Below are 113,118 nucleotides of genomic sequence, written 5' to 3' on the forward strand. Positions count from 1 at the left end.
CCCCCACCGCGCCGACCGGCACCGCAACAGCCCCGCCCCTCACCGCACCCCCAGCAACTCGTCCGCGTGCTCCGCAACCCCCGCCAGCATCGCCCCCACGGCCCCGCCGGCCACCCCGAACATCGCCACCGCCGCCCGCAGCTCCGCGATCCCACCGTCCACGAACGCCTCGGCCCCCAGCAGCTGCGTGCACTCCCGCAAAACGAGGTCCAGCCCGTCCGCGACGGCCACCTTCAACGCCATCGCCGAGGCCAGGTCCACGGCGGCCGAGCAGACCGCCGCCAGGCGCCACGTCTCCACCACGCAGCGCGCGAAGCGTTCGCGCACGGCCGCGTTGTCCCACAGCACGCCCTCGCCGAGCGGCTGTTTCTCCAGGCGCGAGCGCACGTCGCGCAGCACGCGGCGGCACAGCGCCACCGCCCACAGCGCGCCGGCTCGGCGTTCCGCGGCCACGTGCAGTGCGAAGGAGGCCAGGCCGCGGCCGGGTGGGCCGACCAGCGCCGAGCGGTCCAGGGTCACCTCGTCCAGGGTGATCGCGCCGATGCCGGCGCCCTCGAAGAGCGAGGTCGGTTCCGGTGTCACGCGGACGCCGGGGGCGTCGAGCGGGACCAGGACCCAGCAGAAGCTCGTGAAGTGCCGCACCGGCTTGTGCCGCGCCAGGACCAGGGCGTGGGAGGCGTGGCAGGCGTTCGTGATCCACCGCTTGGTGCCCGACACGACCACCGAGGTGTCCGTCAAACGTGCCGTGGTGCCCATCGACATCAGGTCCGACCCGGCGCCCACGTCGTCGGTCGCCGCCAGGGCCACGATCGCGTCGCCGGACTCGACCGCGGCGGTCAGCGGGTGTCCGTTGCCGCGCAACAGGGGCAAGGCCGTGGCGAGCTGGACACAGCAGCCGAGCACCACCCCGACGGGGTGGCGTCCGTCCAGAATGGACACGTCGGCGACGGCCGGGTCCAGCTCCAGCCAGGCTTCACGCAAGGCGCACCTGCCGATCGAGCAGCGCCAGTGCGCCGTTGGCCAGCAGCAGGCGGTCGTTCGAGTAGTTCAGCGACGCCGAGCGCAGGTCGCGGAACGTGCGCTCCAGCGCCAGGTCCGACGACCGCAGGTAGCCGTGGCGCAGGCCGACGAGCTCGACCAGCTCGTCGACGGCGGCGAAGCACTCCGAGGCGGCCCGCACCTTCAGCGTGTTCACCAGCATCTGGCCCGCGCCGGTCGAGAAGTCGGCGTCGAGCGTGTGCCGCAGCAGCGCGTGCACGACCTCCAGCCGGCCGCGCACCTGGGCGATCCGGGTCAGCAGCAGCTCGGACGACGGGTCGAACTGCCGTGAGCCGCGCACCAGGCCCAGGACGCGGGAGAACGCTCCGGAAGCCGCCCCCAGCCACGCCGCAGCCCAGCCGAGGTGCGCCAGCGGGCCGAAGGTCGTGGCCACCACGTCGCGGAAACCGCCGGGCTCGCCCACGACCTGGGCCGCGGGCACGGTCCCGGCAAGCCGCATCGGCACGCTGTGGGTGGCCCGCATGCCCAGCGGGTCCCAGCCGCCGAGCACCTCGACCACGTCGAGCTGCGACCGGTCCGCGTACACCAGCGACACCTGGGTCGGCGAGGTGGCGTCCGGGGCCAGCACCGTCACCAGGAACGCGTCCGCGTGCACGCCGCCGGTCACGATCGGCGCGTCCCGGTCGATGCGCAGCGAACCGTCCACCCAGTCCACAGTGGACTCGGACGACAGCAGGTGACCGCCCTTGCCCTTCTCCGTGGTCACGGAGGCCAGGTACACGCGGCCGGACCGGATCCGGTCCACCAGTGCCGGCGCGTGCCGCACCAGTGCGAAGGCCTGCTGGCAGTGCATCGCGTAGATCATCGCGACGGACATGTCCTCACGGCCCAGCCGCAGCGTCACGTCCACGACGTCACGCACCGACCCCGCCACCGGCAGTGCCAGCAAACCGCTGTCCCGCAACGCTTCCAGCGCCTCCACAGGGAACGCCGCCTCGGCGTCGCAGCGGCCGGCGTGTTCGGCGGTGACCGCCAGCACCTTCTCCAGTGCGGGGTTCACGACGCTATCCGCAACGAGTCCACGGCCGCCCAGAGACTGCCCGCCGTCGCGAAGGTCGCGTCGGTCAGCAGCTCGTCGGGCAGCGACACCCGGTAGTTGTCCTCGATGGCGAACAACAGCTCGATGGCGCGCATCGAGTCCAGCCCGAGGTCGCGCAACGACGACTCGGGCGTGATGGTCCGCGCCCCCGCGTACTTCAGGAACGGCCGCAGCACGGCCGGGAATTCCGCGTCCACTACAAACCCCTCTCTCGTCTGAGTTCCAGCCGCGACTCGTCGACGACCACGCCACCGTCCACGACCACTTCATGCGCCAGCGGATGTCCGAGGAACGCGACAAGCGAGGCGTAAAGTCCATATGCGCCAACATTGGGAACGCTCACCACGTCCCCCGGCGACACCGGCGCGACGGCCGCGGCCCGCGCCCACGTGTCGACCGGCGTGCACAGCGGACCGGCGACGATCGTGTCCGGCACCGGCTCTCCGGACGCGACCACGTCCGGCACGATCGGCGGCAGCCGGCGCAGCCCCGACATGCCGCCGAGGTGGTTCACCCCGGACTCCAGCACGACCACGGGCCGGTCCTGCGAGCGCTTCACGTCGAGCACCCGCGTCCGCAACGTCCCGCAGGTCGCCGTCAGGTAGCGGCCCGTCTCGAACGCCACCACCGGCGCGCCGGAACGCCAGCCGGGGAACGTCTCGTCCAGCAGGGCGGCGAGACCGTCCGCCAGGCCGGGGAAGACGGGCAGGTCGCCCGCCCTGGCGAACGGTGCGCCGAACCCGCCGCCGAGGTCGAGGAGCTCCACGGCGAGGCCGGTCTCGTCGACGAGCCGGCGAGCGGTTCCCGCGGCCTGGCGGAACTGGTTCAGCAACGCGTCCTCGTCGCTGATGTTCGTGCCCATGTACAGGTGGAAGCCGGCCACCGACACGTTCTCGCGCGACGCGAACGCGGCCGGGTCGGCGAGCACCCAGGTCAGGTCGGCACCGAACTGTGACGGCACACCGGTCATCGTCAGTCCGTGACCGGGCACCGGTTGCTCGTCGTTGATCCGCACGATCGCCCGCACGGGCACGCCGAGCGCGTTCAGCTGGTCGAGCCCGAACGGCGAGTCGACGGAGAACTCGGTGACGCCCTCCTTCACCGCCTCCCGCAGGTCCTCGTCCCGCTTGCCCGGCCCCGTGTACAGCAGCTGCTCGCCGGAGTACCCGGCGTCCAGCGCCACCTGCAGCTCGCCCGGCGAGCACACCTCGGCCAGGCAGCCCAGCTCCCGCAACGTCCGCACGACGAACGGGTGCGGGTTCGCCTTGAGCGAGTAGTAGATCTCGCTGGGCCGCGGCAGCGACGAGCGCAGCAGCGCGTGGCACCGCCGCACCTCGTCGAGGTCGTAGACGTACTCAGCCACGTGTCCCCCTAGGCATGCTGCAGCCTCTTCCGGTCGACCTTCCCGTTGGGGGTCAACGGGATCTCGGTCACGACCACGCACACCCGCGGCGCCTTCGCGTCCTCGATCTGGTCGCGCAGCAGCGCCAGCACCTGCTCGGCGCTCAACGAGGTGACCGCGAACAACGTCGCCCCGTGCTGCCCGCTCACCGGCGGCAGCACCGCGGCCGCGTCGACGCCCGGCACGCGGTGCGCCGCGGCCTCGACCTCGGTGACGCTGACCCGCGACCCGTGCTCCTTGTAGATGTCGTCGCGCCGCCCCACGAAGTACAGGTAGCCGTCGGAGTCGAGCCGCCCGTAGTCGCCGGTGCGCAGCTTCGGGAACAGGCCCTCGTCGCGCGGAAACCGTTGCGCGGTCAGCTCGGGACGCCGCCAGTAGCCGCTCATCACGTTCGGGCCGCGCACCACGATCTCGCCGACCTCACCGACCGGCACCGGTGTGCCGTCCGGGTCGACGACGAGGATCTCGGTGCCCGGCAACGCCTTCCCGCACGCGCCCGGCCTGCGCAGGTCCTCGTCCTTCGGCATGATCGCCGCGCGTTTGCACTCGGTCAGCCCGAACATCAGCTGCACCTGCAGGCCCAGGATCTGGTGCCGCAGGTCGGCGATCACCTCGGGCTGCATGGCCGCGCCGGTGTTCGTGAGCAGCCGCAACGCCGGTGGCTGCGTGCCCGGCCTGGCGAGCATCCGCGCGAGCCCGGCCGCCATCGCCGGCACCGCGGGCAGCACGGTCGCACCGCACGCCCTGAGGTGGCGCACCAGCTGCGGGCCGGCGTCCGCCGCACTGCCGAGCTGAAGCCGCGCACCCGCCAGCGTGCTCAGGAACACCTGGTAGAGCCCGTAGTCGAACGCCAGCGGCAACGCGCAGAACACCGTGTCGTTCGGCAGGTACTCCAGCTGCGACTGGATGGCCCGCGCGGCGAACACGACCTGCGCGTGCGTGGAGACGACCGCCTTCGGCATCCCGGTGCTGCCCGAGGTGTAGACCAGGCACACCGGGTCGACCGCGATCGGTCCCGGCACGGTCTCCTCGTCGCCGTCCGCCACGGCCCTGCGCACCTCGTCGAGGTCGCGCAGCACCAGCACCGGCTCGCAGTCCTCGACCACGTGGGTGATCGCGACCTCCGGCGACTGCGGGTTGAGCACGCTGAACACCGCACCGGCCCGTGAGCAGCCGTACAGCAGGGCGGGCATGAGCAGGTCGACCGGGACGACGATGACGACCCGGTCACCGCGCCGCACGCCCTGCCGGTGCAGCCAGGTCGCGATGCGGCGGCTGGCCTGGTGCAGCTCGCGGTAGGTGAGCGTCGTGTCGCCGTGCCCGACGGCGAGCGAGTCCGGCCGGGACCGGGCCGCGCGGTCGAGGAACTCGTGCAGCAGCGTCATCTCGTGCTCCCCACCACGGCCGCGCCGGCGAACAGCCCGCACAGCGAGTCCAGGTCCCGCAGGCTGTCCGGCGTGAGCGCCTCGGCCTCGATCTCCACACCGAGCCGCGCCTCGACCCGTTCGATCACGTCGACCAGCCGGAACGAGCTGAACCCCGGCAACTCGCGCAACGGCGTCCGACCGCTGTGAACCCGGTTCACAAGCACTTCGCTCGCTTCGGCCGACACCACGGAACGCACGTGTGTCAGCTCTTCATCGCGTTTCAGCAGCCGGGCCAGTTCACCGGGCACGCTCGGCACCAGCACCCCGCCGCGCAGCACCCGGCGCATCGCCACGTAGCTGTGCGCGGCCAGTGCGTTCCACTCGCGGGCGTGCTCCTCGAACGTCGCCGAGTCGAGCCACGCCGCGTGCAGGCCGCGTGACCGTGCCAGCAGCCAGATGTCGAGCACCATCCGTTCGACGTCGGCGCACATGGCGGACACGTCGACCGTGCTCACGAACGGCGCAATCGCTTGCGGCGCAGGCAGCTCGCCGAACGCCAGCTCGACCACGGTGGCCCTCGGCAGCTCGTCCCACGGCACCCGCCACACACCCGGCCGCGCATCGCCCCAGGGCGTGCCGTTGTGGTAGCCGTCGACGACCTCGCAGGCGTCGCCGCCGTCGCGGAACAGGAAGCTGTGGTCCATGTGCTGGTGGCCGGCGTACGGCACCCAGCTCAGGTCGAACGCGTCCGCCACCGCGTACTGGAGCTCACCGGTCGCGCGGTCCCGCAGCGCGGCGTCGTCGTGCCGCTCCACCACCCGCAGGCCGAGCAGGCGGGCGGCCTGGGCGAGCCGGGAGTCCAGCGTGGACTCGCCGGTCAGCTCGGCGCCCAGCGCCAGGTGCGTGCCGGGGCCGTGGTGGCGGTCGGCGAGGATCGCCAGGTTGACCTGGAGGCAGTCCATGAGGTCGGCGCGCAGGCCGGTGAAGTCGGCGGGGCCGTTGGGATCGGCGGGACTATGGGCGACGGCGGGACCGCGGGAATCGGCGGGGCCCCGGGAATCGGCGGAATCCGAGGCGTCGGCGGAACCGTGTACGTCGGCGCGGACGCCGGAGCCAACGCGGTCGCCCGAGTCGGCACGCTCGCCGGAGTCGGCGTGGACGCCCGATTCGGTCAGGTCGCTGGAGTCGCTCGTCATGTCAGACCCTCCTCAGTCCGGCCACGGCGGCACGCAGCGCTTCCTCGTCGGCGGGCGCGTCCTCGGGCAGGCCGGCGAGCAGCCGGTCGTACGCCGAGAGGTCGAGCAGGCCGTGTCCGCTCACGCACACCAGCACGCCCTTGCGCGCCACGCCGCCCACACCGTCACCCGTCGCACCGCCCGGCACCCCGCTCGTCGCGCACGTGATCGCCGCGGCGAGCGCGTGCCCCGACTCCGGCGCCGGGAGCACCAGCTCGGTCATCGCGAACGCCCGCGCCGCCTCCAGCGCCGTGCGCTGTCCCACGGCCACCGCGTCCACCTGGCCGTGGTGCCGCATCGCCGAGATCACCTTCGCCGCGCCGTGGAACCGCAGCCCCGCCGAGTGCGACGGCGGGATGCCGTACGAGGAGCCGATCGTGTACATCGCCTCGACCGGTCCGGTGCCCGTCGCGTCCGTGTGGTCGTAGGCGTAGACGCCGCGGGTGAGCTTCGGCGTGGCCGACGACTCGACCGCCAGCAGCCGTTCGCCGGAGCCGCGCGCGAAGAACGGCAGCGCGATGCCGCCGAAGTTCGACCCGGCGCCGACCGAGCCCACCACGACGTCCACCGGTTCCGGCAGCTGTTCGGCCGCCTCCAGGCCGATCACGGTCTGGTGCAGGATCGAGTACGTCTCGCCGGAGCCGATGCAGAACGCCCGCTTCGGGTCCGCCGCCGCGTACTCGACGGCCTCGCCGATCGCGAGCGACAGGCTGTTCGCCTGCTGCCCCGACTGACCGACCGACGTCAGCGTGCTCGGCGACGCGTGCACCTCCGCGCCGAACAACCGCATCAGGCTGCCCCGGTAGGGCTTGTCCCGCAGCGAACCGCCGACCATGAACACCGTGCAGGTCATGCCGAACGCCGCGCACGCCGCCGCCAGCGCCGTGCCCCACTGGCCGGCGCCGGTGCCCGTGACCAGCTCGCGGAAACCGGCGCGGTGGTAGTAGAACGCCTGCGCCAGCGCGGTGTTCAGCTTGTGGCTGCCGGAGATGTTGCCGCCCTCGTACTTCACGTAGATCGGGACGCGGGCGCCGACCTCCTCCTCGAACCGCCGCGCCCGCCACAGCGGCGACGGCCGGTACGACCGGTAGCGCTCCAGCACCGGCTCCGGGATCTCCCAGAACTCCCTCGCCGACACCGACTGCCGCACCAGCTCCAGCGGCAGCCCGGCCGTGACCGCGCCGGACGAGGTCTCCGGGGTCAGGTCCGGCGGCAGGTCGTACCCCAGGTGCGGCAGCACGCTCTGCCAGTGCGTGATCATTGTGGGCGCGGTCATGACTCGACCGCCGCGCTGACCACGTCGACGATGTCCGCGACCGTCGTGAACTTGCGGCCGGCGAACAGGTCGTCCGGCAGCGTCACGTCCAGCTCGTCCTCCAGCTTGACCAGCATGCCGAGGAACCCCAGCGAGTTGATCCGCAGCAGCGAGCCGTTCAGCGGTTCGTCGTCGGCGAGGTCCGCGGGGTCGAGCGCCAGCCGGGACTCGCGGATGACCAGCTTCTTCACGACGTGCCCGATCTCAGCCACGCAACGCCCCCTCCCCCTCGATCACCCAGCTGTAGGTCAGCAACGCCGACAGGCCCACCGGTCCGCGCACGTGCAGCCGGCCGGTGCTGATCGACAGCTCCGGGCCGAGCGCCATGGTCGGGCCGTCGTGCAGCCGCAGCGAGCCGTTCACGACGAGCGCGGCCGCGTCCACGGTGTTGAGGAACCGGGTCACCACCGCACGGTCCGAGGCGACGATGCCCTCGGTGTGACCGGACCCGTACCGGCGGATGTGCGCGACCGCGTCGTCCACAGAGGACACGCGGTGCAGCGCGATCGTGCGGTCCAGGAACTCGCGGCCGTGGTCGTGCGCGTCGAGGTCGAGCTTCAGCGCCCACCCGTCCCGCGCCGCCTCCAGCGCCTCGATCAGCGCGGGCGCGATGTCCTCGTGCGCCAGCACCATCTCCAGCGTGTTGCACGCGGTCGGCTCCGGCAGCTTGCTGTCCAGCGCGATCGCCACCGCGAGCGCGACGTCGGCGCTGGCGTCGACGTACAGGTGGTTCACCCCGCCGCCGGAGGCGATCACCGGGATCGTCGAGGCCGACAGGCAGTAGTCGATCAACGAGGGGCTGCCGCGCGGGATCAGCGCGTCGATGACGTCGTGGCGCTTCAACAGCTCCCGCACCACGCGGCGGTCGTGGTCGGTGACGACCTGCACCATCCCGTCGGGCAGCCCGGCCCTCGCCGCCGCCTCGGCCGCGATCCGGCCGAGCTCGGCGTTGGTCTGCGCCATCTCCTTGCCACCGCGCAGGATCACCGCGTTGCCGACCGCGACCGGCAGCAGCGCGCCCTCGATCGTGACCGTCGGCCGCGCCTCGTAGATCATCAGCACGACGCCGAGCGGCTTGGCGATCCGGTTGCCGGCCCGCGCGGTCACGCGGGGCAGCTCGCCGCGCACGTCGTCGGCCAGCTTCAGCAGCACGTCGAGGTGGCGCTGGGCCAGCGTGAGCCGGTCCAGCAGCTCGCCCTCCAGACCGGAGTCGGCGACGTCGGCGGCGTTCGCGTCGAGCACCCGCGACCAGTCCTTCGCGAGGCCGATCGCGAGCTCGGAGCAGTAGTCGGCGTACCGCGGGTCTCCCGGTGGCGGGGCGGCTGCTCTGGCCTGCCCCGCACGCGTCACCACATCCACTGGCCACCGTCCACGATCAGCTTCTGCCCGGTCACGTACGTGCCGTTGACGAGGAACTCCAGCCCGTCCGCGACGTCCTCGACGGTTCCCATGCGCCCCACCGGGATCTCGGAGATCACCTGGGCCCGCGCGACCGGGTCGTCCAGCCGGAACCGGGTGACCAGCTCGTCGGTCTCGGTCATGCCGGGGATCAGGCAGTTCACCCGGATCCGCGGCGCCAGCTCCAGCGCCAGGCACTTGGTCAGGTGCAGCAGCCCGGCCTTGGACGCGCAGTAGTTGGCGCCGTTCGTCCTGGCCCGCATGCCGGTCGTGGCACCGACGTTGATCACGGTGCCCTCGTCCATCCTGGGCACGAACGCCTTCGTCAGGTAGAACGCGCCGGACAGGTTGGTGTCGACCACGGTCCGCCAGTCCTCGACGGACATGTCCAGGAACGGCCGGTCGATGTTGACCCCGGCGTTGTTCACCAGCACCGACACCGCGCCGATCTCCGCGGCCACCTTCTCGACCGCGTCCGCGTCGGCCACGTCGACCTGGTACGTGCGCAGGCCGGACGCCTCCGCCGCTGCCCGGTCCGACCGGTACAGCGCCACGACCTCGTAGCCGAGCTTGACCAGGCGCCGGCTCAACGCCAGCCCGATCCCGCGCGTGCCACCGCTCACCACCGCGAGGCTCATGCCCGCACCCCCAGGAACGCGTCGAGTTGTGCCGTGAGCTCCGGCAGGTGCTCAGGGTCGAAAACGCTGTAGTGCGAGGCCGCCAGCGTGCCGGTGACCAGGTCGGGTGCCAGCTCGCACCAGCGGTCCGCGGCTGCCTCGCGGTCGCGGAAGTCGTCGTCCAGGCACATCAGCATCAGCACGCGCCCGGCGTAGCTGCCGGTGCCGCGGTAGTCGGCGAGCGCCGCGACCTGCGTGTCGAACGTCGCCCGCACCCGGTCGGCGGTGGCCGGGTCCGGTCGCGGGCCGAGCATGCCGACGATGAACTCCCGCAGCTCGGTGTCGTCCTCCACAGTGGACACACGCGGCAACGGCGAGCTGTCCACCAGCACGAGGTCCGGCGCGCCCGGCAGCCGCTGGCACAGCTCCCAGCCGATCGTGCCGCCCAGCGACCACCCGAACACCAGCTCGGGCTCCACGCCGGCCTCGGCCAGCGCGTGCCGCGCCGAGTCCGCCATCTCCGCGATCGTGCGCTCCGGCTCCTCGTCGGGAACCAGGCCGGCCGCGCGGACGGCGTGGACGTTGTACCGCGCGCCCAGGTGCGTGGCCAGCCGCAGGTACGGGTTGAGGCCACCGCCGGCTCCGGGCAGCAGCACGGCGGACGGCCGGTCGCCGCGCCGCACGAGCGTGATCAGTCGGCCGAGCATCAGCCCGCCTTCCCGGCACGGACGAGGCCGGCCAGCGTCGCGACGGTCGGCGAACCGAAGAAGTCGATCATCGGCACCGGGACGCCGTAACGCTCCTGCACCTCGGCCAGGACGGTGAAGATGGTCAGCGAATGCGCGCCGTACTCCAGCACCGGCCGGTCGCGCACGATCGGCTCGACGTTGAGCACACCGGCCCAGATGCCGGCCAGGTCGCGCTCCAGCTCGTCCTCGTACTCGACCGCCGCCGGTTCCTCGGGCACCACCAGCAGTTCGTCGCTGCGGGCCACCAGCGCGTCCCGGTCGGTCTTGCCGGTCGGCGTGGTCGGCACGGTGTCCAGCTCGAACACCCAGACCGGCACCATGTACGACGGCAGCGACCGGGACATCTCCGCCTTGATCGCGTCGTTGTCCAGCTCACCGGAGGGCACCACGAACAGCACCAGCTCGCGGTCCACGCCCTCGCCGCGCACGACCGCGACCGCCTGGTGCACCGAGGGGCACCGGTTCGCGACGGTCTCGATCTCGCCCAGCTCGATCCGGTAGCCGCGGATCTTGACCTGGTCGTCGGCCCGCCCGAGGAACGTCAGCACGTCGTCGTCATCGCGCACGACCAGGTCGCCGGTGCGGTACATGGTCCCGTCGCCGGCGAACCGGTCCGGCACGAACCGCTGGGCGGTGATCTCCGGGTCGTTGACGTACCCGGTGGCCGGGCACAGCCCGCCCAGGTACAGCTCGCCGACCACCCCGGGCGGCGCGAGGTGCCCGGTCGAGTCCACGACGTAGGCCTCGACCCCGGGGTACGGCAGGCCGATCGGCACGTGCGCGGCCCAGTCGTTCTCGCGGTACGACAGCCGGTGCGAGGTCACGGCGTGCGTTTCCGTCGGCCCGTACAGGTTCACGAGAACGCAGTGCCGGTGCCGTTCGAAGAACATCCGCACCTCGTCGTCGACCATCAGCTGCTCGCCGGAGACGCACAGGTAGCGCAGGTGCGGCAACACGACCCCGCGCGCGTTCGCCAGCTGCACCAACGGCCGCAGCGCCGCGACCGGCAGGTACACGTGCGTGACCTCGGTCGAGGCGATCCGGGTCAGCACGGCCGGGAACATCCGGCGGTCGGCCGGCTCGCGCGACACGATCGTGCCGCCCGCGACCAGCGTCGGGATGATCTCCTGGAACGACACGTCGAACCCGAGCGGCGCGTACTGCAGGAACCTCGTGTCGGCGTCCATGTGCATGGCCGCGAGCTGCCACGCCGTCAGGTTCGCGAGCGGGCCGTGACCCATCTCGACACCCTTGGGCTTACCGGTCGAACCCGAGGTGTACATGACGTAGACCGGGAACCCGGTGCCCTCCACCAGCGCGGCGCCCGGACCGTCCAACGTGGACACCTCGGCGTCGCGGCCGATGACGAACCCGCAACCGGCCTTCTCGATCATGTACGCGAGCCGCTCGTCCGGCAGCGACGGGTCGAGCGGCAGGTAGGCGGCGCCGCGGCGGAGGATCGCGAGGATGGCGACCGTGGTGTCGGCGAGGTCCTGGTTCACCAGGCCGACGACGTCACCGGGGCCGATCCCCTTGGCCGCCAGGCCGTTCGCGACCCTGCGGGCGGCGGCGACCAGCTCGCGGTAGGTGAACGTGCGGTCCGGCGTCTCGATCGCGACGGCGTCCGGCGCACCGGCCGCCACGTCGTCGACGATCGAGGCGAACGAGCCGTCCGCGATCGCGCGGTGCCAGCCGTCGTTGCGCGGCACCGGCCAGTCGGTGAACAGGTCCGCCAGCGCGACCGACGAGTCGGCCAGCGCGCGGCGCATCGCCGAGCGCAGCGACGTGAGCAGGCCGTCCGCGGTGGGCGGCGAGATCAGCTCGCGGTCGTACTCCAGCTCGAACTGCCAGCGCCCGTCGACCGGCGTCGCGCCCAGCCACAGGTCGAACTTCGCGTTGCCGTTGCCCAGCTCGTGCATGCGCAGCACGGAGCCCTTGGACTCCGAGAACGTGTCCTGCATGGCGAGCATCGCGCTGAACAACGGGTTGCGGTTGCTCGACCGCTCCGGCCGGGCGTGCGCGACCAGCTGGTTGAACGTGATGTCCACGTTGGACCGGCAGTGGTCGACCGCGCCCTTGACCACCTTGCCGAGGTGCTCGTCGACCGTGCGCGACCACTCGGCCTCGACGGTGACCGGCAGGGTGTTGACGAAGAACCCGCACAGGTCGAACGCGCCGATCGTGCGCCGCGCCATGAACGGGCTGCCGATCAGCACGCTGCCCACGTTGCCGTGCCGCGCGAGCACCAGGCCGTACATGCCGCTGAACACCACGAACGGCGTCACGTCCAGGCGGCGGCACAGCTCGGTGAGCGCCTTGCCCTCGGCGTCGGACATCGTCCAGCTGATCCGCGCGCCGGTGAACGAGGTGTAGGACGGGCGGCCCGGCCGCGGCGAGAGCACCAGCGGTGGCACCTCGCGCAGCTGCTCGGCCCACTCCTTGGCCCGCTCCGCGACGCGTTCCGGGCTGGCGCTGCGGGTCTGCGCCTCGAGCTCCTTGCGGAACGCGATCTCGCGCGCCTCCCGCTTGGCCGCCAGCTCCTCGCGGGACAGCGGATGGGCCAGCGCGGCTTCGAGGTCGCGCACGAACGGGCCGAGCGAGATGCCGTCGAGGATGATGTGGTGGTCGGCCAGCAGCACCGCCGCCGCGCTCAGGTCCGCCGCCCGCACGAGCGCGAACCGGTACGCCGGGCCGCGCGACAGGTCGAACGTCGGCCGGCCGATCCGTTGCGCGACATCGGTGATCGCCTGCTCGAACTCCCACGCCTGCACGGTCACGCGCTCCATCGGCACCACGACCGGCGGTGGCGTGAGCGAGGCGTGCATCTGCGGCAGCGCGGCGAACACCTCGCGCATCGCCGGCTGGATCGTGACCAGCGTCAGCAACGCCCGCGACACCGCCTCGTCGCTCAGCGCGGGGTCGATGTCGAAGCGGACGAGCTGGTTGTACAGCACGGAGTCGGCCGGCGCACCCGCGTCGACGACCAGCAGTCCCTTCTGGGACTCCGTCATGGGCAGCCTCATGCCGCTCCCTCCAAGTCGCGCAACCAGCCCTTCAGGTCCCCCACCGTGCGGAGCTCGACCAGCCGCGTGGCGTCGATCTCCGCGTCGTCGTCCGTCGCGACCTCGACCGCGAGCCGCAGCAGCGCGAGCGACTCGATGCCCGCTTCCAGCAACGGGGTCGAGTCGTCGAAGTCGGTCGACGCGTACCGGGCAATCACCGAATCCAGGTCGGACATGAGCGCAAGCTTCAGCGCCGCCGATGTTTTCTCGATGTTCGCGCGATGGAATGTCGCTGTACGGGCTGGACAGGCCTCGCAGGCCGGGTAATAGTGGGTCACCCTGGAATGGAGAGGCAGCTCGTGCGCGCTCGCTGTACCGGATTTCACCTGCGGAAACACCGGTTCACAGCCCCAGGCATCGCGTTTTCGGAGCTGCCCATTCACAAACCAAATGGCCGAACGGACGGGGAACTGCCGTGAATTCACCCGACGAGCTGCGTCCTGCCACGGCGCGCCGCAACGAATGGTTGCTGGTAACGTTCACCGGCACCACGAACATCGCGGACGCGGTCACGCGGGTCGCCCTGCCGCTGCTCACGGTCGGCATCACGACGTCGCCGATCGTGGTGACCGCGGTGGCCTCGCTGATGACGTTGCCGTGGCTGCTGACCGCGTTGCACATCGGTGTCTTCGTCGACCGCATGGACCGCCGCACGCTCATGATGAGCGCCGAGATCGCCCGCACCGCCTCGGTCGCGGTGATCCTGCTGGCGTACTTCGCGGACGCGGTCAGCCTGCCGTTGATCTACCTCGTCGCACTGGTGCTCGGTCTCGCCGACGTGCTCGCGGGGGTGTCCGGCGCGGCGATCCTGCCCAACGCCATCCCGAAGAAGCGCTGGCAGAAGGTCAGCGAACGGGTCACCGGCCTCGAGTACCTCGCGAACGGCTTCCTGGGCACGCCGATCGGCGGTTTCCTGACGGCGGCGGGCTTCGCGGTCGCGTTCGGTGTCTCCGGGCTCGTCTACGCCGTCGGTGCCCTGCTGCTGCTCTCGCTGGTCGGCAAGTTCAAGGTGGAGCCGACGACCGAGCGCAAGTCCGTGCACGCGGAGATCAAGGACGGCCTGGGGTTCCTGTTCGGCAACAAGCTCCTGCGCACGATGTCGTTGATGATCACGGCGATGGCGGCCTGCTGGGGTGCCTGGCTCGCGCTGATCCCGGTGTACGCGGTCGGCGGGCCGCTCGGGCTGTCCGCCCAGCAGTACGGCCTGCTGCTCACCTGGCTGGGCGCCGGTGGTGTGGTCGGCTCCCTGCTGGTCGGGTGGATCAACAGGCTGCTGGGCCGCCGCTGGTCGATGTTCGTGGACATCATCGGCTCGTTCGCGCTCGTCGCCGCGCCCGCGTTCCTGCCGGCGGAGCCGAGCAGCGCGTACGTGATCGGCGCCGCGGCGTTCGTCGCGGGTGCCGGTGGTGTCATGTGGACGGCCAACTCGCGCGTGATCACGCAGACGTTCGTGCCCGCCGAGATGATGGGCCGCTACAGCGCCGCCGCACGGGTGGTCGCCTGGGGTGCCTCGCCGATCGCGGCCTTCCTGTCCGGTGTGATCGCGCAGTTCGCCGGCTACCGCTGGGCGTTCGGCCTGTTCGCCGCGCTGTGCCTGGCGATCGTGATCCCGTTCTTCCGGGTCGTCACGCCCGAGGCGGTGGCCGCGGTCGACCAGCCGGACGAGCCCGAGGACGAGGCGGCAGAGGACCAGGCCGCTGACCAGAAGGACAAGCCGGAGGAGGCGAAGGCGTGACCCTGTGGCAACGCTTCGCCGCGACCACCGAGCGGCACCCGGACGCGGTGGCGCTGGTCGCCGAGTCGGCGTGGACCTACGCGGACCTGCACGACCTGGTGCTGCGCACGGCCGGTCAGGTCGTGCGGGACGCGGGCGGGGTGCCCGCGGCGGTCGGCGTCGTCGCCACCCGGACCGTCGACGCCTACGCGGGTTATCTGGCCGGGTTGCGGCTGGGCGCGGCCGTCGTGCCGATCAGCCCGGACTGGCCGGCCGCACGGGTCGCGGCGATCTGCTCCGCCGCCTCGGTCACGCACGTCGTGTCGGCCGCGGGCAGCGGAACGCCGTGGGACGAGCCGTACACCGGCGAGGCGGACGACGTGGCCTACACGCTGTTCACGTCCGGCTCCACCGGAACGCCGAAGGGCGTGCCGATCCGGCACCGCAACGTGCTGGAGTACCTGGACTACAACGTGGCCCGCTACGGCGTCTCACCGGAGTCCCGGCTGTCGCAGACGTTCGAGCTCACCTTTGACCCGTCCGTGTTCGACATGTTCGTGGCCTGGTCGGCGGGTGCGTCCGTGGTCGTCGCACGGCCGGACGACAAGATGGCGCCGGTCCGGTTCGTGAACACCCATGAGATCACGCACTGGTTCTCGGTGCCGTCGGTCATCTCGCTGGCCAGGCGGCTGCGCCAGCTGCGGCCCAATGCGATGCCGACGCTGCGGTGGAGCCTGTTCGCGGGCGAGCAGCTGACGCTGGACGCGGCACGGGCGTGGTCGACCGCCGCGCCCGCCTCGACCATCGAGAACCTCTACGGGCCAACGGAGCTGACCGTCACCTGCACCGGCTACCGGCTGCCCGGCGTCTGGCCGGTGACGTCGAACGGGACCGTGCCGATCGGCGAGGTCTACCCGCACCTGTCGTTCGAGATCACCGAGGACGGCGAGCTGTGCGTCGGCGGCTCGCAGTGCTTCTCCGGATACCTCGACCCGGAGCAGAACGTGGGCCGGTTCCTCGGCGGCCGCTACCGCACCGGCGACCGGGTGCGCTGGGAGGACGGCGTGCTGGTGCACCACGGCCGCCTCGACGACCAGGTGAAGGTGCACGGCTACCGGGTCGAGCTCGGCGAGATCGAGTCGGTGCTGCGCCGCCACCCGCTGGTGCAGGACGTCGTCGTGCTCGCGCCCGGTGAGCTGCACGCCGTCTACACCGGCACCGCCTCCCCCGCCGAGCTGGAGGCGCTGGTCGGCGCGGAGCTGCCCGCGTACATGGTGCCGCGCACGTTCTCGCCCGTCACCGGCTTCCCGTTGAACGGCAACGGGAAGATCGACCGGCGCCGGCTCGCCGCCGACCTCGGGGAGGTGGCGGGTGCGGTTCCGGATCCTCGGCGCGGTTGAGGTCTTCGACGGTTCGTCGTGGCGCACCATCGGGTCGGCGAAACAACGCGCGCTGCTGGCGTCGTTGCTGCTCAACGCCAACCAGGTGGTGCCGGCGGACCGGCTGATCTCCGACCTGTGGCCCGACGGTCCGCCCGCCTCCGCCTCCGGGTTGCTCGCCGGGTACGTGTGGCGGCTGCGGCACACCCTGCGCGACGACGGCGTGCTGCTGACCCGCGCGCCCGGCTACCAGCTGGCCGTGCCGTCCGGCGCGATGGACGTGCACTACTACGAAACCCTGGTGTCCCAGGGACGTGCGGCCTCCGACCTGGAGGAGGCGGTGTCGGCGTTCACCCGCGCGCTGGCGGTGTTCCGGGACGTGCCGTACGCGGACGTGCCGCTGACGCCGTCGGTGCTGGCCGAACGGGCGCGGCTGGAGGAGTCGCAGCTGTCGGTCGTGGAGGCGCGGATCGACGCCGAGATCAAGCTCGACCGGCACGAGGCGTTGCTGCCCGAGCTGAAGCTGCTGGTGTCGCAGTTCCCGTTGCGCGAACGGCTGCACGCCCACCTGATGCTCGTGCTCTACAAGTGCGGCCACCAGGCCGACGCGCTGGGCACCTACCGGGACCTGCGCAGGCTGCTGGTCAACGAGCTGGGCATCGAGCCGTCGAAACCGTTGCGGGACCTGCAACAACGCATCCTCCAGGAGGACCCGTCGCTGCTCGGCGCAGCACCCGTGCGGGTCCGGCCGCGCACCCCGCCCCCGCGCGGCGTGCTGATCGGCCGGTCCCGCGAGATCGCCGCGGTGGCCGGACTGCTCGCCTCCGAACAGATCTGCGCGGTGCACGGCGCGGTCGGCGTGGGCAAAACCGCGCTGGCCGCGCACGCCGCGTTCTCCGTCGCCGCCCACTTCCCCGTCGGCGTGCTGCACTTCTCGTCCGCCGAGGCGCTGCACTCGTTGCCGCCGGGGGTGTTGGCGGTGCTCGACGACGTGCCCGACGTCGGCACGGTTCCGGCCGGTGTCGGTGTGCTGGCCACGTCCCGCGGGCCGGTGCGCGGTGTGCCCGGCCGGTCGCACGTCCACCTGGGACGGTTGCCCGGCGCGGCGGCGGTGGAGCTGCTGAAGGCGCACATCGGTGACCGCGAAGGGCCCACCGCCGAGATCGCCCGGCTGTGCGAGCACCTGCCGCTGGCACTGCGGATCGCCGGTGACCGCCTCGCGACCCGCCCCGACTGGTCGCCGGCCGACTTCGCCGCGCGGCTGGCCGACCCGCGACGGCGGCTGGACCTGTTGTCGTGGCAGGACAACAGCGTCCGCGAACGCCTCTCAACCGCCTGGGACGGCCTCACCGCGGCCGGGCGGTCGGCGTTGCGGCTGCTGGGCGCGCTGGACCTGCCGGTGGTCGCGGCCGACACGATCGGCGCGCTGATCGGGCGCTCGGAGGCCGAGGCGTCGCTCGTCGCCGAGCGCCTGATCGACGCCGGACTGCTCGAAAGCCTGACGATGGACCGCTACCGGGTCCCCGACCTGGTCCGGTTGTTCGCGCGGGAACGCCAGGACGGGGACGCCTCGGCCGCGATCTCCCGCGTCGTCGAGCACTACGTGACGCTGGTGGACCAGCGACGGTCCACATCGGACCGCCGGGCCTGGTACCGCGGTGAGCTGGCGACGCTGCGGTCGCTCAGCCTGCACGACCGGTCGGACCGCCTGCACCGGGCCGTGGCCCAGCTGCTCGGCGGCCGTTCCGGCTGATCCCGGACCCCGCGGCCGGGTCCTACGGCTTCGTGATCTCCAGCTGCAGCTCGGTGACCCAGTCCGCCGGGTCACCGTGGCCGTAGTGCAGGTACACCTCCCGCGCGTACCCGTTCTGCCGGTACCCGTTGGCCTCGATCCACTGCGCGACCGCCTGGTAGGTGGCGTCGACGTCGTCCATCGGGCCGCGGTGCACGATGGTCGCCGCCTGCGGCAGCGCCGGCAGGTCCACGACCTCGAAGTCGTGGGCGTCCGACGGCTCCGCCGACACGGTGAAACCGGCCCGCACCAGCACCGCGTCCCCCTCGGCAGGCTCGTAGGTCGCGATGCCGTACCCGGTGATCGGCACACCCGCGCGTTCGACCCGCGCCATCAGCTCCGGGTACAGCGGCTGGATGACCGGGCCGACGTCCTCGGGGCCGTAGGACGCGGCGGTGGCGGTCAGCCGGGCGACCCGCGCTGACGGAACGGACTTCACGACAACGTCGTCGGTGGGCATGGCGCCCTCCCTCTCGATGGCGTGGAGACGTGCCTCGACCCGGCGCAACCGCGCGGTGTCCGCGAGGATCTGCTGCCGCAGCTCGGCCCGCCGCAACGACAGCATGCCGTGCAGCTGCTCCGCGGACAGCTCCTCGTCGAGCACCACGCGGACCTGTTCGAGCGTCAGACCGAGGTCCTTCAGCGCGACGAGCCGGTTGAGCCGGTGCAGCTGGGCCGCGGTGTAGGAGCGGTAGCCGGTGCCGGGGTCGACGTGGGCCGGTGGGAGCAACCCCACCGCGTCGTAATGGCGCAGCATCCGCACTGACACCCGCCCCAGACGGGCGAAGTCTCCGATGGTGAACATGACTGCTCCTGTGTAGGGGCTGACACGGTGTCAGGGTCAAGAAATGATGGTTTGAGCAACGCGCGGGGTGCGCATCCTTGGATGTTGACGAGAGGTGGCACATGACGTTCGCCCATCCGGCGTTGTTCTACTCCGACGAGGAGTCCTACATCGACGGCATCGTCCCGTTCGTCATGGAGGGCCTCGCCAACGCCGAACCCGTGGTCGTCGCGGTGCCCAGCCACAGCCTGGTGCTGCTCAGGGACGCGCTGAGCGGGTTCGCCCACCTCGTCACCTTCATCGACATGGCGGACTCCGGCCGCAACCCCGGCCGGATCATCCCCGACCTCCGCGCGTTCGCCGACCGGCACCGCGGGCCGTTGCGGATCATCGCCGAACCGGTGTGGGAGGGGCGCAGCGACGTCGAGTACCCGGCGTGCGCGCTGCACGAGGCGCTGGTGAACTACGCGTTCAGCGGCCGTGACCTCAGCATCCTCTGCCCGTACAACACCACCACCCTCAGCCACGACGTGCTCGCCGACGCCGAGAAGACCCACCCGGTCGTGATCGACGCCGGCGGTCACCGCCCCAGTGACCACTTCCACCCCGCACGGGTCGTCGTCGCAGCGCACACGATGCCGCTGCCCATCCCCGAGAACGCCGTCAGCACCAGTGTCGGCGCCGGGGCGATGGCGGCGGTGCGGGCGTTCGCGCGTGAGCAGGCCACGAAGCTGGGTCTCACGCCGGACCGCGTCCATGACTTCACGCTCGCGGTCACCGAACTGGCGACCAACAGCGTCAGGCACGGCGGCGGCGAGAGCACCGTCCGGGTCTGGGCCGAAAGCGAAAGCATTGTTTGCCAAGTCAACGACAACGGCCACATCACCGATGTTCTGGCCGGACGCACACCCGTTCACGCAAACGATCCAGGTGGTCGCGGACTGTTGCTGGTCAACCGTTTGGCGGACCTCGTGCGCACCCAAACGACGTCGTCGGGCACTGCGATCCAGGTCAGATTCGACCTGGGGAACAAAAAGGCAACGTGATCGACATACATTTGGCCGATCTCGTTATAGCTTGAGCACGTGCACGACGAGGGAGCGACGGAAATCGGTTACACGGGGGCACGTTTCGGGTCGCCGGCAACCCGCAGACGACTGCGTGCCGATGGAACGGAAGACTCGAACGGCGTGGAGACGCAACAGCTACCCCGTCAGCAGCCGTTGCGCCGACGACCGCCGGAACCGCATCCGGAGTGGCCGATGCTGGAAGACGAACCGCAGGTATCCGCGCGGGACAGCGCGCTGGTACGTCCCTACGCCCGCACCGGCGGCCGCACCTCGGCCCGCCACGACCTGCGTCTGGAGACGCTGCTCTCGACCGACGAGGAACGGCTCTACCGCGCGACCGCGGACCAGTCCCAGATGATGAGACTGTGCCTGCAACCGCGTTCGGTCGCGGAGATCTCCGCCCTCATGAAGATCCCGCTCGGTGTGACGCGGGTGCTGCTGAGCGACCTGATCACGCTCGACCTCGTCGCCGTGCACGAGCCGGGCGACAAGCCGAACATGGCGCTGCTCGAACGGGTTCTGTCGGGTCTGCGGCGGCTTTGACGCACGCTCGGCCAGCGCGCGGAACGAGGTCGGGTCACCGATAATGGTGACCGTGGCGACCCCCAGCGGCGAGACCGAACCGACCCGTCAGCAGACCCCGCAGCAGCTCCCACCGACGGCTCCACCGACGACCCCGATCAAGACCCCGCCGGTGACCACGACCCCGGCCGCGCCGAAGAAGCTGCGACCGACCAGGATCAGCGGCACCTGGGTGGCGATCCTGGTCGCGATCGTCGTGCTGATCTTCCTGCTGATCTTCATCCTGCAGAACGGCAACGACTCGACCATCCACTTCCTGTGGGGGCAGAGCACCCTGCCGCTCGGGGTGGCGCTGCTGTTCGCGGCGATCGGCGGCGCGGTGCTCGTCGCGGTCGTGGGCGCGGCCCGGATCATGCAGCTGCGCAGGCAGGCCAAGCGCGTCGAGGCCGACCGCGTGCTGCCTACCGGTCGTCCCGGGACCTCAGCACCAGCTCGACGCGAGAGCTGATCCCGAGCTTGCGGAAGATCTTGCGCAGGTGGAAGTTCACCGTGTGCGGTGACATGAACAGCTGCGTGGAGATCTGCCGGTTCGTCTGACCCTTCGCCACGAGGTTCGCGATCGCCCGTTCGGTGTCGTCCAGACTGGACCATCCGGACGAGGGCCTGACCGGCTCGGCCCGTCTGCGCCGGCCCAGTTTCCGCAGCCGGCCCAGCACGCGGGCGCTGTCGCGGGACGCGCCGATCTCCCGGTAGCGGGCGAGCGCGTCCTCCAGCGCCTTCACCGATGCCGTGCGGTCGGGTGCCGATGCCAGCAGCGCGCCCAGGTCTTCGGCGGCGTTGGCCCGCGCCCACGGGTCGCGGTGCTGTGCCGAGGCCAGTTCCAGCAACGCGGCGTCCCCGTCGAGCAGGCCCCGTGCGTGCAGTGCGGCGGCGGCCACGGCCCGCAGGTCCGGGTTCTCCTCCGCCAGCTGCTCGGCCCGGTCGACCACGGCCTTGGCCAGCCGCTCGTCCCCGGCCTCCACGGCACGGCGCACGAACCACCCGGCCGCACGGGGCTCTTCGGCGAACAGCCCGGACGACACGAGCGCCGGGTACTCGCCGTTCAGCAGCCCCAGCGCCGGGTCGAGGCCGCGGCCCACGTACGTGACGAGCACGTCGGCCCAGTGGTAGTAGGCGCGGGAGAAGACGATGCCGTCGACCGGCGCGAGACCGCGGTACCGCTCGACGTGCTCCACCGCCGCCGGCAGGTCGCCGGTGTGCAGCGCGACCACGGCGAGCACCGCCAGCGCGGGCGCCACCACCGCGGTGTGCCCGGTGTCCTCCGCGGTGGCCAGCACGGTGCGCGCCTCGGCTGCCGCCTCCTCGATCCTCCCGGCCTGCAACGACATCCGCGCCTGCACGACCGCGGTCAGCAGCTGCCGGGTGACCACGGCGGACGGGCCGCTGCGCACCCGGTGCAGCACGCCGTCGGCCTCGCCGAACTCGCGCAGCCCGGAATGCAGGGTCGCCAGCAGCAGCTGCGGGTAGGCGCACAGGTCGTGTGACGACACGGATCGCGCGGCAGCGCGCGCCAGTTCCAGTGCCGTGCCGGGTTGTCCGGTGTCCCGCGCGATCACCGCCAGCACGGCCAGCGCGGTGGCCAGCACGTCGTCCGGCGCACTCTTGCGGGTGCCCACGACCGCCTCGGCCAGCTCCTCCGCCCGCCGCCGGTCGTGGGCGAGCAACGCCATCAGCCTGGTGATCTCCACCCACGGCACGAGGTCGGCAGCCAGGTCGGGGTCGCCGAGCAGCGCGTCGGTGATCTCCACGGCTTCGGCGTGGCGGGTGGCGAGCACCGCCGTGACCGCGACGCAGTGCCGCAGCCCGGCCGCCGCCGGGGCGGGCACCTGCCGGGTCAGCAGATCCTTCGCCAGCGCCTGTCCCGCCGCCGGCCGGCCCGCCGCGACCAGCGCGCGGACAGCGGTCACCGTGCGGTGCGCCAGCGAGGGCGAGCTCTCGTCGGTGAGCTCCAGCGCCCGCACGGCGAGCTCGGCCGCGGCCTGCGGTGCCTGCCACAGCACGGCTTTCGCCGCCGCGACCAGACCGTCGACCGACCGCGCGTCACCGCGCTGGGCACCGTGCAGCAGGTGCCCGGCGGCGACGACCGCGCCGTCACCGCGCCGCAGCAGCATCTCACCGGCCTCGCGGTGCACCGCGCGCCGCACGGGTGCGGGCACCGAGTCCGCGACCAGCCGCCACACCAGCTCGTGCCGGAACTCCAGCCGGTCCTCGGTGGCGGCGACCACGCCGGCACCGATCACCTCGTCCAGCGCGGGCAGCAGGACCGCCGTGCTGGAGCCGAGCAGCTCCGCGACGTCGCCGGGCTCGAACCGCTGCCCCAGCACCGAAGCGACCTGCAGGACGTGCCGGGCGTGGCCGCTCAACGCGGTGAGGCGGCCGCGGATCAGCGCCTCCGTCCGGTGCGGCGGGCAGTCGGTGCGCAACGAGGAACGGCCGGAGCCGACGACGACGTGCCCGTCCTCGCACAGTGCCGTGACGAGTCCGAGCAGCGCGGCGGGGTTGCCCTGCGCGGTCGCGGCGAGCGCCAGCAGGTCGTCGTCGGGAGCTCCGCCGGTGAGGTCGCCGACGAGCTCCGCCACCACGTCGTCGGGCAGCGGTCGCAGCTCGATGCGCACGGCGTTGCGGGCGAGGCCGGCGAACAACCGGTCGGTGCCTTCGCCCGCGCGCCGGGCCAGCAGCCAGACGACCCGCTGCCGCGTGGTGGCGGGCAGGAGCGCGCGCAACGCGGCCAGGGTGCCCGGCTCGGCCAGGTGGAGGTCGTCCAGGACGACCAGCGTGGGGCCATCCGGTTCGCGTTCGGCCAGGCGGGCCAGCAGGAACGGCTGGTCCAGCTCGTCGCGGGCGGTCGCGACCGCGAAGCCGCGCCGTGCGGCCACAGCGGTGGCCTCGGTCAGCAGCCGGGTCTTGCCGGTGCCCGCCGCGCCGTCGACCAGGACCACGCCGGTGCCCGCGGCCAGCACGCCGTCGAGGAGCTCCCGTTCGCCGGCACGGCCGCGGAACACCCCGTCCTGACTCCCCGACACCCGTTGTCCCCTCGCTCCGCGGTGGCGGAGAACCCTGTTCGGCCACAACGACCCGCGCGGCGAGCGGGCCCGGCGCGACTGGTCCGTTGGGGCCCGCCTCCGTGCCGCCGCTACCCGTCCGAGTAGTTGCCCGGCGGATCATACGGGTGACCACCCTGTTGAGACGGCCCCAGCGCACCTACCTTTACCTGGGCAAGTGGCGCGCTTTCTCCTAGAGTCAATTCTGCTGATCTTTCACCCACGGATTGTGGAGAGATCTTGGAAAACCGGCTGAAAGCGTGGTGTGCCGGAATCAGCGACCGGGTGACGCCGGGTACGACCACGGTCGTGGAAGGCGCTCCGGGTACGGGCAAGACCGCGGTGCTGGACGACGTCGCCGCGCGCTGGGAAGCCTCCGGCAGACACGTCGTGCGGGCGCGTGGAAGTGCTCTGGAAATCGATTTACCGTTCGGCGTCGTGGCGCAGCTGTTCGATTTGGTGGATCCCGCGGTGGTGCCCGCGGAGGCCATGCCGGCCCTCCGGTCGACGGCGTCCGGTGCCGACTTCCCGGTGTTGCAGGGCGTTTATCGACTTGCGACGGCTTTGGCCGCTTCATCCGGTTTGCTCATTGCGGTGGACGACGTGCACTGGGCGGACGCGGCGTCGTTGCGGTGGCTCGCCTACCTGTCCCTGCGGCTGCAACGGCTGCCGATCGCGGTCGTGCTGGCCGTGGGCGCCGGTGAACGGGTGGACGACCCGTCGTTCGCCGAGATCGCCGCGGGGTGTCGGCGGGTGGTGCTCGGGAACCTGTCGGCGGCCGAGGTGTCGCGGCTGGTCTCGGCCGCTTTCCCCGCCCCGGCACCGGAGTTCGTGGCCGCGTGCCAGGACGCAACCGGCGGGAACCCGTTGCTGACCGTGCGGCTGCTGCGCGTGCTGGCCGAGGACGACGTGCCGGCCGTCGCGGACGCGGCGTGGCTGGTCGCGCAACGGGGTGCCGAGGTGGCCGGCGAGGTCGTGGTGGCGCGGGTGCGGCGGCGCCCGCCCCCGGTCGTGGCGGTGGCGCACTGCCTGGCGGTGCTCGGGCCGGCGCCGCATCCCGGGGTGCTGGCGGAGCTGGCCGGGCTGAGCCCCGGCGAGCTGGCCGAGGCGGTGCGCACGGTGGAGCTGCTGGGCGTGGCCGGGCCGGCGGTGCTGGCGGACGTGCCGGCCGCGGCGCGGGCCGCGTTGCACCTGCGGGCCGCACGGTCGTTGCGGGCGCACGGTGCGTCCGACCGGGTGGTGGCCGAGCACCTGCTGGAGACCTCGCCGGGCCTGGAGCCGTGGGCGGGCGGGGTGCTGGACCGGGCGGCGCGGGAGGCGGTGCGCCACGGCGACTCCGCCGGTGCGGCGCGGTTGCTGTGGCGGGCGCTGCGCGAACCGGTCGCGAACCCGGCGCGGGCGTTGCGGCTGCTGGGGATCGCGGAGCTGGTCGGGAACCTGCCGGGGGCCACCGCCCGGTTGCGCGAGGCCCACGAGTCCGACCGGGACGACGTGGAGTCCGCGATCGCGTTGTCCTACGCCTTGCACGCCGAGGGAAGGCCCGGCGAGCTGGTGGACGTGCTGCGGGCGAGCCCGGCGTTCCCGCACCTGGTGGTGCACGGGCTGGTGTGGCAGGAGGCTGTGCCGTCGTCGGTGCCGCTCGACACCCCGGCCGGAGTGCTGCACCACGTGATGACCGGCTCGATCAGCGCTTCCGACGCCGTGGCGGGGTTGTCGACCGACGGCGCGATGCCGGCGCTGGCCTCCGCGATGGTGCTGAACCTGGCCGACCAGCTCGACGCGGCGCTCGACGTCCTCGACGACGTGGACCGCTCGCAAGCACCGGCGTTGCGAGCCTTGGTGTCCGTGATGCGTGCGAACGTCCAGCGGCGCAAGGGAGATCTCGGCTGCGCGCGGGCCGACCTGGCGGTGGCCGCCGACGAGCTGCGGCAGGACCCGCGCTGGCACGCGGTGACGGCGTGGCACGCGGCGTTGCTCGCGGACATCCTGCTGGAGGAGGGCCGTCCGGACGAGGCGCTGGCGTTGATCGAGGCCACCACGACCGACGAGGTGCGCCGGATGTGGACCTATGGCGGGATGTTGACCGTCCGCGGCCGGGCGTTGATCGTGCAGGGCGACGACCACGAGGCGCTGGAGGCGTTCCTGGCCGCCTCCCGGCACTGCGCGCTGTGGCCCTACCGCAACCCCGCCGCGCTGGCCTGGCGTTCGGGTGCTGCGGTGGCGTGCGCCGCGCTGGGCGACGGCGAACGCGCGCGCCGGTTCGCGCTGGAGGAGGTCGAGCTGGCCAGGAGCTGGGGCGCGCCACGGGCGTTGGGCATGGCGTTGCGCGCGCTCGGCCGGGTCACCGCCGGAGCCGCCGGGCGCGCGCACCTGGAGGAGGCCGTGCGGGTGCTGCGCGGCTCCCCCGCCCGGCTCGAACTGGGCCGCGCGCTGGTCGACCTCGGTGTGGTGGCGCGGCGGCAGGGTGACACCGCGGCCGCACGGGCGTGCCTGCGCGAGGCGGTGGACCTGGCGCAGAAGTGCGGTTCCACGGCGATGGCGGCACGTGCCTACTCCGAGCTGGTGGCGACGGGTGCCGGGCCGCGGCGGATGCGGCAGACCGGGCCGACCGCGCTGACGCCGGTGGAGCACCAGGTCGCGACGCTGGCCGCGCGTGGCCGGTGCAACGAGGAGATCGGCGGGCTGCTGCTGATGCCCGCCGCGGCGGTCGAGGACGTCCTCACCGCCGTGTACCGCAAGCTCAGTGTCTCCAGCCGGTTGCAGCTCTCCGAGGCGCTTGACGTGGAGTGACGAGTGCGTCCGCGTGCCGGGTGCGGCATCCCCCGGACGCCACGCGTTCGGACCCGTTCGGCCGATAGGTGGCGTTGCGGCATTCGGCCTAGGGTCCTGCTCATGGCGAGCGATCTGCAGAGACGCAAGGTGTCGGTGGTGTTCGGCGCGATGGACGCCAACAGCGACGGCTACCTGGACGAGAGCGACTTCCGCGCGCTCACGGCGCGCTGGGTGTCGTTGCGCGGCGGTGACGAGGAACTGCTGTCCGGCGTGATGATGGGCTGGTGGGCGACCCTCGCGGCCGCTGCGGGGCAGGACCGGGTGACGGTGGACGACGTGCTGTCCATCGTGGACGCGCTGCCCCGGTCACCCGAGGCGGTCACGGCGACGGCGAACGCGATGTTCGGTGCCGTGGACGAGAACCGCGACGACTACGTCTCGCGCGAGGAGTACCACGCGATGATCACCGCGTGGCTCGGTCACGACCGCGACGCGGACTTCGCGGCGCTGGACTCCGACGGTGACGGCATGCTGTCGCGCGAGGAGTTCGCCGGGCTGTGGCTGGAGTTCTGGGCCGGTGACGACGCGGAGGCCGCGGGCACCCGCGTCTTCGGGCCGGTGTAGCCACTTCACCGGAGGATCACGGCGGCGGGGTCTACCCTGGCGCGGTGGTTCCGGGGGACGAGCCGATTCCGTTGCGCGCCAGGGTCATCACGGCGGTGGGCCGGGCGTGCGCGCGGCACCGGCTCGCGGTGGTCGGCGCGTGGGTCCTGGTGGTGCTGGCGCTGGTGGCCGGCGCGCGGATGTTCGGCACGCCGACGGACAACGACGTGCGGCTGCCCGGCACGGACGCGCAGCTCGTGCGCGACCTGACCGCCGCACCGGAGGCACCGCTCACCGCGGGCACCGTGGTCGTGGTGGCGCCCGACCGGATCGGCGGCGACGTCCTGGCGGCGACGGCGGACTCCCTGCGGCGGTCCGCTCACGTGACGTCGGTGCGGCCACCGTCGCGAAAGGACGGATCGCTGTCGGGCGACGAGCGCACCGGCTGGTTCACCGTGGGCCTGGACGTCCGCCGCGCGGAGCTCACGAAGCCGGTGGCCCGCGCGGTCGTCGACGCCGCCGGTCCCGCTGCCGACGCGGGTGTGCGGGTCCTGCCGGGTGGGGCGTTCGCGCAGGTCCTCGACGGGTCCGGCACGACCGGCACCGAGCTCTTCGGCCTGGCGCTGGCGGCGGTGGTGCTGTTCCTCGCGCTGGGCGGCGTCACCGGCGCGGTGCTGGCCCTGGTGTCCGCGGCGTTGTCGGTGGTCGCGACGGTCGAGGTCGTCGGTCTCGCGGGCCACCTGACCGCGATCCCGGCCCAGGCCTCGACGCTGGCGCTGATGATCGGCCTGGGCGTCGGCATCGACTACTCCCTGTTCCTGCTCACCAGGTTCCGCGCGCTGGCCCGTTCCGGCCTGGACGTGCCGGACGCCATCGCCCGCGCGGCCGGCGACTCGGGCACCGCGGTGGTGGTCGCCGGGGTGACGGTCGCGGTGGCGCTCGCCGGTCTGGCCCTGACCGGGGTGCCGCTGCTGCACACGCTCGCCTGGACGTGCGGCATCGCCGTGTTCTCCGCCGTTCTGGCCGCCCTCACGCTGGTGCCCGCGCTGCTCTCGCTGGCCGGTCACCGCCTCGCCCGCGGCGGGTCACTGCACCGCCGGCTGACCCGTACCGGCTCCGGGGGTTTCTGGGCCCGGCAGGCCGACCGGGTGACGCGCCGGCCGTGGCTCGCGGGAGGCGTCGCGGTCGTGCTGCTGGCGCTGCTCGCCGCCCCCGCCGCGGGCCTGCGGTTCGGTCAGCTCGACGCCGGTTCCGCCCCGGAGGCCACCGCCGTCCGGCAGGCCGACGACGCCGTGTCCGCCGCGTTCGGACCGGGCGCGGGAACGCCGCTCGTGGTGCTGGGCCAGGCGAGCGGCACTGTGGACCCGGCCCCGCTCGTGGCGGCGGTGGCGGCACAACCGGGCGTGGCGGCGGTCGGGCCGCCGACCGTGTCCGGGCAGCTCGTCACGGTGCAGGTGATCGCCACGACCGCGGGCGGCGACCCGGCGACGGCGGACCTCGTGCACCGCCTGCGCGACCTGCCGGTGCCGGGCACGACCGTGCACGTCGGCGGCAACACCGCGGCACGGGTGGACCTCGCCGACCGGGTGACCGAGCGGCTGCCGCTCGTCATCGCCGCCGTGCTGCTGCTCTCGGTCCTGGTGCTGCTGCTGGCCTTCCGGGCACCGCTGCTCGCGCTGAAGGCGGCGGTGATGGACCTCATCTCGATCGGCGCGGCCTACGGCGTCTTGGTGGCGGTGTTCACGTGGGGCTGGGGCGTGACGTGGATCGGCCTGTCCGGCCCGGTGCCGATCCCGAGCTTCGTGCCGCTGATGCTCTTCGCGCTGTTGTTCGGCCTGTCGATGGACTACGAGGTGTTCCTGCTGAGCGACGTCCAGCGCCGCTGGCACGAGACCGGCGACAACCTGCGCTCGGTCCGCGAGGGCCTGCTCGGCACCGGCCGCGTGATCACCGCGGCGGCGGCGATCATGGTCGGGGTGTTCCTCGCGTTCGTGCCCAGCACGGACCCGACGATCAAGATGTTCGGCGTCGGACTGGCCGTCGCGATCGCCGTGGACGCGACGGTCGTGCGGTGCCTGCTCGTGCCGGCGACGATGGCGGCGCTCGGCGACCTCACGTGGTGGACGCCGGGCCGGAAACGCCTTGCCGTGAACGGTTAGCGGTCGCGCAGGACGGCGAGCCGGCCGGAACCACCGTTCCACGTCCCGGTGACCACGCCGACGGCGTCCTCGTCCGCGTGGCCGGCGACCACCAGCCGGTCGAGGTGGATCGTGACCGCCTCCGGGAGCGCCGGACGCCGCAGCTCACCGCGCGCCCGCGCGTCCAGGGCGCGGCCGCTCGGCTGGGAGACCCCGTTGGTGGCGACCAGGTCCAGCACCGCGGCCCGCCAGACCGGGTCGGTGGTGGCGTCGTAGATCCACCGCGGGCCCAGCACGCTGTGCTCGGCGGTCGCGACGAGCGCAGCACCGGCCAGTGGCGCGGGCCGGTAGGTCAACGGGACCTGGTACACCGCCTGTCCTGCTTGCAGCAGGTGGGTTTCCACCCCGACCTCGCCCGCCGGGTCCTCGAACCGGAAGAACCCGGCCGGGCGCAGCGGGCCCTGTCCCGCGTACCAGTCCTGTCGCGCGACCCAGGCGGGCAGGAAGTCGCGGAAGTGCGGTGTGAGCGTGGCCCCGGGGTGCACCATACCCGCAGGCTACGCGTGCACCAGCGTGAAGAACTCCTGCCGTGACGCGGGGTTCTGCCGCAGCACGCCCTGCAACGCCGACGTGACCGTGCTGGCTCCGCTGACCCGGACGCCCCGCAGCGCCATGCACATGTGCTCGGCCTCGATGACCACCCCGACGCCCTTGGGCCGCAGGTGTTCCTGCAGCCAGTCGGCGACCTGCTTGGTCAGCCGCTCCTGCACCTGCAGGTCGCGGGCGAACATCTCCACCACCCGCGCGAGCTTCGACAGCCCCAGGATGCGCTCGCCCGGCAGGTACCCGACGTGCGCGACCCCGTGGAACGGCAGCATGTGGTGCTCGCACAACGACTGCACCGGGATCCCGCGGGCCAGCACGAGCTCGTCGTAGCCCTCGTCGTTGGGGAACGTCGTGAGGTTGAACGTCCGCGGCGTGAGCATCTCCTCGTAGGCCTGCGCGACGCGGCGCGGCGTGTCGGCCAGGTGCTCGGAGAACGGGTCCTTGCCCAGCGCCTTCAGCAGGTCGGCGACCGCCTGCCGGGCCGCCTCGGTGTCGATCGGGCCGGTCATCGGGCAGCCAGCCGGGACAGGGCGAGCGCGCCGACCAGCAGGCCGAAGTCGCGCAGCGCGATGTCGTAGTAGCCGGACAGGGTCAGCAGGTTGAGGATGATCCCGGCGAGCCACGCGGCGACCACGAGCCCGCCCCACTTCGGCCGCAGCGCCACGAGCACACCGGCCACGATCTCGATCACGCCCACGGCGTACATGGCGGTCTGGGCGGTGCCGGGGACGATCGAGTCGATCCACGGCGCCAGGTAGACGGGCCAGTCGACGAGCACGTTGAAGAACTTGTCCAGCCCGAACAGGACCGGCGCCACCGTGAAGACGGTCTTCAGGGCGAGGTACGCCTGCTGGGTGGGATCGGTGCGCGTCAGCAGTGCCATGGCTCCTCCTTCTAAAAACAAGTTGTGCTGACTTTAGAACCGGTCGCCAAATTTCGTCAACCGAAGTAGGTTTTAGAGATGGACGATCCCGTGGCCGCCGTCGCGGCGCTCGACGAACCGACCCGGCGCAGGCTGTACGACTTCGTGGTCCGCCAGAGCACGCCCACGGGCAAGGACGAGGCGGCCGCCGCGGTGGCCGTGCCGCGCACCACCGCCGGGTTCCACCTCGACAAGCTGGTCGAGATGGGGTTGCTGGACGTCGTCCACGAACGGCGCACCGGGCGGTCGGGTCCGGGAGCGGGCCGGCCGGCGAAGCTCTACCGGCGCTCGGACTCCCAGATCGAGGTGTCACTGCCCGACCGGCGCTACGAGGCGGCGAGCCACCTGCTCACCGACGCGTTGCTGGAGGCGCAGGCGACGGGCGAGGCGCCGCGCGAGATCCTGAACCGGCGTGCCTACGAGTGGGGCGCGGACCTGGCGGCGCAGGCTTCCGGTGTGCTCACGGAAGCGTTGGAGGACTTCGGTTTCGAACCACGGCAGCAGGACGGCGCGATCCTGCTGGGCAACTGCCCGTTCCACAGCCTGGCGCAGCGGCACACCGAACTGGTCTGCGGCATGAACCTGTGCCTGGTCAGCGGACTCCTGGACGGGATCGAGGCGAGCGGGGTGTCCGCCCGCCTCGACCCGTCACCGGGCCACTGCTGCGTGCGCCTCGATCAGGCGCCGTCCTCCAGGTCGCCCTCGGTCTCCAGGTAGGCCGCCCTCAGGGCGTCCAAAGTGGACTCCTCCGGGTGCTCCCACATCTTGCGGTCAGCGGCTTCGAGCAGGCGCTCCGCGATGCCGTGCAACGCCCACGGGTTCGAGGTCTGCAGGAACTTCCGCGTCTCCGGGTCGAGCACGTAGCTCTCGGTGAGCTTCTCGTACATCCAGTCGGCGACCACGCCGGTCGTGGCGTCGTAGCCGAACAGGTACTCGACCGTGGCCTGGAGCTCGAACGCGCCCTTGTAGCCGTGCTGCCGCATGGCGTTGACCCAGCGCGGGTTCACCACGCGGGCCCGGAAGATCCGCGAGGTCTCCTCGGTCAGCGTGCGCGTCCGCACCGCCTCCGGCCGCGTGCTGTCGCCGACGTACGCGGCGGGTGCCTTGCCGGTCAGCGCCTTGACCATCGTGACCATGCCGCCGTGGTACTGGAAGTAGTCGTCCGAGTCGGCGATGTCGTGCTCGCGGGTGTCGATGTTCTTGGCCGCCACGGCGATCCGCCGGTACGCCGACTCCATGTCCGCGCGCGCCGCGACACCGTCGACACCGCGGCCGTAGGCGTAGCCGCCCCACACCGCGTAGACCTCGGCGATGTCCTGCGAGTCGCGCCAGTTGCGGCTGTCGATCAACGGCAGCACGCCAGCGCCGTACGCACCCGGCTTGGAACCGAAGATCCGCAGCGTCGCCCGGCGGTGGTCGCCGTGCTCCTCCAGGTCCTTCTCCGTGTGCGCCCGCACGAAGTTCTGCTCCGCGGGCTCGTCGAGCGCCGCGACGAGCTGCACGGCGTCGTCCAGCAGGGCCACCACGTGCGGGAAGGCGTCGCGGAAGAACCCGGAGATCCGCACCGTGACGTCGATGCGCGGCCGGCCGAGCTCGGCGAGCGGGACGACCTCCAGGCCGGTGACGCGCCGGGACTGGTCGTCCCACACCGGCCGCACGCCCATCAGCGCGAACACCTCGGCGATGTCGTCACCGGCCGTGCGCATCGCGGACGTGCCCCAGACCGACAGACCGACCGACGGCGGCCACTCGCCGTCGTTGTCGTCGCGATAGCGCGCCAGCAGCGAGTCGGCCATCGCCTGGCCGGTCTCCCACGCCAGCCGCGACGGGATGGCCTTCGGGTCGACCGAGTAGAAGTTGCGGCCGGTCGGCAGCACGTTCACCAGGCCGCGCAACGGTGAGCCGGACGGACCGGCCGGGATGTAGCCGCCGTCCAGCGCGTGCAGCACGTGCGTCATCTCGTCGGTCGTGCGCGCGAGGCGTGGCACGACCTCCAGCGCCGCGAACTCCAGGATCCGCTGCACGTCGGTGTTCTCGTGCAGGGTGCGCGCGGTGTCGACGTCCCAGTCCGCGTCCTCCATCGCCTGGACGAGCGCGCGGGCCTGTTCCTCGACCGCGTCGACGTCCTCGCGGGTGGTCGTGGTGAGGCCGAGCGCCTCCCGCAGCCCCGGCAGCGCGGCGACCTGACCGCCCCACATCTGCCGCGCCTGCAGCATCGCGAGCACCAGGTTGACGCGGGTCTCCCCCGTCGGCGCCGCGCCCAGGACGTGCAGGCCGTCACGGATCTGCACGTCCTTGACCTCGCACAGCCAGCCGTCGACGTGCAGCAGGAACTCGTCGAACTCCGCGTCGTGCGGCCGGTCGTCCAGGCCGAGATCGTGGTCGAGCTTCGCGGCCTGGATCAACGTCCAGATCTGCGCGCGGATCGCCGGCAGCTTGGCCGGGTCCATCGCGGCGATGTTGCCGTACTCGTCGAGCAACTGCTCCAGCCGCGCGATGTCGCCGTAGCTGTCCGCGCGGGCCATCGGCGGCACCAGGTGGTCGACCAGCGTGGCGTGCGCGCGCCGCTTGGCCTGCGTGCCCTCGCCGGGGTCGTTGACCAGGAACGGGTACACCAGCGGCAGGTCGCCCAGCGCCGCGTCCGTGCCGCACGACGCCGACATGCCGACCGTCTTGCCCGGCAGCCACTCCAGGTTGCCGTGCTTGCCCACGTGCACCACCGCGTCGGCCTTGAAGCTCGACTCGATCCAGTGGTAGGCGCCGAGGTAGTGGTGCGACGGCGGCAGGTCCGGGTCGTGGTAGATCGCGATCGGGTTCTCGCCGAACCCGCGCGGCGGCTGGACCATCACGGTGACGTTGCCGCTCTGCAACGCCGCCAGGACGATCTCGCCGTCTTCGTCCTTGCTGCGGTCGACGAACAGCTCACCGGGTGCCTCGCCCCAGTGCTCCCGCAGCGACTCGCGGAAGTCCTCGGGCAGCGTCTCGAAGAACCGGCGGTAGTCCGCGGCCGCGATGCGCACCGGGTTGCTCTCGAACTGCTCCTGCGTGAGCCAGTCCACGTCCTGGCCGCCCGCGGCGATCAACGCGTGGATCAGCGCGTCACCGTCGAGCTCCGCGACCCCCGGCAGCGCGTCGCCGATGTCGTAGCCGTGGTCCTGCATGGCCTTGAGCAGCCGGACCGTGGAGGCGGGCGTGTCGAGACCGACCGCGTTGCCGATGCGGGAATGCTTGGTCGGGTACGCCGACAGCATCACGACGATCCGGCGCTCGGCGACCGGGATGTGCCGCAGCCGCGCGTGCCTGGTCGCGATGCCCGCGACCCGCAGCGCCCGCTCGGGGTCGGCGACGTAGACGGTGAGGCCGTCGGCGTCGATCTCCTTGAACGAGAACGGGACCGTGATGATCCGTCCGTCGAACTCGGGGATCGCCACCTGCGTGGCGGTGTCGAGCGGCGACAGCCCGTCGTCGTTGGAGTCCCACTGCTCGCGGCTCGACGTGAGGCACAGCCCCTGCAGGATCGGCACGTCGAGCGCGGCCAGCGCACCCACGTCCCACGCGTCGTCGTCACCACCGGCACTCGCGTTCGCCGGGTTCGTGCCACCGGCGGCGAGCACCGTCACGACCAGCGCGTCGGCCTGCCTGAGCGTGTCGAGCAGCTCGGGCTCCGCGGTGCGCAGCGACGAGCAGTACACCGGCAACGGCCGGCCACCCTTGGCCTCGATCGCGTCGCACAACGCGTGCACGAACGCCGTGTTCCCCGCCACGTGGTGCGCCCGGTAGTAGAGCACCGCGACCGTGGGCCCCTCCGCGGCATTCTCGCGCTCCAGCACCCCCCACGTGGGCGTGGCCGTGGGCGGCGCGAACCCGTGCCCGGTCAGCAAGATCGTGTCTTCGAGGAACTTGTGCAGCTCAGCGAGGTTCACCGGCCCGCCGTGCGCGAGGTACAGGTGCGCCTCCGCGCACACCCCGCCCGGCACCGTGGACAGCTCCATGAGCGCCGCGTCCGGCTGCTGCTCACCGCCGAGCACCACGACGGGCAGGTGCTGCGCGAGCAGCCAGTCGAGCCCTTCCTCCCACATCCGGCGCCCGCCCAGGATGCGGACGACGACCAGGTCGACCCCCTCCGTGAGCGCGGGCAGGTCGTCGACGGTCGTGCGCGCCGGGTTGCCGAGCCGGTACCCGGCCCCACTCGCACGCGCCGACAACAGGTCGGTGTCAGAGGTCGACAGCAGCAGAATCACGCGGGCTCCATCCCTCGTGGGGTCCTCGCCCCAGGTCACGGGTCACAGCCGAAGCAGAGTTCCTGACTCCCGGGCGCTCTCGCACCTGGTCACAGTGGCGGGACCGCGCCGGACTCACACCGGCTTCCTCCTGCGCTTCGCCGTTCGGGCTCACCCTAACCGGCGGGTTACAGTCCGACCTATGCCCAGTGGGATTGACCGGCGTCACCCGGACGCCTGCCCCGGTGCCGTCGAGCTGCACCAAGCGGCCGACGGCGGCCTGGCGCGCATCCGTGTCCCGGGAGGCACCCTCTCCGCAGCCCAGTGGGACGTCGTGCGCCTCGCCGCGCTGGAACTGGGCTCCGGATCGATCGAGCTGACCTCGCGGGCGAACCTCCAGATCAGGGGCCTCACCTCGGGCATCGAGCTGGGTGCCCGCCTGCGCGCGTGCGGCCTGCTGCCCTCCGACACCCACGAACGCATCCGCAACATCATCGCGGCTCCGTTGGAGGACAACCAGGCACTGGTCGACGCTCTGGACGCCGCCCTGTGCGCGGACCCGTCACTCGCCGCCCTACCAGGCCGTTTCCTGGTGACGGTGGGCGCTTCGGTGAGCGGCCTGGGCGGCGACATCGGCCTGGTGGACGACGCCCTGCTGCTCGCCGGCACTGACACCGGCATCCGTGTCAGCGACCCCGTGGACGCCGTGGTGACCGCCGCCCGCCTGTTCGCGTCGATGCGCGGCACGGCCTGGCGCCTGTCCGAAGTGGACGGCGGTGTGCGCAAGATCACCGAGCACTTCGGCACCTCGGACGCCCCGCGCATCACCCCGGCTGTGACTCCGGTCGCACCTTCCGCCGTGACACCGGGCGTGCCGCTGGGCCGGCTGGACGCCGCGCAGCTCCCCGGCGTGGCCCTGCGGCTGACGCCGTGGCGGTCGCTGGTCGTGCCCGCGGGTACGGACACGTCCGGGCTGATCACCGACCCTTCCTCGCCCTGGCACGGGGTCAGCGCGTGCACCGGACGGCCGGGGTGCGCGAAGTCGCTGTCCGACGTGCGCGCCGACGTGCACCGCTGGCTGGGCGAGCCGGAAATGTCAGACCCCTTTGGGACGATTGGAGTGGGGACCCGATCCCCCCAGGGGGCCCTTCAGTCCGAATCGATTCCGTCGCGCCGCGTGCCGGTGCACTGGTCGGGTTGCTCACGTCGATGTGGTCGTCCGGCCGGTGATGTGATCGAGTTCGTCGCGACCGGCGACGGCTACGAGGAGTTCAGGTGACGCAGTACATCAAGGACGGCGCGGAGATCTACCGCCAGTCCTTCGCCACCATCCGCGCGGAAGCGGATCTCACCCGCTTCCCCGCCGACGTCGCCCAGGTCGTGGTCCGCATGATCCACGCCTGCGGCATGACGGACCTGCCGCAGGACGTCGCGTTCTCGGCGAACGTCGTCAAAGACGCCCGCGCCGCCCTGCGGTCAGGCGCCCCCATCCTCTGCGACGCCAACATGGTCGCCTCCGGTGTCACCCGCCGCCGCCTGCCCGCGGACAACGAGGTCCTCTGCTACCTCCAGGATCCCAGAACCCCCGCGCTGGCAACGGAAATCGGCAACACCCGCAGTGCCGCCGCCCTCGAGCTGCTCGCCGACCGGTTCGACGGTGCCGTGGTCGCCATCGGCAACGCGCCCACCGCCCTCTTCCACCTCCTGGACCTCATCGCGGCCGGAGCCCCGCGACCGGCGGCCGTCCTCGGCATCCCGGTCGGGTTCATCGGTGCCGCGGAGTCCAAGGAAGCTTTGGCCGCAACGGATCTCGAACACCTCGTGGTCCGCGGCCGACGCGGCGGCAGCGCCATGACGGCGGCCGCCATCAACGCGATCGCGAGTGAGGAAGAATGACGGGCAAGCTCTACGGCGTCGGTGTGGGTCCCGGTGACCCCGAACTCGTGACGGTCAAGGCCGCACGGCTCATCCGGGAAGCCGACGTCATCGCCTACCACAGCGCCCGGCACGGTCGCAGCAACGCGAAGAGCATCGCGGCGCCGTACTTCCGCGACGGTCAGATCATGGAGCAGCTCGTCTACCCGGTCACCACCGAGGACACCGACGACTACCAGGGCGAGATCGACGCGTTCTACGAGGAGGCCGCCGCCACGCTGGCCGCGCACCTCGACGCCGGCCGCACGGTGGTCGTCCTCGCCGCGGGAGACCCGTTCTTCTACGGCTCCTACATGCACATGCACAAACGTCTCGCCCACCGCTACGAGGCGGAGGTCGTCCCCGGCGTCACGTCCGTCAGCGGTGCCTCCGCGGTCCTGGGCACCCCGCTCGTCGAACGGGACGAGGTGCTCACGGTCCTGCCCGGCACGCTGCCGCCGGCCGAGCTCGCCGCGCGGATCGCGGACACCGACTGCGCCGCGATCCTCAAGCTGGGCCGCACCTTCGGCAACGTCCGGCAGGCGCTGGAGGAGGCAGGGCGGCTCGACGGCGCCTGGTACGTGGAGCGGGCGACCACCGGCCGGGAGCGCACGGCGAAGCTCGCCGACGTGGACCCCGAGTCGGTGCCGTACTTCTCGCTGGCGTTGCTGCCCAGCAACTCCCGGCCGGCGCAGCCGGGTGGCGAGGTCGTGGTCGTCGGTCTCGGCCCCGGTCACCACTCCTGGCTCACCCCGGAGGCGAAGCGGGCGCTGGAGTCCGCCGACGACCTCGTCGGCTACACCACCTACCTGAACCGGGTGCCCGAGCGCCCCGGTCAGACGAAGCACGCCTCGCACAACCAGGTCGAGTCCGAACGCGCCGCCTTCGCCCTCGACCTGGCCCGCCGCGGGTCGCGCGTCGCGGTCGTCTCCTCCGGTGATCCCGGTGTGTTCGCGATGGCCACCGCGCTCCTCGAAGTGGCCGCAGAACACCCGGACATCCCGGTGCGGGTGCTCCCCGGTGTCACGGCCGCGAACGCCGTCGCCGCGAAGGCCGGTGCGCCGCTGGGCCACGACTACGCGGTCATCTCGCTGAGCGACCGCCTCAAGCCGTGGGACGTCATCGCCGAACGCCTGGAGGCCACCGCCAAGGCGGACCTGGTGATCGCGATCTACAACCCGGCGTCGAAGGCCCGCACGCACCAGGTGGCGGACATGCGCGACCTCTTGCTCAAGCACCGTTCGCCGGACACGCCTTTGATCGTCGGCCGGGACGTCGGTGGTCCGGAGGAGGAGATCCGCGTCCTCACGCTCGGCGGCCTCGACCCGGCCACGATCGACATGCGCTGCCTGCTGATCATCGGCTCGTCGCAGACCGTGGTGACCGATCAGGGCGTCGTGTTCACGCCCCGGCGGTACCCAACCAGCTGACGGCCTCGTCCACGGTGGCCACCGCCTCCGCGCCGGCGGGGAGCGGTGGCCGCCGCACGACCACGACCGGGAGCGCGAGCTCCTGTGCCGCGTCGAGCTTGGCCGACGTCATGGCACCACCGCTGTCCTTGGTGACGAGCACGTCGATCCGATGCGCGCGCATCAATGACAGTTCGCTCTCGACGGTGAACGGCCCGCGCGACAGCAGCACCTCGATCCGGTGCGGCATCGGCGGTTCCGGTGGTTCGACCATCCGCGCCAGGAACCACTGCGGGCAGCCGGCGAACGCGGACAGGTCCTGCCGCCCGGTCGTGAGGAACACCCGCGAGCCGGGCAACGCCGCGGCGGCCTCGGCCACGCTGCCGACCCAGGTCCAGCCGTCCCGCGGCGCGAAACCGGGCCGTCGCAGCACCAGGAACGGCACGCCGACCCGTTGGCACGCCTCGAAAGCGTTCGCGGTGATCTGCGCGGCGAACGGGTGCGTGGCGTCGACCACGGCGTGGATGTCGTTGTCCCGCAACCACTGCGCCAGCCCGGAGACACCGCCGAACCCGCCGATGCGCACCTCGCCGACCGGCAGCCGGGGCTCCCGCACCCGCCCCGCGAGCGACGACACGGCGGGCACCCGCTCGGCCAGCGCGCGTGCTTCCCCCGTGCCACCGAGGATGAGGATCATCGCACGCGCAGGGCCGAGTACAGGTGGCTGTCGGGGAACTGCGTCGCCCCGAGCACGCGCCCCACGATGATCACCGCGGTCCGCTTGATGCCTGCCGCGGCCACCTGCGCGGCGATGTCGTCCAGCGTCCCCCGCAGCACCACCTCGTCCTCGCGCGAGGCGTACGCGACGACCGCGACCGGGCAGTCCGCGCCGTAGTTCGGCACCAGCTCCGCGACCACGTCCGCGATCCGCTGCACGGCCAGGTGGAGCACCATCGTCGCCCGCGACCGCCCCAGCGTGTCCAGGTCCTCGCCGTCGGGCATCGGTGTCGCCCGTTGCGAGGTACGGGTCAGGATCACCGTCTGCCCCACGCCCGGCACCGTCAGCTCCCGCTGCAACGACGCCGCCGCGGCCGCGAACGCCGGAACCCCCGGCGTCACGTCGTAGGCGATGCCCAGCGCGTCCAGCCGCCGCATCTGCTCGGCCATCGCGCTGAACACCGCCGGGTCACCGGAGTGCAGCCGCGCCACGTCCAGCCCGGCCTCGTCGGCCGCGACCAGCTCCGCGACGATCTCGTCGAGCGTCAGCGACGCGGTGTCGACCAAACGCGCGTCAGGCGGGCAGAACGACAGCAGCTCGACCGGAACGAGCGCACCCGCGTACAGGCACACGGGCGAGGAGGCGATCAGGTCCCGCCCCCGCACCGTGATCAGGTCGGCGGCACCGGGCCCGGCGCCGATGAAGTGCACGGTCACTTGGTCACGCTCCACGTCGTCACGGGCATGTGCGGCCGCCACCCGGTGAACCCGCCGACGGCCGACCCGCGGTTGACCGCGATCCGCACCAGGTCACCACCGAGGCGCGCATACCACTGCGCGACAACGGCTTCCGACTCCAGCGTCACCGCGTTGACCACGAGCCGCCCACCGGAACCCAGGGCGTCCCAGCAGAACTGGACCACACCCGGCACCGTCAGCCCGCCACCGATGAAGATCGCGTCGGGCTTCTCCAGCCCCTCCAACGCGACCGGCGAGCGCCCGACCACGACCCGCACACCCGGCACGCCCAGCGCGGCGGCGTTGCGCTCGATCCGCCCGGCCCGCACGACGTCCTGCTCGACGGCGATGGCCCGGCACGTCGGATGCGTCCGCGCCCACTCGATCGCGATCGAACCCGACCCCGCGCCGACGTCCCACAGCAACTGCCCCGGCAACGGCGCCAGCGACGCCACCGACACCGCCCGCACCTCGCGTTTGGTCAGCTGGCCGTCGCTCTCGTAGGCGTCGTCGGGTAATCCCGGCACCCGCGGATATCCGGGCCCGGTGAACTCGACGGCGATCACCGACAGCGGGTCGGCGAGCTGCCCCGACCAGGCGTACACCCGTTCACCGGGCCCGCCGAGCTGCTCCAGCACCGTGATCGGCCCCGCCAGCGCCGCCACCGCCTCCGGGTCGCCACCGAGCACCAGCACCCGCCGCCCGGCCGTCAGGGCGGGCCGCAGCAGATCCACCGACCGCCCCACCAGCGAGACGACCTCGACCTCGTTCAACGCCCACCCGAGCCGCGCGCACGCCAGCGACACCGACGACGGGTGCGGGATGACGGTGACGCGCGGCCCCAGCATGCGGACCAGGGTCGTGCCGATGCCGTGGAACATCGGATCGCCGGACGCGAGCACGCACACGTCGCGGTACTTCTCGAACAACGCGGGCAACGCCGGCACCAGCGGCGAGGGCCACGCGACCCGTTCGAACTCGCCCGGCACGAGGTCGAGCTGCCGCTGCGACCCCATCAGCACCTTCGACCGCGACACGGCGGCCTGGGCGGCGGGCGACAGCCCGTCCCACCCGTCGGCGCCGATGCCGACCACGACGACGTCAGACTGTTCCGGCGACACGCTGCACCTGAATCTCGATCACTACCCGTGTGGGGTTCACCCGCGGCTGACGATAACGCTGCGCGTAGAGCTCTTCGGCGCGAGCAACGGACTCGGCGTCCTCACGCACCACCGCGGGCCCTTCGAGCGAAGACCACCGCCGACCGTCCACCTGGCACACCGACGCGTACCCGGCGTTCCGGACGTGCCGCACCTTCCACGACGCGCCGTCCGTGATCACCCGCGCGACACCGGTCACCCGATCGAGCGTAACCCCCACGGGCACCACGTGTGGCGTGCCGTTCGCGCGCACAGTGGACAGCGTGCACAGGTGCCGCTCCGTCCAGAACTCGGTGAACTCGGGGCCGCGCTCGATCGACATGGCACGCATCATCCCCGCGCGGGGCCGTCCGACGAAATCGGGGGAGAGCACGGTCACGCGAAGTCAGCTCATCCGTTCGTCCTCCGCAGCAACGCGACGAGCTGACGCGCTCGCGGTTCGTCGAACTCAGCGAGGACAGCGATCGCCTCCTGCTCGGTCGCGGCGGCTTGTTCCGGCCGTTCGGACTCCCTCAGCGCCAGTGTCAGGTTGGTGAGTGCGTGCGCGAGCAGCCACCGGTCACCGGTCTCGTGGAAGGCGGTCACGGCGGTCCGGTGGAACTTCTCCGCCTCTTCGGGCCTGCCCAGTTCCCGGTACGCCTCGCCCGTACCGTCCAGCGCCTGTGCCTCCCTGTTCCGGTCACCGAGCCGCCGCTGCGCCACCGCGGACCGCTGGTAGGAGAGCAGCGACTCGGCCACGTCTCCCCTGGCCCGTTGGATCCGGCCCCACTCGATCAGCCAGTACGCCTCGCCGACGGCGTGGCGTTCCTCCTCGGCTATCGCGAGCGCTCGTCCGACCAGCTCCGCCGCCACGTCGAGGTCGCCGTTCTCCCGCCGTGCCCTGGCCAGGCAGAACAACGCGTTGCCCTCGTAGGCGCGATCACCGATCTCCTGGTAGGTCAGCACGGAACGGCTGAGGCTGTCGATCGCGGTCTCGAGCTCCGTGAGGTCGTACCTGACACCACCGAGGTTCGTCATCGCCAGTGCCTGCCAGCGGCGGTCAGCGAGCTCGTGAGCGATCTCCAGGCACTGCTGGAAGCGATCGACGGCGGAGGTGAGCCTGCGGCGGCGCCATTCGAGCAACCCGAGCGCGTTGACCGACACCATCTCCCCGTACCGGTCGCCGACCTCCGCGCGGAGCGCCCGTGCCCTCGCGTGGCACTCCTCGGCGTGATCCAGTCGCTGTGACTGGAGGTAGGCCTTGCCGAGGCTGTCGAGCACCTCGCCCTGTGCCGCCAGGTCACCGATCCGTTCCGCAGCCTCCAGCCCGGCTGAGCTGGTCTCGATCCAGTCCTCGAACGGGTTTTGGTGGACGTAAATGCTGCGCAACAGCACCGGCAGCCGCCACGCGATGTCGTCCCGGCCGGCCGAGGTGGCGGTGCGGACGGCGGCGACGAGGTTCGCCCTTTCGCTTTCGTACCACTCGAACGCCTCTGCCCGGTCCTCGAAGTGCCACGGCGTCGTGTTGGCGGGCAACGGCGTCAGGACGACACGCCGTTCGAATGGCGCGATGACCGCAGTCGCGTTCGACAACGTGTGCAGGTACCAGCTCAGTCCTCGGTCCACGGCGTCCCTCCGCGCGGCGGCGTTCTCGTGCTGAAGTGCTTGCTGCGCCGCGTAGATCCGCAACAGGTCGTGGAACTGGAACCGGTTCGGCGCGTGTTGTTCGAGCATGTGCGCACCGATCAGCGCGTCGAGCAGCTTCCTGGTCTCCGACAGGCCGAGACCGCCGAGCGCTGCCGCCGCGGTGACGCAGAACTCCGCACCGGGGTGCAGGCCGAGCAGCCGGAACAACCGCGCCGCGGCCGCGGGCAAAGTGCGGTAGGACCAGGCGAAGACGGTCCTCACGGCATCCGACTCGTCGTCGTGGTCGGCGGTGAGTGCGTCCCACAACCCCGATTCGTCCCGCAGGTCGTCGATCAGCTCGCGCAGCATCATCAAGGGACGGCTCGACGCTCGTTCGGCGGCGATGCGCAACGCGAGCGGCAACCGTGCGCACAGCCGGGCCAGCTCGACCAGGTCGGCCGTGTCGTCGTCGTCCCGGTAGCCGGCGGTGACCGTGCGCAGCAGCCGGACCGCCTCGTCCTCGGTGAGCATGTCGAGCACGAGCCGCCGGGCACCGTCCCTCGCCACCAGGCCGGAGAAGCGGTTCCTGCTGGTGACCAGGACCAGACAGGTCGAACTGCCGGGCAGCAACGGCCGCACCTGGCCGGGGCTCGCCGCGTTGTCGAGGATCACGAGCACACGCCGGTCGGCGAGCAGGGAACGGAACAACGCCGACCGGTCTTCCAACGCGACGGGAATTCCGGTGGCCGGTACGCCCAGCACCCGCAGGAACTGGTGCAGCGCCTGCTCCGCCGTCACCGGGGCGCCGGGGTCGTAGCCGCGGAGGTTGACGTAGAGCTGACCGTCCGGGAAGCGGTGCCGGACGCTGTGCGCCCAGTGCAACGCCAGTGACGTCTTCCCGACCCCCGCCGTCCCGGTGATCAGGTAGACGGCCACCGGCTCCTCGCCGGCCTGCTCCAGCACCTCGTTGAGCCGGGCGAGCTCGTGCAGCCGGTTCACGAACCCGCTCGTGCCGCCGGGCAGCTGGTTCGGTCGTGGCAACCGCTGCCCTTGTTCGCGCGCACCGTGGAAGTGGATGCCGCCTTCGACGTCTCTCGCCTGCACCACGTCGAAGGCGGATCCGGACACCTCGGCACTGCTCCGAGACCGGTCGTCCGGCCGCATCACCGGCTCCTGAGCGGTGGTCCCAACGACTCGACCTCACGCGTGAAGTACGTGCTGATCGGTTCTGCCTTCTCGTACAGCCGCTTGATGAACTCGCGGCAGCGGACCACCGGAGAAGTGCCCGTGTACAGCACCCCGCCCCGGAGACGTCCGTTCTCGTCGTAGAGGATCTCGTACATCACGTCATCGCCCAAGGTGACGAGTTCGGGCAGCGGGTTCTTTTCCTCGAACCGCGCGATCTCCCGCACGGGGAGGATTCGCGTGTGGCCACCGAGCTGGTCCCTGGCGAGGAGCAGGTGCAACTCCCACCGCAGGTAGTCCGTCAGCGGATGTTCAACTATTCGCACCCGGGATGTTTCGAAACCCGCGTTCGCGATCTTCGCGTAGTGCGTGCGCAGGGCCGGCCCGCGTTCTTCGAGGAGAGCGAGCGACCGGTCCCAGTCCCCCTCGTCGAACGCGTTCCAGCTGTCGTTCCCCGGTTCCTCGAAGTGCTGCAGCCGTTCGAGCTTCCAGAAGCCGGACCGGCCGCTCCTCCAGAAGCGCCGCTCGAAGTCTTCCCGGTACTCGTCCCTGGGCAGCAGCTTGCCTTCCGCACCACCGAACAGTTCACGCATCGGGGATGTCCGCCTTCGCCGCCATCACCATTCCGCGCGGCAGCACCACGAGTCGCTCGCCGGCGCCGACGCTGACGCCGTCCGGCAAGCGCCCCGCGTACTGCGGCGTGAGGTCGCGGCCGATCACCGCGACGTCGCCGTTGTCGAGCTCCCAGATGTCGGGGCATTCGCCCTCGCCGCTGGTGGCGGGGTCACCGGACCCACCACCGCTTCCCGGTTCCTGAGGTGCGATTCCCAAGCGCCTGGAAAAGTCGGCAGCGGGATTCGGTTGCCATACCTTTGTGGACATGGTGACCATGTCCTTTCTCCCCAAACGGACAGGAATTCGAGAGTAGCATCGGCTGTTCGGGAATCAGGAATTGATTCCTACTTCTTTCGCGTGAATCTCAACGGCAAACGGCCCGCCACCAAGGTGACGGGCCGTTCCCACGATCAACCGCTACGGATAGCTGACGACGTTCACCGGCACGGTCCCCGGCGGCGTCACCGCCCCCACCTCGTTCACCACGTGCGTGATGGTCCCCTGGTAGTTCAGCGACACGGTCAGCAGGTTGTGCAGCCGCACACCGGACTGGTTGGGCACCTCGAACGCGTGATGCGCCCGCACGGACGGGTTGACGTTGAAGAAGCAGTAGCTCCCCAGCCCCCACGCCTCGTGCGAGGTCACGTTGTCGCCGACCTTGTAGGCCGCGTACCCGGCCAGCCCGTTCGGCGCCATCCACGTGGCCTGGTTCGGCACGTCGTACGGCATCTCGTTCTGGAAGAAGATGGTCCGGCCGCCCTGCCCGTTCCACATCACCTGGTACTTCTGGTAGTGCTCCACGAACAACCCGGTCGCGAGCACGTTGTTGCCGTTCACCACGACACCGGTGTCACCGACCGCCTCGGTCCACCCCCACGTCCCGGCGTTGCCGTGGTCGGCGCGCCAGGCCCAGGTGTGGTCGATGATCGTGTTGTGGCTGTTGACGACCAGGCTGTTGGTCGCCTTGCCCGCGATGGCGCCGCCGACGCGGAAGAACACGTCCTGCAACGTCGTCGGGTTCGAGGCGTGCGAGGCCGACGAGCCGGACGGGCCGACGGTCAGCAGCGCGTTGGAACGCGTGGTGCCCGCGTCGAACAGGATGCCCTTGATGCGCACGCCGTCGACGTCGGCGACCTGCATGGCGTTGACGCCGTTCACCGGCACGATGGTCGCGTAGCCGATGCCGAGCACGACCGTGTTCGGGCGCGTGATCTGCAGCGTCTGGTTGACGTTGTAGATGCCGGGCGTGAAGAAGAGGTTGCAACCCTGGGCCAGCGCCGCGTTGATCGTCGAGGCGGTGTCACCCGACTTCACGACGTAGAACTGGCTCATCGGCAACGACGTGCCCGGCGTGCCGCCGTTGATCCACGACGCACCGGAGGCGTTGGTGCGCAACGAAGGCAAGAACACCCGGTACGCGCCGTTCTCGAAGTACAGATACGGCACGTCGCGCGAGACCGGCGTGGTCGCCAGGTTCGTCGTCGGCGGGTTCGGGAACGTGGTCGCCGGCGCGCCGGGCGTTCCGGAGAACACCATGTTCCACACGCCGCCGTTCCAACTGCCGTAGTTGGAATCGCGCGTGTACCACTGCTGCTGCGACACCGACGCCGTCTGGCCGGACACCCGCGTGTCGGCCGTGTAGCCGCCGGAGGCGAAGCCGTAGGAGGCCGGGTACAGCGCCAGGTTGCCGCGGACGTCCATGCGGCGGAACGGCGCGGCCTGCGCGACGGCCCAGCGGTTGGTGCCATTGCTGGGGTTGACGGCCATGTTCTCCGCCGAACGCCAGAAGTTCTGCAGCGCCACGCCCTTGTCAGACTCGTTGAACGCGTCCACGGTGATGTCGCCGTTGATGACCACGTCACCGGGGTTGCGCCCGAGACCCGCGACGGACGTGTAGTAGCCCACGTCGTCATGGATGTTGTACGTGCCCGGCTTGAACAGGTGCGCGACCCGCCGTGGCGCCATCTGCGCCGTCAGCGTGTCCTTTTGCATGGTGAAGTCCGCGTCCAGCTGCGTCTGGATGGAGGCGGCCGACATGCCCGGGTCGAAGATCCGCGTGTTCGGACCGAAGTTCGGCGTGTTGGACTGCACGCAACCCTGCTGCGTGCCGATGGTGTAGGTGGCGCTGCCCACCGACGAGTTCGCGAGGCCGGACTTGAAGGCGACCGCGTTGACCGTCCGCGACGAGGGCACGGAGATCGGCCCGCTGTACAGCGGCGAGGACGCCGTGGGCGTCGAACCGTCCACTGTGTACCGGATCGTCGCGCCGGAGGTCGCGGTGGAGATCGTCACCGTCTGCGCCGACGTGTACGCACCGCCCGGCGGGCTGAACGTGGGGGTGGCGACAGGTGCCTGCGTGGTGCCGTGCGTGTAGGTGAAGTGCGGCGTGTCGTACTGGGGGCCGCTCTTCTCGTAGGTGAACCAGTACTCGACCACCGTGCCCGCCGACAACGAGCCGACGGTCTTCTGCCACGTCCCGGCGTTGTTCGTCATCCGGAAGTTCTGCTGCGGCGTGTTGGTGATCAGGTAGTGCACGTCCACGTACAGAGCGGGGGTCGTCGGCGTGAAGTTGATCCTCGCCTCGGACGTGCTCACGGACGTCACGTTCTGCGTGTAGTCCTCCGCCGCCGAAGCGGGGGCGGACGCGGCTAATGAAGCCAGCACAACGGCGACGGCGGCGAAGCCGGCCTGCAATCTCGTCTTTGAGAGCGCTCTCACACCGCATGACGGTAAACGCCGCAGGTCCGCGGGACAAGCGCCGTTTCCACCCGAACGGGTCCGTACCTTGAACCGGTTTCAAGCAATAGCGTTGGAGGGCATGACCTACTCCACCGCGTACAGCCGGGACCTGGGGGACGAGCTGCGGCTCATCCGGGAGACCAGCACGTCACTCCACGGCCGCGCCATGGCGGTTCAGCTCGGCTGGGACCCCAGCAAGGTCTCCAACCTCGAACACGGCAAGGCCCGTGCGAGCGCGGGCGACATCATCCAGTACCTCAGCGTGTGCGGCAAGAACCTGGACTACATCGACGCGTTCCAGGCCCGGTACCGGCACGCCTTCGACCCCTACCTCGCGCAGATGCCGGAAAACCTGCGCACCCTGATGATGGCCGAGGCGATGGCCACGAAGATCACCTGGGTCGAGACCACCACAGCTCCCGGACTCGTCCAGACCGCTGAATACGCCGATGCGTTGTACCGCAAAGCAGGGCTAGTCGCGCCGGAGAAGATCGCGGCGTGCGTCCAGTGCCGCATGGACCGGCAATCCATTCTGCTTCGTCCCCGCCGACCAGACATTCGGATCTACGTCCTCGAACGTGCCCTTCAGACCTACGTCGGCGACAACAAGATCATGGAGGAGCAGTACCTCCGCATGCTCTTCCACACGCACGTCCTGCGGATCGTTCCTGACGATTCGATCATCCTGACGGCGGGCTGTGCACTGCTGGAGTTCGAGAAGGCGCACTCGGTCGCCTACACCGACAGTGAACTCGCACAGGTCTTTGCACAAGACAGCGCTGCGGTCGGGCAGGTCACTAGGCTGTTCCAGCGACTGGATGCGCTCGCCTTGGATCAGGAACAATCGAAGCGCAAGCTGATGGAGTACATCAGCCGACTTCGAGGGGACTCCAATGGCGCAGGAACGGATCTGGCGTAAGAGCAGCTACAGCACTGGCGGCGAGGCCAGTGCGTGCGTCGAGGTGTCGCTGACCCGGGACGTGCTCGTGCGGGACTCGAAGAACGTGAGCGGCGACGTGCTCACGTTCTCGGCCCCCGCCTGGCAGTCGCTGCTCACGTACCTCGGTTCTCGTTGAGGTAGTTGTAGATCGTGTAGCGGGTGACCCCCAGCACGCTCGCCAGGTGGTCGACCGAGTCGCGGATCAGGAAGAACCCCGCCTCGTCCAGCACCCGCACGACCTGCGACTTGTGCACCTTCTTCATCAGCTCGACCGGCACGCCGACGTCGGCGACGGCCTTCTCGACCAGCACCCGTTGGAGCGTGTCCACGTCCTGCGGGAACGACTCGACCGGTCCCGACGCCTCGTGCGCGGCGAGCTTGTTGACGCACAGGCACCCCACGGCGACACCGGACGCGTCGCGCACGAAGGTGGTCGAGGACCAGATCGCGCGGCCGTCCGGTGCATAGGTCTCGTAGCCGGGCATGTCGGTGGTGGTGCCGCGCCGGACCAGGCCCAGCAGCAGGTCCGTCATCGGCCCGCCGACCTGCCGTCCGGTGAGCGAGCCGGCGATCGCGATGATCGAGTTCGGCAGGCGGGACAGGTCGTGCACCACGACCTCGGTGTCCGGTCCCAGCGCCGAGGCGAGGCTGTCGACCGTCGGTACCAGCGCCGACAGCGCGGCCGGCATGGTCGGCACCGACGAGCCGGACAACGACCTCAGCGCTGCCCGGACGCGTTCCAGGGTGCCTCGGGTGGTCGTGGCGTGCGGCGACAGCCGGACGTGCTCCGGGCGGACGGTGGCGGTCACGCCGAGGGCCTTCAGCGCCTCCCCCACGACCGGTGCGGCCTCGGCCATCGTGAACGCGAGGATCCCGGCGCGGCGGTCGCGGGCGGAGACGATCTCGCCGCCGCACGACAGCACGACCTCCTCCAGCTCCGCGACCAGGTCGCCGACCGCGGCGTCCAGCTCCGCCACGCCCGCCAGCTCGACCAGCTCCAGGGCCTCCGCGAACGCGCCGGAGACGACCGGGGAGAGGTTGGTGACGTTCCACGCGGCGGCGTCGGGGGCGGCGGCGTGAACCGAGTCGTCGAACAGGCCCGCGTCCACCGCGCCGGTCCAACCCGACAGCACGGGTTGGAGCCGTTCCAACGCCCGGTCGGACAGCACCACGAACCCGGTGCTCCACCCCGCCCGCAGCCACTTCTGGCCGCCGACGACCAGGACGTCGGCGAGCTCCCACGGTTCGTCCACCACGCCGAAGCCCTGGATGCCGTCCACGATCAGCAGCCGGTCGCCGACGGCCTCGCGCAACGCCGCCAGGTCCGCGCGGTAGCCGGTGCGGAAGTCCACAGCGGACACCGAGAGCGCGGAAACCTGTGGTGTCAGGCTTCCGGACACCGACGCGGCGGTCACCGGGCCGTCCAGCACGACCGACGGCAGGCCCGCGCGCACCCACGGGTAGGTGTTGGCGGGGAACTCCGCCGCGGAGTACATGACCGTGCCGGACAGGCCGAACGCCGCCTGGAACAGCCCGGTCGAGGTGTTGGGCACGAGCGCCACGTGGTCGGTGTCGGTGCGGCACAACCGCGCGGCGGCGGCCTTGACGCGTTGCTCCTCGCGCATCAGCGTGTCCACTGTGGAGGGACCGGCGAGCGACGCCTGCTCCATCAGCCGGGCCGTGGCCGCCACCACCGGGAGCGACGGCGGGCCGAAGCGGGCGAAGTCGAGGTACCCCTCCGGTTCGCGGAACTGGGCGAGGTACGCGGAGTTGGTCACCTAGAGCACCTTTGCGAGGAACTGCCGCGTGCGCGGCTGCTGCGGGTTGTCGAGCACGTCGGCGGGCGTGCCGGACTCGACGACGGCGCCGTCGACGAGGAACACCACGCGGTCGGCGACCGAACGCGCGAAGCCGATCTCGTGGGTGACGACGATCATCGTCATGCCGTCGCGGGCCAGTCCGGTCATCACGTCGAGCACCTCGCCGACGAGCTCAGGGTCGAGTGCCGATGTGGGCTCGTCGAACAGCATCAGCTTGGGTTTCATCGCCAGCGCGCGGGCGATCGCAACACGTTGCTGCTGCCCGCCCGACAGCTGCGCGGGGTAGGCACCGGCCTTCTCCGCGAGCCCGACGCGTTCCAGCAGGTCACGTGCCTCCTTGACCGCGGTGGCCCGGTCGACGCCGAGCACCTGCACGGGGCCCTCGAAGACGTTCTCCAGCGCCGTGCGGTGCGGGAAGAGGTTGAACCGCTGGAACACCATGCCGACGTCGCGGCGCTGGCGGGCGACGTCACGTTCCTTCAGCTCGTACAGCTTGCCGTTCGCCGCGCGGAACCCGACCGGCACGCCGTCGACCCGGATCCGTCCGGCGTCGATGGTCTCCAGGTGGTTGACGCAGCGCAGGAACGTCGACTTGCCCGCACCGGACGGCCCGAGCAGGCAGACCACCTCCCCGCGCTCGACCTGCATGTCGATGCCCTTGAGCACCTCGGTGTGCCCGAACGACTTGCGGACACCGACCGCCTCAACGAGGGCCATACGCACGCTCCAGGTAGTGCTGCCCGACCGACGCCAGCGACACCATCACCAGGTACCAGGCCGCGGCGGCGAACAGGGTCTCCATGATCTCCAGGTTGCGCGAGGCAATGTTGTTCGCGGCGTGGATGAGCTCCAGGAACGCGATCACCGACGCCATCGACGTGCCCTTGATCATGTTGATGAAGTTGTTGCCGGTCGGCGGGATGATCACCCGCATCGCCTGCGGCAGCACGACCCTGCGCAGCGTCACCGCCGGCGTCATGCCGATCGACTTGGCCGCCTCGGTCTGGCCGGGGTCCACACTGGACAGCCCGGCGCGGACGATCTCGGCCATGTAGGCGCTCTCGTTGAGCCCCAGCCCCAGCAACGCGGCCACGAACGCGGTCATGACGACGTTCGTCGGCACGCTGAACAGCATCGGCACGCTGATGTTCTGGAAGACCAGCGCGAGGTTGAACCAGATCAGGATCTGCAACAGCACCGGCAACCCGCGGAACAGCCAGATGTAGCCGACGGCGAACCAGCGGGCGACCGGGTTGGCCGACAGCCGCATCAGGGCGATCACCACGCCCAGCACGACCGCGCCACCCTGTGCCGCGATGGCGAGCACGATCGTGTTGAGCAGCCCTTCGAGCATGACGGGGTGCGCGAAGAACCCCGGCACGTCCTCCCACTGGATCTGCGCCTCCGCCATCGCCCAGCCGAGCCCGGCGAGGACGACGAGGATGACCGCCGCGCTGACCCACCGCCACGGGTGGCTCAGCGGGACAACGACCAGTTCGCGTTCCTCGGCCTCACTTGCCATTGATCGCGGCCTTGCTGATCGCACCCTGCTTGATGTCCCAGTTGCCGAGGATCTTGGCGTACGTGCCGTCGTCGATCAGCGCCTGCAACGCACCCTTGAGTGCCTCGCTGAGCTTGGCGTTCTGCTTGTTGACGCCGATGCCGTACGGCCCGCCGTTGATCGGGGCGAGCTCGACGACCTCGAAGAACTTGCCGTCACCCGCGGTCTTGGCGATGTAGACGGCGGTCGGCAGGTCGTTGAGGATCGCGGCGACGCGCCCGGTGCGCAGCTGGTTCTGGTTGCCGGTGTCGCTGTCGGTGACGCTGAGCTGCACCTCGGGCTTGCCCTGGCCGAGGCACTTCTGGCTCTGCTCCTTGGCGAACGTCTCCTGCGAGCTGCCGAGGTTGACCGCCACCCCCTTGCCGCACAGGTCGTCGGGCCCCTTGACCCCCTGCGGGTTGCCCTTCTGCACCATGATCGTGATGCCGGACGTGAAGTAGTCCACGAAGTCGATCTTCTGCTGCCGCTCGGCGGTGTCGTTCATCGCCGCCATAGTGACGTCGACCCGACCGGTCTCCAAACTGGTGATCAGCGAGCTGAACGCCATGTCGCTGTGCTCGGCCTTCAACCCGACCTTGGCGGCCATCGCGTTGATCAGGTCGACCTCGGACCCCTGCGGCGTCTTGCCGTCTTCCTTGTAGAAGTTGTTCGGCGGGTTCTGGATGTTCGACCCGACCCGCAGCTTGCCCGTCTGCGCGATCGCGGCCGGCACCAGCGCGGCGAGCGCGTCGTCCTTCTTGACCTGCGACAGGTCCGACGACGGCGGGGTGGACGTCTGCGTGGTGTCAGACGTGCCGCCACACGCGGTGAGCGTGGCGACGAGCAGCGTGGTCAGGAGGAGGCGGGGCTTCATGGCCGGGAACCGTACAACGCTGAGTTGAAGACGTCTACAAAAAGTTGAAAACCCGCCGCTTCGCAGGTCACGCGGGGCCGCCGCACACCGCACAGGGGAACGTGAGGCCCCCGCGTGACCCGAAAGGGGACGCAGGGGCCCCGCGTGGCCGTGAGAGGCGGGGAATTCCGGAGGCCGTGGGATCGTTGAACCGGGAAGCCAACTACGAGGAGGACCACATGGCGACGGTCGAGCTGACCACGGACAACTTCGACGAGGTGGTCGGCGGTTCCGACATCGTCCTGGTCGACTTCTGGGCCGAGTGGTGCGGGCCGTGCCGTGCGTTCGCGCCGACGTTCGAGGCGGCGTCGCAGAAGCACGAGGACCTGGTCTTCGGCAAGGTCGACACCGAGGCGCAGCAGGAGCTGGCGGCGACGTTCGGGATCCGGTCGATCCCGACGCTCATGATCGTGCGCGAGGGTGTCGTGCTGTTCGCCCAGCCGGGGGCGCTGCCGGGCAACGCGCTGGACGACCTGATCGAGCAGGCGCGCGCGGTGGACATGGACGAGGTCCACGCCAAGGTGAAGCAGGCCCAGCAGCAGGGCTGAGAGCCACATCGGTGATTCACGCGGGGCTGCTCCGGGTAGCCGACCAGCATGAACACCGACACGTCGACCGCACAGCTGGTCAGCCAGCTGTCTGAGCAGGTGAGCAGGCTCGCGCGCGATGAGATTCGCCTCGCGGTCGCCGAGCTCAAGGAGAAGGGCAAACACGCCGGTGTCGGCGCCGGGATGTTCGGCGCGGCCGGCGTGTTCGCGTGGTGGGGCGGGCTGAGCGTCGTCGCCGGCGTGATCCTCGCCCTGTCGCTGGTGCTGCCCGGCTGGGCGGCCGCCTTCATCGTTGCCGCGGGGCTCCTGCTGATCGCCGGTGTCATGGCGCTCGTGGGGCGCTCGCAGGTCAAGCAGGCCACTCCCCCGGTGCCGCGCCAGGCCGTGGAGAACGTGCAGCGCGACATCGCCACGATCAAGGAGAGTGCGCACCGGTGACCGATCCCAAAGAGGAGCTGCAGCGCGACGTCGAACGCACCCGGCGTGAGCTCGGTGAGACCGTGGAGGCGTTGGCGCACAAGGTGGACGTGCCGGGTCGCGTGAAGGAGCAGGCGCACGAGACGGTCGTCAGGATGACCGCCGCGACCGACCAGGCCGTGGCGTCGCTGCCGGAGCCGGTGGCGCAGCAGGTGCAGAAGGCGCGTCAGCACCCGCTGGCGATCGGGGCGGTGCTGATGGCACTCGTGCTCCTGATCTGGAAACTCTCCAGGAGGAACGGATGAAGCTGCTGTACCGCCCGTTGGGCATGCTGCTCGGCGCGCTGGGCGGCATGGCCGCCACGGCGATCTTCGGGCAGATCTGGAAGGTCGTCGCCGGGGACAAGGAGGCCCCCAGCGCGACCATGCGCGACCGTCGCTGGCGTGAGGTGCTGCTGGCCGCCGCCCTGCAGGGAGCGATCTTCGGCCTGGTCAAGGCCGCGATCGACCGCGGTGGCGCCGTCGGGTTCCAGAAGGCCACCGGCAAGTGGCCCGGCGACGAGGAAGACTGAGCCGACTCACCACGAGCCGGTCCGCGACCACCGGCGGGCCGGCTCTTCGCGGTCCTGCGGGAGCTTGAACCCTCAACTACCCTGGCGAGCATGCCACAGCCAGAGGGTGCCGAGCTGGACGCGATCAGGGCCAAGCGCGACGAGCTGCGCGAACGACACGTGCGGCCGTTGGCCGAGCGCGGCGGGTCGCCGACCCGCGGGGTCCACCACATCGCGCTGATCTGCCGCGATGTCGAGGAGACCATCCGCTTCTACCAGGAGTTCCTCGGCTTCCCGCTGGTGGAGCTCGTGGAGAACCGCGACTACCGCGGCTCCAGCCACTTCTTCTTCGACCTCGGCAGCAAGAACCTGCTGGGGTTCTTCGACTTCCCCGGTCACGACCACCCGCCGTTCTCCGAGACGATCGGTGCCGTGCAGCACCTCGCGCTGTCCATCTCGCCGGAGCGGTTCGACGAGATCAAGGCCAAGCTGGACGAGGGCGGCGTCGAGTACCTGGGGCCCGACCGCGGCGTCGAGGACAGCCTGTACATCCGCGACCCCAACGGTGTAGGGATTGAGTTCTACCGGGAAGAGCTCGGGAAGTTCGAAGGCTCGACGTTGGTCAACTAAGGAGTCGAAGCGTGGCGCAAGAGGTCAAGGGCATCGTCGCCCGGGGCAAAGGACAACCGGTCGAACTGACCTCGGTGCTGGTGCCCGACCCCGGACCCGGCGAGGCCGTGGTGAAGGTGCAGGCCTGCGGGGTCTGCCACACCGACCTGCACTACCGCGAGGGCGGCATCAACGACGACTTCCCGTTCCTGCTGGGACACGAGGCGGCGGGTGTCGTCGAGTCCGTCGGCGAGGGCGTCACCGACCTGGCGCCGGGCGACTTCGTGGTGCTGAACTGGCGTGCGGTGTGCGGCACGTGCCGTGCCTGCAGGCGTGGCAAGCCGTGGTACTGCTTCTCGACGTTCAACGCCTCGCAGCCGATGACGCTGACGGACGGCACGAAGCTGTCGCCGGCCCTCGGCATCGGCGCGTTCGCGGAGAAGACGCTGGTCCACTCCGGACAGTGCACAAAGGTCGATCCGTCGGCGCGTGCGGCTGCCGTGGGCCTGCTGGGCTGCGGCGTGATGGCCGGTGTGGGCGCGGCGGTGAACACCGGTGGTGTCACGCGCGGCGACTCGGTGGCCGTGATCGGCTGCGGTGGTGTCGGTGACGGCGCGATCGCGGGCGCTCGCCTCGCGGGTGCGGCGAAGATCATCGCGGTGGACACCGACCCGCGGAAGCTGGAGTGGGCCAAGGGTTTCGGTGCCACGCACACGATCAACGCCCGCGAGGTCGACGACGTGGTGACCGCGATCCAGGACCTGACCGACTCGTTCGGCGCGGACGTGGTGATCGACGCGGTCGGCCGCCCGGAGACGTGGAAGCAGGCGTTCTACGCCCGCGACCTGGCCGGCACCGTGGTCCTGGTGGGTGTTCCGACGCCGGACATGCGGCTGGAGATGCCGCTGATCGACTTCTTCGCGCGCGGCGGGTCACTGAAGTCCTCGTGGTACGGCGACTGCCTGCCCACGCGCGACTTCCCGATGCTGGTCGACCTGTACCAGCAGGGCCGGTTCGACCTCGACGCGTTCGTCACCGAGGAGATCGCGCTGGACGGCGTGGAGGGCGCGTTCGAGAAGATGCACCACGGCGACGTGCTGCGATCGGTCGTGGTCTTCTGATGGCGCTGCGGGTCGACCACATCGTCACGTCCGGGACGTTCTCGCTGGACGGCGAGACGTTCGACGTCGACAACAACGTCTGGGTGATCGGCGACGACTCCGAGTGCGTCGTGATCGACGCACCGCACGACGTGGACGCGATCCTCAAGCTCGTGAACGGGCGCCGCGTCGTCGCGATCCTGCTGACGCACGCGCACGACGACCACGTGCGGGTCGCGCCGGACCTCGCGCACGCCACGGGTGCTCCGCTGGCGCTGCACCAGGCCGACCGGATCGTGTGGGAGCTGACGCACACGGGCGTCATCCCGCACCAGGCGCTGGAGGACGGCCAGGTGCTCACGGTGGCCGGCGAGGAGGTCCACGTGCTGCACACGCCGGGCCACTCGCCCGGTGCGGTGTGCTTCCACGTGCCGTCGCTCGGCGCGGTGTTCACCGGCGACACGCTGTTCCAGGGCGGGCCGGGCGCGACCGGGCGGTCGTTCTCGGACCGGCCGACGATCGAGCGGTCGATCAGGGAGAAGCTGCTGGCGCTGCCCGGCGAGACGGTGGTGCACACGGGCCACGGCCCGGACACCACGATCGACGCCGAACGCTTCTGACCTCGGCGGCGTGCACCGCTAGAACCGCGGGGGCCGCTTCTCCAGGAACGCCGACACGCCTTCCGCGTAGTCGGCGCTGGAGGCGGCCTCCGCGTACAGCGCCCGCACGGCGTCGTCCTCGTGGCCGCCGTCGCTGATCGCGTTGACGATCTTCTTCGCACCCCGCACGCTCACCCGCGCCCGCGCGGCGATCTGCTGCGACAGCTCCTCCACGCGGGTGTCGAGGTCCGTGACGACCTCGTTGACGAGCCCGATCCGCAACGCCGTCGGCGCGTCGATCAGGTCGGCGGAGAACAGGATCTGCTTCGCCCACGCCGGGCCGACCACGTCGACGAGCTGCTTCGTGGACGTGAAGTTGTAGACGATGCCCAGCTTCGCGGGGGTGATCCCGAACCGCGCGCCGGTGGCCGCCACCCGGAGGTCACAGTCGAGAGCGATCTCACAGCCGCCGCCCACGCAGAAACCGGAAATCGCGGCAATGGTGGGCTTCTCCAGCCCGACAATGGCACGCTCACCGTTGTGGACGGCTTCCCCGTAGTGCGCGGCACCCTCCGCACCCCGCCGCAGGGTCGAGAACTCCGCGATGTCCGCGCCGGCCGAGAAGTGCTCGCCACCCCGGATGACCAGCACGCGGACGCTGTCGTCGGCGGACACGCGGGCCATCAGGCCGGGCAGCGCCGACCACATCTCGTAGCTCATCGCGTTGCGCTTGGCCGGGCGGTTGATCGTCAGCGTGGCGACCGGTCCGGCCGAGGACAGCTCGAGGAAATCACTCACGCGCCGCACGATACAGCGCTGGTTCCGGCGAACGGCCTGGTCACGTTGCCGCAGGAACGCGCTCACACGGGGTCATTCGTCGAGGACGGGAGGACCGCGTGAGCGCGGCCGGAACCGGTGCTGCCACCCTCCGCACGTTCGCGGCCCGGCTGCGCGGCAGCGCGCCGGTCTCCTCGCGCATCCTGTCCGAGCTCGCGGGCGAGCTGGACAGGGGCGGCCCGGTGGCGGACCTGCTCTGCTCGCACAGCGCGGTGCGCAGCCCGTTGTTCGGCATCCAGGCACTGGCCGGGGTGCGGCTGCTGATGCTGTCGGGGCGGGCTCCCGAGCTGTCGCAGCGGTTCGCGAGCGCGCACGCGGCGGCGATGGCCGGTGAGTCGGACTCGGCCGCGTTGCTGGCGTGGCTCGCGGCGCGGCGGGCGATCGTGGACAACCCCGGCGAGATCCTCGCGGCGCTCGACCGGACCGTGCAGCAACACCAGCCGAGGACCGCGGGCTTCCTGTTGCGCGGCCTCACGATGATCGGCGCGCCCAAGGTCAGGTTGCTCGAACTGGGCGCGTGCGCGGGGCTGAACCTGATCCTGGACCGCTACCGGTGGTTCGGCCTCGGCTGGGAGTGGGGCGAGCGGAACTCGCCGGTCCGGCTCACGGCGGCGGGCCCGCGGCCGCCGGAGTTCGAGATCGTCGCACGGGCGGGCTGCGACCTGCAGCCGCGCGACCCGGCCGACCCGAGGCACGCGCTGATCCTGCACTCGTTCATCCCGCCCGAGCACGACGCGCTGCGCTGGGATCTCGACGACGCGATCGAGCTCGCGGCGGCGGTGGGCGTGCGGGTCGCGCGGGCACCGGCCGGGCGGTGGCTGCGGGAGAACCTGGTGGCACCGGCGGAGCCCGACACGTGCACGGTGGTCTGGCACAGCTCGTTCTGGTCGTACCTGACCGAGGACGAGCGGCACGAGATCGAGACGGCGCTGACCGCGGCGGCAGGGACGATGCCGCTGGCGCGGGTGGCGTACGAGGCGCCCGACTTCCGTTCGAACCCCCGGTTGACGGTGACGATCTACAGCTGAACAGTCCGTGAACGGTCAACCGCGGACCGTGGTGCCGGTGGGTCCGGCACCTCTAGTTTGCGGCGCGTGAAACGAATCCTCGCCACCGCGGTGCTGCTCGCCGCCACCGTCACCGTGACCCCGGCCCGGGCTGCCGTCTCCGACTACGACCTCGCGCTGCACTGGGCGCCGGTCCACCACCAGGACACCGACTCGTCCGACCACGACGCCGACTACCTGTCCACTGTGGACTTCGATGGCGACTGGAACGGGCTGAACAACTGGGAGAACCAGACCCAGCTGGCCAAGCTGACCGGTGCGGCCTACTACTCGGTGGTCGAGACGCAGACGCACTGGTTCCTGGTGTACTCGTTCTTCCACCCGCGCGACTGGGACGACCAGCCCGACCCGTTCGGCCTGACCACGCACGAGAACGACCTGGAGGGCGCGCTGTTCGTGGTGCGCAAGGACGCGGGCTACGGTCAGCTCGAAGCCGCCGTCACGGTGGCGCACAGCGACTTCTACTCGTACGTACCGGCCGGGTCGCCGTACCGCAACGGGTCGGAGACGATCGACGGCACGCTGCTGCTCTCCGGCGGCCGGCCCACGACCCGTCAGGAGGCCAAGGGCCACGGCCTCTACCGCTGGGACGGCAACGACTTCCCCGGCGGCGACGGCGTGGTCTACTACCCCGCCGCCACCGGTGAGGTGCCATCAGGCGGCAACGACCGGGACGTGAAGTACCGGCTCGTGGACACGTTCGCCGCGAACGGGATGTGGGCGCGGCGCAACAACTCGGAGACCTTCGCGTCGTTCGGCACGTTCCGCGGTGACAACGGCAAGGACAACGCGGCGAACGCGCCGTGGGGCTGGGACGACCAGAACGACGGCGCGTTCTACCGCGGCTACCTCGCCACGCACCCGGCCGAGCTGGTGAGCTCGTACTTCTCCAACAAGGGCACGTTCAGCCTGACGTACGTGCGCAACGCCTACCGCGGCTGAGTCAGCAGGTGCTGGAGGGCGGCGAGCGCCTCGGTGATCGCGTTGTCGGTCCACCGCTGGAGGTTGACGGCGAGCGACAGCTGCCGCTTGCCGTCCGCACTGCTGAACGACCACGTGCCGGCGCCCCACACGGAGCCGTCGTGGCCCCAGAAGCCGTCGCCGTGCCGGTGCAGGCCCAGGCCGTAGGAGACCGTGGACCCGTCGAACGCCGTGACCGGTCCGGTCTCCTGCATCTGCGCCAGCGACTCCCGCGACACGATCTTGCCGGCGAGCAGGTCGGCGAAGAACAGGTTGAGGTCCTCCAGCGTCGAGATCAGCGACGCGGACACGCCGACCCACGACATGTCGTAGACGCTGTAGTCGCGGGGCGGGTCGAGCAGGCCGAACAACGCCTCGTACATCTTCGGGTGCGGTCCCGCGATGCGGGTTCCGGTGGGGAACATGGTGTTGCGCAGGCCGGCGCGTTCGATGACGTGCCGGGTGATGAACCGTTCCGCCGTCGTGCCGGTGACCTTCTCCAGCAGGCGGCCCAGCAGCAGGTAGCCGGTGTTGGAGTAGGTGCCGGGCGCGACCGCGGGTGCCTCGACGCCGAGCTTGATCAGCTCGCGCGGGTAGAAGTGCCGGAACTGGTTGTCCGCCAGGCTCTGCGGTGACCCCTCGAGGATCGACGGGAACGCGAGGAACCGGTAGTCGGCGAGGCCGCTGGTCATGTTCAGCAGCATCCGCACGGTGATCTCGCGCTCGGCCGGCACCAGGCCCAGGTGGCGGCTGATCGGGTCGTCGAGCCGGATGCGGCCCTGCTCGGCCAGCAGCAGCACGGCAGCGGCCGTGAACGTCTTGGTGACGCTGCCGACCCGGTGCCGCATGCCGGGCGTGGCCTCGCCGGCCGCGCTGCGCCACACCTGTCCATCGACGCGGAACTCCGCCCACACCGCCGGTACACCGGCTGTATGCAGGTTGTCGACCGCGTGCTGCAACTCGGTGCGCATCTCGCTCACCCGGCCAACGCGCGGCGCAGCACGGCGCCGATCTCGGTGAACTGGCGCTGCGACACGTCGGCGGACAGCAACGCCTGCGAGCCGTGGAACGTTCCCGGCCACTGGTGCAGCTCGACCCGCACGCCCGCCTGCAGCAGCCGCACGGCGTAGGCGATGTCCTCGTCGCGGTTGGGGCAGAGCTCGGCGGTGGCGACGTAGGCGGGCGGCAGGTCCGACAGGTCGTCGGCGCGGGCGGGCGCCGCGTACGGCCCGGCCGGGTTGCCGCCGAGGTAGTGCCGCCACGCCTGGACCGCCTTGGAGCGGTTGTACCAGGGCGTCTCGGTGAAGTGCCGGGCCGACCACGTGGTGAGCCGGTCGTCGAGCCCCGGCTGGTGCAGCAGCTGGAACCGGATCGGCGGCCCCTGTTCGTCCCGCGCCTTCAACGCCAGCGCCGCCGCCAGCCCGCCACCCGCGCTGTGCCCGCCGACCGCGATCCGCTCGGGGTCGATGCCCAGCTCGGCGGCGTGGTCGTACGCCCACGTGAGCACGGCCCAGGCGTCGTCGAACGCGGCGGGGAACGGGTTCTCCGGCGCCAGCCGGTAGCCGACGGAGATCACCACGGCCTGCGAGCGCGCCGCGACCCGCGAGGCCCACGGGTGTTCGGTGACGACGTCGCCGACGACCCAGCCCCCACCGTGCAACCAGATGACGGCACCTTGGGCGTCGTGCGGCCGGTAGACGCGCACCGGCACCGCGGGGTCGGCCGGGACGACGAGGTCCTCGACGTCCATGCCGCCGGTCTCCGCGGGAATGCCGGCCGCGAGCTCGGCGAGCACCCGGCGCTCCTTCACGACGTCGGTCAGCTCGGCCTTCGGGAAGAGCGGCACGAACGCTTCGAGTTCGGGATCCATGCCCGCAATCCTCTGCCGCTCGCCGCCGGACTTCAGCCGACACTTGTCGCACGATCCTCCACGCCCACGCGCCGATCGTCGCTATCGTCGGCCGCATGGAGGCGCTGGCAACCCGTCTGTCGACCCTGGACTCACACGTCGAGGGCGCGATCCGGGTCGTGATCTTCTACGACACGCTGATGCGCCGCCGCGTCGACCTGCCCGCCCTCGCACGAGCCTCGGCGGGCCTGGCCGAGTGCGTGGCGGGCATCCGCCTGCACAGCACCGGCAAGGTGATCCGCATGTCACCCGGCGGCGGCCCGGCACCCGAGCCCACGTGCCCGCCGTCGGCGGTGGCGGCGATCGTGCTGGACGACGAGGAGATCGGACAGGTGTGGCTGGAACGGCCCGCCGTGGCGCGGGCCGCACAGCCGCACAACGGCGCCGAGCCGCACCCCGCCGCGGGGCCGAGCCACGCCGCCGACCGGTCGAGCCGCGCAGTCCAGCCGCACGACGCCGCCCGGCCGAGCCACGCCGCGCAGCCGCACAACGCCGCGCAGGCGCACGACGCCGAACCACCACGCCAGACCGCGCAGGCGCACGACTCCCGACCACCAGACCAGGCCGCGCAGCCGCATGACGCCGCCCGGCCGCACCAGGCCACGCAGCCGCACAACGCCCGGCAGCCGCACGACGCCGGACCACCGCGTCAGGCCGCGCAGCCGTACCCCGCCCAGGTACCTGACGCTGTCGTGCCGCACCCCGCGAGCCTCCGGCACGACGGCGTCAAGCCCCGCCCCGGCAGCGAGCCGCACGACGCTGCCGAGTTCCAGCCTGCCCAGCCGCGCGACGCAGACCCGTTCCACTACGCCGCCTCGGCGCCGCACCCCGCGTCACCGCCGCATCCGGCCGCCTCACGGCACAACGACCACCCGCGGCACCATGGCGCCTCGCGACACAGCGCGGCCCCACGACACGACGCCACCCCACCGCACGACGCCACCCCACCGCACGACGCCGGGCCGTCCGACCACACCGCCCAGCCGCACCACGCCGGTCCCTCCCCCGACAGCGCCCACTCCAGCCCGTCCGGCCCCTCCCTCGCCCTCGACGAGGTGCTCCTCGACCGCCTCGCCATCGCCGCGGCCGCCGTGGTCGAGCGCTACGGCCCGGCCCGCACCACCATGGCGGACCCCGCCCTCGTCGAACTGGTCATCAGCACCGACAGCGACGAGGCCGGGCGGGCGCGGGCGTTGCGGCTGCTCGGTTTCCCGGCCGACCTGCCGCTGCGGGTGGCCGCCGTGACGACCGCGCTGCCGCTGGACCGGGTGGGCGCCGCCGTCTGCCCCGGCCGCCCGGTGAAGGCCGCGTCGGTGAACGGTGTCGGCGTCGTACTGGCCGGGCACCTCGGCCCGTTTCCGGATGGTGTGCGGGCGGGCATCGGCACCTCCTCCTGCCCCGCGCGGGCCTGGACGGAAGCGCGGACGGCCCTCCGGTTCACGACCCCGCGTGAGCCGGTGGTGGAGTACGCGCGGCTGGGTGCGGTGGCGTTGCTCGCGGAGGTGCCCGCCGCGGCACTGCGCGCCAACGCCGACGTGATCGCACTGCAAGGCCTGTCCGACGAGGACCGCGACACCCTCGACGCCTACTGCGCCACCGGTTCCCTGCGCCGCGCCGCAGACCTGCTGCACCTGCACCACAGCAGCGTCGCCCGCCGCCTCGACCAGGTCGGTCGGGTCCTTGAGATCACCGACCCGGCCAGGGTGAAGCTCGCACTGGCCGCTTTCCGGTTGCTCGACTAGGCAACCGTCCACAGCAGAACGTCGTCGTCAACTGCCGCATGACGGCAACCGGGATGCCATCACCGCGCGCGGAAACCCAGCTGCGCCAGGGCGTCAGCTCTGGGCGGTCGGCCGCACGACGATCTCGTTCACGTCGACGTCGGCCGGCTGCTCCAGCGCGAACGCGACGGCGCGGGCGATGGCGTCCGGGGCGATCGCGATCTCGTCGCGCATCGCCGCGATGCTCGCCCGCACGCCGGGATTGCTCGACGCCTCGGCGAACGCCGTGTGCACGACGCCGGGGAACACGGTCGTCACGCGCACCTCGGGACCGGCCTCCTGGCGCAGGCCCTCGCAGATCGCGCGGACGGCGACCTTGGTGCCCGCGTAGACCGCCATGGCCGGCACGACGCGGAACGCCGCCGTGGAGGCGGTGGTGACGAAGTGGCCGGACCGTTGTTCGCGGAACACCGGCAGCGCGGCCGCGATGCCGTGCAGCACGCCCTTGATGTTGACGTCGACCATCTCGTCCCACTCGTCGACGCGCAGGTCGTCGAGCGGCGAGATCGGGCCCGCGCCCGCGTTGCCGACCAGCACGTCGAGGCGGCCGAACCGGTCACGGGCCAACGCCACCAACGCGTGCATGTCCTCGCGGCGGGTCACGTCGGTGCGCGTGTGCACGGCCGTGCCGCCGGCTTCCTCGATCCTGGCCACGAGGTCCGCGAGCCGGTCCTCGCGCCGGGCGCCGAGCACGAGGCGCGCTCCCCGTTGTGCGAGCAGTAGTGCGGTCGCCTCGCCGATGCCGCTGCCGGCGCCGGTGATCGCGACGACCTTGCCGTTGATCTCATCCATGCGACCAGCCTGTGGTGCCCACAAACTGGTATCCAGAGCGCGTTTATGCTGGAACAGGAGGTACCAGCATGGGCAGAACAGCCGACCAGCGCCGCGAGCTGGGCGCGTTCCTGCGCAGCCGCCGCGAACGGATCACGCCCGCGGAGGCGGGGCTGCCGAGCACGTCCCGGCGGCGCACGCCGGGGCTGCGCCGCGAGGAGCTCGCCGTGCTCGCCGGGATCAGCGCCACCTGGTACACGTACCTGGAGCAGGGCCGTGACGTGCGGGCGTCCGACCAGGTGCTCGGTGCGCTCGCCACCGCGCTCGGACTCGACCGGTCCGAAGTGGACCACCTGTTCCGCCTCGCCGGTCACACGGCGGCGCAGGCGCGGGAGGCGGAGACGGTGAGCGCGGAGGTGGCCGCCGTGCCGGGACTGCTGCAGCCGCACCCGGCCTACGTGATCGGCGCGACCTACGACGTGCTCAGCCACAACGAGGCGGCGGGCGAGCTGTTCGTGAACCTCAAGGCGGACAAGCCGAACTTCGCGCGCTGGACGTTCACCGACGAACGCGCGCGGCACGTCGTGATCGACTGGGAACGGGAGGCGCGCGGCCTGCTCGCCCGGCTGCGCACGCTGGCCGGCCGCCACCCCGCCGACGAGCGGTTCACGCGGCTGATCGACGAGCTGCACGAGGCCAGCCCGGAGGTGCGCTCCTGGTGGCCGCACCACGAGGTGCAGGCCCAGCACAGCGGCCGGAAACGGTTGCGCCACCCGCGGTTGGGGGCCGTCGACTACGCCTACACCGCGTTCCACCTCGCCGACGAGCCCGACCAGACGCTGGTGATCTATGCGGACGGCCGGCCCTGCTGACGGCTCAGGCCGCCCGCGGGTACATGCGCGCCATCCCCGGCGGCACGGCGAACGGCGTCCACGTGCCCTCCGGCTGCGCCAGCCGGTCGGCCACGACCCACAGCACGCTGGCGTTGAACCCGTACCCCAGGTGCGAGGACGCCACCTGGACGTTCTCCCGCCGCGGTCCGGGTTCCTCGACGCACGACTCCCACGACACGATCCCGTCGGTCCTGGAGTAGATCGACGTGGCGGGCACCGGGATGGGCGGCCTGGTCGACTCCGGCGGCGGGAACTCGTCCTTCGGGATGTGCAGGCGCGAGAACAACGAGAACGCGGGCATCGCCCGTGACTGCACGGGATCCGACATGTTGTACGGCGAGCCCATCGTGATCACCTGGCGCACCCGGTGCGGGTGGTCGCGTCCCATCTCGCGCGCGAAGATCCCGCCGAGCGACCAGCCCACGATGGACACCGGGCCGTGCTCGGAGGAAACCTTCTTCACCAGCGCGTGCATGCCGTCGACGGCACGGCGCGTCGGCCCGATGTTGCGCCCCAGTCCCCACGGGTTGACCCGGTAACCCAGACCGGACAGGAACCTGCGCAGCATCACCGTGGAGGAGTCGGCGGCGCCGAGGCCGGGGAACACGAGCACCGGGTGGCCGTCACCGGCCGGGGCACCGCGCAGCATCGACCGGGTGGCGACGAACTCGCCGACGTCGAGCGCGCAGCGGGTGGGCTCGGTGAGGTACCAGAACAGGCTGGGGGCGCTGCTCCTGACCACGTGCAGCGGAACGGGAGGAACGTCGAAGACCTCGTCCGGAGGTACGGCAGACATCGGCGCCTCCCCACACGTCGACAACCCCGAGCCGGCGTCCCGGGCCTCGTCGCCCGGTGTCTCCATGATGTTTCGTGAACGATCTCTTGGCCAGCACTTTCGAGTCTCGATTCGCCACGTGCGCGTGACACGGTGGTGACCTCAGCCGTGGGCAGTGCCTCTCACCTGCATGGACGTCGATTCGGATCTGCCGCTCCTCTAGTGTTTTCCGAGTGGACCGGATGAGCAGCTTGGACGCGGGCTTCTACTTCATCGAGGACGAGAACGTGCCCATGCACGTCGGTTCCGTACTGGTCTTCGACGGTCCGGCGCCGTCCTACGGAGACGTGATCCGCCTGTTCCTGGCGCGGATGGACCAGGTGCCGCGCTACCGGCAGAAGGTGAAGGCGCTGCCGTTCCACGTCGGCCGCCCGGTCTGGGTCGACGACGACCACTTCAACGTCCTGTACCACGTGCGGCACACCGCGGTCCCGTCGCCGGGCGGCGAGGACCAGCTGCGCAACCTCGCGGGCCGGATCTTCGCGCAGAAGCTCGACGACTCGAAGCCGCTGTGGGAGGCCTGGCTCGTCGAGGGGCTCGAAGGCGGTCGCTGGGCGATCATCTCGAAGGTCCACCACTGCATGATCGACGGGGTGTCCGGTTCGGACATGCTGCAGCTGATCCTGGACTTCCGGAAGGAGACCGCGCTTCCGGAGGCGGCGGAATGGGAGCCGCGGCCGCAGCCGTCGACCCTCGACCTGGTGGTCGACGGTGTGCGTGACGCCGTGGTCACCCCGGTGCAGCACCTCGCCGCGTTACCCGCGTTCGCGCGGAACCTGCGTTCCCTCACCGAGATCGTCGACTTCGGCAGGTCGGTGCTCGGCAGTCTGCCCGCCACCGCGCGCCGGCTGCTCACCAGCGCGGCCACCTCGCTCAACGGTCCGATCGGGCCGCACCGCCGCTGGGTGTGGGCGCGCGCGAACCTGGCCGAGATCAAGCAGATCCGCAGGGCCGCCGGCGGCACGGTCAACGACGTCATCCTCACCGCGGTCACGCGTGGTTTCCGCGACCTGCTGGAGAAGCGCGGCGAGCTGACCGACGGCATGGTCGTGCGCACGATGGTGCCGGTGTCGATGCGCAAACCGAACCAGCACAACGAGCTCAACAACCGGGTGAGCGCGGTGCTGGTGAACCTGCCGGTCGGCGAGGCGGACCCGGTCGAGCGGCTGGCGTCGATCCGCGCGCAGATGGACGACCTGAAGAGCTCCCGCCAGGCAGCGGGTGCCGACGTCATCACGAACCTCAGCGGCTTCGCCGCGCCGACGCTGATGGCGCTGGGCTCGCGGACCGCGATGCGGTTCCCGCAGCAGATCCTCCAGACCGTCACCACCAACGTTCCCGGCCCGCGCATCCCGCTCTACCTGCTCGGCCGCCCGCTCGTGGAGATGTTCCCGTACGTGCCGATCGCCTCGACGATCCGCATCACCGTCGGCATCTTCTCCTACCTGGACCGGTTCACGTTCGGCATCAACGCCGACTTCGACGGCGTGCCGGACGTGCAGCTGCTCGCCGACGGCATCCGCACCGGTTTTGACGAGCTGGTGGCGCTCGCGGCCGCGCGGGACGCCTGAGACGAGCGGCTCGTCCCGGTCAGCTCGCCGGGGTGCTCAGGCGGTTGGCGTCCATCCACGCCAGCACCCGCTCGGACACGACGCCGGGGATCTCCATCTGGGGCACGTGACCGACACCGGCGAACTCGTCGTAGCGCCAGTGCGGCTTCCTGCGCGCCACGTACCGGGCGGCGGCGACGTTGACGAGCCGGTCGCGGTCGCCGCTCATGAGGAACACCGGCACGCGGATCCGGTCCATCGCCGCGAAGTAGGCGCCGCGCTTGGACGTGGTGAACACGGTGCTGCGCGCGGCCGCGAGGAACGCCGCGTCCAGGCCCTCGACCTTCGCGCGTTCGCCGATGAGGTGCTCGCTGGCGAGCTTGAGCTCCTCCGGGATGCCGGACGGGTCCGCGCACACCAGCTCCAGCAGGCGGTCGACCTGCCGCCGGGCCGGCACGGTCCTCGACCTGGCGAGGAACCGTTCACCGAGGCCGGGCACCGAGTACATGAAGAACGTGCTGAGCATCATCGGGTCGGGGCGGGTGCCGAACACCATCGGCAGCGCCGGGTCGACCAGCACCAGCCCGCTGACCAGGTCGGGGTCCTGCGCGGTGTGCAGCAACGAGATCATGCCGCCCATCGAGTTGCCGACGAGCACGACCGGTTCCCCGGCGACCTGGCGCAGGAACCGGCCCAGCAGCCGCGTGTTGGCCTGGACGGTGGTCCCGCGGCCCTCCGGGTTGGTGAGGCCGTGCCCGGCCAGGTCGACCGCGCAGACCCTCGCCTTCTCGGCGAGCAACGGCGCCAGCAGCGCCCAGTTGAGGTGGGAGCCGCCGAGCCCGTGCACGAGGACGATCCGGGGACCGTCCTCCGGTCCGCCGAAGTCGACCCAGTGCACGGGCCCGTCCAGATCCGCGTAGCGGCTGGTGCCGCCGAAGTTGGCCACCGTCGTCATACCAACCAGTATGTCGCTTGGACCTACCGATGGGTAGCGTTCTCAGCGCCACGGTGTCGCGGGCTTGCAGTTCTCCGCCGTGACACCTCGCCGACCGTGGACGACCTCCCCGCTGTCCGGGGCGTAGTAGCAGCTGCCGGTGATCTCGGCGCTGGTCCCGAGCAGGCCGCCGGCCGCGTCGTAGGCCCGCAGCTCCACGGCGCCGGTCACGTCGTTGGGGTTCCAGGTCGCCGGGTAGGCGATGCGGACGACGTACGTGCCGTTGGCGATCTTGGCGTCCACCGTCCTGCCGTCGTACGCCCGGTACGTCAGCCGTACGACGGACGGGTCGACGCGGCCCGCGACGAAGCGCAGGCCCGGGACACCCGCCATCGCGGGGATGGTCGGGTGGAGGTCGCCGCCGAGACGGGCGAGGTCGACGTCCAGGGAGAACCGTCCCGGCAGCCAGTGGAGGGCAACGTCGCTCGGACGATCCGTGTCATACTCCTCGCCACCGCGGCCGAGGTTGCACGCCACGACGACCCGGTCGCCGTGGAGCAACGCCCACTCACCGGCGTCGTCGCGGCCGAACTGGTGCACCGTCAGCTTGCCGGGCACCCTCTCGGACCGGGCGCAGCCCTCCTCGATCGCCGCGAGCTTCTCGGGGCTCAGCCCGAAGGTGTCCCGCACCCGCGGTTCCGGCGTGGGTGACGTGGTGATGTGCACGGCGGGCCGCGGGTCGGTGTTCGGCTGGAGCACGACCACGCCGGTCACGGCGGCGGCCACGGCGGCGGCACCGGCGAGGACCGGGACCAGCACCCGCCTGGTGCTCCGTCCGGTGACCGCGCGCTCGACCTCGGCGCGGAGCTGCGCCTGGCGGCCGGGCGGCAGGTCGCGGGTGGGTGGCGGCACGTTCGTCATCGGTCCTCCCCTACGGTCACGAGGTCGTTCTGCTTGAGCCGGGACCTGGCCTTGCTGACGCGGGCCCGGACGCTGCCCTCGGTGATCCCCAGGACGGCGGCGGCGTCGGCGTAGGACACGCCGGACCACACGCACAGGGCGAGCGCTTCGCGTTCGTTGCGCGGCAGCTTCCCGACGGCCTTGAGCAGCTCGGCCATCCGCCGCTGGTCGTCGACGCGGCCGGCGACCTGGTCTGCGTGGTCGGGCACGTGGCCGGGGTCCGGGACGCGGGAGAACAGCCGCAGCCGCCGCGCCAGCGAGCGCCGGTCGTTGCGGACCACGTTGGTCGCGACGGTCAGCAGCCACGGCAGCGCGGACTCGCGTTCCAGGCGCACCTGGTCGCGTTTGCGCCAGGCCGTCAGGAACGTGGCCTGCAGGTGGTCCTCGGCCGCCGCCCAGGACGCGGTCAGCCGGAAGCAGTGGTTGTAGACCGCCCTGGCGTGCCGGTCGAACAGCACCCCGAAGGCGTGCGCACTGCCCCCGGCGGCCTGCGACCACAGCGCTCGGTCGTCGGGGTCTTCGGTCGTCATGCCTACTCGTGTCCGCCGGGGCCGGAGGTGTTGGCAGAAATTTTCCGGGGATGATGTCGAGAACGCCCGGCCGGCTCCGTCCCCGTGCCGACAGAGTCGCTGAAGGAGGACCCCATGGCCAAGTACCTGCTGCTCAAGCACTACCGCGGCGCGCCGGCGGCGGTGAACGACGTCCCCATGTCGCAGTGGACGCCCGAGGAGATCACCGCGCACGTGCGGTACATGAACGACTTCGCCGACCGGCTGCGGGAGACCGGTGAGTTCGTCGACGAGAACGCCCTGTCCCCGGAGGGCACGTGGGTCCGCTACGACGGCGAGGGCCGCCCGCCGGTCACCGACGGCCCGTTCGCCGAGACCAAGGACCTCATCGCGGGCTGGATGGTGATCGACGTCGACAGCTACGAGCGCGCGCTGGAGCTGGCCGGGGAGCTGTCGGCGGCGCCGGGAGCGGGCGGGCGGACGATCCACGAGTGGCTGGAGCTGCGCCCGTTCTACGGCGTGACGCCGACGATCACGGAGTAGGCGTTGGACTTCTCCCAGCTCCGCGGCCTCACGCCCGGTGTGCTCGGCATCCTCGTCCGCCGCGGCGCCGACTTCGCGGCGGCCGAGGACGCCGTGCAGGACGCGCTGCTCGAAGCCGTCCGGTCGTGGCCGGCCGACCCGCCGCGCGACCCCAGGGGCTGGCTGGTGACGGTGGCGTGGCGCAAGTTCCTCGACGCCGCGCGCTCGGAGACGGCGCGGCGCCGCCGGGAGGACGCGGTGTTCGAGGAGCCGGCACCGGGTGAGGTGCCGGCCGCGGACGACACGCTGCGGCTGTACTTCCTGTGCGCGCACCCGTCGCTGTCGGCGGCGTCGGCGGTGGCGCTGACGTTGCGCGCGGTCGGCGGCCTGACCACGCGCCAGATCGCCGCCGCGTACCTGGTGCCGGAGGCCACGATGGCGCAGCGCATCAGCCGCGCCAAGCGCACCGTCGCCGACGTCCGCTTCGACCGGCCCGGCGACGTCGCGACCGTGCTGCGCGTGCTCTACCTGGTCTTCAACGAGGGCTACTCCGGTGACGTCGACCTGGCCTCCGAGGCCATCCGGCTGACCCGGCAGCTCTTCGTCGCGTTCGACCACCCCGAGGTCGCGGGCCTGCTCGCCCTCATGCTGCTGCACCACGCGCGGCGCGCCTCCCGGACCGGCCCCGACGGCCTGGTCCCGCTGGCGGAGCAGGACCGGTCCCGCTGGAACACAACGATGATCGCGGAGGGCATCGCGGTCCTCCAGGCGGCACTGGCCCGCGACCGGCTCGGCGAGTTCCAGGCCCAGGCCGCTATCGCCGCGCTGCACGCCGACGCCCGGACCGCCGCCGAGACCGACTGGGTGCAGATCGTCGAGTGGTACGACGAGCTGGCGCGTCTCACCGACAGCCCGGTCGTGCTGCTGAACCGCGCGGTGGCCGTGGGCGAGGCCGACGGCCCACGCGCCGGGCTGGCCGCGTTGTCCACTGTGGACCCGTCACTGCCGCGCCACGCGGCGGTCGCGGCGTACCTGCACGAACGCGACGGCGACCTGGCCACGGCGGCCCGGCTGTACGCCGAGGCCGCCGAGCTGGCCACCAACCTCGCCGAACGCCACCACCTGACCCGGCAGGCCGCACGGCTCAACGCTCGCTGAGCGCGCGCCTTCGACATCAGCGGAATACCCCGGATGAGCCGATGTTCCCCGTCGTCTCACCACCTGGGCGTCCTTGGCCGGGACACGGCCGGCTGTCAGCATCGATGACATGGCCGCGGCATCCGCGCTCCCGTGCAGACCACGGGGCTCCTGACCACCGCGCTCGACACCGCAGTCCGGGTCGAGGCGCACCCGAGGGCACTCGCGCGGGCCGAGCAGCTCCCCGGGGCTGACCCCCCAAGCCCGCACCAGCTCGGTGGCGCTACCCGTGTGACGGGTGGCCGTACAGCCCCGCTCCGGCGATCTCCAGCGTCGTGAGGAACGTGGTCGAGGCCAGGTGGGAGGCGTCGACCAGCTCCGCGGTGTGCGAGAAGTCCAGCGGCGTCACGGCCTGCACCGGCGGGCCCGGCAGGTACAGCACCGGCACCCGCTGCGAGGCCAGCTCCACCTCCAGCACGGCCTGGTTGCGCATGCCGAGCGTGGCCCAGAACAGCAGGGTCTCGGCCAGCGTCTGCGGCACCGTCGGCAGGTGGCCGGGGAACGCGCAGTCCAGCACCACCAGCGACCGCGCACCCATCGCGAGCGCCTGGCGGATCGGCACGTTCGCCAGCACGCCGCCGTCGTAGAGCACCCGGTCGCCGATCTTCACGGGCGGGTAGACGCCGGGGATCGCGGCGCTCGCCAGGATCGCCGGCACCAGTTCGCCCTCGGTGATGGTGACCGCCTCACCGGTCACGCAGTCCACCGACACCGCGCCGAACGGCAGGGCCAGGTCCGCGAACGACGTGGTGCCGTCGAGGCCCTCGGCGAGCACACCGGCCAGGCCGGTGCTGGGGAAGAGGTAGGTCTTGTTGGTGCGCAACGACCTCAGCTGCGCGAGCGGGCCGCCGGGGAAGACCCGCTGGCGGGTCATGCCCTGCCACATGGCGGCGAGCCGTTCCGCGGCCCTGTCCGGGTCGAGCGCCAGCAGCGAGCCGTTGACCGAGCCCACCGACGTGCCGACGACCAGGTCGGGGCGCACGCCGTGCTCGCGCAGGGCGCGGAGCATGCCGACCTGGGCCGCCCCCAGGCTTCCGCCGCCACCGAGCACGAAACCGACCGGTCCTGGCAGTGCGATCGTCACGACCGGGATCCTAGGCCGGGCAACCGGGAAGGGTTGGTTTCGACCTGCACTGAAGCCACGAACACCGCCGAAGTCCATCCGGGACGGTCAGACCACCTGCCAGAGCAACGGGATCGCCATCTCCTCCCGCGTGCGCGACCCGTGGAACCCGGTCAACGCCGAGAACCGCCGCTCGGCCTGGCTGCGCACCAGCACCGCGTCGCCCTTCATGGCGACGACGACGTCACCGATGCGGTCGGCGGCGATCGGTGCCACCGGCCCGAACCACCCGGCCGCGACCGCCTCCTCGCGGGTCAGCACGTCCGCGCGGTTGCCGAGGAACGAGCGCCACACGTCCACCACCTCGGTGCTCTCGACGTGCAGGTACCGCACCCGCGGCTCGCCGGTGATCACCCGGACGCCCTCCCACAGCAGGGGTTCGGTGTCGAAGTCGACCCGCTCCCCCGCGGTGATCATGCCGTGGTCGGCGGTCACGGCGAGCACGGCACCCGCGGGCAGCCGGGCGGCGATGCGTTCGGCCAGCGAGTCGATGAACTCCAGCTGCAGCAACCACTGCTCGGAACCGGGGCCGTAGATGTGCCCGATCGTGTCAAGATCGGCGTGGTAGGCGTAGCAGAACGCGCGGTCGCGGCTGAGTGCCCCGGCGGCCGCCAGCGCCAGGTCGCCGAACCCGGCGGCGCCGACGAACCACGACCCGCGCAGCACCGCGCGGGTCAGGCCGCTCGCGCGCTGCACCATCGGCGCCACCGTGCTGACCGCGACACCGGCGGCGGCCGCGCGTTCGAACGTCGTCGGGTGCGGCTGCACGACCTCGGGCACGAGCGTCCTGCGCAGGTCGTGGTGGTGGTCGCCGTGGCGCGTCCAGGTCAGCGCGTTGAGCACCTCGCCGCCCGTCTCGAACGTGTAGCCGACGATGCCGTGCTCGCCCGCGAGCAGCCCGGTGCCGATGGAGGCGAGGCTCGTGGCGGTGCTCGACGGGAAACCGGCGTCGACGTCGCGCGCGGCCAGGCTGCTCAGGAACGGCGCGTGACCGGCGTGCGCGCGCAGCAGGTGGTGGCCCAGGCCGTCGACGAGCAGCAGGCAGACGCGGCGGGAGCGGGGCAGGTCGAGCGTGTTGTCGCAGCCCGGCACGTCCAGCCCGGACAGCAGCGAGGGAACAACCTCGGCGATGGTCGCGGCGGTGCTCATCGGGCCACCGTGCCACGTCCGATCCGGAGAGGGGCACAATGACCCGCTGTGACAACGCTCATCCACCAGAAGATCGCTGACGAGCTCGGTGTGGCCTCGGGCCAGGTCAGCTCTGCTGTCGAACTGCTCGACGGTGGCGCGACCGTCCCGTTCGTCGCCCGCTACCGCAAGGAGGCGACCGGCGGTCTCGACGACGCGCAGCTGCGCACGCTCGAGGAGCGGCTCGGCTACCTGCGCGAGCTGGAGGAGCGCCGCGCGGCGGTTCTCGACTCGATCCGCTCGCAGGGCAAGCTCGACGAGGCACTCGAAGCGCAGGTCCTCGCCGCGGACTCCAAGGCCCGGCTCGAGGACCTCTACCTGCCGTACAAGCCGAAGCGGCGCACCAAGGCCCAGATCGCGCGGGAGGCCGGTCTCGAACCGCTGGCCGACGCACTTCTGGGTGATCCTTCGCTCAACCCCCAGGAAGAAGCCGCGAAGTACGTCGACCCGGACAAGGAGGTCGCCGACGCGGCGGCCGCCCTGCAGGGCGCACGGTCCATCCTGGTCGAACGGTTCGGCGAGGACGGCGACCTGATCGGCGAGCTGCGCGAGCGCATGTGGACGCGCGGGCGGGTCGTCTCCAAGGTCCGCGAGGGCAAGGAGACCGAGGGCGCGAAGTTCGCGGACTACTTCGACTTCGACGAGCCGTTCACCAAGCTGCCGTCGCACCGCATCCTGGCGCTGTTCCGCGGCGAGAAGGAGGAGGTCCTCGACCTCGTCCTGGAGCCGGAGGAGCCGGTCGAGGACGGTCCGTCGTCGTTCGAGGTGCGCATCGCCGCCCGCTTCGGCATCGACGACCGCGGCCGTCCCGGCGACAGGTGGCTCACCGACACGGTGCGCTGGGCGTGGCGGACGCGGATCCTCGTGCACCTGGGCATCGACCTGCGCGGCCGCCTGCGGGCGTTCGCCGAGGACGAGGCCGTGAAGGTGTTCGCGTCGAACCTGCGCGACCTGCTGCTGGCCGCTCCCGCGGGTACCCGCGCCACCATGGGCCTCGACCCCGGTTACCGCACCGGCGTGAAGGTCGCGATCGTCGACCCGACCGGCAAGGTCGTCGCCCACGGCGTCATCCAGCCGCACGTGCCCGCGAACCGCTGGGACGAGTCGATCGCGAAGCTCGCCGCGTGGGCCAAGCAGCACAAGGTCGACCTGATCGCGATCGGCAACGGCACGGCGTCGCGCGAGACCGACAAGCTCGCCGCCGACCTGATCAAGCGCCACCCGGAGCTCAACCTCACCAAGATCGTGGTGTCCGAGGCGGGCGCGTCGGTCTACTCGGCGTCGGCGTACGCGTCGTCCGAGCTGCCCGGCCTCGACGTGTCGATCCGCGGCGCGGTGTCGATCGCGCGCCGGCTGCAGGACCCGCTGGCCGAGCTCGTGAAGATCGACCCGAAGTCGATCGGCGTCGGCCAGTACCAGCACGACCTGGCCGAGTCGAAGCTCTCGCGCTCGCTGGACGCGGTGGTCGAGGACTGCGTGAACGCGGTCGGCGTCGACCTCAACACCGCGTCCGTGCCGCTGCTGGCCCGCGTCTCGGGCATCACGGCCTCGCTCGCCGAGAACATCGTGCTGCACCGCGACCAGAACGGCCCGTTCCAGACCCGCACGGCGTTGAAGAACGTTCCGCGCCTGGGCCCGAAGGCGTTCGAGCAGTGCGCGGGCTTCCTCAAGATCCGCGGCGGCGACGAGCCGCTGGACGCCTCCTCGGTGCACCCCGAGGCGTACCCGGTCGTGCGCAAGATGCAGCAGGCGGCGGGCACCGAGCTCATCGGCAACACCGCGGTGCTCACGAAGCTGCGGCCGGAGAAGTTCGTGGACGAGCAGTTCGGTCTGCCCACGGTCACGGACATCCTGAAGGAGCTGGAGAAGCCCGGCCGCGACCCGCGACCGGCGTTCAAGACGGCGACCTTCGCCGACGGCGTGGAGAAGATCGCCGACCTCAAGCCCGGCATGGTGCTGGAGGGTGTCGTCACGAACGTCGCCGCGTTCGGCGCGTTCGTCGACGTCGGCGTGCACCAGGACGGCCTCGTGCACATCTCCGCGCTGTCGAACAACTACGTCAAGGACCCGCGCGACGTCGTGAAGTCCGGTGACGTGGTGCGGGTGAAGGTGCTGGAGGTCGACGAGGCCCGCAAGCGCATCGGGCTGACGCTGCGGCTGACCGACGAGCCGGGCAAGCCGGCGCCGAAGCAGCAGGGCGGCGGTGGCGGCGGGCGTGACCGTCGTCCGCAGCGCGGTGGCGGTGGTGGCGGCGACAACGACCGCCGCGGCACCCCGCCGCCGGCGAGCGGCTCGATGGCCGAGGCGCTGCGCAAGGCCGGTTTCGGCAAGTAGGCACGAGAACGTGAGAGGGCCCCTCCCGGATCGCCGGGAGGGGCCCTCTCACGTCCGGAGGTCTACCTGGCGCGGGTGCCCTTCGCCTTCACCAGGTCCGACTCGAACAGCTCCTCCACGGTCGTCAGACCGCCGGGCGCGTTCGCGTCGACCTTCGTGATGTACGACTGGGTGGACGACGGCCGTCCCACCAGCGAGTAGTGCAGCGGGCTGGTCAGCCCCCTGGTGTCCAGGCCGTTCGTGTCGTGGAACGCCTTCAGCAGCCCGTCCCGCGTGAGGTCGCCGTTCTTGCACGCCTTCTCCACGACCGCGAGGAACACCATCGCGACCGTGTAGCCGTGGTCGACGTAGATGGCGGGCTCGTCGTTCGGGAAGCGCTTGCCGAACGCGGCCGCCACCTCGCGCGGCCCGGCCTGCGTGCCGGTGAACGGGGCCACCGACGTCACCACCGAGACCTGCTTCTGCACGGCGGCCGCGACGGGCGACTTCAGGATCGCCGGGTCGAAGCCGACGACGTTCACCATGAACGGCACGTCCCACTTCAGCGCGGCCGCGACACCCACGGCGGCGGCGGTCTGCGCGGGGGTGGTGCTCAGCACGACGGCCTTGGCGCCCGCGGCCTTCAGCGCGGCGACCTGGGCCGAGAGGTCGGCGGTCGTCTCGCCGATGGGCTGCTTGACGACCGGCATGTTCCACTGCTTGCCGACGAACTCGGAGCCTTCGAGCGCGTTGTCGCCGTAGCTGCCCTGCACGTAGACGTGGCCGATGGTGTCGCCGTCTTTGATGACACCGCGGCGCTTGTAGTGGTCGAGGCCGTTGATGACGTCGAGGTCGTAGGTCGTGCCGACGATCATCATGTGCGGGTTGCCGAGCAGCTGCGCCGACCAGGAGGCGGGGGCGGTCAGCGTGCGGGTCTGCATGATGTCCGGCTCGATGGCCGTGGTCATCGGGGTGCCCGCGAGCTCCAGCAGGCCGAGCACCTGCGGTTCGAGCTCGAAGTAGCCGTCGAGCGCCTTCTGCACGTCGTAGGCGTGGTCCTTCTGCTTGAGCTGCACCCGGCGGCCGCAGATGCCACCGCGCTCGTTCACCTGGTCGAGGTACAGCTCGTAGCCCTTGATCCGGGTCAGCGCGGAGGCTTTGAACGGCCCCGTCATGTCGGACAGGATGCCGAGCGAGATCGTGTCGTCCGTGACTCCCGGCCCGGTCTTCACCTGGGCCTTCGCGTCGTCCCCCGCGCCACAGCCGGCTGCGAGCACGGCGAGCGCCAGGGCGGTGGGCAGTGCGCGACGGAAGGGCATGCGGCAGTCCTTGTCAGGGGGCCAGAACGTACTAAGCGGTAGCTCAGTATTCGTTTTGTTGTCTCATAACGCCTCTCTAAGTGGTACGGAACACAGATACGTAAGGTTCACGTGACTTCCACCTGACTACGGAGTGTGCTAGCCCTTCGGTTCCGAACGAAATGAGACACGCTTCGGCGACGCCCGTCCGGGTATCCGAGCGGCATGGCTGACGTGATCACGCTGCTGCACCGGCAGCACGAGGAAATCCGGGCGCTCTTCGCCGAGGTCGAGGTGGCTTCCGGGGACGAACGCAAAGAGGCGTGGCATCGGCTCGTGCGACTGCTTTCGGTCCACGAGACCGCGGAGGAGGAGATCGTCCACCCGGCGATCAAGCGGATCGACGGCGGCGAGCCGATCGTGGACGCACGGGTCGCGGAGGAGCGGCGGGCCAAGGAGCTGCTCAGCACGATGACCGGCATCGGCCCGGAGGCGGAGGGCTTCGACACGCTGCTGGTGCAGCTGCGCGACGACGTGCTGGCCCACGCCGAGCACGAGGAGCAGATCGAGTTCCCGCTGCTGCGCGAGGTCCACGACCAGGAACGGCTCGAACGCATGGCACGGGCGGTGCTCGCGGCGGAGGCGATCGCGCCGACCCGGCCGCACCCCGGCGTCGAGGGGCCGGTCGCGAACCTGGCGCTCGGGCCGGTCGTGGCCGTCGTGGACCGCGCCCGTGACGCGATCCGCAAGGTCCTCGGGTGAGGATCGTCGTCACCGGCGGCTCCGGCAACGTCGGCACGGCGCTGCGCCGGCACCTCGACTACGAGGACGTCGGCGTGGACGTGCGGACGTTGTCGGCGTTGCGCGACGCCATCCGCGGCGCGGACGTCGTGGTGCACCTGGCGTGGGCGATCAAACCGGCCGACGAGCAGACGAACGTCGACGGCAGCGAGCACGTGCTGGCCGCCTGCAAGATGGAGGGTGTCGGGCACCTGGTCTGCGCCTCGTCGGTCGCTGCCTACGCACCGGCACCGCGCTGGTCGCGCATCGACGAGTCGTGGGCGCTGACCGGCATCCCGGGCAACACCTACAGCGCGCACAAGGTCAGGTTCGAGGAGATGATCAAGCGCTATCCGTTGCCGTGCGCGGTCATCAGACCGTGCGGCATCGGGCAGGCGTCTGCGGCGCAACAGGTGCGGCGCTGGGTGATGGGCCCGTTGCTGTCGCCGAAGTTGTTGCCGCTGCTGCCGTTGCCGTTGTGGAACGGCATGCGGATGCAGCTCGTGCACTCCGACGACGTGGCGCGCGCGATCGTGGCGATCATCGAACGCAAGGCGGTGGGCGCGTTCAACCTCGCCGCCGAACCCGTGCTGACCGCGCCGATGATCGCCGACCTGGTCGGGCTGGGCCGGCTCGCGCTGCCGTACCCGGTGGTGGAGAAGCTGGCGGGGCTCACGTCCGCACTGCGGTTGCAGCCGCTGTCGCCGGAGTGGGTCCGAATGGCGGACCAGGCTCCTCTCGTGCGCAGCACCCGCGCGCAGGAAGATCTGGAATGGTGGCCGGAACACGACGCTCGCGACGTGCTGCGCGAGGTGGTCACGGCAATGGGGAGGCGTGCGTGAACGAGGTGGACGCGGTCGTCATCGGGTCCGGTCCGAACGGGCTGGTCGCCGCGACGCTGCTGGCGGACGCGGGCTGGGACGTGCTGGTGCTGGAGCAGCGGGCCACACCCGGCGGCGCCGTCAGGTCGGCCGAGATCACCGCGCCGGGGTTCACCAACGACGTCTACAGCGCGTTCTACCCGCTCGGGCTCGGGTCGCCGGTCCTCCAGGCGCTCGACCTGGACGTGCGGTGGCAGCACGCGCCGGCCGTCCTCGCGCACGTGCTGCCGGACGACCGGGTGGCGCTGCTGTCGCGGGACGTGCAGACCACGGCGAAGTCGGTGGGCGCGTTCGCCCACGCCGACGCGGACGCGTGGCTGGCGGCCTACGAGCAGTGGCGCAAGGTGCGTGACGCGGTGATCGAGTCCTTGCTGCGGCCGTTCCCCCCGGTGCGCGGGGGTGCGTCGCTGCTGCGCTCGGCCGGGCTCGGTGACGCGCTGCGGCTGGTGCGGATGCTCACGCTGCCGGTGCGCCGCCTGGGCGAGGAGCTGTTCGAGGGCGAGGGCGCGCGGGTGTTGCTGGCGGGCAACGCCATGCACACGGACCTCGGCCCGGACCAGGCCGGTGGCGCGGGGTTCGGCTGGCTGCTGGCCATGCTCGGCCAAGAGGTCGGCAACCCGGTGCCCCAGGGCGGTGCCGGTGAGCTGAGCGCGTCGCTCGTGCGCCGGTTCAGCGGGCGCATCGAGACCGGCGCGCGGGTGACCGAGGTGCTGCACGCACGCGGTGTGGCCGTGGGTGTGCGACTCGAAGACGGAACGGCCGTGCGCGCGCGGAAGGCCGTTCTCGCAGACGTGCCCGCGCCGAACCTGTACCTCGACCTGATCGGCGCGGACGCCCTGCCCGGCAAGCTCGCCGCGGACCTCAAGAAGTTCCAGTGGGACGGCGACACGATCAAGGTCGACTGGGCGTTGTCCGGCCCGATCCCGTGGACGAACCCCGAGGCCGCGCAGGCCGGGACGGTCCACATCGGCGGTGACGTCAACGGCATGGCGAACTTCGCGCACGAGCTCGCGTGCGGGAAGGTGCCGCGGACGCCGTTCACGATCATGGGTCAGATGACGACGACCGACCCGTCCCGCTCCCCCGCCGGCACGGAGGCCGCGTGGGCGTACACCCACGTGCCGCTGGGCGGCGGCTGGACGCCGGAGCGGTTGAAGCGCCGGGCCGACCGCATCGAGCAGGTGATCGAGGAACGCGCGCCCGGTTTCCGCGAGCGGATCATCGGGCGGTCGGTGCTGGGCCCGCAGGACATCGGCACGGTCAACGGCGGCACGGCGGCGATCCACCAGCAGCTGGTGTTCCGGCCGGTGCCGGGACTCGGCCGCGCGGACACCCCGTTCGACCGCCTCTACCTGGCGGGCTCGTCGGCGTGGCCCGGCGGTGGCGTGCACGGTGCGGCCGGGGCGAACGCGGCACGGGCGGCGCTGGCGCGGCACGGTGCGGCCGGTGGGCTGTACCGGACCGTGGTCCAGGCCGCGCACAGGGCGATCTACTGACGGGCGGTCCTGCGGGCGCGTGAGGCCCGCAGGTAGCCCATCACCAGCGCCTCCAGGTCCGGGTGGGTGGCCTCCCAGCCGTCGGGCACGGTGCCGCCGCGCACCAGCGCGGTGGTCTGGCGGGCCGTCTGCGACGAGTCGACGACGACACCACCGGCGGGCAGCGGCCGCCCGGCGGGTCCGACGAGGACGCGGTGCTCGTGCAGCACGTGCTCGATGTCGCCCGCGACCTGCATCCGGCCGCCGTCGAGCAGCAGCAGGTGGTCGCAGACGTCGCCGAGGTCGGTGAGCAGGTGCGACGACAGCAGCACCGTCGTGCCGCGTTCGGCGACGTCGGTCATGACGATGCGCAACGTCTCGTCGCGGGCCAGCGGGTCGAGGTCCGACAACGGTTCGTCCAGCAGCAGCACCTTCGGCAACCGGCCGAGCGCCAGCGCGATCGCGACCTGCGTGCGCGCGCCGGCGGACAACGTGCGCACCTGAGCGTCCTTGTCCACGCCCGCCAGCAGGTCGAGCACCTCGAACGCGCGCTCCGCCGACCAGCGCGCGTTCATCGCCGCGCCCGCCCGCATCATCTCGCGCACCGTGAACCGGTCGTAGAGCGGACGGCGCTGGGTCAGCAGCGAGACGTCGGGGTGCATCCGGCCCCGCACCTCCGTGCCGTGGACGCGCACGGTGCCACGGGTGGGCCTCGCGAGCCCGGCGATCAGCGCCAGCAGCGTGCTCTTGCCCGCGCCGTTCGGCCCGACCAGCCCGGTCACGCTGCCCTCCGGCACCGTGAACGAGCAGTCGTCCAGCGCTCGCGTGCGGCCGAAGTGCTTCGCCACACCCTCCGCGCACACCGGCGCACCGTTCATCCCACTCTCCAAAGTAGACGTCCCCAGTGGACGCTAGAAGTGCGTCGCGCGCACGTCCGTGTAGAGCGCGTCGACCTCGTCACCGGACAGCCCCTCGCCCACCGCGCGGTCCATCCAGCGCTCCAGGTCCTGCCGCAGCGGCGCACCGGCCTTCGCCGCGTCGGTGGCGAGCGAGGCCGTGACGAACGTGCCCATCCCCCTGCGGCCCTCGACAAGTCCCTCGTGCTCGAGCTCCCGGTACGCCTTCAGCACGGTGTTGGGGTTGACCCTGGTGGCCTCCACCACCTCCCGTGCCGTCGGCAGCTTGTCCCCCGGTCCCAGCAACCCCATCCGCATGGCCTGCTTGACCTGCGCGGCGATCTGGAGATAGGTGGACACCCCGGAGTGCCGATCGATGCGAAACTCGATCACGCCGCTCAGCATAGGTGCCCACCCGGCCCCCTGATCGCCTTCCGTCACGCCTGCCTGCGCACGGCCCACACCGAGCCGAGCACGAACACCACCGCGAGCCCCGCGAACACCGACGCTTCGAGCAGGTGCAGCGTCGTCGCCTGGTCGACCGGGATGACGTCCATGAACGACTGCGCGATGCCGTTGCGGCGGTAGCAGGCCAGCAGGTCCACGTCGTTCCCGGCGGCCGAAGAGCAGTTCATCTTCGACCCCGCGTCGACCACCACCGCGCCGGACGCGTCCAGGTAACCGCCGTCGACCTGCAACGGGCCAGGTTCGGCGAGCTGGGGCTTGGTCGGGTCATCGCTCGTGACGCGGGTCGGCGTGATCATGAGCTCGCGCGACCGGTTGAGCGCGAACCGCACCACGACGAAGAGCCCGAGCGTGAGCGTCATCGCCACGAGCGTCCGCCGGAACACCGCGCCCGCGAACACGCCGAAGGTGTAGGCGAAGAGCGTGTACGCGATCGGCGACACCCCGGCGGACTCGAACGTGGTGAAGTAGTACGGCCCCAACCCGAGCGGCCCCAGCTCACCCGCCGCGTCCAGCCAGCTGTGCACGGCGAACTGGAACCCGCCGACGAAGACCAGCGCGGGCACCGCCGCGACGAGGAGCTTGGTCGCCGTCCACCGGGTCCTGCTGACCGACTGCGTGAACGCGAGCGCGTGGGTGCCCTGCTCGAACTCCCGCGCGAACAGCGGCGCGCCGATGAAGACACCGATCAGCACTGGCAGTGCGATCACCCCCACCTGAGCCAGTTGCATCCGGTCGTACCAGGTGCGCTGGAACTCGCTGAGCGCGTTCCCGCGACAGGACTTCACGCCTGCGGTGACGCAGTCCGCGAGGTTGCGCGCGGTGAGGTCGGCGACCATGCCCGCCCTCAGCAACACGACCGCCACCACCCCGACGAGCAGCCCGATGGCGAGCGTGAGGAACATCGGGCGCTGCTGCCGCCACACGATCCAGGTCATGCCGCCACCTCTTCCCGCATGTACGCCAGCGCGAGCTTGCTGAGCCGTTCCAGCCCCGGCTGCCCGGCGTGCGCGCGCAGCAGCTCGTCCACGTCACCGGCGAGCCTGACCCGGCCGTCGGTCAGCAGCACCAGGTGGTCGCACACGTCTTCGAGCTCCGCCAGCACGTGGGACGACAGCACCACCGTGATCCCCTGCCCCCGGCACTCCCGCACGAGGGTGTCCAGCACGGTCTCGCGCGCCAGCGGGTCGAGGTCGGCGAGCGGTTCGTCCAGCACCAGCAACCGCGGCCGCTTGCCCAGCGCCAGCGCCAGCGCGACCCGCGTGCGCTGCCCGCCCGACAACGTGCCGACCTTCGCGTGGAACGGCACCTGTGCCCGTTCGACCAGCTCCTCGGCGTACGCCTGGTCCCACGTGGGGTTGGCGGTGCGGCCGTACCTGAGCATCTCGGTGACCGTGAACTGCGGGTACAACGGCTTCGCCTGCGTCAGGAACGCCACGGCGGGGTGCATGCCACGCCCGTTCGGCACGTCGCCGAAGACGCTGATCCGCCCCGTCGTCGGCCGGAGCAGCCCGGTGACCATGCTCATCAGCGTGCTCTTGCCGGCCCCGTTCGGCCCGACGAGCGCCACCACTCGGCCCGCGGGGACCGTGAGCGTGCAGTCGCGCAACGCCCAGCCCCGCGGGTACTTCTTCCCCAGGTCCTCCGCCACGACGGGCGGATGCTGCCTCTCTCCCATGTGGACGACCATAGCACCCTTTCACTAGTTACCTAGTGAAAGGGTGCTGAGGTGTCGTCGGTGCTGGTCAGCGCGGTGTCAGCTCTTGCCCTTCGCCAGCGCGCCGAGCCGTTGCAGCGTCTCGCGGTTGCGCGGGGTCAGCAGCGCGTCCTGCACGAAGGCCGGCATGAACGCCGACGGGCCGCGCACCACGTTCTCCGTCATCCGCACCTCCGTCACCGACTCCGAGCGCGCGAGGAGCGTGAACGTGATGCGGGCGGCACCGGCGGGCCACAGCCGCGCGTCCAGCTCCAGCAGCCGCCTGGGCTCGCAGGTGACCACCCCGGTGGTGTCGGAGATGGTCAGCGGCCACGGCCCGACGCTGTGGTGGATGCGCGTGCCGGGCGACGGCCAGCCGGCGTCGACGTCACGGATGTGCGAGGCGCCGACGACCCACGCCGCGTAGGACCAGCCGTCGGCGAGCAGTGCCCACACCGTGTCGATGGGGGCTTCAACGTCCAGGGAAACTTCAGCCACGCAGACCAGGTACCCCCAAATCGGGAAGCGATGCGCCGGGCGCCCCGGAGGTGGCCGGCGGTGAGCCGCTCACCCCGCCGAGTGGGATCCGGCCAGCGACGCCACGAACCTGACGAACCCCTCCGGGTCCTCGCAGGACGCGGACTGCTGCAGGACCACGCTCGTCGCGCCCGCCTCGGCCACCGACGCCACGAGGTCCGTGACGAACGCGCGGTCACGCGAGTCCGTCTCCACGTAGACGACCACCGGGTGCTCGCGGGAGGACCGGACCAGCCGGATCCGCTCCAGGTCGGCCGTGGAGTCCAGGATCGTGCCGTCGCCGATCTCACCGGCCAGTTCCAGCGTCTTGAGCCCGAGCCCGCCGACGTGGACCGGCACCGGAGCGGCGGGCGGCCAGTCCAGTGCGACGTCGGTCAGGGTGACGTACCGGCCGGCCACGGTGACCCGTTCGCCCGCCAGCAGGGCCTTCAGCGCGCCGGTGTACTCGCGCAGCAACGTCAGCGGCGACGACACCCGTGCGCCGACCTGGCCCATCCAGTCCTGCACGCCGTGGCCGACGCCGATCGTGACGCGGCCGGGGAACATCCGCTCCAGCGTCGCGGTCTCCATCGCGGTCAGCGCGACGTTGCGCAACGGCACCGGCAGCAGGCCGACACCGACCTTGAGCCGCTCGGTCCAGGCCAGGGCGGCGGAGGCGGCCGCGATGCCGCTCTCCAGGAAGCAGTCCTCCCACAGCCACAGCGAGTCCAACCCGGACTCCTCGGCGGCGAGGACCACCGGGCGCAGGCGTTCGGGCGGGAGCTGGGGCCGGTAGACGGCGCCGAGTGTGATCACCCGACAAGTACTACCGGTCCCGGCCGCCGCGCTCAACCGGCCCTGGTCAGCAGCCGCAGTTGTAGTAGGTCACGTCCCAGTGGTTCGACTCGAGGTAGTAGACGTTGCCCGCGTTCGACTTCCACTTGTTCCCGCCGATGGACGAGAACCGGGACTTGATGTAGTTGGTGACGCAGCTCGACAGCGAGTAGTCCAGCTTGTAGCCGTTCCAGTGCGAGTAGGTGCCGGACGCGTGCCCGGTCTCCGTGCCGCCGCTGATGTTCAGCGCACAGCCCGACGCGCTCTTGAACGTCTTGGCACCGGCGATGGTCGCCTGGTTGACCTGCTCGAACGAGGTGCAGTTCGAACGGTTGCGGTCACTGCAGCCACCGCTGGAGGACCACGTGATCCCGGCCGCGCGCAGCTGCGCGGTCGCCTGCGAGTGCGTGTACTTGGCCGGGGCCGCCGATGCGACCGACGTGCCCATCAGGAGTGCGGCGAACATCGCGACCACCGCGGCGATCGTGCGTACGAACATGCTCTCTCCTTATGCCCGAGAATGCGGCGAAGCTAGGCAGGAGCGGTAAAGGCACGCCTAAACCGGCGTTTGGCCGTTCTTTGGCGGGGTGCGCGACAGTCCGGTCAACGTCGAGCAAGATCGGAGCGACAACCATGCGCATTCGCCACGCCGTCGCGGCGACCGCACTCTCGCTGGGGCTGCTGGGTGGCCTGAGCGGTATCGCCCAGGCCGCGCCGGAGGGCAGCGAGTCCGTCGGCGTCGAGCAGGTCGAGGCCCTCGACGCGAGCTACGGCGGCACGATCACCCGTGCCGAGGTCGTCAAGCGCGCCAAGGACTGGTGGGACCGCAAGATCCCGTACTCGCAGTCCGCCTACGCCTACGACATCAACAAGGGCAAGAAGTACCGCACGGACTGCTCCGGCTTCGTGTCCATGGCGTGGAAGCTGACGACCAGCCGCACCACGTCCACTTTGGACGAGGTCGCCACGAAGATCGCCTGGGCCAACCTCAAGCCCGGCGACATGATCCTGCGCAACGGCCACGTGAAACTGTTCGAGAAGTGGGCGAACACCGCCCACACCTCCGTGTGGATCTACGAGGAGGGCAGCACCGCCACCGACATGGACCACGAGACCGTGACGATCGCGACGCTCAAGTCCGGCGGCTACGCCCCGTGGAAGTACAAGAAGATCAGCTGATCGCGAGCGACCACTGAGCAGGCCACTGGCGCACCTCGCCCGACTCGCGGGTGCCCAGTCGCCGGAACAGTGCGGCCGCCTCGTCCCAGCAGCGGTCCGCGCCTGCGGCGTCCCCCCGGCAGGCGTGGGCCGCACCCAGGTCCCGCAACGTCCTGGCGCGCCACAGGTGCAGGCCCAGGTCGGTCCACGCCGTGAGCGCCTCGGTCAGCACCGGCACCGCGCCGGCGTGGTCGCCCCGGGCCAGCCGCCACTCCCCCAGCGTGCGGCGCACCAGCGCCTCGCCGAACCGGTCGCCGACGTCGCGGCAGCCCTCCAGCGCGGTGGCCAGCAGCTCCCGCGCCGGGCCGAACTCGCCCTTGCGCAGCAACACCTTCGCCCACGCCTGGGCGGTGTAGCAGCCGAGCAGCTCGTCACCGGTGCCCGCGACCATCTCGTGAGCGCGCACGACGTGCTCCTCGGCCAGGTCCAGCTCGCCGCGGGCCCGGTGCACGAGCCCGACCCCGCGGGCGGCGAGCGCCTCACCCCGGCGGCTGTTCGCCTTGCGGTAGGCGGTTTCGGCCTCGTGCAACGTGTCGAGCGCCTGCTCGTCGCGGCCCAGCTCCCGCTGCACCGAGCCGATTCCGTACAACGCGTGCGCCACGCCCTCGTGGTCGTTGCCCGCCAGCAGCTCCCGCGCGCGGCCGAGTGCTTCGAGCGCGCACGGGTACTCGCCGAGGTCACGGCAGACCATGCCGATGCCGTTCATCGCCACGGCCTCGCCGTGCGTGTCGTTCAGCCCCACGAACAACGTCTGCGCGGTGTCGAACCACGAGCGCGCCTCGACCAGGTTGTCCCGCTTGTAGTGCATCTGACCGAGGCTGCACCTCAGCACCGCTTCCAGCCGCACGTCCCCGGCACGCCACACCGCCTCCAGTGCGGCCGTGTGTGTTCGTTCCCAGGCCTCGTACCGGTTGCGCAGCCCGAACCACGCGAACACCAGCACCTCGGCCAGCCGCGAGGCGGTGTCCGCGAGCCCCAGCTCCGCCGCGCGTTCCACCAGCCTGACCAGCACCGACTCCTCGCGCGCGAACCAGGCGTCCTTGTCGGCCGGCCGGGCCGCGGTCGTGACCACGCCCAGCGAGTCCTGCATCCGCGGCACGGCCAGGAAGAGCTGCTCGGTCAGTCCGTCCACGGTGGAGAGCGCGGCGATCACGGCCCTGCGCACCAGGTCCTCGCGCTCGTGCCGCGGGTCCTCGGCCTCGGCGAGCTCCCTGGCGTGCAGGCGGACCAGCTCGTGCATGCGGTAGCGGGCGCTGCCGATGACGTCGAGCAGCCGCGCGTCCACGAGCTGGTCGAGCACGTCCTCGTCGAGCAGGTGCACCCACAGGTAGCTGGGCACCTCGGGCAGGCCGAGGAAGCCGAGCACCCGGTACGCCGCGCGCACGTTGTCGTCCAGGGCGCGGTAGGTGAGCTCCAGGCTCGACCGCACGGCCAGATCGTCGGCCACGAGCTCATCGAGCCTGCTGCGTTCGTCCGCCAGACGCCGCACGAGCTTCGACACGGGCCAGTGCGCGCGCCCGGCCAGTCGCGCACCGGTGATGCGCACGGCCAGCGGCAGGTATCCGCACAGCCGCGCGACCTCGGTGGCCTGGTCGGGCTCGGCCGCGACCCGGTCGTCACCGAGGATGCGCGCCAGCAGCGTGACCGCCTCCTCGTCGCCCAGCACGTCGAGCGGAACCCGGTGCACGCCCTCCAGCCCGCACAGCCGGCTGCGGCTGGTGATCAGCGTGAGGCAGCCGGGACTACCGGGCAGCAGCGGCCGCACCTGCGACACGCTCGTGACGCCGTCCAGCACGATCACCACGCGCCGCCCGCCGACCTGCGCCCGCCACAGCGCCGCGCGTTCCTCCGGGCTCTCCGGGATCCGCTCGCTCGGCACGTCCATCGCGCGCAGCAACGCGTCCAGCGCACCCGACGGCGAGTGCAGGTCCACGAACAGCTGCCCGTCCGGGTACCGCTCGGCCAGCCGGTGCGCGGCGTGCACCGCGAGCGCCGTCTTGCCCACGCCCGCGGGCCCCTCGATCCACCACACGCCGCCGTCGTTGTGCAGCAGCCGGTCCAGCTCCGCGGCCCGCCCGGTGAAGTCGCCCGCGTCGCGCGGCAGGTAGTTGCGCCGCGTGTCACGCGCACCCTCCAGCACGTCGCGGTACAGCTGCTGCAGCTGCTCCCCCGGCTCGACGCCCAGCTCGTCGACGAGCACCCGGCGCGTCTCGCGGAACACCCGCATCGCGTCCGCCCGCCGCCCGGCCCGCGCCAGCGCGGTCATCAGCTGCCCCCGGAGCCGTTCCGCGAGCGGGTACTCGGCCACGAACGCGCCCACCGGGTCGATCAGCTCGGCGTGCCGCCCCAGCGCCAGCTCCACGTCCACCCACGCCTCGGCCGCCGCGAGCCGTTGCACCTCCAGGGTCTGCGCGAACACCGCCGGCGTGCCGCGCCACAGCTTCAGCGCCTGCGCGAGCAGCTCGGCCTTGACCTTGAGGTCCGCGGTGTCCTGCGCGGTGGCGACGAGCCGGCGGAAGGCGTGCAGGTCGACGTGCCCCGGCTCGGCGGCCAGCACGTACCCGGCCGCCCGGTGCTCCACCGGCAGCCCGGCCCTGCGCAGGCTGGAGATGTGCACCTGCAGCGACTTGCGGGCCTGCGGCGGCGGTTGCTCACCCCAGATGAGGTCGATCAGCCGGTCGACGGGCACGATCTTCCCGCACTCGACCGCCAGCACCGCTAGTATCTGCGCGGGCTTGGGCGGCACCGGCGGCTCGACCGGCCCGAGAATCCTGACTTCCACTGTGCCCCCACCAGTGTTGAAGATTCACCATGTTCTGCGCGGCATTGTCAAATTCTGACGTGAGCCTCGTGCACGTGGTTCCACTTCCAGGTGAAGGCCACTCGAATGGACGCAGAAGTCGATGCAACCAGACGAAGGTTGTCCACGTCCACGTACCGCGAGTGCTTCTAAATATGAACTATCCTTCTTGTTCGTGCAGGCTCGCTTTCAACCGGCCGAACTCCTCGGCGAGCGCGGGCAGCTGCCAGTGCGCGTTCAAGCCGCTCGGATTGGGCAACAGCCACACCCTGGCACCGCCCACGGTCTCCTCCTGCGGCCCGACCTGCGCTTTCTTGCGACCGAAGGCCGCGCGGTAGATCGTCACGCCGAGCACCGCGAGAACCCTCGGTGAATAGGCCCTGACTTTTTCGGTCAGCTCGGCCGCACCGGCTTTCATCTCGTCAATTGTTAATTCGTCGGCCCTGGCCGACGGGCGCGCGACGACGTTCGTGATGCCGAGCCCGAGTTCGAGCAGCCCCTCCTGCTCGGCGGGCGCGAACTGCCGCGGCGTGAACCCGGACAAATACAACGCGGGCCAGAACCGGTTTCCCGGCCGCGCGAAGTGGTGGCCCGTCGCCTCGGACACCAGGCCGGGGTTGATGCCGCAGAAGAGCACGTCCAGGTTGGGCTTGAGCACGTCACCGATCACGCCGCCGAGCCTACGAGCACCACCCCGCGCGGCACGGCCCGCCTCCCGTCACCGCTCCCGGCGGGGCGGCGGTCAGGTCGTCGCGGGTACGCGCGGGCGAGGGGTCCACATCGTGTAGCCGGCCCGGAGCGCGTCCTCCGGCGAGTGGAAGAACACGTCACCCTTCATCCGCCGGTAGTAGGGCGACTCGGGCGTGTGGAACACCATCGTCCGCGAGTTGGCCTTGATCGCGGGCAGGGCGGGCTCCTCCATGATCGAGAGGCGTGACTCCTGCTCCGCCGCGCCGCGGGAGCGCATGGTGAGCCAGGTCAGCAGGACGCCCGCGAGGAAGGCACCCGCGCACAGCAGGAACATCTGCATGAAGAACCCGAACAACGAAAGGCTCCTAGCCCGTAGTCGTGAAGTCCTCGTCGACCCGCAGATCGGGGGCGGCGGCGCGCAGGGCGTCGCTCAGGGCGCCCGCGCGCGAGTGGTCGGTGACGTGTGCCGAGGCGATGAGGTGGCCCGGCTGGACGACGGCGGTGAAGTCGATGACCTCCGCGCCGAGCGCCGCCCGCAGCACCGAGGCCGCCACCGCGGGCGCGACGGGCAGGTGCGCGCCGGCCGACGGGGTGATCATGTCGGTGATGCGGTGCGCCGCGGTGACCGAGCGCACGGCGTCGACCACCTCCTGGCGTTCGGCCGGGGTGGCGGCACCGGCCAGCACGACCTCGGCCGAGCGCACGGCGAGCACCAGCTGGGCCGGCTGGGGCTCGGTGGCCGATCCGGCGTGCACCGCGACGCCCACCGAGGCGAGCAGCAGCGGCACGGCGATCGCGCCGAGGAGGACGCGCTGCGGAAGTTGCACCCGCCTGGATTATCTCATCCGGCCGATCGCGTGCCACCGGCTTGAGCCGAACGCCCAGGACACCGCGTCCCAATTCACTCGATCGGGGAAATCTCCACCGGAACACCGTCGGCCACCAGTCGCCAGTCCGAGCGCACGAAGTCGGCCGGGTCGAGCACCCCGGCGGCCCTCACCCAGTCGATCAGCAGCTGCCGGATCTCCTGGTGCTGGTTGTGCAGCACCGGTGCCGTCGCCACGTGCGGGAAGTCGCCGCCGCCCGCCTGCCGGTAGTTGTTCACGGCCACGGCGAACTCCTGGTCGCCGGCCACCGGCACCCCGCCGTAGGACAGCCCGGTGATCCGCGACCCGACCGGCCGGGCGATGTCGACGTCGTAGGTCAGCGGCGCGTCCAGGCCGTAGGCGATGTCGAAGTTGTAGTCCGGCACGTCGGCGGACACCTCGTCGGGCGTGAACGGGCCCGGCGAGGACACCTGCACGAAGTAGCGCGCCGACTCCTCCAGGAAGTCGCGCAGCTGCGCACCCGTCAGCCGCACGCCCACCAGCGTGTTGTCGAAGATGTACAACCCGGCGACGTCGCGAATGGACACCTCACCGGCCGGGATCGCCGCGTTGCGGTTGAACGGCGCGCACAGCGACAGCACGGGCAGCGACGTCGACTTCTTGACCTCCAGCGCCTGCACGTGGTTGATGAGGCACAGCGCCGGCGTGTCCTCGAACCGCGACCGCTGCGCCGACATCGCGCCGCGGCACGTGCCGATCCGGCCGTTCACGTAGTGCACGACCTTCTCGTGGTCGTGCCGCAGCAGCCGCACGATCCGCGGGTCCTCCTCGGCCGTCGCGGACGACAGCACCGACGAGCGCGAGCCGGTCAGCTCCCAGCCGCCGTTGAACCGCAGGTCGAACTCCAGCACCGACAACCGCTTGCCCCAGTACAGGGGCTCGGTCAGCAGCACCGGCCGCCCGGTCACCTTGTTCGTCACGAACCGCTGCGCGATCTCCACGTGCGCGTGCCCCACCAGGATCGCGTCGATGCCCGGCACGGTCTCCGCGACCAGCTCCGCGCAGTTCTCCGGGAACGGCACCTGGTCGCCCAGCGACGACGACAGGTCGGCACCCGAGTGCGCCGCCACGATCACCAGGTCGGACTGGCCGCGCAGCTCCGGCACCCAGTGCAGCGCCTGCTCGACCAGGCCGGGGAACGTCAGCACGCCCTCGACGTGCGCCTTGTCCCACACCGCGATGCCGGGGTTGGTCAGCCCGAGGATGCCCACGCGCAACGGTGGCCCGCCCGTGCGCCACAGCGTCTTCACCACGTACGGCGGGAACGCGGGCTGCCCGGTCGCGACGTCCACGGCGTTCGCCCCGAGCAGCGGGAAGTCCAGCTGCCGTTCGAACATGCGCAGCACGTCGAGCCCGTAGTTGAACTCGTGGTTGCCCAGCGCCGCGGCCGTGTAGCCGATGGCGTTCATCGCGGCCGCCATCGGGTGCACGTGTGCCCGCGTGATCGGCTCGACCTTCGCGTAGTAGTAGGCCAGCGGCGTGCCCTGGATCGTGTCTCCGGCGTCCAGCAACAACGTGTGGTGCCGGCCCACCTCGGCACGCACGGAGCGCACCAGCGTCGAGATCTTCGCGAGCCCGACGTCGTTGTGCGCGAAGTCGTCGAACTCCCGGTTGCGGTAGTAGTCCCAGTTGAACAGGTTGCCGTGCAGATCCGTCGTGCCCATCACCGTCAGCGTGAACGTGCGCAGGACGCTCACCTCCGCGGTCGTCGGGTCCCCAAACGAACATAGCTGCTCACAATTGACGTAACCACCAAGTGCCCGAACGGTGGACGGGTCTCACAGGCGACGCACAGGTTGGCCCGCCACCATGGAGGCCATGCGCGCGACGAAAGCCGAACTCCGCCGCCCGGACGGGCAGCCCGTCCGGGTGCTCGTGGTGGACGACGAGTCCACACTGGCCGAGCTGATGACGATGGCGCTGCGCATGGAGAAGTGGGACGTCCGCACCGCGCTCGACGGCCGGACGGCGGTCCGCACCGCGCGGGAGTTCCGGCCGGACGCGGTCGTGCTGGACGTGATGCTGCCCGATTTCGACGGTTTCGAGGTGCTGCGGCGGATGCGCGGCGAGCAGCCGAACCTGCCGGTGCTGTTCCTGACCGCGCGCGACGCCGTGGAGGACCGCATCGCCGGCCTCACCGCCGGTGGCGACGACTACGTGACGAAGCCGTTCTCCCTCGAAGAGGTCGTGCTCCGACTGCGTGCACTCATGCGGCGCACAGGGGTCACGGAGGAGGACGCGGGCGCACGGCTCGTGGTCGGCGATCTGACGTTGAACGAGGACACGCGCGAGGTGACGCGTGCGGGCGAGCAGATCTCCCTGACGGTGACGGAGTTCGACCTGTTGCGCTACCTGATGAGCAACCCGCGGCGGGTGCTCAGCAAGGCGCAGATCCTCGACCGGGTGTGGAGCTACGACTTCGGCGGCCAGGCGAACATCGTCGAGCTGTACATCTCCTACCTGCGCAAGAAGATCGACGCCGGGCGTGCGCCGATGATCCACACGATGCGGGGCGCCGGGTATGTCCTCAAGCCCGCGGCCTAGCACCCCGGAGACTTTGCGGCGCGGCGCACCGCGCCCGAAAACATTGCGCCCCCGGCAGCTGCGCCCGAAGACGTTGCGGGCCAAGCTGATCGCCGGTCAGATCGCCGTGCTGCTGGCGTTGTCCGTCGGCACGGGTCTGGTCGCCGTACTGGCGTTGCACGGGTTCCTGACGCACGACCTCGACCGCCAGGTCGGCGAGATGGCCCAGCCCCCGGTCGGCCAGCGCGCGCGGGGCATCAACGCGCGCATCACCGGCGGTGCGGCGGAGGGCACGATCGAGCTGCCGGGCACGAGGACGCAACCGATGACCGAGCACCAGCTGCGGCAGCTGACCGGCCTCAGCCCCGGCAACCACACCGTGGACATGGGCGAGAAGGGCAGCTTCCGCGTCAACGTCAGCCGGTCGCAGGTCAAGGGGCTGCCGTCCGGCCCGGTCGACGAGCTCGTGTGGCGGATGGTGTGGCTGCTGGTGGCGCTGACCGCGGCCGGTGTGGCGGTGGCGGCGCTGGCCGGTCAGCGGATCGTCCGGCGGGCCCTCGTCCCGCTCGACCGGGTCGCCGACACCGCGGCCCGCGTCGCCGCGCTGCCGTTGCACGAGGGCGAGGTCGCGCTGGCCGAGCGCGTGCCGGAGACCGACCCGGACACCGAGGTCGGCAAGGTCGGGCTCGCGCTGAACCGGATGCTCGGCCACATCGGCGACGCGCTGAAGGCCCGCCACGACAGCGAGACGCGCGTCCGCCGGTTCGTCGCCGACGCCTCGCACGAGCTGCGCACGCCGCTGGCCGCCATCCGCGGCTACGCCGAGCTCACCCGGCGGTCCGGCGAGGAGCTCCCGCCACAGGTCGCGCACGCGATGGGCCGGGTGGAGTCCGAGGCGGTGCGGATGACGGCGCTGGTGGCGGACATGCTGCTGCTGGCCAGGCTCGACGACGGCCGGCCGCTGGAGCGCGCCGAGGTCGACCTGACCCGGCTCGTGCTGGACGTGGTCGGCGACGCCCGGATCTCCGCGCCGGACCACCACTGGCGGATCGCGGTGCCCGAGGAGCCCGTGCACGTCACCGGTGACGTGCAGCGGCTGCACCAGGTGCTGGGCAACCTGCTGTCCAACGCCCGCACGCACACCCCGCCGGGCACCACGGTCACCACCGGCCTGTCCGTCCACAACGGACAGGTGGAGCTGACCGTCACCGACGACGGACCGGGCATCCCGGAGGGGCTGGAGGTGTTCGAACGGTTCGCGCGCGGCGACAGCTCGCGGTCACGCGCCGCCGGCAGCACGGGGCTGGGGCTGGCCATCGTGGCCGCCGTCGTCGGCGCCCATGACGGCCAGGTGTCCGTGCAGAGCGTCCCAGGACAGACCACGTTCACCGTCTCGCTGCGGGTCTGAGTCCTCGTCCCACAGCAGCGGCAGCAGGTCCGCGCCACGTCGGAACAGCCACGGGACGCCCTTGACCAGCAGCCACGCCACGTGGTGCCACACGGTCAGCTCGCGCCCGCCGGAGCAGTCGAGGCTGACCTCGCCGACCGCGTGACCGCACGCGCGCAGCTCGCCCGCGAACGCCCTGGCCAGCATGCGGTGCCCCAGCTCGGAGGGGTGCAGCCGGTCGACCGCCCACGTGTCCAGCTCGTACGCGCCGGGCAGCGTGTGCAGGTCGACGCAGCGGATCCCGTGCCGTGCCACGACGACGTCGACGACGTCGTTCAGCTCGTCGATGCGGCCGCGCAGCACCCGCCGCAGCCGGCCGGGCAGCTTGAACACGCGGCCCTGGTCGTGGAACCGCACGGTGACGACGGAACAGCCGATCGCCGTCAGCTCACGGCAGATGTGGTCGAGGTCGTCGTGCATCCGGCGCGCCGAGAAGTCCGAGCGCAGCGTGTCGTTGACGCCGGCGATGACGACCGCGGCCGTCGGTCGCAGCCGCAGGGCCTGCGGCAGCTGCAGGCGCCGCACGTCCGCGAGCCGCGCACCGGAGACGGCGAGGTTGCGATAGCCGTTGTCCTCGTACGCGGCCGACAGGATCGGGCCGAAGCCGCGCCAGCCGCCGGGCACGAGGTCGCCGATCCCGACCGCTGTCGAGTCACCGAGTAGCACCAGCACGTACCCCAGGATCTGCTGGCCCGGTGATCTCGGAATGACCTCGTGGGAACCGTTCAGCGAAATGCTGGGTAAAGCGGGAGTTCGAGCACCTCAGGCCCGTAGCGGTCGGTCAGCGCGCCGATCACCGCGTCGGCGTGCGTGGCGACGGTCTTCTCGCCCAGGACGAGCGCGTCGGCCCTCAGGCGCACCCACCGGCCCGCGAGCACGACGCTGCGCGGCGGCGCGTTGTCGACGCTCGGCATCGGCTTGGACAGCGCCCGCCACGTCGCGAGCCACACCCACAGCAGCTGGGCCTCCAGCAGCCGCGGTAAGAGCACCGCGTCGTCGTCCATCTCCGGCCACACCGACCCGACCTCGGCCCGCCACGCGGCGACCATCGCCTCGGACATGCCCGGCGGCAGGCCCCACCCGCACCAGCACGACGGGAACGGCACCCGCAGGCTGGCCGCGTCGAACACGATGTCGCGGACGCAGCCGCCCTCGAAGTCGACGAACCGCACCCCGCGCGAGGTGACCAGGTGGTTGTCCGGGCACGACGTCGACGGGCTGAACGCCCTGCGCCGTGACGTGCTGAACGACCTCGCGGCGGCGACCGCGAACTCCACGGCCTGGGTGGACGTCTCGACGCTCAGCTCGGTGCCGAGCAGCCCCGGTAACCCGGCGATCGCCGCGTGCACGTCGACCGCGATCGGGTCCTGGCAGCACTGCGCGCCCGCCCTGCGCATCAACGCGTCGAAGTCGGCGTCCCGGCCCGCCGTGGTGGCGTGCAGCCGCCCCATGGCGTGCGCCCAGGACAGCAGGCCGCGTTCGGCCACCCGCGCGTCCTTGCCGTGCAGCTTCTCGGACAGCCGTGGCGCCCGGCCGAGGTCCTCCAGCACGACGAGGCGTGCGGTGCCGTCGTGGGCGAACAGCTCCGGGGTGGCGCGCTCCTCGGAGGGCAGCGCGGTGAGCAGCTGGTGGCTGACCGCCTCGTGCGCCCACGGGTCGCGGTCACCGGACGCCGGCGGATAGCGCTTCACCACCAGCGTGCGGGGCATCGAGAACGGTGAGGCGGCCACCCGGACCCGGATGACGACGGAACGACCGGTACCCCCGAGAGCCTCGGGGTCCGCGAGACGCACCGTCGCGCCCAAACGCCTGGTCAGTACCCGCTCGGCAGCCTCGACAGCTTCGGCGATCTCCGGTGAAGTCGTGTCGGGAGGGCCCGCGGTGATCTCCACGCTCATCCCCTCCGACCCTACTCCCCATGTCCGTGAGCCCGACCGACGCTAATCCGGCCAGGCTGCGACCACCACCACCGGTTGATAACGGCTCACACCGCGTCCCGATCACCCCGGCGAGCTGTGGACGTGTGGAAACACCATCCGTTGCCCGGTGGGCGTGGATCAACACCAGCGCGCGGACCGCTTGCGTCAATACCGATCAAGTAGCTGCTCGATCGGGCGAACCGCTCCCATGCTGTGAGAAACGCGCGCGGGCGGCGGTGAGTTGCCCGCGCGCCGATCTTCCTTCGCGGCGGTCCCGAACGACCCCGCGCCGGCGGGACGTGACCGGGGGCTGCGCGGACCGCACAGCCCCCGGCGCACCTCAGGCCTTCTGGTCCGGCTTGGCGTCGACGCCGGCTTCCTTGCGCTGCTGCGCGGTGATCGGCGCCGGAGCCGCGGTCAGCGGGTCGTAGCCGCCGCCGCTCTTCGGGAACGCGATGACCTCGCGGATCGAGTCGACACCGGCGAGCAGCATGCACAGGCGGTCCCAGCCCAGCGCGATGCCGCCGTGGGGCGGGGCGCCGAACTTGAACGCGTCGAGCAGGAAGCCGAACTTCTCCTGCGCCTCCTCGGCGCCGATGCCCATGACGTTGAACGCGCGCTGCTGCACGTCGGCGCGGTGGATACGGATCGAGCCACCGCCGAGCTCGTTGCCGTTGAGGATCACGTCGTAGGCGTAGGCCAGCGCGTTGCCCGGGTCGGTCTCGAAGTTGTCGATCCACTCCGGGGTCGGCGAGGTGAACGCGTGGTGCAGGGCGGTCCACTTGCCGCCACCGACCGCCACGTCGCCGGCTTCGAGCTTGTCGACGGCCTCGAACATCGGGAAGTCGACGACCCAGGCGAAGGCCCAGGCGTTCTCGTCGACCAGGCCGACGCGGTGGGCGATCTCGACGCGGGCGGCACCGAGCAGGGCGCGGGCGTCGCGGGCCTCACCGGCGGCGAAGAAGATGCAGTCACCGGGGTTGGCGCCGACGGCCTTGGCCAGCCCGTCGCGTTCGGCGTCGGTCAGGTTCTTCGCGACCGGGCCACCGAGGGTGCCGTCCTCGGCCAGCAGCACGTACGCGAGACCCTTGTGGCCGCGCTGCTTCGCGAACTCCTGCCACGCGTCGAGCGTGCGGCGGGGCTGCGAGGCACCGCCGGGCATGACGACGGCACCGACGTAGGGCGCCTGGAACACGCGGAACGTCGTGTCCTTGAAGTACTCGGTGAGCTCGGTCAGCTCCAGGTCGAAGCGCAGGTCCGGCTTGTCGGAGCCGTACTTCGACATCGCCTCGGCGTAGGAGATGCGGCGGAACGGCAGCGGCAGCTCGACGCCCTTCGTCTCCTTCCAGATGGCGGTCAGCAGCTTCTCGGTGAGCGCGATGACGTCGTCCTGCTCGACGAAGCTCATCTCGATGTCGAGCTGGGTGAACTCGGGCTGGCGGTCGGCGCGGAAGTCCTCGTCGCGGTAGCAGCGCGCGATCTGGTAGTACCGCTCCAGGCCACCGACCATGAGCAGCTGCTTGAACAGCTGCGGCGACTGCGGCAGCGCGTACCAGGAACCGGGCCGCAGGCGGGCCGGCACCAGGAAGTCGCGCGCGCCCTCGGGCGTCGACCGGGTCAGGGTCGGCGTCTCGACCTCGACGAACTTCTCGCCGTGCAGCACCTCGCGGGCGATGCGGCTGACCTCGCTGCGCAGCCGGATGGCCTTGGCCGGGCCGCTGCGGCGCAGGTCGAGGTAGCGGTGGCGCAGGCGCGCCTCCTCGCCGATCTCGCCCTCGGCCTCGACCTGGAACGGCAGCGGCGCGGCCTCGTTGAGCACCTCGAGGTCGGTCACGTAGACCTCGATGGCGCCGGTGGCGAGGTCGGGGTTCTCGCTGCCCTCCGGCCGCCTGCTCACGTCGCCGGTGACCTTGATGACGTACTCGCTGCGCAGCCGGTGCGCGCGCTCGGCCATCTCGCCCTCGCGGAACACGACCTGGGCCACACCGCTCGCGTCGCGCAGGTCGATGAAGATGACACCGCCGTGGTCCCGCCGGCGAGCGACCCACCCGGTGAGGGTGACGGACTGCCCGGCGTGCTCGGCCCGGAGTGATCCGGCCTCGTGCGTGCGCAACACGGTGGTGGCTCCTTGTAGACGAAGTCAGCTTTTCCGTCAAGGCTAGCTGGCCCCACCGACAGATTTTCACGCAGGGCTTTCCGCCTGCGGAACTGATCTTCCTCCGCTAGGTTCTGGCCGCATGCGGATAGTCGTCACCCTGCTGGGCATGCTCGTGCTGTTCGGTGCCGCCGTGTCCGTGATGTTCTTCGCCGTCTTCGGTTTCACACCGACCCGCCCGTGCAGCGGCGCGTGCCAGGTCCCGCTGGTGCTGTCGCTCGTCGCGCCGGTGCTGATCGGGCTCGTGGCGGTGTTCGCGACGTGGTTCCACGCGGTGCACCGGCCGCGCGCGTACTGGCCGTGGCTCGGTGCCGCGCTGATCGTCGGCACGTACGCGGTGGCGTTGTCGGTGGCGGAGCGCGTTCTCTAACCGCGGGGGCGGCCCCGTGCACCGGGTCGCCCCGGCCCGAACGACGAAAAGGGCCGCGACTCGAGTCGCGGCCCTTCCCTCAGAGCTCAGCTCACGCGCTCGGCGCGAGGTACAGCAGGCGGTTCGGCGAACCCGAGCCCGGGTTCGTCACCTTGTTCGGCGTCGACTGCGCGACCAGGTACGAGGCGACCTGGGCGGGCGTGGCCGACGGGTTGGTGGACAGGTACCTGGCGGCGGCACCCGCGACGTGCGGGGTGGCCATCGAGGTGCCCGAGATGGTGTTGGTGGCGGTGTCGGAGGTGTTCCAGGCCGACGTGATGTCGCGGCCCGGCGCGAAGATGTCGAGCACGGAGCCGAAGTTCGAGAACGACGAACGGGCGTCGTTGCGGTCCGTGGAGCCGACGGTGATCGCCTCGGTCACGCGGGCCGGGGAGAAGGTCGAGGCGTTCGCGTTGGAGTTGCCCGCCGCCACCGCGAAGGTCACGCCCTTGGCGATCGCGTTGCGCACGGCCGTGTCGAGGGTGGCGTTGGCGCTGCCGCCGAGCGACAGGTTCGCGACCGCCGGCTTGGCGGCGTTGTTGCCGACCCAGTCGATGCCCGCGGCGACACCGGCGAGGGTGCCGGAGCCGTTGTTGTCGAGCACGCGGACGGCAACGATCCGCGCGTTCTTCGCGACGCCGTACTGCGAGCCGGCGATGGTGCCGGCGACGTGCGTGCCGTGGCCGTTGCCGTCCTGCGCCACGTTGTCGTTGTCGACGAAGTCACGGCCGTTCGAGGCGCGGCCCCCGAACGTGGAGTGGCTGATGCGCACGCCGGTGTCGATGACGTACGCGGTGACGCCCGATCCGGTCGAGGTGTAGCTGTAGGCCGAGTCGAGCGGCAGGTTGCGCTGGTCGATGCGGTCGAGACCCCACGACGGCGGGTTCGTCTGCGTGGCCTCCGCGTGCACGACCTGGTCGGCCTCGACGAACTCGACGGACGGGTCGGCGGCCAGGCGCTTGGCCTGCTTCTCCGTCAGCTTCACGTTGAAGCCGCCGAAGCTCGTGTAGTCGCGCTCCACCTTCGCGCCGAAGCGCGAGGCCAGCGCGTGCGAGTTGCCCTTGCCCTCCTTCAGCTTCACGATGAAGCTGCCGGAGATCTTCTCGGGTGCGTTGAGGGAGAGGACCTCGCCCTCGGCCGCGGACGCCGAGGGGATCATGAGAACCGACATGGCGAGGGTGGCGGCCCCGGCGCCGGCGAGGAACCGGATCTTTCGCGTCATGTGCATTCCGTTCTTTGCAGGGGAACGAAGCGCTTTCGACGCTAGGGAGAGATCCGGTTCCTGCCAAGGGTGTCCTAAAGATTAAGACGCGCTTGCATTGCCGAACAATTCACGGTTCACAGCGTTGGCGGCCAGTAGAGGATACGAGTGACGGGTGGCGTCGCGGGGGTGCCCGTGGTAACCAGCGCGCTGTGGACCTGCGCGGCCGTCGCGGCTGGGTTGAGCTGCAGGTACCTGGCCGCGACACCGGCCGCGTGCGGCGCCGCCATGGACGAGCCGGACAACGTCGCGGTCGCCGTGTCGCTGGTGTTCCACGCCGACGGGACACTCACGCCCGCGGCCCAGATGTCCACCAGCGGACCGTAGTTCGACGAAGAGGACCTGGTGTCGGTCTGCGTCAACGCGCCCACGCAGATCGCCTCGGAGACCCGTTGCGGTGAGGAGCCGCTCGGGTCGGTGTTGCTGCCGCCGGCCGCGACCGTGTACGAGACACCGGACGCGATCGAGCGCCGCACGGCGTCGTCCAGCGCCGCGGATGCGCTGCCGCCCAACGACATGTTCGCCACCGCGGGCTTGACGGCGTTGCGCGTCACCCAGTCCACGCCCGCGATCACACCGGAGATCGTGCCGGAGCCCGAACCGTTGAGCACCCGCACGCCCCACACGGTGGCGCGCTTGGCGATGCCGTACGTCGTGCCCGCGGCGATGCCGGCGACGTGCGTGCCGTGGCCGTTGTCGTCCTGGGCGACGGCGTCGTTGTCGACGGTGTCCCAGCCGTTGCGCGCGCGCCCGCCGAAGTCGGTGTGCGTCACCCGCAGGCCGGTGTCGATCACGTAGATGTTCACGCCGGAACCGGTGCTGGTGTACTCGTAGCGCCGGTCCAGCGGCAGGGCGCGCTGGTCGACGCGGTCCAGGCCCCACGGCGGGTCGAGCTGCGTGGTGTTGGCGTGCACCAGCCCGTCACGCTCCACATAGGACACGTTGGGATCGGCCTTCACCGCCCGCAGCTGCCGGGCGGTCATGCGGGCGCTGTAGCCGGTGAAGACACTGGTGTAGCGGTGCTCCACCACGCCCGAGAACGACGACACGGCGCCGTCCTTGAGCACGACGATGTAGGAGGTCGTGGCCGCGGCCGCCGGGGCGACCACGACCGCTGCCGCGAGGGCGGCGACTGCCAGCAGGGCTCTCACAGGCGAACTTCCTTTCACTGCAGGGGTGTCGTTCCTTCGGCAGGGAAACGGCCCCGGCTCGCGAGGAACCGGGGCCGTCCACGGGGCCGTAGCCGTCTTCGTCGCAGGGGGTGAGCGGGACCTGGTGGACCGGGGTCGTCGGCGGCGGTGTGATGGCCCGACCTCTGAACCTGCCGAGTTTCCCACGACCGCGAAACCGCCGATCGGCTGTACCGCAGCACCTTTGCTGCCGATAGCCTCTCGTGCTTGACTCCGTGAAACGGAGGGGTGATGCTCACGATCTACCCACCGCGCGACGAGCTCGCCGACCTGTTGGTGACGGGTCCGTTCGCGGACGCGTTGCGGGTGGCGATCCAGGTGCGGGGCCTCAGCCTCGAACGTCTGCAGCACCGGTTGCGGGTGCGCGGCGCGCCGATCAGCGTGACGGCGCTGAGCTACTGGCAGTCGGGTCGCCGCAGACCCGAGCGGCCGGACTCGCTGAGGGCGCTCGCCCACCTCGAAGACGTGCTGGGCCTGCCGCGGACCGCGCTTTCCCGGCTGCTCGGACCACCCCGGCCGCGCGGCCGTTCCCGCAGGCGGGACCTGCCGCCGCGAGCGCCGTGGGACGGGTCGGGGCTGGTGCTGACCGCGCAGCAGGACCGGGTCGAGGTCGCGCCCTGCGGCGGTGTGCGCGGGGTCCGGTCCCGCCAGGTCATGCGGGCGACGACGGCCGGCGTGGACCGGTGGATCCTGTGCCAGGAAACAGGTTCGGCGCAGCCCGCGCTGACCGCGATCCGGTCGTGCCGGGTCGGCCGGGTGGCGCGGGAACGCACGAACGGCGTGCTCGTCGCCGAGCTGTTGTTCGACGAACCTCTGTCGACCGACCAGACCACCGCGATCGAGTACGAACTGACCTATCCGCATCCCACGGCCGAGCGCACGCATTTCCGCCGTTTCGGCGAACGGGTGCGGGACTACGTGCTGGAGGTCAAGTTCCCGGTCGACGCGCCACCCGGTTCGTGCGAGCAGTTCGCGTCGGGTCCGGCGGGCACGGAGTTGTTCGGCGGCGCGCGCCCCGCGCCCGTGGACACGTGGGGCTACGCGCACGCCGCCGCACTCGACTTCGGGCCCGGTCTCTACGGGATGCGCTGGACCGCGCCGGTGACGACCGCGGTGAACGCGGCGGGGTCGTCGACGAACGGGAAGTGACCGGCACCGGGCTGCACGACCAGCTCGGCGTCCGGGAACAGCGCCGCGTACTCGCGCGCACACCCAGGCGGCAGTGCGACGTCGTACTCGCCCGCGATGATCAGCGTTGGCACGTCGAGGGTTGCGAGCACCTCGCGGGTCTGCGCGGGGTCGAGCGCGCCCTCGGCGTAGAACTGTCGCGCGCCCTCGGGGTTGCTCGGGTGGTCGTCGAGCGCGCGGGCCTCGTCGTCCCAGCGGCCGTAGGAGAACGGGGCGATCCGCGCGAAGTTCTCCGGCGTCGGGTGGCCGGCCCAGATGGCCTCGAAGCCGGCGAACGCCTCGGCGAACCAGGGTTCCCCGCTGCGCAGCAGGGCGACCTCCCTGCGGTCGGCGTCGGTGACGTCGATGCCGACCACGCGCGGGCTGGGCGTGACGAGGACGAGCTGCTTGACGTGCCGCGGGTAGCGCTGGGCGTAGAGGACGGCGAGGGTGCCGCCGGCGGAGTGGCCGAGCAGCCGGATCCGGTCGAGGCCGAGGTGCTCGCGCAGCGCCTCGACGTCCTCGACCTGCCGGTCGGCGCGGTAGCTCTCCCCCGGTGCCTCCTGCGACCGGCCGGTGCCGCGCAGGTCGAGGATCAGCGTGGTGCCGAGCCCGCCCAGGTCGCCGAGGTAGGAGGAGTCCTGCATCGGACCGCCCGGCAGGCAGATCAGCGGGTCGTCACCACCTGCCGGGTGGTACGCGAGCGTGGTGCCGTCTCGTGCGGTGAAGGTCCCCATGACGGCGCAGTGTGTCAGTAGGAGCGCGGAAGTTTGAGCGAGTTTTGAGCGACGAAGTTCAGCACCATCTCGCGGGAGACCGGTGCGATCCGCGAGAGCCGGGACATGCCGAGCATCGACGCGAGGCCGAACTCGGCGGTCAGGCCGTTGCCGCCGTGGACCTGGATCGCCTGGTCGACCGCCGCCGCGATCGCCTCGCCCGCCGCGTACTTGGCCATGTTCGCTGCCTCGCCCGCTTCCCTGTCACGCCCGCCGTCGTAGAGCGCGGCCGCCTTCTGCGTCATCAGCCTGGCGAGCTCGATCTCGATGTGGATCTTCGCCAGCGGGTGCGACAACCCTTGGTGGGCACCGATCGGCGTGTCCCACACCTGGCGTTGCCGGGCGTAGGCGACGGCCTTGCTCATCGCGAGCCTGGCCGAGCCGGTGGCCATGCTCGCACCCATGATCCGTTCGGGGTTGAGGCCGGCGAAGACCTGCAGCAGCCCCTGGTCCGGCGCGCCGACGACGGCGTCCGCGGGCAGCCTGACGTCGTCGAAGAACAGCGTGAACTGCTTCTCCGGTGACAGCAGGTCCATCTCGATCCGGTGGTGGGTGAGGCCTTCGGCGTTCGTCGGCACGACCACGAGCACCGGGCCGGTCTCCAGGACCGAGACGACGAGCACGGCGTCGACCTCGTCGATGCCGGAGATGTAGGTCTTGCTGCCGTTGAGCACCCAGCCGTCGCCGTCGCGCCGCACGTGGGTCCTGAGCCGGTGCGAGTTCGACCCGGCGTCGGGCTCGGTGATCGCGAACGCCATCTTCAGCGTGCCGTCGGCGAAACCGGGCAGCCACTTCGACCTCTGCTCGCCGGTGCCGAACCGGGCGATCACCGTGGCGCAGATCGCCGGCGAGACCACCATGAGCAGCAACGGACAGCCCGCCGCGGCCAGCTCCTCGCACACGGCCGCGAGGTCGCCGATGCCGCCGCCCCCGCCGCCGTACTCCTCCGGCACCGCGACGCCGAGGTAACCGAGCTTGCCGGCCTCCTCCCACAGCTCGGTGGTCTTCTCCCCCGCGCGGGCCTTGGCGACGAAGTACTCGTTGCCGTACTTGGCACCCAGCTCGGCGACCGCCCTGCGCAGCGCGGTCCGCTCCTGCGACTCGACGAAGTTCACTGCTCGTCTCCACTCGTTCCGGCGACCACGGCGAGGACGTCGCCGGCGTTGACCTGCTGCGCCTCCGTGACGAGCAGCTCGGTGACCGTGCCCGCGCCGCTCGCGAGGACGCGGTGTTCCATCTTCATGGCTTCCAAGACGAGCAGCTCGGTGCCCGCCTCGACCCGCTGGCCCTGTTCGACGCTCACCCGGACGACCGTGCCGGGCATCGGTGCGACGGTCGCGCCCGGTGCGAGCCTGCTCTCGGGTTCCGGGAAGCGCGGCACGACCCGCAACGACGCCGAGCCGCGCGGTGAGTCGACCTCGACCAGGTCGCCGTAGCGGGCGACGTGGAACGGGGTCCGCACGCCGTCGAGGTCGAGGGTGACGACGTCCGGGGTGGCCTGCTCCGGGTCGTACTCGACCTCGATCTGCTCTTCGCCGAACAGGAAACGCGCCCTGGGCTGTTGCGAGCGCACGTTGCGCCAGCCCAGCGGCAGCGCGCCGGTCCTGCGGGTGGCCGCCCTGGCGAGCGCGGCGGCGAGCGCGAACGGCCGCGGGTCGACGGTGGCGGTGAGGTCGTGCTCGGTCAGGAACCCGGTGTGCGTGTCGCCGCGCAGGAACGCGTCGTGTTCGAGTACGTCCACCAGCAGCCGGCGGTTCGTGACCAGGCCGTGGATCCGCGCGTCCGCCAGCGCCGCCGCGAGCTTGCGGGCCGCGGCCCGGCGGGTCGGCGCGTGCGCGATCACCTTGGCCAGCATGGGGTCGTAGTGCACGGAGACGACCGACCCGTTCTCGACACCGCTGTCGAGCCGGACGTCGCCGGGCACCTCGAACCGGTGCAGGGTGCCGCTCGCCGGGCGCCAGTCGTGGTCGGGGTCCTCGGCGTAGAGGCGGACCTCGATGGCGTGGCCCCGTGGTTGTGGCGGTCGTGCGGGCAGCGCGGCGCCCTCGGCGATCCTGAGCTGCCACTCGACCAGGTCGACCCCGTGCACCAGCTCGGTGACCGGGTGCTCGACCTGCAACCGGGTGTTGACCTCCAGGAAGTGGAAGTCCGCGCCCTTCAGCATGAACTCGACCGTGCCCGCGCCGACGTACCCGATCGACTCGGCGGCCGCCGTGGCCGCCGCGAACAGCCGTTCGCGGAGCTCGTCGCCGACCGCGGGGCTGGGTGACTCCTCGACGATCTTCTGGTGGCGGCGCTGGATCGAGCACTCGCGTTCGCCCAGCGCCCAGACCGTGCCGTGGCGATCGGCGAGGATCTGCACCTCGACGTGCCGCGCGTGTTCCAGGAGTGGCTCGCAGAACACCGTCGGGTCGCCGAACGCGGACTCGGCCTCCCGGCGCGCGCCGGCGAGCGCGTCCGGGAACTCCGTGCGGTCACGGACGATCCGCATGCCGCGGCCGCCGCCACCGGCCGAGGCCTTGATCAGCACCGGGAACTCGGTGACGGTGTCGGGGTCGAGCTCGGGCAGGGTCGGCACGCCCGCGGCGGCCATCCGCTTCTTGGCCGCGACCTTCGAGCCCATGGCCTCGATCGAGTCGGGTTCCGGGCCCACCCAGGTCAGCCCGGCCCCCTGGACCAGCCTGGCGAACCCGGCGTTCTCGCTCAGGAAGCCGTAGCCGGGGTGGACGGCGTCGGCACCGGCTTTGCGCGCGGCCTCGACGAGCAGGTCGGCGCGCAGGTAAGTGTCGGCCGGTGCCGCACCGGGCAGGCGGACCGCGTAGTCGGCCTCCCGGACGTGCGGCGAGTCCGCGTCGGGGTCGGAGAACACCGCGACGGTGCGGATGCCGTTGGCCCGGCAGGTGCGGATGACGCGGCGGGCGATCTCGCCGCGGTTGGCGATGAGCAGTGTCTTGATCACGTCGCACTCACATCCGGAAGACGCCGAAGCCGTCGGCGCCCCTGATCGGTCCGCTGTGGACAGCGGAGAGGCAGATGCCGAGCACGGTCCTGGTGTCGCGCGGGTCGATGACGCCGTCGTCGTAGAGCTTGCCGGACAGGAACGGCGCGAGCGACTGCTCCTCGATCTGCGCCTCCACCATCTTGCGCATGGCCGCGTCGTGCTCCTCGTTGTACTCCTGGCCCTTGGCCATCGCGGCCTGCCTGCCGACGATCGACAGCACACCGGCGAGCTGCGCGGGGCCCATGACGGCGGACTTGGCGTTGGGCCAGGTGAACAGGAACCGCGGGTCGTAGGCGCGGCCGCACATGCCGTAGTTGCCCGCGCCGTAGCTCGCGCCCATGGTGATCGTGAGGTGCGGGACCGTGCTGTTGGAGACCGCGTTGATCATCATCGAGCCGTGCTTGACGATGCCGCCCTGCTCGTACTGTGCGCCGACCATGTAGCCCGTGGTGTTCTGCAGGAAGACCAGCGGGGTGTCGCTTTGGTTGGCGAGCTGGATGAACTGGGTGGCTTTCTGGGACTCCTCGCTGAACAGCACGCCGCGGGCGTTGGCGAGGATGCCGACCGGGTAGCCGTGGACGCGCGCCCAGCCGGTGACGAGGCTGCTGCCGTACAACGGTTTGAACTCGTCGAACACCGACCCGTCGACGAGCCGGGCGATCACGTCGCGCGGGTCGAACGGGACGCGCTGGTCCTCGGAGACGAGGTCCAGGATGCTGTCGGCGTCGAAGAGCGGTTCCACGACCTCGTGCGGTCGCGGCCCCTGCTTGCGCCAGTTGAGGCGGGCGACGACGCGGCGGGCCAGCCGGATCGCGTCGGTCTCGTCCTCGGCCACGAAGTCGGCGAGCCCGGACGTGGCGCCGTGCATGGTGGCGCCGCCGAGCGACTCGTCGTCGGCGTCCTCACCGGTCGCCATCTTGACCAGCGGCGGACCACCGAGGAACACCTTCGAGCGGTCCTTGATCATGATCACGTAGTCGGACATGCCCGGCACGTACGCGCCGCCGGCCGTGGCGTTGCCGAACACCGCGGTGACCGTCGGAACACCGGCCGCGGACAGCCGGGTGAGGTCGCGGAACGCCCGGCCGCCGGGGATGAAGATCTCGCTCTGCGTCGGCAGGTCGGCGCCGCCGGACTCGACCAGGCTGATCAGCGGAAGCCGGTTCTGCAACGCGATGTCGTTGGCCCGCAAGCTCTTGCGCAACGTGTACGGGTTGCTCGACCCGCCGCGCACGGTCGGGTCGTTCGCGACGATCACGCACTCGACGCCCTCGACCCGGCCGATGCCGGTGACGACGCTGGCGCCGACCGGGAAGTCGGTGCCCCAGGCGGCGAGCGGGGACAGCTCCAGGAACGGGCTGTCCTCGTCGACCAGCAGCTCCACCCGTTCCCGTGCGAGGAGCTTGCCGCGCCGGTGGTGCCGTTCGACGTACTTCGGCCCACCCCCGGCGAGCGCTTTGGCGTGCTCGGCGTCGAGCTGCGCGATCTTCGCGAGCAGCGCCTCCCTGTTGCCCATCAGGCGAACCCCAATCGTCGTGCCGCGAGCTCGGTCATCACCTCGCTCGCACCTCCCCCGATGCCGAGGATGCGCGCGTCCCGGTAGTGACGCTCCACTTCGGACTCCCGCATGTACCCCATGCCGCCGTGCAGCTGCACGGCCGCGTCGACCACCTCCGAGCAGACCTCGACGGCGGTGTTCTTGGCGAAGCAGACCTCCGTGACGCAGTCCTCGCCGCGGTTGATCCGCGCGGCCGTCTCACGGGTGTAGGTGCGGGCGACGTCGATCTTCTGCGCCATCTCGGCCAGCCGGTGGCCGACCACCTGGCGTTTGATCAGCGGTTTGCCGAACGTCGCCCGGTTGCGGGTCCACTCGACGGTGAGGTCGAGTGCCCGTTGCGCCGTCGCGTAGGCCTGCACCGCCATGGTGACGCGCTCGACCTGGAACTGGCGCATGATCTGGACGAAGCCCTGGTTCTCCTCGCCCACCAGGTTCTCCACCGGCACCCGGACGTCGTCGAAGTGGAGCTCGGCGGTGTCGCTGCAGTGCCAGCCCATCTTGTCGAGCTTCCTGCGGGTGAACCCGTCCTCGACGACGAGCAGCGAGATGCCCTGGTAGCCGGGCTCGCCGGTCCTGACCGCGGTGGTCACGAAGTCCGCGCGGCACCCGGAGGTGATGAACGTCTTCGTGCCGTTGACGACGTAGTGGTCACCCTCCCTGACCGCCCGCGTGGTGATCGCCGCGACGTCGGACCCCGCACCGGGTTCGGTCACCGCGAGACTGCCGATCTTCTCACCGTTGATCGCCGGCTTCGCGAACCGCTCGATCAGCCCCTGGTCACCGGACTGCCAGATGTGCGGGACCGCGATGCCGAGCGTGAGCAGCGCCGCGATCACCCCGGACGACCCGCCGGCCTGGATGATCTCCTCGGCGACGACGACCGAGTCGATCAGGTCGCCGTGCTCGAAACCGATGCCCAGCAACCCGATCGCCGCGGCCTTCCGGTGCAGCTCGCGCGGCACCTCACCGGCGCGCTCCCAGTCGGCGAGGTGCGGGACGATCTCCCTGCGGGTGAAGTCGCCGACGAGCTCACGCAGCTCCCCGCGTTCGTCGAACAGGTCTCTGGTGATCACAGCAGCGCCTCCGGGATGTCGATCTCTCGGCTGCGCACCCACTCGCCGAGCGCCTTCGCCTGCGGGTCGAACCTGGTGCTGCTCGCCACGCCCTCGCCGAGCAGGCCGTGCAGGACGAAGTTGAGCGCCCTGAGGTTCTTCAGCTCGTACCTGGTGACCTCCGCCGCCTCCGGCAGCAGCTCCTTGAGCTTCTCGACGGTGAGCGTCCGCTCCAGCCACTCGTACTGCTCCGGCGTGCGCACCCACACGCCGAGGTTCGCGTCGCCCCCTTTGTCCCCGCTGCGTGCCCCGGCGATCGTGCCCAGCGGTTTCCTCACAGCAGCACCGCCTTCGCGCTGACCTCGTCGCGGTGGACGTACGCGGCCCGGTAGACCCCGAACGGCGTGCCATCGCTCGGCGGCGCCGTGACGTGGAAACCGGGGTAGCTCGCGAGCGCCAACTCGATGGCCGCACGGGAGAACGCCTTGGCCCGCTTGGGGTCCGGTGTCTTGATGGTGACGTGCAGCAGCGCGCTCGCCTGCTCCTCCGTCGGCGCGTCCGGCTGGTCGGTCCTGGCCAGCGTCCAGGTCAGCCCCTCGTCGCCGATCGCGTCCCGCAGCTGCTGCTGGACCAGTGCGGCTTTGCGGTCGACGTCCAGTCCGGTGAGGACGAACGTGGTCCCGTTGCGGAAGCCGCCCAACGTGTTCAGGCAGACCTTCAGCGTGTCCGGCGGCGGACTTCCTTTCGTACCACTGATCTCGACGCCGCGCTCGTAGCTGCTGAGCCGGATCGTGTCGAAGTGCGTGGTGACGTCCGGGCCGAGGTACGCCGGGTCACCGATCTCGTAGAGCAGCTGTGCCGTGACGGTGTCGACCGTGACCTGTCCCCCGGTGCCCTTGTGCTTGGTGATGAGGCTGCTGCCGTCCTCCCGGATCTCGGCGATCGGGAAGCCGGGCCGGGTCACGTCGATCTCGGTGAAGAACGAGTAGTTCCCGCCGGTGGCCTGTGTCCCGCACTCCAGCACGTGCCCCGCGACCGTCGCACCCGCGAGCCGGTCCCAGTCGTCCCGCTTCCAGCCGAAGTGCGCGGCGGCCGGTCCGACGACGAGGCTCGCGTCGGTGACCCGGCCGGTGACGACCACCTGGGCGCCCTGGTTCAGGCAGTCGGCGATCTCCCACGCGCCCAGGTAGGCGTTGGCGGTGAGGGCCTGGGGGAAGCGGTCTTTGAGGTCGTCGCCGGTGACGTAGCCGATCCTCGGGCTTCCGCCGTTGCCGTTGCCCTGGTTGGCGTTGCCGTTGCCGTTGCCGTTGCCGTGGCTGGCGTTGTCGTGGTTTGCGTTGCCGTGGCTGGCGTTGCCGTGCTTCGCGTCGGCGTGGCGGGTTTCGGCCCGCTCGGCGTTGATGTCCGTGGCGTTGGCGCGACTCGCTCCGGTGCCGCCGGCGTACCCGACGGTGGTGCCGAGCTTGCGCGCCAGCCCTTCGGGGTTGAGGCCGCCCGCATTGGTGACGATCTTGACGCCCTTGTCGAGCGCGAGCCCCAGGCAGTCCTCCATCTGCCGCAGGAACGTCTTGGCGTACCCCAGCCCCGGGTCCTTCATCCGGTCGCGCCCGAGGATCAGCATGGTGAGCTCAGCGAGGTAGTCCCCGGTGAGCACGTCGAGGTGACCACCTTCGAGCTGCTCGCGGACCGCGGACAGCCGATCCCCGTAGAACCCCGAGGCGTTGCCGATCCTGATCACCGCACACCCGCCGACGCCCCAGCCGCCTCACGCCCACGCGCCAACGCACCCGACCGCATGCCCGCCATCGGACGCCCCACCCGCGTCCGCGCGCTCATCGCCCACCTCCGGGCGGCCCCGCGAACGCCTGCGCGATCGGCACCCACTCCTGCGCCACCGCCCCGGTCGCCTCGATCTTCAGCTCCCCGCGGTTGCGCCGCTGCGTCACCAGGAACGCGAAGTCCAGCGCCGGCCCCGTCACGCGGTTCTCCGCGTCCTCCGGCCCCCACGTCCACACCTCGCCCTGCGGCCCTTCGAGCTCGACCCGCACCTCCTGATCCGGCGCGGCCTTCCCGTTGAGCAGGAACGCGAAGCCCATCGTCCGCACCCCGATGTGGCACACGTGCCGGAGCCGCGCGGTCGGCTTGCGCGTGACGCCGAACGCGTCCGCCACGTCCTGGCCGTGCGCCCAGGTCTCCATGATCCGCGCGGTCGTCATCGACGCGGGGCTCATCGGCGGGCCGAACCACACGATCTTGCCGCTCGCCTGGGCGAGGTGCTCCTGCAACGCGCGGCGGCTGTCGCGCCACAGCTCCAGCAGGTCCGGCAGCGCCGCCGCCTCCTCCGCCGTGCGGTCCACGATGTCCGGCGTCAACGGCTGCGCCTGGAACGCCTCCGGGTCCGTGATCGCCAGGATCGCGGCCTTGTCCGTCCACATGAGATGGCCGATCTGGTGGCCGACCGTCCAGCCCTCGGCCGGTGTCGGCACCGTCCAGTCCGCGTGCCTCGTCACGAGCTCGTCGAGCTCCCACGACTCGGCGTCGAGGTCGGCCAGCAGTTCCGTGATCACAGCTGCTCCTCCAGGATCCTCGCCCAGTACCGCACCACGTGCGCGCGTCGCTTGCCGTCGTCGGACAGCTGGTTGGCCAGCGCCAGGCCGCGCACCAGGTCCAGCGTCGCCTGCACCGCGTCCTTCACGCCCGGCCTGGTGTCATCAGCGTCGAGCAGTTCCAGCGCCAGGCCGTACACCTCCCGGCCGAGCCGCGCCTGCAGTTCCAGCACCTGCTCGCGCAGTTCCGGGTCCGTCCGGGCCGCGACCCACAGTTCCAGGGCCGCGGTGAACAGGTCGCTCGCGTGGAAGTCCGCGATCAGCTCCACTACCGCACGTGTGCTCTTCTCGGCAACCGCCGCCCGCCGCCTCAGCACCTCGACGCTCTCCGCGCCCACGTACTCCACCGCCGCCGCCACCAGTTCGCCGCGGGTCCGGAAGTGGTGCAGCTGGGCGCCGCGGGACACGCCGGCGCGTTCGGCCACCACCGTCGTCGTGGTGCCGGACCAGCCGTGCTCGACCAGGCACTCGACGGTGGCCTCCATGAGTTTGCGCTTGGTCTCGCGGGTGCGGTCGGCTTGCCGTTGCCTGGTCTCCACGTATCCGAGTGTTCCGGTGCACAAACAAACAGTCAAGCCTGCTTGTAAATGTCCTCACCCCTCACCTCCTCCACTCACCCGTCCGCCCCTTCCCGCGTTTCCTCTTTGCGGGGCGGGGACGACCTGACGATCGAGACAGAGAAAAGACGAGGACAGGCGTGGATGCGGACAAGCTTCACTCGTGTGAGTGACGTCCGAAGCGCTGAGCAGCGCAAACAGCCAAGAACCAAACAGCAAAAGCAACGGGTTCGACGGCGAGGCGCAAACTCCGTACAATGTACGGTATGGCGTACGACGACGTGATGGACTGGTTCAAGCGGTGGGACGACCTGGCCGTGAGGGGTGAGGTCGAGAAGATGGCCGACATGGCCCTGTTCCCGATCAACACGGTGACGGACGGATCGGCGACGTCGTGGGACCGCGAGCGCTTCATCCAGGAGATGGGTGCGCAGCTGGGCGGTGAGGTGCAGATGGAGTCGACGCGGACGCCGCACTTCATCAACGACAACCTGGTCTTCGTGATCACCGACGGCACGATCAACGGGATGGCGGTGCGGTACGGCGACCTGCTGGTGAAGGTCGGGGACGAGTGGAAGTTCCAGACGATGGTCCAGGGCGGCTGGAGCTAGCGGGACGAAAGGGCCCAGGCCGCGGCCTGGGCCCTACGCGCGAAACGGGCGGGTGAGCGGCGAAAACCACGAGCCGGCACGAGCAGCGGGCGGTAGAAAGAACGCATGATCGCGATGCAGTACGAGATCACGCTGCCGACCGGCTACGACATGGAGGTCATCCGCGAACGCGTCCGCACGCGCGGGCACGCGCTGGACGACTTCGAGGGTCTGGGCTTCAAGGCCTACCTGGTCAGGGACACCCAGTACGCGCCGTTCTACGTGTGGAACACGTCGGCGGGGATGGCGAACTTCCTGTACCGCGGCGGAGGTTTCCAGAACATCATCCGGGACTTCGGCCGGCCCGCGGTCCTGCACTGGCCGGGAGTGGCGTTCCTCAGGGGGCAGGCGACGCACGCGAGGTACGCGACCCGCAAGATCACGCGGCTCGCTCCGGAGGCGAACCCGATCGAGGTGGTCGGCGAGGCCGAGGCGGGCGTCGGGCTCGCGGAGGGCCTGCACTCGGTGGCCGTCGGCGTCGATCCGCGCTCGTGGGAGGTCGTGCGGTTCGAGCTGTGGGAGGAACACCCCGGGGAAGAGGGTGTCTACGAGGTCCTCCACCTGTCCGAGCCGGAGCTCGGGGACATCAGAGCAAGGTGAGCTGTTCCTGGTCGACGCGTGGTGTCGGCACCCCGACCGGGAGGCTGCCGTCGGGCCACACGCCGTCGTCGTCGCCGGGGACACCGGTGACGGCGTCGGTGCCGCGGCCGCGCGGGGCCAGGCCGTGCTTCTCTATCAACGGGGTCACGCGCGCGGTCAGGCGCCTGCGGTAGCCGCGGTCCACATAGGACCCGTTGCCGTACAGGTGCCGGTAGGTCTCGATGAGGTCCGGGTGCTCACGGCGCAGCCACGCGGCGAACCACTCGCGAGCGCCTGGCCGCAGGTGCAACGGCAGCACGGTCACGCCGGTGGCGCCGGCGTCCGCGATCTGCTCCAGCAGGAAGTCCAGCTGTTCCACGGAGTCCGTCAGCTCGGGCAGCACCGGTGCCACGAACACACCGCAGGGCAGTCCGGCCTCCCGGACCTTGCGCACCAGGTCGAGGCGCGCGGCCGGCGTCGGCGTGCCGGGTTCCAGTGA

108 protein-coding genes, 1 pseudogene and 1 riboswitch (1 of these 110 only partly in view) are annotated in these 113,118 nt (G+C 71.2%); of the genes and pseudogenes, 40 read left to right on the top strand and 69 right to left on the bottom strand.

The annotated features are described in order from the left end of the window. Positions 1-39: 39 nt before the first annotated feature. From ADL03_RS27865 to ADL03_RS27925, 13 genes are read right to left on the bottom strand one after another with little or no spacing between them, the layout of a single operon-like run. Entirely contained in the window at positions 40-981 is a 942-nt protein-coding gene (locus ADL03_RS27865) for an acyl-CoA dehydrogenase family protein (RefSeq protein WP_053736529.1), read from the bottom strand. Further along, positions 974-2,059 (bottom strand): acyl-CoA dehydrogenase family protein, encoded by a 1,086-nt coding sequence (locus ADL03_RS27870; protein WP_053736530.1) that lies wholly within the window; start codon positions 2,057-2,059, stop codon positions 974-976. Before ADL03_RS27870 ends, ADL03_RS27865 begins: the two co-directional genes overlap by 8 nt. Then, positions 2,056-2,295, bottom strand: a complete 240-nt coding sequence (locus ADL03_RS48800; RefSeq protein WP_053736531.1) for an acyl carrier protein — start codon at positions 2,293-2,295, stop codon at positions 2,056-2,058. The genes ADL03_RS27870 and ADL03_RS48800 overlap by 4 nt, the downstream gene beginning before the upstream one ends. Continuing rightward, positions 2,295-3,461 (bottom strand): decarboxylase, encoded by a 1,167-nt coding sequence (locus ADL03_RS27880; RefSeq protein ID WP_053736532.1) that lies wholly within the window; start codon positions 3,459-3,461, stop codon positions 2,295-2,297. The genes ADL03_RS48800 and ADL03_RS27880 overlap by 1 nt, the downstream gene beginning before the upstream one ends. A gap of 8 nt (positions 3,462-3,469) precedes the next feature. Continuing rightward, complete coding sequence (locus ADL03_RS27885; RefSeq protein ID WP_053736533.1) at positions 3,470-4,885, bottom strand: class I adenylate-forming enzyme family protein; 1,416 nt, start codon at positions 4,883-4,885, stop codon at positions 3,470-3,472. Beyond that, complete coding sequence (locus ADL03_RS27890; protein WP_053736534.1) at positions 4,882-6,063, bottom strand: hypothetical protein; 1,182 nt, start codon at positions 6,061-6,063, stop codon at positions 4,882-4,884. The genes ADL03_RS27885 and ADL03_RS27890 overlap by 4 nt, the downstream gene beginning before the upstream one ends. Position 6,064: 1 nt before the next feature. Beyond that, positions 6,065-7,378, bottom strand: coding sequence for a TrpB-like pyridoxal phosphate-dependent enzyme (locus tag ADL03_RS27895; protein WP_053736535.1), 1,314 nt, complete (start codon positions 7,376-7,378; stop codon positions 6,065-6,067). Then, entirely contained in the window at positions 7,375-7,629 is a 255-nt protein-coding gene (locus tag ADL03_RS27900) for an acyl carrier protein (RefSeq protein WP_053736536.1), read from the bottom strand. The genes ADL03_RS27895 and ADL03_RS27900 overlap by 4 nt, the downstream gene beginning before the upstream one ends. After that, complete coding sequence (locus ADL03_RS27905; RefSeq protein ID WP_197288706.1) at positions 7,622-8,767, bottom strand: glutamate-5-semialdehyde dehydrogenase; 1,146 nt, start codon at positions 8,765-8,767, stop codon at positions 7,622-7,624. Before ADL03_RS27905 ends, ADL03_RS27900 begins: the two co-directional genes overlap by 8 nt. Next, positions 8,764-9,453 carry an SDR family NAD(P)-dependent oxidoreductase gene (locus tag ADL03_RS27910; RefSeq protein ID WP_053736538.1) on the bottom strand — a complete coding sequence of 230 codons (690 nt, stop codon included), beginning with the start codon at positions 9,451-9,453 and terminating at the stop codon, positions 8,764-8,766. Before ADL03_RS27910 ends, ADL03_RS27905 begins: the two co-directional genes overlap by 4 nt. Further along, positions 9,450-10,139, bottom strand: a complete 690-nt coding sequence (locus ADL03_RS27915; RefSeq protein ID WP_053736539.1) for a thioesterase domain-containing protein — start codon at positions 10,137-10,139, stop codon at positions 9,450-9,452. The genes ADL03_RS27910 and ADL03_RS27915 overlap by 4 nt, the downstream gene beginning before the upstream one ends. Continuing rightward, entirely contained in the window at positions 10,139-13,204 is a 3,066-nt protein-coding gene (locus ADL03_RS27920) for an amino acid adenylation domain-containing protein (protein WP_053736540.1), read from the bottom strand. The genes ADL03_RS27915 and ADL03_RS27920 overlap by 1 nt, the downstream gene beginning before the upstream one ends. After that, positions 13,201-13,419, bottom strand: a complete 219-nt coding sequence (locus ADL03_RS27925) for an acyl carrier protein (RefSeq protein WP_053736541.1) — start codon at positions 13,417-13,419, stop codon at positions 13,201-13,203. The genes ADL03_RS27920 and ADL03_RS27925 overlap by 4 nt, the downstream gene beginning before the upstream one ends. A gap of 239 nt (positions 13,420-13,658) precedes the next feature. Here ADL03_RS27925 and ADL03_RS27930 point away from each other — a divergent pair, with 239 nt between their 5' ends. Genes ADL03_RS27930 through ADL03_RS27940 form a run of 3 tightly spaced genes read left to right on the top strand, consistent with a single transcriptional unit; the run spans position 13,659 to position 18,089 of the window. Next, a complete protein-coding gene (locus tag ADL03_RS27930; protein WP_063798732.1) occupies positions 13,659-14,978 on the top strand; it encodes an MFS transporter in 1,320 nt (439 codons plus the stop codon). Then, positions 14,975-16,357 (top strand): AMP-binding protein, encoded by a 1,383-nt coding sequence (locus tag ADL03_RS27935; protein WP_053736542.1) that lies wholly within the window; start codon positions 14,975-14,977, stop codon positions 16,355-16,357. Before ADL03_RS27930 ends, ADL03_RS27935 begins: the two co-directional genes overlap by 4 nt. Then, the gene (locus ADL03_RS27940; RefSeq protein WP_053736543.1) at positions 16,329-18,089 is read left to right on the top strand and encodes an AfsR/SARP family transcriptional regulator; all 1,761 of its coding nucleotides are present in this window, start codon (positions 16,329-16,331) and stop codon (positions 18,087-18,089) included. Before ADL03_RS27935 ends, ADL03_RS27940 begins: the two co-directional genes overlap by 29 nt. A 22-nt stretch (positions 18,090-18,111) precedes the next feature. Here ADL03_RS27940 and ADL03_RS27945 read toward each other — a convergent pair whose 3' ends face one another. Further along, a complete protein-coding gene (locus ADL03_RS27945; protein WP_053736544.1) occupies positions 18,112-18,933 on the bottom strand; it encodes a MerR family transcriptional regulator in 822 nt (273 codons plus the stop codon). A 101-nt stretch (positions 18,934-19,034) separates the two neighbouring features. Between ADL03_RS27945 and ADL03_RS27950 the strand changes: the two genes are divergently transcribed. The 3 genes from ADL03_RS27950 to ADL03_RS27960 all read left to right on the top strand — a co-directional run bounded on the left by ADL03_RS27950 (position 19,035) and on the right by ADL03_RS27960 (position 21,012). Beyond that, positions 19,035-19,958: an anti-sigma factor RsbA family regulatory protein gene (locus ADL03_RS27950; protein WP_053736545.1), complete on the top strand. Its 924-nt coding sequence runs from the start codon at positions 19,035-19,037 to the stop codon at positions 19,956-19,958. A gap of 216 nt (positions 19,959-20,174) precedes the next feature. Beyond that, a complete protein-coding gene (locus tag ADL03_RS27955) occupies positions 20,175-20,525 on the top strand; it encodes a DUF742 domain-containing protein (protein WP_053736546.1) in 351 nt (116 codons plus the stop codon). Between the two features lie 52 nt (positions 20,526-20,577). Next, positions 20,578-21,012: a lipopolysaccharide assembly LapA domain-containing protein gene (locus ADL03_RS27960; protein ID WP_231642340.1), complete on the top strand. Its 435-nt coding sequence runs from the start codon at positions 20,578-20,580 to the stop codon at positions 21,010-21,012. Here ADL03_RS27960 and ADL03_RS27965 read toward each other — a convergent pair. Then, a complete protein-coding gene (locus ADL03_RS27965) occupies positions 20,966-23,587 on the bottom strand; it encodes a LuxR C-terminal-related transcriptional regulator (protein WP_157529390.1) in 2,622 nt (873 codons plus the stop codon). The genes ADL03_RS27960 and ADL03_RS27965 overlap by 47 nt on opposite strands. A 258-nt stretch (positions 23,588-23,845) precedes the next feature. Here ADL03_RS27965 and ADL03_RS27970 point away from each other — a divergent pair, with 258 nt between their 5' ends. The 3 genes from ADL03_RS27970 to ADL03_RS27980 all read left to right on the top strand — a co-directional run bounded on the left by ADL03_RS27970 (position 23,846) and on the right by ADL03_RS27980 (position 29,139). After that, positions 23,846-26,395, top strand: coding sequence for an AAA family ATPase (locus ADL03_RS27970; RefSeq protein WP_082373535.1), 2,550 nt, complete (start codon positions 23,846-23,848; stop codon positions 26,393-26,395). Between the two features lie 102 nt (positions 26,396-26,497). Beyond that, the gene (locus tag ADL03_RS27975; protein ID WP_157529392.1) at positions 26,498-27,001 is read left to right on the top strand and encodes an EF-hand domain-containing protein; all 504 of its coding nucleotides are present in this window, start codon (positions 26,498-26,500) and stop codon (positions 26,999-27,001) included. Positions 27,002-27,045: 44 nt separating this feature from the next. Then, complete coding sequence (locus tag ADL03_RS27980; RefSeq protein WP_053736549.1) at positions 27,046-29,139, top strand: MMPL family transporter; 2,094 nt, start codon at positions 27,046-27,048, stop codon at positions 29,137-29,139. On the opposite strand, the gene ADL03_RS49820 is transcribed toward ADL03_RS27980, so the two are convergent. Genes ADL03_RS49820 through ADL03_RS27995 form a run of 3 tightly spaced genes read right to left on the bottom strand, consistent with a single transcriptional unit; the run spans position 29,136 to position 30,607 of the window. Beyond that, positions 29,136-29,666 (bottom strand): hypothetical protein, encoded by a 531-nt coding sequence (locus ADL03_RS49820; RefSeq protein ID WP_053736550.1) that lies wholly within the window; start codon positions 29,664-29,666, stop codon positions 29,136-29,138. The genes ADL03_RS27980 and ADL03_RS49820 overlap by 4 nt on opposite strands. A 9-nt stretch (positions 29,667-29,675) precedes the next feature. Next, positions 29,676-30,233, bottom strand: coding sequence for a GTP cyclohydrolase I FolE (gene folE / locus ADL03_RS27990; protein WP_053736551.1), 558 nt, complete (start codon positions 30,231-30,233; stop codon positions 29,676-29,678). Then, the gene (locus ADL03_RS27995) at positions 30,230-30,607 is read right to left on the bottom strand and encodes a hypothetical protein (RefSeq protein WP_053736552.1); all 378 of its coding nucleotides are present in this window, start codon (positions 30,605-30,607) and stop codon (positions 30,230-30,232) included. The genes folE and ADL03_RS27995 overlap by 4 nt, the downstream gene beginning before the upstream one ends. A gap of 78 nt (positions 30,608-30,685) precedes the next feature. On the opposite strand from ADL03_RS27995, the gene ADL03_RS28000 reads away from it, so the two are divergent. Continuing rightward, on the top strand, positions 30,686-31,363 hold the full coding sequence (locus ADL03_RS28000; RefSeq protein ID WP_053736553.1) for a metalloregulator ArsR/SmtB family transcription factor: 678 nt from the start codon (positions 30,686-30,688) through the stop codon (positions 31,361-31,363). Here ADL03_RS28000 and cobN read toward each other — a convergent pair. Continuing rightward, on the bottom strand, positions 31,324-34,887 hold the full coding sequence (gene cobN, locus ADL03_RS28005; RefSeq protein ID WP_053736554.1) for a cobaltochelatase subunit CobN: 3,564 nt from the start codon (positions 34,885-34,887) through the stop codon (positions 31,324-31,326). The two genes, ADL03_RS28000 and cobN, sit on opposite strands and share 40 nt — an antisense overlap. A 34-nt stretch (positions 34,888-34,921) precedes the next feature. Further along, a riboswitch (cobalamin riboswitch) is annotated at positions 34,922-35,060 on the bottom strand. An 8-nt stretch (positions 35,061-35,068) separates the two neighbouring features. On the opposite strand from cobN, the gene ADL03_RS28010 reads away from it, so the two are divergent. The 3 genes from ADL03_RS28010 to ADL03_RS28020 are packed head-to-tail and all read left to right on the top strand — an operon-like array spanning position 35,069 to position 38,210. Beyond that, positions 35,069-36,145: a hypothetical protein gene (locus ADL03_RS28010; RefSeq protein WP_053736555.1), complete on the top strand. Its 1,077-nt coding sequence runs from the start codon at positions 35,069-35,071 to the stop codon at positions 36,143-36,145. Then, on the top strand, positions 36,142-36,762 hold the full coding sequence (locus ADL03_RS28015) for a precorrin-8X methylmutase (protein ID WP_053736556.1): 621 nt from the start codon (positions 36,142-36,144) through the stop codon (positions 36,760-36,762). The genes ADL03_RS28010 and ADL03_RS28015 overlap by 4 nt, the downstream gene beginning before the upstream one ends. Next, a complete protein-coding gene (locus ADL03_RS28020) occupies positions 36,759-38,210 on the top strand; it encodes a precorrin-2 C(20)-methyltransferase (RefSeq protein ID WP_053736557.1) in 1,452 nt (483 codons plus the stop codon). The genes ADL03_RS28015 and ADL03_RS28020 overlap by 4 nt, the downstream gene beginning before the upstream one ends. Here ADL03_RS28020 and ADL03_RS28025 read toward each other — a convergent pair. The 8 genes from ADL03_RS28025 to ADL03_RS28060 all read right to left on the bottom strand — a co-directional run bounded on the left by ADL03_RS28025 (position 38,182) and on the right by ADL03_RS28060 (position 46,927). Beyond that, the gene (locus ADL03_RS28025) at positions 38,182-38,886 is read right to left on the bottom strand and encodes a cobalt-precorrin-6A reductase (RefSeq protein WP_053736558.1); all 705 of its coding nucleotides are present in this window, start codon (positions 38,884-38,886) and stop codon (positions 38,182-38,184) included. The two genes, ADL03_RS28020 and ADL03_RS28025, sit on opposite strands and share 29 nt — an antisense overlap. Continuing rightward, on the bottom strand, positions 38,883-39,623 hold the full coding sequence (cobM, locus tag ADL03_RS28030) for a precorrin-4 C(11)-methyltransferase (protein ID WP_053736559.1): 741 nt from the start codon (positions 39,621-39,623) through the stop codon (positions 38,883-38,885). Before cobM ends, ADL03_RS28025 begins: the two co-directional genes overlap by 4 nt. Continuing rightward, entirely contained in the window at positions 39,620-40,765 is a 1,146-nt protein-coding gene (locus ADL03_RS28035; protein ID WP_053736560.1) for a bifunctional cobalt-precorrin-7 (C(5))-methyltransferase/cobalt-precorrin-6B (C(15))-methyltransferase, read from the bottom strand. Before ADL03_RS28035 ends, cobM begins: the two co-directional genes overlap by 4 nt. Then, positions 40,746-41,135, bottom strand: coding sequence for a TIGR03618 family F420-dependent PPOX class oxidoreductase (locus ADL03_RS28040; protein ID WP_053736770.1), 390 nt, complete (start codon positions 41,133-41,135; stop codon positions 40,746-40,748). Before ADL03_RS28040 ends, ADL03_RS28035 begins: the two co-directional genes overlap by 20 nt. A 59-nt stretch (positions 41,136-41,194) precedes the next feature. Beyond that, positions 41,195-43,537 carry a tetratricopeptide repeat protein gene (locus tag ADL03_RS28045; RefSeq protein ID WP_197288707.1) on the bottom strand — a complete coding sequence of 781 codons (2,343 nt, stop codon included), beginning with the start codon at positions 43,535-43,537 and terminating at the stop codon, positions 41,195-41,197. Positions 43,538-43,572: 35 nt separating this feature from the next. Next, the gene (locus tag ADL03_RS28050) at positions 43,573-44,187 is read right to left on the bottom strand and encodes a DUF6879 family protein (RefSeq protein ID WP_053736562.1); all 615 of its coding nucleotides are present in this window, start codon (positions 44,185-44,187) and stop codon (positions 43,573-43,575) included. Then, entirely contained in the window at positions 44,180-44,485 is a 306-nt protein-coding gene (locus tag ADL03_RS28055; protein ID WP_197288708.1) for a hypothetical protein, read from the bottom strand. The genes ADL03_RS28050 and ADL03_RS28055 overlap by 8 nt, the downstream gene beginning before the upstream one ends. 141 nt (positions 44,486-44,626) lie before the next feature. Then, a complete protein-coding gene (locus ADL03_RS28060) occupies positions 44,627-46,927 on the bottom strand; it encodes a chitobiase/beta-hexosaminidase C-terminal domain-containing protein (protein ID WP_053736563.1) in 2,301 nt (766 codons plus the stop codon). Between the two features lie 100 nt (positions 46,928-47,027). On the opposite strand from ADL03_RS28060, the gene ADL03_RS28065 reads away from it, so the two are divergent. Together ADL03_RS28065 and ADL03_RS28070 are read left to right on the top strand one after the other, a co-directional pair. Then, the gene (locus ADL03_RS28065; RefSeq protein ID WP_157529394.1) at positions 47,028-47,867 is read left to right on the top strand and encodes a helix-turn-helix transcriptional regulator; all 840 of its coding nucleotides are present in this window, start codon (positions 47,028-47,030) and stop codon (positions 47,865-47,867) included. Continuing rightward, complete coding sequence (locus ADL03_RS28070) at positions 47,842-48,024, top strand: DUF397 domain-containing protein (RefSeq protein WP_053736565.1); 183 nt, start codon at positions 47,842-47,844, stop codon at positions 48,022-48,024. Before ADL03_RS28065 ends, ADL03_RS28070 begins: the two co-directional genes overlap by 26 nt. Here the strand turns inward: ADL03_RS28070 and ADL03_RS28075 are convergent. Genes ADL03_RS28075 through ADL03_RS28090 form a run of 4 tightly spaced genes read right to left on the bottom strand, consistent with a single transcriptional unit; the run spans position 48,002 to position 52,122 of the window. After that, positions 48,002-49,666, bottom strand: a complete 1,665-nt coding sequence (locus ADL03_RS28075) for an aminotransferase class V-fold PLP-dependent enzyme (protein ID WP_053736566.1) — start codon at positions 49,664-49,666, stop codon at positions 48,002-48,004. The genes ADL03_RS28070 and ADL03_RS28075 overlap by 23 nt on opposite strands. Continuing rightward, the gene (locus tag ADL03_RS28080) at positions 49,667-50,425 is read right to left on the bottom strand and encodes an amino acid ABC transporter ATP-binding protein (RefSeq protein ID WP_053736567.1); all 759 of its coding nucleotides are present in this window, start codon (positions 50,423-50,425) and stop codon (positions 49,667-49,669) included. Further along, on the bottom strand, positions 50,412-51,230 hold the full coding sequence (locus ADL03_RS28085; protein ID WP_053736568.1) for an amino acid ABC transporter permease: 819 nt from the start codon (positions 51,228-51,230) through the stop codon (positions 50,412-50,414). The genes ADL03_RS28080 and ADL03_RS28085 overlap by 14 nt, the downstream gene beginning before the upstream one ends. Continuing rightward, complete coding sequence (locus ADL03_RS28090; protein WP_053736569.1) at positions 51,220-52,122, bottom strand: ABC transporter substrate-binding protein; 903 nt, start codon at positions 52,120-52,122, stop codon at positions 51,220-51,222. The genes ADL03_RS28085 and ADL03_RS28090 overlap by 11 nt, the downstream gene beginning before the upstream one ends. Before the next feature lie 218 nt (positions 52,123-52,340). Between ADL03_RS28090 and trxA the strand changes: the two genes are divergently transcribed. From trxA to ADL03_RS28125, 7 genes are all read left to right on the top strand, one after another. Next, positions 52,341-52,709: a thioredoxin gene (gene trxA / locus ADL03_RS28095; protein ID WP_053736772.1), complete on the top strand. Its 369-nt coding sequence runs from the start codon at positions 52,341-52,343 to the stop codon at positions 52,707-52,709. Between the two features lie 48 nt (positions 52,710-52,757). Beyond that, positions 52,758-53,147 carry a phage holin family protein gene (locus ADL03_RS28100; protein ID WP_053736570.1) on the top strand — a complete coding sequence of 130 codons (390 nt, stop codon included), beginning with the start codon at positions 52,758-52,760 and terminating at the stop codon, positions 53,145-53,147. Then, positions 53,144-53,431, top strand: a complete 288-nt coding sequence (locus ADL03_RS28105) for a DUF3618 domain-containing protein (protein ID WP_053736571.1) — start codon at positions 53,144-53,146, stop codon at positions 53,429-53,431. The genes ADL03_RS28100 and ADL03_RS28105 overlap by 4 nt, the downstream gene beginning before the upstream one ends. After that, positions 53,428-53,697 carry a DUF4235 domain-containing protein gene (locus ADL03_RS28110; protein ID WP_053736572.1) on the top strand — a complete coding sequence of 90 codons (270 nt, stop codon included), beginning with the start codon at positions 53,428-53,430 and terminating at the stop codon, positions 53,695-53,697. Before ADL03_RS28105 ends, ADL03_RS28110 begins: the two co-directional genes overlap by 4 nt. A 90-nt stretch (positions 53,698-53,787) precedes the next feature. Then, complete coding sequence (locus tag ADL03_RS28115) at positions 53,788-54,306, top strand: VOC family protein (RefSeq protein ID WP_053736573.1); 519 nt, start codon at positions 53,788-53,790, stop codon at positions 54,304-54,306. Positions 54,307-54,317: 11 nt separating this feature from the next. After that, positions 54,318-55,406: an S-(hydroxymethyl)mycothiol dehydrogenase gene (locus ADL03_RS28120; protein ID WP_053736574.1), complete on the top strand. Its 1,089-nt coding sequence runs from the start codon at positions 54,318-54,320 to the stop codon at positions 55,404-55,406. After that, entirely contained in the window at positions 55,406-56,005 is a 600-nt protein-coding gene (locus tag ADL03_RS28125; protein WP_053736575.1) for an MBL fold metallo-hydrolase, read from the top strand. The genes ADL03_RS28120 and ADL03_RS28125 overlap by 1 nt, the downstream gene beginning before the upstream one ends. Before the next feature lie 18 nt (positions 56,006-56,023). On the opposite strand, the gene ADL03_RS28130 is transcribed toward ADL03_RS28125, so the two are convergent. Then, positions 56,024-56,782 carry an enoyl-CoA hydratase/isomerase family protein gene (locus ADL03_RS28130; RefSeq protein WP_053736773.1) on the bottom strand — a complete coding sequence of 253 codons (759 nt, stop codon included), beginning with the start codon at positions 56,780-56,782 and terminating at the stop codon, positions 56,024-56,026. Positions 56,783-56,880: 98 nt separating this feature from the next. Here ADL03_RS28130 and ADL03_RS28135 point away from each other — a divergent pair, with 98 nt between their 5' ends. Both ADL03_RS28135 and ADL03_RS28140 read left to right on the top strand, forming a co-directional pair. After that, a complete protein-coding gene (locus ADL03_RS28135; RefSeq protein WP_053736576.1) occupies positions 56,881-57,849 on the top strand; it encodes a DUF2332 family protein in 969 nt (322 codons plus the stop codon). A 66-nt stretch (positions 57,850-57,915) separates the two neighbouring features. Beyond that, positions 57,916-58,830, top strand: a complete 915-nt coding sequence (locus tag ADL03_RS28140) for a hypothetical protein (protein WP_197288710.1) — start codon at positions 57,916-57,918, stop codon at positions 58,828-58,830. Here the strand turns inward: ADL03_RS28140 and ADL03_RS28145 are convergent. Further along, a complete protein-coding gene (locus tag ADL03_RS28145) occupies positions 58,818-59,819 on the bottom strand; it encodes a serine hydrolase (protein ID WP_053736774.1) in 1,002 nt (333 codons plus the stop codon). The genes ADL03_RS28140 and ADL03_RS28145 overlap by 13 nt on opposite strands. 5 nt (positions 59,820-59,824) lie before the next feature. Then, a complete protein-coding gene (locus ADL03_RS28150; protein ID WP_053736578.1) occupies positions 59,825-60,718 on the bottom strand; it encodes an alpha/beta hydrolase in 894 nt (297 codons plus the stop codon). 95 nt (positions 60,719-60,813) lie between these two features. Between ADL03_RS28150 and ADL03_RS48810 the strand changes: the two genes are divergently transcribed. Next, positions 60,814-62,499 carry a helix-turn-helix domain-containing protein gene (locus ADL03_RS48810; protein WP_053736579.1) on the top strand — a complete coding sequence of 562 codons (1,686 nt, stop codon included), beginning with the start codon at positions 60,814-60,816 and terminating at the stop codon, positions 62,497-62,499. Positions 62,500-62,592: 93 nt separating this feature from the next. On the opposite strand, the gene ADL03_RS28160 is transcribed toward ADL03_RS48810, so the two are convergent. Continuing rightward, positions 62,593-63,330 (bottom strand): SDR family oxidoreductase, encoded by a 738-nt coding sequence (locus ADL03_RS28160; RefSeq protein WP_053736580.1) that lies wholly within the window; start codon positions 63,328-63,330, stop codon positions 62,593-62,595. A 68-nt stretch (positions 63,331-63,398) separates the two neighbouring features. On the opposite strand from ADL03_RS28160, the gene ADL03_RS28165 reads away from it, so the two are divergent. After that, a complete protein-coding gene (locus ADL03_RS28165; protein ID WP_053736581.1) occupies positions 63,399-64,181 on the top strand; it encodes a helix-turn-helix transcriptional regulator in 783 nt (260 codons plus the stop codon). A 4-nt stretch (positions 64,182-64,185) separates the two neighbouring features. Here ADL03_RS28165 and ADL03_RS28170 read toward each other — a convergent pair whose 3' ends face one another. After that, positions 64,186-64,998 carry a triacylglycerol lipase gene (locus tag ADL03_RS28170; RefSeq protein WP_157529404.1) on the bottom strand — a complete coding sequence of 271 codons (813 nt, stop codon included), beginning with the start codon at positions 64,996-64,998 and terminating at the stop codon, positions 64,186-64,188. 221 nt (positions 64,999-65,219) lie between these two features. Between ADL03_RS28170 and ADL03_RS28175 the strand changes: the two genes are divergently transcribed. Then, positions 65,220-66,608 carry a wax ester/triacylglycerol synthase family O-acyltransferase gene (locus ADL03_RS28175; RefSeq protein ID WP_063798738.1) on the top strand — a complete coding sequence of 463 codons (1,389 nt, stop codon included), beginning with the start codon at positions 65,220-65,222 and terminating at the stop codon, positions 66,606-66,608. A gap of 19 nt (positions 66,609-66,627) precedes the next feature. Here ADL03_RS28175 and ADL03_RS28180 read toward each other — a convergent pair whose 3' ends face one another. From ADL03_RS28180 to ADL03_RS28190, 3 genes are read right to left on the bottom strand one after another with little or no spacing between them, the layout of a single operon-like run. Further along, the gene (locus ADL03_RS28180) at positions 66,628-67,542 is read right to left on the bottom strand and encodes an alpha/beta fold hydrolase (protein ID WP_053736583.1); all 915 of its coding nucleotides are present in this window, start codon (positions 67,540-67,542) and stop codon (positions 66,628-66,630) included. Between the two features lie 42 nt (positions 67,543-67,584). Beyond that, positions 67,585-68,442: a hypothetical protein gene (locus tag ADL03_RS28185; protein WP_053736584.1), complete on the bottom strand. Its 858-nt coding sequence runs from the start codon at positions 68,440-68,442 to the stop codon at positions 67,585-67,587. After that, entirely contained in the window at positions 68,439-69,011 is a 573-nt protein-coding gene (locus ADL03_RS28190) for an RNA polymerase sigma factor (RefSeq protein ID WP_053736585.1), read from the bottom strand. Before ADL03_RS28190 ends, ADL03_RS28185 begins: the two co-directional genes overlap by 4 nt. Before the next feature lie 114 nt (positions 69,012-69,125). Between ADL03_RS28190 and ADL03_RS28195 the strand changes: the two genes are divergently transcribed. Both ADL03_RS28195 and ADL03_RS28200 read left to right on the top strand, forming a co-directional pair. Beyond that, positions 69,126-69,533, top strand: coding sequence for a YciI family protein (locus ADL03_RS28195; protein WP_053736776.1), 408 nt, complete (start codon positions 69,126-69,128; stop codon positions 69,531-69,533). A 3-nt stretch (positions 69,534-69,536) separates the two neighbouring features. Next, on the top strand, positions 69,537-70,670 hold the full coding sequence (locus ADL03_RS28200; protein WP_053736586.1) for an RNA polymerase sigma factor: 1,134 nt from the start codon (positions 69,537-69,539) through the stop codon (positions 70,668-70,670). Positions 70,671-70,932: 262 nt separating this feature from the next. Here ADL03_RS28200 and ADL03_RS28205 read toward each other — a convergent pair whose 3' ends face one another. Together ADL03_RS28205 and ADL03_RS28210 are read right to left on the bottom strand one after the other, a co-directional pair. Further along, entirely contained in the window at positions 70,933-71,793 is an 861-nt protein-coding gene (locus ADL03_RS28205) for a patatin-like phospholipase family protein (protein ID WP_053736587.1), read from the bottom strand. A gap of 87 nt (positions 71,794-71,880) precedes the next feature. Then, positions 71,881-72,981 (bottom strand): alkaline phosphatase family protein, encoded by a 1,101-nt coding sequence (locus ADL03_RS28210; RefSeq protein ID WP_053736588.1) that lies wholly within the window; start codon positions 72,979-72,981, stop codon positions 71,881-71,883. Between the two features lie 48 nt (positions 72,982-73,029). On the opposite strand from ADL03_RS28210, the gene ADL03_RS28215 reads away from it, so the two are divergent. Continuing rightward, positions 73,030-75,354: a Tex family protein gene (locus ADL03_RS28215; RefSeq protein ID WP_053736589.1), complete on the top strand. Its 2,325-nt coding sequence runs from the start codon at positions 73,030-73,032 to the stop codon at positions 75,352-75,354. A 62-nt stretch (positions 75,355-75,416) separates the two neighbouring features. Here ADL03_RS28215 and ADL03_RS28220 read toward each other — a convergent pair whose 3' ends face one another. Continuing rightward, positions 75,417-76,652 (bottom strand): ABC transporter substrate-binding protein, encoded by a 1,236-nt coding sequence (locus ADL03_RS28220; RefSeq protein ID WP_053736590.1) that lies wholly within the window; start codon positions 76,650-76,652, stop codon positions 75,417-75,419. A gap of 204 nt (positions 76,653-76,856) precedes the next feature. On the opposite strand from ADL03_RS28220, the gene ADL03_RS28225 reads away from it, so the two are divergent. From ADL03_RS28225 to ADL03_RS28235, 3 genes are read left to right on the top strand one after another with little or no spacing between them, the layout of a single operon-like run. Beyond that, complete coding sequence (locus tag ADL03_RS28225; protein WP_053736591.1) at positions 76,857-77,393, top strand: hemerythrin domain-containing protein; 537 nt, start codon at positions 76,857-76,859, stop codon at positions 77,391-77,393. After that, on the top strand, positions 77,390-78,253 hold the full coding sequence (locus tag ADL03_RS28230; protein ID WP_053736592.1) for an NAD-dependent epimerase/dehydratase family protein: 864 nt from the start codon (positions 77,390-77,392) through the stop codon (positions 78,251-78,253). Before ADL03_RS28225 ends, ADL03_RS28230 begins: the two co-directional genes overlap by 4 nt. Then, positions 78,250-79,788, top strand: a complete 1,539-nt coding sequence (locus ADL03_RS28235) for an NAD(P)/FAD-dependent oxidoreductase (RefSeq protein WP_053736593.1) — start codon at positions 78,250-78,252, stop codon at positions 79,786-79,788. The genes ADL03_RS28230 and ADL03_RS28235 overlap by 4 nt, the downstream gene beginning before the upstream one ends. On the opposite strand, the gene ADL03_RS28240 is transcribed toward ADL03_RS28235, so the two are convergent. From ADL03_RS28240 to ADL03_RS28270, 7 genes are all read right to left on the bottom strand, one after another. Then, positions 79,782-80,645 (bottom strand): ABC transporter ATP-binding protein, encoded by an 864-nt coding sequence (locus tag ADL03_RS28240; RefSeq protein WP_053736594.1) that lies wholly within the window; start codon positions 80,643-80,645, stop codon positions 79,782-79,784. The genes ADL03_RS28235 and ADL03_RS28240 overlap by 7 nt on opposite strands. Before the next feature lie 33 nt (positions 80,646-80,678). Next, on the bottom strand, positions 80,679-81,056 hold the full coding sequence (locus ADL03_RS28245; protein ID WP_082373557.1) for a GntR family transcriptional regulator: 378 nt from the start codon (positions 81,054-81,056) through the stop codon (positions 80,679-80,681). 44 nt (positions 81,057-81,100) lie between these two features. After that, entirely contained in the window at positions 81,101-82,066 is a 966-nt protein-coding gene (locus ADL03_RS28250) for an ABC transporter permease (RefSeq protein ID WP_053736596.1), read from the bottom strand. Then, positions 82,063-82,806, bottom strand: a complete 744-nt coding sequence (locus tag ADL03_RS50535; RefSeq protein WP_053736777.1) for an ABC transporter ATP-binding protein — start codon at positions 82,804-82,806, stop codon at positions 82,063-82,065. Before ADL03_RS50535 ends, ADL03_RS28250 begins: the two co-directional genes overlap by 4 nt. Before the next feature lie 78 nt (positions 82,807-82,884). Continuing rightward, complete coding sequence (locus ADL03_RS28260; protein ID WP_053736597.1) at positions 82,885-83,322, bottom strand: SRPBCC family protein; 438 nt, start codon at positions 83,320-83,322, stop codon at positions 82,885-82,887. A 69-nt stretch (positions 83,323-83,391) separates the two neighbouring features. Beyond that, positions 83,392-84,156: an LLM class flavin-dependent oxidoreductase gene (locus ADL03_RS28265; RefSeq protein WP_053736598.1), complete on the bottom strand. Its 765-nt coding sequence runs from the start codon at positions 84,154-84,156 to the stop codon at positions 83,392-83,394. Between the two features lie 46 nt (positions 84,157-84,202). Further along, positions 84,203-84,673 carry a hypothetical protein gene (locus ADL03_RS28270; RefSeq protein WP_053736599.1) on the bottom strand — a complete coding sequence of 157 codons (471 nt, stop codon included), beginning with the start codon at positions 84,671-84,673 and terminating at the stop codon, positions 84,203-84,205. A 134-nt stretch (positions 84,674-84,807) separates the two neighbouring features. Here ADL03_RS28270 and ADL03_RS28275 point away from each other — a divergent pair, with 134 nt between their 5' ends. Continuing rightward, positions 84,808-85,353 (top strand): hypothetical protein, encoded by a 546-nt coding sequence (locus tag ADL03_RS28275; protein WP_053736600.1) that lies wholly within the window; start codon positions 84,808-84,810, stop codon positions 85,351-85,353. Here the strand turns inward: ADL03_RS28275 and ADL03_RS28280 are convergent. From ADL03_RS28280 to ADL03_RS28300, 5 genes are all read right to left on the bottom strand, one after another. Beyond that, on the bottom strand, positions 85,346-88,174 hold the full coding sequence (locus ADL03_RS28280; protein WP_053736601.1) for an AfsR/SARP family transcriptional regulator: 2,829 nt from the start codon (positions 88,172-88,174) through the stop codon (positions 85,346-85,348). The two genes, ADL03_RS28275 and ADL03_RS28280, sit on opposite strands and share 8 nt — an antisense overlap. A 178-nt stretch (positions 88,175-88,352) precedes the next feature. After that, positions 88,353-88,862, bottom strand: a complete 510-nt coding sequence (gene mug / locus ADL03_RS28285) for a G/U mismatch-specific DNA glycosylase (protein ID WP_053736602.1) — start codon at positions 88,860-88,862, stop codon at positions 88,353-88,355. 72 nt (positions 88,863-88,934) lie between these two features. Further along, a complete protein-coding gene (locus ADL03_RS28290; RefSeq protein WP_053736603.1) occupies positions 88,935-89,237 on the bottom strand; it encodes a hypothetical protein in 303 nt (100 codons plus the stop codon). A gap of 10 nt (positions 89,238-89,247) precedes the next feature. Next, entirely contained in the window at positions 89,248-89,709 is a 462-nt protein-coding gene (locus ADL03_RS28295; protein ID WP_053736604.1) for a hypothetical protein, read from the bottom strand. 74 nt (positions 89,710-89,783) lie between these two features. Beyond that, positions 89,784-91,466 carry a bifunctional UDP-sugar hydrolase/5'-nucleotidase gene (locus ADL03_RS28300; RefSeq protein WP_231642355.1) on the bottom strand — a complete coding sequence of 561 codons (1,683 nt, stop codon included), beginning with the start codon at positions 91,464-91,466 and terminating at the stop codon, positions 89,784-89,786. A 121-nt stretch (positions 91,467-91,587) separates the two neighbouring features. Between ADL03_RS28300 and ADL03_RS28305 the strand changes: the two genes are divergently transcribed. Together ADL03_RS28305 and ADL03_RS28310 are read left to right on the top strand one after the other, a co-directional pair. Then, on the top strand, positions 91,588-92,313 hold the full coding sequence (locus tag ADL03_RS28305; protein WP_053736779.1) for a response regulator transcription factor: 726 nt from the start codon (positions 91,588-91,590) through the stop codon (positions 92,311-92,313). A gap of 43 nt (positions 92,314-92,356) precedes the next feature. Then, complete coding sequence (locus ADL03_RS28310) at positions 92,357-93,700, top strand: cell wall metabolism sensor histidine kinase WalK (RefSeq protein ID WP_053736605.1); 1,344 nt, start codon at positions 92,357-92,359, stop codon at positions 93,698-93,700. A gap of 183 nt (positions 93,701-93,883) precedes the next feature. Here the strand turns inward: ADL03_RS28310 and ADL03_RS50540 are convergent. The 3 genes and pseudogenes from ADL03_RS50540 to aspS form a co-directional block, all read right to left on the bottom strand. Beyond that, positions 93,884-94,411 (bottom strand): annotated as a pseudogene (locus ADL03_RS50540) (SGNH/GDSL hydrolase family protein); the annotation flags it as partial. 53 nt (positions 94,412-94,464) lie between these two features. Continuing rightward, the gene (locus ADL03_RS28320; protein ID WP_053736606.1) at positions 94,465-95,637 is read right to left on the bottom strand and encodes a hypothetical protein; all 1,173 of its coding nucleotides are present in this window, start codon (positions 95,635-95,637) and stop codon (positions 94,465-94,467) included. Between the two features lie 361 nt (positions 95,638-95,998). Then, on the bottom strand, positions 95,999-97,774 hold the full coding sequence (gene aspS / locus ADL03_RS28325; RefSeq protein WP_053736607.1) for an aspartate--tRNA ligase: 1,776 nt from the start codon (positions 97,772-97,774) through the stop codon (positions 95,999-96,001). A gap of 121 nt (positions 97,775-97,895) precedes the next feature. Between aspS and ADL03_RS28330 the strand changes: the two genes are divergently transcribed. Further along, positions 97,896-98,183: a hypothetical protein gene (locus ADL03_RS28330; protein ID WP_053736608.1), complete on the top strand. Its 288-nt coding sequence runs from the start codon at positions 97,896-97,898 to the stop codon at positions 98,181-98,183. 91 nt (positions 98,184-98,274) lie between these two features. On the opposite strand, the gene ADL03_RS28335 is transcribed toward ADL03_RS28330, so the two are convergent. Both ADL03_RS28335 and ADL03_RS28340 read right to left on the bottom strand, forming a co-directional pair. Beyond that, positions 98,275-99,444 carry a S8 family peptidase gene (locus tag ADL03_RS28335; RefSeq protein ID WP_231642357.1) on the bottom strand — a complete coding sequence of 390 codons (1,170 nt, stop codon included), beginning with the start codon at positions 99,442-99,444 and terminating at the stop codon, positions 98,275-98,277. A gap of 116 nt (positions 99,445-99,560) precedes the next feature. Beyond that, entirely contained in the window at positions 99,561-100,634 is a 1,074-nt protein-coding gene (locus ADL03_RS28340; protein WP_053736610.1) for a S8 family peptidase, read from the bottom strand. A gap of 270 nt (positions 100,635-100,904) precedes the next feature. On the opposite strand from ADL03_RS28340, the gene ADL03_RS28345 reads away from it, so the two are divergent. Further along, positions 100,905-101,822: a helix-turn-helix domain-containing protein gene (locus ADL03_RS28345; protein ID WP_157529413.1), complete on the top strand. Its 918-nt coding sequence runs from the start codon at positions 100,905-100,907 to the stop codon at positions 101,820-101,822. On the opposite strand, the gene ADL03_RS28350 is transcribed toward ADL03_RS28345, so the two are convergent. The 9 genes from ADL03_RS28350 to ADL03_RS50545 all read right to left on the bottom strand — a co-directional run bounded on the left by ADL03_RS28350 (position 101,750) and on the right by ADL03_RS50545 (position 111,372). After that, positions 101,750-102,577 carry an alpha/beta fold hydrolase gene (locus ADL03_RS28350; protein WP_053736612.1) on the bottom strand — a complete coding sequence of 276 codons (828 nt, stop codon included), beginning with the start codon at positions 102,575-102,577 and terminating at the stop codon, positions 101,750-101,752. The genes ADL03_RS28345 and ADL03_RS28350 overlap by 73 nt on opposite strands. A gap of 14 nt (positions 102,578-102,591) precedes the next feature. Then, positions 102,592-103,731 carry an acyl-CoA dehydrogenase family protein gene (locus tag ADL03_RS28355; RefSeq protein ID WP_053736613.1) on the bottom strand — a complete coding sequence of 380 codons (1,140 nt, stop codon included), beginning with the start codon at positions 103,729-103,731 and terminating at the stop codon, positions 102,592-102,594. Continuing rightward, positions 103,728-105,575, bottom strand: a complete 1,848-nt coding sequence (locus tag ADL03_RS28360) for a biotin carboxylase N-terminal domain-containing protein (RefSeq protein WP_053736614.1) — start codon at positions 105,573-105,575, stop codon at positions 103,728-103,730. The genes ADL03_RS28355 and ADL03_RS28360 overlap by 4 nt, the downstream gene beginning before the upstream one ends. A gap of 7 nt (positions 105,576-105,582) precedes the next feature. Beyond that, a complete protein-coding gene (locus ADL03_RS28365) occupies positions 105,583-107,133 on the bottom strand; it encodes an acyl-CoA carboxylase subunit beta (protein ID WP_053736615.1) in 1,551 nt (516 codons plus the stop codon). Beyond that, the gene (locus ADL03_RS28370) at positions 107,133-108,248 is read right to left on the bottom strand and encodes an acyl-CoA dehydrogenase family protein (protein ID WP_053736616.1); all 1,116 of its coding nucleotides are present in this window, start codon (positions 108,246-108,248) and stop codon (positions 107,133-107,135) included. The genes ADL03_RS28365 and ADL03_RS28370 overlap by 1 nt, the downstream gene beginning before the upstream one ends. Further along, positions 108,245-108,565 (bottom strand): hypothetical protein, encoded by a 321-nt coding sequence (locus tag ADL03_RS49835; protein ID WP_053736617.1) that lies wholly within the window; start codon positions 108,563-108,565, stop codon positions 108,245-108,247. Before ADL03_RS49835 ends, ADL03_RS28370 begins: the two co-directional genes overlap by 4 nt. Further along, positions 108,562-109,965 (bottom strand): acyclic terpene utilization AtuA family protein, encoded by a 1,404-nt coding sequence (locus ADL03_RS49840; RefSeq protein ID WP_053736618.1) that lies wholly within the window; start codon positions 109,963-109,965, stop codon positions 108,562-108,564. The genes ADL03_RS49835 and ADL03_RS49840 overlap by 4 nt, the downstream gene beginning before the upstream one ends. Positions 109,966-110,059: 94 nt before the next feature. Then, positions 110,060-110,791 carry a TIGR03084 family metal-binding protein gene (locus ADL03_RS28385; RefSeq protein WP_231642389.1) on the bottom strand — a complete coding sequence of 244 codons (732 nt, stop codon included), beginning with the start codon at positions 110,789-110,791 and terminating at the stop codon, positions 110,060-110,062. After that, on the bottom strand, positions 110,791-111,372 hold the full coding sequence (locus ADL03_RS50545; RefSeq protein WP_053736620.1) for a TetR/AcrR family transcriptional regulator: 582 nt from the start codon (positions 111,370-111,372) through the stop codon (positions 110,791-110,793). Before ADL03_RS50545 ends, ADL03_RS28385 begins: the two co-directional genes overlap by 1 nt. A 284-nt stretch (positions 111,373-111,656) precedes the next feature. Here ADL03_RS50545 and ADL03_RS28395 point away from each other — a divergent pair, with 284 nt between their 5' ends. Beyond that, positions 111,657-112,001 carry a hypothetical protein gene (locus tag ADL03_RS28395; protein WP_053736621.1) on the top strand — a complete coding sequence of 115 codons (345 nt, stop codon included), beginning with the start codon at positions 111,657-111,659 and terminating at the stop codon, positions 111,999-112,001. A 105-nt stretch (positions 112,002-112,106) separates the two neighbouring features. Further along, positions 112,107-112,640, top strand: coding sequence for a DUF4865 family protein (locus tag ADL03_RS28400; protein ID WP_053736622.1), 534 nt, complete (start codon positions 112,107-112,109; stop codon positions 112,638-112,640). Here the strand turns inward: ADL03_RS28400 and ADL03_RS28405 are convergent. After that, on the bottom strand, positions 112,627-113,118 hold the final stretch of the coding sequence (locus tag ADL03_RS28405) for an intein-containing Rv2578c family radical SAM protein (protein WP_082373539.1). The gene runs 1,503 nt beyond the window's last position; 492 of the gene's 1,995 nt are visible here — the last part of the coding sequence; its start codon lies off the right edge, out of view; the stop codon is at positions 112,627-112,629. The two genes, ADL03_RS28400 and ADL03_RS28405, sit on opposite strands and share 14 nt — an antisense overlap.

The sequence above is a fragment of the Nocardia sp. NRRL S-836 genome (assembly GCF_001279525.1).
Taxonomy (GTDB): Bacteria; Actinomycetota; Actinomycetes; order Mycobacteriales; family Pseudonocardiaceae; genus Lentzea.

What these genes read in the sequence shown, in the direction of transcription:
- ADL03_RS27885 (WP_053736533.1), bottom strand. Translation starts at nt 4,885, where the DNA reads ATGACGCTGCTGCACGAGTTCCTCGACCGCGCGGCCCGGTCCCGGCCG.
- ADL03_RS27890 (WP_053736534.1), bottom strand. Translation starts at nt 6,063, where the DNA reads ATGACGAGCGACTCCAGCGACCTGACCGAATCGGGCGTCCACGCCGAC.
- ADL03_RS27895 (WP_053736535.1), bottom strand. Translation starts at nt 7,378, where the DNA reads ATGACCGCGCCCACAATGATCACGCACTGGCAGAGCGTGCTGCCGCAC.
- ADL03_RS27910 (WP_053736538.1), bottom strand. Translation starts at nt 9,453, where the DNA reads ATGAGCCTCGCGGTGGTGAGCGGTGGCACGCGCGGGATCGGGCTGGCG.
- ADL03_RS27915 (WP_053736539.1), bottom strand. Translation starts at nt 10,139, where the DNA reads ATGCTCGGCCGACTGATCACGCTCGTGCGGCGCGGCGACCGGCCGTCC.
- ADL03_RS27920 (WP_053736540.1), bottom strand. Translation starts at nt 13,204, where the DNA reads ATGAGGCTGCCCATGACGGAGTCCCAGAAGGGACTGCTGGTCGTCGAC.
- ADL03_RS27925 (WP_053736541.1), bottom strand. Translation starts at nt 13,419, where the DNA reads ATGTCCGACCTGGATTCGGTGATTGCCCGGTACGCGTCGACCGACTTC.
- ADL03_RS27945 (WP_053736544.1), bottom strand. Translation starts at nt 18,933, where the DNA reads ATGTTCACCATCGGAGACTTCGCCCGTCTGGGGCGGGTGTCAGTGCGG.
- ADL03_RS27950 (WP_053736545.1), top strand. Translation starts at nt 19,035, where the DNA reads ATGACGTTCGCCCATCCGGCGTTGTTCTACTCCGACGAGGAGTCCTAC.
- ADL03_RS27955 (WP_053736546.1), top strand. Translation starts at nt 20,175, where the DNA reads ATGCTGGAAGACGAACCGCAGGTATCCGCGCGGGACAGCGCGCTGGTA.
- ADL03_RS27975 (WP_157529392.1), top strand. Translation starts at nt 26,498, where the DNA reads ATGGCGAGCGATCTGCAGAGACGCAAGGTGTCGGTGGTGTTCGGCGCG.
- ADL03_RS49820 (WP_053736550.1), bottom strand. Translation starts at nt 29,666, where the DNA reads ATGGTGCACCCCGGGGCCACGCTCACACCGCACTTCCGCGACTTCCTG.
- folE (WP_053736551.1), bottom strand. Translation starts at nt 30,233, where the DNA reads ATGACCGGCCCGATCGACACCGAGGCGGCCCGGCAGGCGGTCGCCGAC.
- ADL03_RS27995 (WP_053736552.1), bottom strand. Translation starts at nt 30,607, where the DNA reads ATGGCACTGCTGACGCGCACCGATCCCACCCAGCAGGCGTACCTCGCC.
- ADL03_RS28000 (WP_053736553.1), top strand. Translation starts at nt 30,686, where the DNA reads ATGGACGATCCCGTGGCCGCCGTCGCGGCGCTCGACGAACCGACCCGG.
- ADL03_RS28010 (WP_053736555.1), top strand. Translation starts at nt 35,069, where the DNA reads ATGCCCAGTGGGATTGACCGGCGTCACCCGGACGCCTGCCCCGGTGCC.
- ADL03_RS28020 (WP_053736557.1), top strand. Translation starts at nt 36,759, where the DNA reads ATGACGGGCAAGCTCTACGGCGTCGGTGTGGGTCCCGGTGACCCCGAA.
- ADL03_RS28025 (WP_053736558.1), bottom strand. Translation starts at nt 38,886, where the DNA reads ATGATCCTCATCCTCGGTGGCACGGGGGAAGCACGCGCGCTGGCCGAG.
- ADL03_RS28040 (WP_053736770.1), bottom strand. Translation starts at nt 41,135, where the DNA reads ATGCGTGCCATGTCGATCGAGCGCGGCCCCGAGTTCACCGAGTTCTGG.
- ADL03_RS28050 (WP_053736562.1), bottom strand. Translation starts at nt 44,187, where the DNA reads ATGCGTGAACTGTTCGGTGGTGCGGAAGGCAAGCTGCTGCCCAGGGAC.
- ADL03_RS28055 (WP_197288708.1), bottom strand. Translation starts at nt 44,485, where the DNA reads ATGGTCACCATGTCCACAAAGGTATGGCAACCGAATCCCGCTGCCGAC.
- ADL03_RS28065 (WP_157529394.1), top strand. Translation starts at nt 47,028, where the DNA reads ATGACCTACTCCACCGCGTACAGCCGGGACCTGGGGGACGAGCTGCGG.
- ADL03_RS28070 (WP_053736565.1), top strand. Translation starts at nt 47,842, where the DNA reads ATGGCGCAGGAACGGATCTGGCGTAAGAGCAGCTACAGCACTGGCGGC.
- ADL03_RS28080 (WP_053736567.1), bottom strand. Translation starts at nt 50,425, where the DNA reads ATGGCCCTCGTTGAGGCGGTCGGTGTCCGCAAGTCGTTCGGGCACACC.
- ADL03_RS28085 (WP_053736568.1), bottom strand. Translation starts at nt 51,230, where the DNA reads ATGGCAAGTGAGGCCGAGGAACGCGAACTGGTCGTTGTCCCGCTGAGC.
- ADL03_RS28090 (WP_053736569.1), bottom strand. Translation starts at nt 52,122, where the DNA reads ATGAAGCCCCGCCTCCTCCTGACCACGCTGCTCGTCGCCACGCTCACC.
- trxA (WP_053736772.1), top strand. Translation starts at nt 52,341, where the DNA reads ATGGCGACGGTCGAGCTGACCACGGACAACTTCGACGAGGTGGTCGGC.
- ADL03_RS28100 (WP_053736570.1), top strand. Translation starts at nt 52,758, where the DNA reads ATGAACACCGACACGTCGACCGCACAGCTGGTCAGCCAGCTGTCTGAG.
- ADL03_RS28110 (WP_053736572.1), top strand. Translation starts at nt 53,428, where the DNA reads ATGAAGCTGCTGTACCGCCCGTTGGGCATGCTGCTCGGCGCGCTGGGC.
- ADL03_RS28115 (WP_053736573.1), top strand. Translation starts at nt 53,788, where the DNA reads ATGCCACAGCCAGAGGGTGCCGAGCTGGACGCGATCAGGGCCAAGCGC.
- ADL03_RS28125 (WP_053736575.1), top strand. Translation starts at nt 55,406, where the DNA reads ATGGCGCTGCGGGTCGACCACATCGTCACGTCCGGGACGTTCTCGCTG.
- ADL03_RS28145 (WP_053736774.1), bottom strand. Translation starts at nt 59,819, where the DNA reads ATGCGCACCGAGTTGCAGCACGCGGTCGACAACCTGCATACAGCCGGT.
- ADL03_RS28150 (WP_053736578.1), bottom strand. Translation starts at nt 60,718, where the DNA reads ATGGATCCCGAACTCGAAGCGTTCGTGCCGCTCTTCCCGAAGGCCGAG.
- ADL03_RS48810 (WP_053736579.1), top strand. Translation starts at nt 60,814, where the DNA reads ATGGAGGCGCTGGCAACCCGTCTGTCGACCCTGGACTCACACGTCGAG.
- ADL03_RS28160 (WP_053736580.1), bottom strand. Translation starts at nt 63,330, where the DNA reads ATGGATGAGATCAACGGCAAGGTCGTCGCGATCACCGGCGCCGGCAGC.
- ADL03_RS28165 (WP_053736581.1), top strand. Translation starts at nt 63,399, where the DNA reads ATGGGCAGAACAGCCGACCAGCGCCGCGAGCTGGGCGCGTTCCTGCGC.
- ADL03_RS28170 (WP_157529404.1), bottom strand. Translation starts at nt 64,998, where the DNA reads ATGTCTGCCGTACCTCCGGACGAGGTCTTCGACGTTCCTCCCGTTCCG.
- ADL03_RS28175 (WP_063798738.1), top strand. Translation starts at nt 65,220, where the DNA reads ATGAGCAGCTTGGACGCGGGCTTCTACTTCATCGAGGACGAGAACGTG.
- ADL03_RS28180 (WP_053736583.1), bottom strand. Translation starts at nt 67,542, where the DNA reads ATGACGACGGTGGCCAACTTCGGCGGCACCAGCCGCTACGCGGATCTG.
- ADL03_RS28185 (WP_053736584.1), bottom strand. Translation starts at nt 68,442, where the DNA reads ATGACGAACGTGCCGCCACCCACCCGCGACCTGCCGCCCGGCCGCCAG.
- ADL03_RS28190 (WP_053736585.1), bottom strand. Translation starts at nt 69,011, where the DNA reads ATGACGACCGAAGACCCCGACGACCGAGCGCTGTGGTCGCAGGCCGCC.
- ADL03_RS28195 (WP_053736776.1), top strand. Translation starts at nt 69,126, where the DNA reads ATGGCCAAGTACCTGCTGCTCAAGCACTACCGCGGCGCGCCGGCGGCG.
- ADL03_RS28210 (WP_053736588.1), bottom strand. Translation starts at nt 72,981, where the DNA reads ATGAGCACCGCCGCGACCATCGCCGAGGTTGTTCCCTCGCTGCTGTCC.
- ADL03_RS28220 (WP_053736590.1), bottom strand. Translation starts at nt 76,652, where the DNA reads ATGCCCTTCCGTCGCGCACTGCCCACCGCCCTGGCGCTCGCCGTGCTC.
- ADL03_RS28225 (WP_053736591.1), top strand. Translation starts at nt 76,857, where the DNA reads ATGGCTGACGTGATCACGCTGCTGCACCGGCAGCACGAGGAAATCCGG.
- ADL03_RS28240 (WP_053736594.1), bottom strand. Translation starts at nt 80,645, where the DNA reads ATGAACGGTGCGCCGGTGTGCGCGGAGGGTGTGGCGAAGCACTTCGGC.
- ADL03_RS28250 (WP_053736596.1), bottom strand. Translation starts at nt 82,066, where the DNA reads ATGACCTGGATCGTGTGGCGGCAGCAGCGCCCGATGTTCCTCACGCTC.
- ADL03_RS50535 (WP_053736777.1), bottom strand. Translation starts at nt 82,806, where the DNA reads ATGGGAGAGAGGCAGCATCCGCCCGTCGTGGCGGAGGACCTGGGGAAG.
- ADL03_RS28270 (WP_053736599.1), bottom strand. Translation starts at nt 84,673, where the DNA reads ATGTTCGTACGCACGATCGCCGCGGTGGTCGCGATGTTCGCCGCACTC.
- ADL03_RS28275 (WP_053736600.1), top strand. Translation starts at nt 84,808, where the DNA reads ATGCGCATTCGCCACGCCGTCGCGGCGACCGCACTCTCGCTGGGGCTG.
- ADL03_RS28305 (WP_053736779.1), top strand. Translation starts at nt 91,588, where the DNA reads ATGCGCGCGACGAAAGCCGAACTCCGCCGCCCGGACGGGCAGCCCGTC.
- ADL03_RS28320 (WP_053736606.1), bottom strand. Translation starts at nt 95,637, where the DNA reads ATGAGCGTGGAGATCACCGCGGGCCCTCCCGACACGACTTCACCGGAG.
- ADL03_RS28330 (WP_053736608.1), top strand. Translation starts at nt 97,896, where the DNA reads ATGCGGATAGTCGTCACCCTGCTGGGCATGCTCGTGCTGTTCGGTGCC.
- ADL03_RS28335 (WP_231642357.1), bottom strand. Translation starts at nt 99,444, where the DNA reads ATGACGCGAAAGATCCGGTTCCTCGCCGGCGCCGGGGCCGCCACCCTC.
- ADL03_RS28345 (WP_157529413.1), top strand. Translation starts at nt 100,905, where the DNA reads ATGCTCACGATCTACCCACCGCGCGACGAGCTCGCCGACCTGTTGGTG.
- ADL03_RS28350 (WP_053736612.1), bottom strand. Translation starts at nt 102,577, where the DNA reads ATGGGGACCTTCACCGCACGAGACGGCACCACGCTCGCGTACCACCCG.
- ADL03_RS28365 (WP_053736615.1), bottom strand. Translation starts at nt 107,133, where the DNA reads ATGGGCAACAGGGAGGCGCTGCTCGCGAAGATCGCGCAGCTCGACGCC.
- ADL03_RS28395 (WP_053736621.1), top strand. Translation starts at nt 111,657, where the DNA reads ATGGCGTACGACGACGTGATGGACTGGTTCAAGCGGTGGGACGACCTG.
- ADL03_RS28400 (WP_053736622.1), top strand. Translation starts at nt 112,107, where the DNA reads ATGATCGCGATGCAGTACGAGATCACGCTGCCGACCGGCTACGACATG.